This window comes from Tenacibaculum aiptasiae (assembly GCF_008806755.1).
Classification (GTDB): Bacteria; Bacteroidota; Bacteroidia; order Flavobacteriales; family Flavobacteriaceae; genus Polaribacter; species Polaribacter aiptasiae.
The window spans coordinates 495,682-604,820 of the sequence record NZ_WAAU01000003.1; the positions used below are offsets into that span (position 1 = coordinate 495,682).

Consider the following 109,139-nt stretch of genomic DNA (forward strand, 5'->3'; position numbering starts at 1 on the left):
TAAAAAAGGCATCTCATATGAGATGCCTTTTTTATATTTATGAAATTTTAAACTTGATAAATGAAATATCTGAAAGTAATAACATTGTTCTTTGTTATGGTAATTACTAATTGTTCTGCTCAAAAATTTAATAAAATAATTTATAAAGTGCATACTAGAGGAACTGCTATTGAAATAAGAGTTAAAGAAAATACAATTAGGTATCAAAAGAATGGAAAAGAACTAGAATTTAAGCTTTCTGAAGAAGAAGTAGGGAGATTAGAAGAGTTGATAAAGAAAATTAATTTAAATGATATAGAAGGGCTAAAATCACCAACCAATAGAAGATATAGTGATGGAGCTTTGATAGCAAGCTTTGTAATAGAAGCTGAAGAGAAAAAGTATACATCTTCAACATTTGATGCAGGAAATCCGCCAATGGAATTAAAAAAACTAGAAGGTTTGTTATATAGTTTTATTAAAATAAATGAATAAAAAAACCGAGCATTAGCTCGGTTTTTTTATTTCAGTGGGTAAAAGAATATATTATTTTCTTGTCCAGTTAGCTCCCCAAGTAGCATAGTCTGTACCTGTAGAAGCAGCATTTTCAGTTAAGAAATCAGCCATTGTAAAGCTAACTCCTGTATCGTTTTTCATTTTAGTAGTAACATCATCAAATTTAACGTCATTTGCTTTTAAATCACCAGAAGTTACACCAGCACCAGTTGGGTTGTCAGTAGCATCACCATCTAAGTCAAATCCTTCAGCAAAACCAACTAATAAAACGTTAGTAAAAATCCCTTGAGTACCAGCTCTTAAACGAATAGCTTCATTGGCAGTACCTGAACCTAATCCTTCAATAGTTAAATTGTTTACAGTAGGTTTAGAAAAATATTTAGGACTAGATAAGTTTCCTATATCAGTATTATAACCATCAGCTTCAATTCCTTTATCGTGATCAACACCGTGTTTTACATAAGCATTAGTAATAGTTCCAGTATATCCTTCAGTCCAGTCGATAGAATCATCTTGAGCATTTACAACAGAAACATAATCTACGTTTACAGTTCCACCAAAGAATTCTACTCCATCATCTTTTCCTTCAAACATTTGGATGTATTCTATTTTTGTTTTGTTACCTACACCGTAGAAAGAAAATCCATTGTTTTCAGATTGACCATCAGCCTTACCTCCAGAGTACTCAACTCTTACGTAACTTAAAATACCTGAGTTGTCATCGGCAACGTTACCTCCATAAGGTAAACTTGCAATCTCAGAAGTAGAAGTTGCAGTTCCTCCAGCTACTGAATTGATTGGAGCTTTTCCTAATAAAATTAATCCTCCCCAATCACCAGCGTTTGGTGTATTTGCATTAGAAGTAAAAATAATTGGTTGACTAGAAGTTCCTTCAGCCATAATTTTAGCACCTTGAGCAATTGCTAAGTATACATCAGCACCAGTAGCAGCGGCTTTTACAACAGTACCAGCTGGTATTGTTAAAGTAGTACCATTTTCAAAAATTGTTGGTCCAGTGATAAGGTAAGACTTTGAAGAATCTAAAGTTAAATCAGCAGTGTAATTTCCTTTAAGTTCAACTGTTTCGCCAGTTGTAGGAGTTCCACCACCATTGTTGTTAGTTGTGCTATTATCATTTATAATGATGTCAGCTGTACCGTCATCTCCACATGAAGTAAATAAAGTAGCAGCTAAAGCTAATCCTAATAAAAAATTATTTTTCATTGTTTTTAAAGTTTAAGATATGTTGTGTTTTGTTAAAATTTGTATTTAAGACCTAAGCTAATATTTGTTCCTCTTTTGTATTCTGAAAGAACTACGTTACCTATAGAAGTATTTTCTCTAATTCTTTTAATTGATGGGTCTAGTAAATTCTTCGCACTTAAGTTTACTTCCCATTGTTTACCAATTTTATTTTTCCAAATAAAATCTAATGTTGGTATTCCTTTTTCTATAATATTTCCTAAAGCACCAGCTCCTAAGGCATCGATCCTGTCAGAGAAGTAAGAAAAAACTAAAGAAGTAATAGGTTTATAGTTTTTAAAGTTTACTGGACTATAGTTAATATTAGCATTAATTAATATAGGAGAAGCTCCTTGAAGCTCGTCGCTATCTCTATTAAATGTTGTGCTGTAACGAGAAACTCCTGTAATATTTTGTTTTAAATCTTGCTTAGTATGCATGTAAGTAAAGTTGAATCCAGCAGAGATTAATGTTTCATCATCTTCATTTTTAATTAAATTTTTACGCGCTTCTAACTCTACTCCTAAAACTGTTGCTTTATCTCCAGTTCTAAAATAACGTTGGTTACCAGCAGCACTATTTGCTATTACTAAGTTTACCGGATCATTAATTTGCTTTCCAAAAGCAGCTACAGATAACAACTCATCTTTAGAAATAAACCACTCATACTTTAAATCAAGATTGAAAATTTTTGAAAAAGAAGGATCGTCTAATAAATCTGGATTACCTCCAATTCTTTGTCCAATACCTTCATAAATAAATGGAGCTACCTCTTTAAATTCAGGAACAGATACTGTTTGGCTAAAGTTAAAACGTAAGTTTTGATCTTCGTTTAATGAATATTTAAGGTTTAAACTTGGTAAGAAGAATGTTTCTGAAGCATTTCTAAAACCAGGATCACTTGGGTTAATGTTTATTACATTATATTTTATATCCTGAGCAAACGATTCAACTCTAATTCCTGGCACGATTACCCATTTATCACCTGCTTTTATTTCAGCTGATACATAACCTGCGTGTATACTTAATTTACCGTTATATGTGTTTTCATTTACACCTGGTAAACTAGCAATATTACTGTTTTCATAACCAGGTATTTTTCTAAATACATCTAATCTGAAAATTTTACCAGTCTGGCTTTTTAATATTTGAGCATTATTAATATTAAATATTGCATCAAAATTATTAACATCAGTTATTTCGTATTGCTTATTTAAAATATCGTAACCATATCTGATATTTTCAAAGTCTCTTTCTTTAATCCTTCCGTTATAACCGAAGTTTAAAGCTACTTTTTCAGATGCTTGGTAAGTTAAGTTTACTCTACTGTTTAATTCCTCATCAATAATTTTTTGAAAATAACGCTGATTGTCAAATGAGTTGTTTGTAAAGAATACAGGATTTGTACTTGGATCATTATCTAATGAATAATGAAAGTTTTCTAAACTAATTCTTTTTCTGTCAGGTTCGTGAGCGAAAACATTGTTATAACCAATACCCCATGTTAGTTTTAGTTTATTGTCTTCAAATCTATGATCACCAGTTATTTGATTTACAAAAACTAAATCTTGGTTATATTGAACGTTCATTTGATAGAAACCTTTATCAGTATCTCTTAAAGCATCTCTATTTTGCCCTAAACCTTTGAATCCGTAATAACCAACTTCATCTCCTGAATTGTTTAAGAATAGTGATGTGTATTTCAATTTATGCTCGCTATTAATTCTGTATAATGCACTTAACATAGCAGTTGTAGAAGTGCTGTATGCATATTCTTTAGCGTTAGGAAAACGCTTTTTAAATACATTGGTATAGTCAACTAAAGGTCCTTCTCTATATTCGAAAGCTCTACTAAAAGAAGCTGTACCAAAAAGACTTAATCTAGAACCGTCTTCAAAATCGAAAGATTTACCAGCATTGATTCCAATAGAACTGTTAATAGGGCTACCTGCACTTACTGGGTCAACACCATGAGAAAGCACTACAGCATATGGGTTGTGCTTAAATCTATTGTAGTAACCAAAGTATCCAGTTCCTTCACTTTTTTGGAAATCTTCACCCATAGCTCTAGAGTTAACACCAGAACCAAGGTTAACTTCTACAAAACCATTTCCTTTATATTCTTTTGAAGAAATATCAATATTACCAGCAGCAAAATCTCCATAAAAATTAGAAGAATATGCTTTACTAATAGATACATTTTGAATAATGTCTGATGGAAATAAATTTAAATCGATGTTTTTCTTAGCAATATTATTTGATGGTAATGAAAGACCATTCATAGTAGTGTTTAAATAACGATCACCTAAACCACGAACATATACATTGCTTGAACCTTCTTGTTTTGAAACACCAGATATTTTAGATACAGCCCCCGCAGCATCTGAAATTCCTTTTGATGACAATTCTTCCGCACCAATACTCTCTTTAATAACTACAGCTTTCTTCTGGTCAAGTAATAAAGCACTTGCCTTATCTTTACTTGTAGTAGCTTTAATTTCTACTTCATCTAAAGTTACTCCTTCGTTAGCTCCTAGCTCTTGATTTATAATTAAAGTTTCTCCAGCTTTAACTACAATAGCTTTTTCAATTGTTTGATAACCAATAAAACTAAATACGATAGTTTGATTTCCAACAGGAACATTTAAGGTATATTTACCATCCATGTCTGTGGTACCACCAATAGTAGTTCCTTTTATAAAAACATTAGCAAAAGGTAATGCTTCTCCATTCATCTCTTTATCTGTAAGGGTACCAGATACAGTTCCTTTGCTTTGTGAAAATGCAAAATTGCAAAGGCTTAAAAGAGTAATAAATATTAATTTTTTCATTATAATTACTTGAGTTCTTTAAATACCCTGCAAATGTGAAACTAGATTGTAAAGCTAATGTTACATGTAAATTATGCTTGTTTTATTAGAATGTTTCTTAAATGTTAACAGAATACCGTAATGTTATGAAGACATTAATTTTATATTACTAAAAAAGGAAAGCTCATTTTTAAGCTTTCCTTTTTTTACAATTTTAGTATTTTATATGTGAATTATGTGTTTTTGAACATCAATTCTATGCTCGGTTAAAGAGTTGTTTTAGGTTTTAAAACTTTCAACATTTTCTTAGGAGATAAATATTCGAAATGACGTTGTGTAACTTTAAATGTTTTGTTTAAAATTATTGTTGCAGGTAATGAAAAAGACCTGTTTTTTCTAGAAGCCAATAATAATGGAATTTGATGTATTGGTTTTCTATTCTTTCCAATTTCATTATTAATATATTCTTTTCCTTCAAATTCTATAGTCTTCTCTGTTTCAGCATCCATTTTAACAGCATAATATTCTGAGTTTAGAACAGAAATTACTTTAGGGTCTTTAAAAGCAACTTTATTCATTTTTTTACAATAAACACACCAATCAGTATAAAATGAGATAAATACTTTTTTAGGTTTTACTGCTAAAGAATCGTCTAATTGCTCAAAAGAAATCCAATTCACTTTTTGTTTTTGCGCGATGGTACTAACGACAAAACATCCAAAGAAAAAAAGAAATAATATGTTGTTTTTTAATGTTTTCAAAAGTTCTTGCTATATGTTTTTATGTAATACTGATTAATGAAATTTACCAAATTTTATACCAATGAAGAATGTTCTTGGAGCACTTGGTCCATAGATATAGTCAGAATCTCTAGTAGCTCCAGTATCAAAATCATTTTGATAAGCATTAAACATATTTTTTACCCCAGCTGAGATTGTTGTCATAAAATTATCATTGAAATCAATATGAGATTCTAATTTTAAATTCAAGTCAAAGAAATCTCCCACTTCATTTAGTCGTAAAAATCCTGTATTACTAATTACTCTAGGAACAGTCATACCACCTGTATAAGTTCCTGTAAGATCAATATTTATTTTTTTATTAGGAATCCAAGAAGTATTTATATATCCATAAAAGTTTGGGTTTCTTACAAATTCATTAACCACAATATTTGATTCTCCTGGAGTTGTTCCGTCCGTTTCAAATAAAATTTGTGGCTCATTATATTTAGATGCTTGTATAGTTCCTCCTAACTGAAATTGCCATTTTGGATTTGGTGATATTCCAAATTCAAAATTAGTTCCGTATACTTTTGCTCCAGAACCATTTCTTACTTCTTCTACTATAGAACCGTTAGATAATGTAGAACCTGTGCTTACTAATGTAAAAGGGTTTTCTAATGTTGTATAAAAACCTTCTAATAAGAAGTCTAATTGTAATAAATTAATACTTTTTGAATAGTTTAATGAGCCTGTAAAAGCGTTTGAAAATTCAGTTTTTAAGTTGTCTGAAAGAATCACAAATTGTGGTTCTCCACCAACACTAGAAATATGTACATCTTCATTGAATGCTTGTGGAGCTCTAAAACCTCTTGCATAGCCACCTCTAAATTTTAAGGCATCTGTAAACTGATAAGAAACGGTTAATCTCGGAGAAAAAGTTGTTTGACTCACATCAACATTTCTGGAAATTGTACCGATAGTATAAGTACCGTCAACATTAACATTATCTAAACGAGCACCAATTAAAGCTGTAAATTTATCTGAAGCTTTCCATTCATATTGTCCGTAAACTCCTAACGATTTCACTGATTGATCAACTAAACGATTATAACCTTCTATTTTATCTTCAGTAGATGTAAAGTTATATTCCGTTCCAACTGTTAAAATATCTTTATTTTTAAATGATTTTGTGTATTGTAAACCATTTACCCAAGCTAAATCTTTAGTAGTTCCAAAAGCATTGTTAGCTAAAATACTATCTTGTTTAGTTCTTCCACCGCCAAGTCCACCATAGTAACTACCACGATCTGTATAAGAAGCAGAGGTATAAATTTGAAATTTACCAGAGTCATCCTTGCTGTAAACTTCATAATCTGCTCCACCAATGAAAGTATCATGATCTAATTCTTCTGTAATATCAGTAAATTGAGGAGCAAGATTTAGTTTGTCACCACCTCGTCTATATTCTTTTATAGAATTTAAATTGACTGATATTCTACTTTTTTCAGTAGGTTTTACAAAAGCTTTAGCACCAACAGTTGTGTTTTTTAATTTAACTAGTTCTGTAAAACCATCACCATTTACATCAAGGCTTTCACGATTTCTATTCATTCCGAATAATGAAACGCCACTATTTAAATCATCAGCAACAACAGAGGTATTAAATGTTAATGTTCTATCGATTGATTTACCATCAATAAAAGCGAAGTTAGAGCCAATTTCCCAAGTATTTAAAACTGGATCTTTAGTAATAACATTTACTGTACCTGCAATAGCGCTTGAACCATATAAAGCAGAGCCTCCACTTCTAACAACTTCAATTCGTTCAATAATATTTGTAGGGATTTGCTCTAAACCGTATACACCAATTAACGATGTAAAAACAGGTCTGCTATTTAATAATACTTGGGTATAACCACCATCTAACCCATTTAAACGGACTTGTGTAAATCCACAGTTTTGACAGTTGGTTTCTACGCGGACACCTGGTGCATAATTCAAACCATCTGCCATAGAAGCAGATTGAGTAGCTGTTAATAAACGTGGTTTTATAGTTGAAACAACAACAGGAGTTTCTTTGCGTTCTACTCTGTTTCTAGTTGCACTAATAACCACTTCGTCTAAACCTAATACATCTTCAAACAATTCAAAATTTAAATTAATTTTTTCATTTGGCTTAGTTGTTATTTGTTTAGATGTTTTTCTAAACCCTTGAGAGCTTACCTCAATAATAGTTTTACCAGCAGGGATATTCAATTCATAGTAGCCATCTGCGCTGGCAGTTGTTCCAATAGTACCATCTTTTATATAAACAGAGGCAAATGGTACAGGTTCGTTATTTGAGGTTATTTTTCCTGATACAGTCTGGCTAAAAGCAGAGTAAGTTATTTGTAAAAAAAGTATTGCTAAAAGAGCTATTTGTTTTCTCATTATAAAGTGATGTTTTTGCAAATATATTATTAATGCAACTAAGTTGCAATTAAAAATTATTTGCACCACATGTAATATGTTTTTATGCAAATATAAAATATTTTTTAGTCTTGTCTAAAAATTATTTTATCTAAAACAGAATTTGTATTTTTGTTGAACCAAAAAAATAGAATGTTTAGTCAGTCAGAAGAAAATTATATAAAAACAATTTATCATTTAGCAGCAATATCTGATAAAGGAATTAGTACAAATGCTATAGCGAAGAAGTTAGCAACAAAAGCTTCTTCGGTAACAGATATGATTAAAAAGTTATCTGATAAGGAAGTGTTGGTTTATAAAAAGTATCAAGGAGTTACTTTAACAGATTTTGGAAAGAGAACAGCGGCTAATATTATACGTAAACATAGGTTGTGGGAAGTTTTCTTAGTACAAAAACTTAATTTTACTTGGGATGAAGTTCACGAGGTAGCCGAACAATTAGAACATATAAAATCGCCAAAGTTAATTGATGAATTGGATTCGTTTTTAGGTTATCCTAAGAGAGATCCACATGGGGACCCTATTCCTGATAAAGATGGGAATTTACCACAAATACAAAAGAGCTTGTTGTCTACACTAGAGAAAAGTGAGAAAGGAGTTTGTGTAGGGGTAAATGATACTTCTTCTGAGTTTTTACGTTTTTTAGATAAACAAGAAATAGGTTTAGGAAAAAACATAGAAGTTTTAGATAAAGAGCCTTTTGATGATTCGTTCCTAGTGAAAATAAACGGAAAGGAAATGACGATTTCAAACAAAGTGGCAAATAATATTTATATACAAAAAAGTTAAAATGAAAAGAATAGTTGGCTTAATTGCAGTTTTAATACTGGTAAGTTGTAATAACAAGGTAAAAAAGAAAAACGATAAATTAAATGTTGTTACCACTACTACTATGATTACCGATTTGGTAAAAAACATAGGAGGAGATAAAATTGAAGTGAATGGTTTAATGGGAGCAGGTGTTGATCCTCATTTATATAAAGCAAGTGAAGGAGATGTGTCCAAGCTGTTCAATGCAGATGTGGTTATTTATAATGGATTGCATTTAGAAGGAAAGCTAGAGGAAGTTTTCGAAAAGATGAAGCATCAAAATAAAAAAACAATTACTGTTTCTGATATTATAGATAAAAGTACTTTGATAGGATCTGAAGCTTTTGCATCAAATTATGATCCACACATATGGTTTGATATTAATAATTGGATAAAGATTACATCATATGTGGTTGATAAACTATCAGTTCTAGATTCTAAAAATGCAGCGTTTTACAAAAGTAATGGAGAAGAATATTTAAATAAATTAAAGGAGTTGAATCAAAATATTAGTGCAAAAATAAATGAGTTACCAATAGATAAAAGAATATTAGTTACAGCTCATGATGCATTTAATTATTTTGGAAGGCAGCATAAATTTAATGTTGTAGGATTACAAGGCTTATCAACAGCAACTGAGGCTGGAGTTCAAGATGTGCAAAAATTAGCAAAGTTTATTATAGATAATGATGTTAAAGCCATTTTTGTAGAAAGTTCAGTTCCTAAAAGAACTATAGAAGCTTTGCAAGAAGCAGTAAAGTCAAAAGGAAAAGAAGTTGCAATAGGAGGAACATTATATTCTGATGCATTAGGAAATGCAGGAACAAAAGAAGGGACTTATATCGGTATGTATAAAACCAATGTAAATACCATAATAGATGCATTGAAATAGTATGGAAACAAAATATGCAGTAACAGTAGATGATTTAACAGTAGCTTATAATTATAAACCTGTACTTTGGGATATTGACTTAGCTATTCCAGAAGGAGTTTTAATGGCAATTGTTGGCCCAAATGGAGCAGGAAAATCTACTTTAATAAAATCGATCTTAGGGATTATAAATCCAATTGCTGGAAGTGTTTCTGTATATGGAAAATCATACGAGAAGCAGCGAAAGTTGGTGGCTTATGTTCCTCAAAAAGGTAGTGTAGATTGGGATTTCCCGACAACAGCATTAGATGTTGTAATGATGGGAACCTATGGAAGTTTAGGATGGATTAAAAGACCAGGGGGAGCTCAAAAGAAAGCAGCATTAGAAGCACTTGAAAAAGTAGGAATGCTGCCATTTAAAAACAGGCAAATATCTCAACTTTCAGGAGGGCAACAACAACGTGTTTTTTTAGCAAGAGCTTTAGTACAAAATGCTTCAATTTATTTTATGGATGAACCATTTCAGGGTGTAGATGCAACTACAGAAATAGCAATAATTAATATACTGAAAGAGTTGCGTAAGGCTGGAAAAACCGTAGTTGTAGTACATCATGATTTGCAGACAGTTCCTGAATATTTTGATTGGGTAACTTTTCTGAATGTTAAGAAAATTGCTACTGGTCCTGTTAAAGAAATATTCAATGATGATAACTTAACCAAGACTTACGGAATTAATTATAAAGTAAGTGTGCAGCAATAATGGATTTACAAGAATATTTTAAACTCGTTTTTTCCGATTATACACTTCGTACTATAACAATTGGTACAGCAATTTTGGGAGCTATCTGTGGAATGTTAGGAAGTTTTGCTGTATTAAGAAAACAAAGTTTATTGGGCGATGCAATTTCTCACGCATCTTTACCAGGAATTGCAATAGCGTTTTTAATTACAGGAACAAAAGATACAAATGTGTTATTGTTAGGAGCATTGATTAGTGGTCTTATTGGTGCTTTTTGGATTCGCGGAATCGTTAGAAATACACATTTAAAAACAGATACGGCTTTAGGGTTAATTCTTTCGGTGTTTTTTGGATTTGGAATGTTGTTGTTGACATTTATTCAGAAGCAACCCAATGCAAATCAATCTGGTTTAGATAAGTTTTTATTTGGACAAGCAGCAACATTATTAGTTAAGGATGTTTGGTTTATGGTAATTGTTACTGGGGTTTGTTTACTAGTGTTGTTACTTTTTTGGAAAGAGTTTAAATTACTATTATTTGATGCAGATTATGCAAAAACCTTAGGTTTCAATATAAAATTTATAGATGCTTTAATTACTGGTTTTATTGTTTTAGCTATTGTTTTAGGATTGCAAACAGTAGGAGTAGTTTTAATGAGTGCTATGTTATTGGCACCAGCTGCTGCTGCAAGGCAATGGACAAATAGTTTAAGTACTATGGTAATACTAGCAGCAGTTTTTGGTTTACTAGCAGGTGTTGTTGGAACTGGGATTAGTGCAAGTCAGTCCAATTTATCAACAGGCCCAGTAATAGTGTTAGTAGCAGCAATATTTGTAGTTATTTCATTTATTTTTTCACCAACAAGAGGTTTGTTATTTCGTCAAATACGTTTTTTAAAAAACCGACGCGATTTGAAATTGCACAAAACACTATCTTTTATGTTTGATTTAGTAAAAACTCATGAAGATAAATCACATCCGCATGCCGTAAAAATTCTAAATAACTTTCAGGGATATACAAGAGGAACTTTAAAAAAGTTAGAAGAGAAAAAGTATATCAAAGTTGAAGGTAAAATGTGGTCAATGACAGAAGAAGGTTATCAATTTGCTGAAAACTTATATAATCAAAATATAGAAAATGAGTAGTGCTCAGATAGAAATACAATTAATAGCAAGCTTAGTGGCAATTGCCTGTGCAATACCTGGAGTGTTCTTAGTACTAAGAAAAATGGCATTGATTAGTGATGCTATAAGTCATTCTATTTTGCCAGGGTTGGTAATTGGTTTTTTTATTACACACGATTTAAATTCTCCATTACTTATTTTAATGGGAGCTTTGTCAGGAATAATAACGGTTGTCTTAGTGGAATATATCCAAAAAACAAAACTAGTTAAAGAAGATACAGCAATTGGATTAGTGTTTCCTGCATTATTTAGTATAGGTGTACTTTTAATAGCTAAAAATGCAAACGATGTTCATTTAGATGTTGATGCAGTTTTGTTAGGTGAATTAGCTTTTGCACCTTTTGATAGACTAATAGTCAATGATGTGGATTTGGGGCCAAAATCGTTATGGATAATTGGTACTATTTTATTAATTACATTAGGTCTTTTGTTAGCTTTTTTTAAAGAGCTAAAAGTAAGTACTTTCGATAAAGGATTGGCAACAGCATTAGGTTTTTCACCAGCAATACTTCATTATGGATTGATGAGTGTAGCATCTATAACAACAGTTGGAGCATTTGATGCGGTGGGGGCAATTTTGGTAGTTGCTTTAATGATTGCACCGGCTGCTACTGCTTATTTATTAACTAACGATTTAAAAAAGATGTTAGTGTTATCTGTTGTCTTTGGAGTATTGTCGGCAATTATTGGTTATTGGGTTGCACATTGGTTAGACGCTTCTATATCTGGATCAATGACAACCATTTTAGGAGTTGTTTTTCTAATGGTGTATTTGTTTGCACCTAATAAAGGCTTAATTTCTGTTTTGTATAGAAATAAGCAACAACAAAAAGAAGTACAGTTACTTACTTTTTTACTGCACTTAAATAATCATAGCGAAGAAAGAGAAAGACATATAAATCATTTAAATGAACATATCAATTGGCATAAAGTTAAAGCTAAATCTATTGTGGAATTAGCAGAGAAAAACAATATGATTTTGATAGAAAATAAAATTATATCGCTGACAGAAAAGGGAAAGGCCTTTACAGAGAAAGCAATAGATTATATCATAACAAATGATGATTCTGAAATAGAATCAATGAAAAAAGATTTCTTTTTGTTTAGAGGATAAAAACAAAGGAACTTTATGTAAATTCGTGCAATTAGCATCTAAAAAATAATTGTGCAAGAAGTATCAACATTTCAGGTATATAACGCATCAGCAGGAAGCGGAAAGACTTTTACATTAGTAAAAGAATACTTAAAAGTATTGTTAAATTCTAATGATATTTTTCGTTTTCAAAAAGTACTAGCCATAACTTTTACAAACAAAGCTGCTGGAGAGATGAAAGAACGTGTATTGGAAAATTTACACGATTTTTCAGAGGGAATAGAAAATGATTTGTTCCAACTAATAATTAATGAAATACCAGTTGAGAAATCAATTATCCAAGAAAGGAGTAAAAAAATTATAGAAGCAATTCTACAGAATTATTCAGCTTTTTCAATAACTACAATTGATAGTTTTACTCATAAAATAATAAAAAGCTTTGCATATGACTTAGGGCTGTCTTTAAATTTTGAAGTTGAAATGGATGCGATTTCACTGTTGAATGAAGCAGTTGATATTTTAATTTCTAAAATTGGAACAGATAAAGATTTAACGAAATTATTAATTGATTTTTCTTTAGATAAAGCGGATGATGATAAATCATGGGATATTTCAAGAGAACTAAGCGAGTTTTCTAGAATTTTATTAAACGAAGATGACACAAAACATTTTAGACAACTAACAGATAAAAAATTAGAAGACTTTACAGGGCTAAAAAATAAGTTGTCAAAACATGAAAAAGAGATAAAAGAAAATTTGCAAGAAATTGGAAATAAAGGTTTGCAAATTATAGAAGAAGCTCAATTAAGTCATAAAGATTTTTATAGATCAATGTTACCTAATCATTTTGTAGCATTGTCTGAAAGTCCTGATAAAGCAAAGTTTTTTGAAGATTCGAAACTTAGAGAAAGAATAGAAGAGAATAATTTTTATTCGAAATCTAAATCAGATGACATTAAAACGACTATAGAAGGAATTTTACCAGAATTACTAAATCTATATATGCAATCAGAGAAGTTGTATCAACAACATTTATTGAATAAGCTGGTATTAAAAAGTATCATTCCTTTGGCGGTTTTAAATTATATAAACTTAGAATTAACAGAAATAAAAGAAGAAAACAATCTTCGTTTAAATGCAGAGTTTAATCAATTAATATCTGATAATATAAAAGACCAACCAGCACCGTTTATTTATGAAAGAATTGGTCAGCGATTTATGCATTATTTTATTGATGAAATGCAAGATACATCTGTATTGCAGTGGCAAAACTTAATTCCCTTAATAAATAATGCATTGTCTCAAGAAAATGCAAGTTTACTATTGGTAGGAGATGGAAAACAAGCTATTTATCGTTGGCGTGGAGGTAAAGCAGAGCAGTTTATAAACTTAGGGTCAGAAAAAGGAAATCCATTTTATATACCAAAAGAAGTAAAAACATTAGAAAGAAACTATAGGAGTTTTTCAGAGGTAGTAAATTTTAATAATTCATTTTTTCAACATACGGCAAACTTTCTTCAAAATGAAGATTATAAACAATTGTTTGTTGAAGGAAATAAGCAAGAGGAGAACTCAAAAAAAGGTGGTTTTGTTTCAATATCTTTTTTAGAAAAGGAAGAAGAAAAAGAAAATGAACAGATAAAATACCCAAAGAAAGTTTTGGAAATCATTCGAAGTTTAGAAGATGATTTCTTGTTGAATGAGATTTGTGTGTTGGTGAGAAAAAAAAAAGATGGAATAGCGGTAGCCAATTATTTATCGGAAAATGGGATTAATATTATTTCTTCAGAAACATTGTTGTTGCAAAATAGTACCAAGGTTAATTTTATAGTTAACATATTACGTGTACTTCAATATTCAAATGATAAAGAAACTTTGTTAGAAGTCTTGTATTTTTTGCATAATCATTTAAAGTTTGAAAAAGACAAACATTCATTTATTTCGGAGTTTATTCATCAGTCAAATGAAACAATATTTCAAAATTTAAAAGACTATGGGATTTTATTTGAGTTATCAACTTTTCATCAATTACCTTTTTATGAAAAAGTAGAAGAAATAATTCGAAGTTTTAAATTAATCAATTCATCAGATGCTTATGTTCAGTTTTTTTTAGATGTTGTATTGGAGCAACAAAGAAAAGGAACTAGCATTCAAGAGTTTTTAGAGTTTTGGGAAGAGAAAAAACAGAATCTGAGTATAGTAGTGCCAGAAAGTGGTAATGCAGTACAAGTAATGACAATTCATAAATCTAAAGGGCTGGAGTTTCCAGTAGTTATTTTTCCTTATGATTTGGATATTTATCGTCAAATAAATCCAAAGATTTGGTTAAATGAATTGCCAGAAAATTTTAATGGTTTTAACGAGTTGTTAGTTCCATTTAGTAAAGATTTGAGTTATTTAAATACAACTGGAGCAGAAATTTATAATAATCAGCGAGAGGAATTAGAATTAGATAACTTTAATTTGTTGTATGTAGCCTTAACAAGACCAGTTGAACAGCTACATATTATAACAGAAAAAAGAATTTCAAAAACAGGAGAGAATACAAATTACTATTCTGGTATTTTCATTAACTATTTGAAGAAAATAGAAGAATGGAAAGAAGATGAATTAGAGTATTCTTTTGGAGATAGAGAAAGGCTTATAAAAAAAGAAAAAGAGTTGTCTTCAACAAATATTCAAGAAGCATTTATTTCAACATCTTGGAAAGAACACAATATTCAGATGTTGGCGAGTGCTTCAAAATTATGGAATACAGAACAGGAAGAAGCTATCAAATTCGGTAATCTTATTCATGAGGTTATGTCAAAAATAATAATAAAAGAAGATGTTGGTAAAGTAATAAATCAATATGTTCAGCAGGGAATTATTGATAATAAAGATTCAGGGTTTATAAAAGAAGATATAAATAGAATCGTAAATCACCCATTATTAGAAGTATATTTCTCAGAAAATATAATAGTTTATAATGAAAGAGAAATTGTTGATGTAGATAATCAAATTATGATTCCTGACCGACTGGTTTTTGATGAAAAAGGAGAAATTATAATTATAGATTACAAAACAGGTAAGCCTTCCAAAAGCTATCATCAACAATTGTTGAGGTATCAACGAGTATTAAAATCTATGGGATATGTAGTAAAGAAAAAGCTACTCATATATATTAATGAAAAAAATTTGATTGAAGAAGTTTAAGAATTAACTTTGACCATTTAAAAAGCAAACAACTTTCAAACATAAATTATGTACGGAAAAATAAAAGAACAATTACAGCAAGAAATTCAAGATATTAAAGATGCTGGATTGTATAAATCTGAACGAATTATTACATCATCACAAGATGCAGTAATTAAAGTTTCAACAGGAGAAGAAGTAATTAACTTTTGTGCAAATAATTATTTAGGGTTGTCAAACCACCCAGAGGTAATTCAGGCAGCGAAAGATACAATGGATACTCATGGATTTGGAATGTCTTCAGTACGATTTATTTGCGGAACTCAAGATATCCATAAAGATTTAGAAAAAAAGATAGCAGATTTTTATACAACAGAAGATACTATTTTATATGCAGCAGCTTTTGATGCAAACGGAGGAGTTTTTGAGCCTTTATTAACAAAAGAAGATGCTATTATATCTGATAGTTTAAATCATGCTTCAATTATTGATGGAGTTCGTTTGTGTAAAGCAGCAAGATACCGTTATGCAAATAATGATATGGCTTCGTTAGAAGAACAATTAATAGAAGCAAATAAACATAACCATAGATTTAAAATCATAGTAACGGATGGTGTTTTTTCTATGGATGGAATTGTAGCTAAATTAGATGAAATTTGTGATTTAGCAGATAAGTATGATGCGTTAGTAATGGTTGATGAATGTCATGCAGCAGGGTTTATTGGAAAAACAGGAAGAGGTACTGTAGAACTGAAAAACGTAATGGATCGTGTAGATATAGTTACAGGAACATTAGGAAAAGCTCTTGGGGGAGCAATGGGAGGTTATACTACAGGTAAAAAAGAAATTATTGAAATCTTACGTCAACGCTCACGTCCATATTTATTTTCAAATTCATTAGCGCCAGCAATTGTAGGAGCTTCTTTAAAAGTATTTGATTTGTTGTCAAATGATACTACTTTAAGAGATAAATTAGAGTGGAATACAAATTATTTCAGAACAGAAATGGAGAGTGCCGGTTTTGATTTAGTTGGTGCAGATGCTGCAATTGTACCTGTAATGTTATACGATGCTAAGTTATCACAAGTAATGGCTAATAAACTATTAGAAGAAGGAATTTATGTGATTGGATTTTTCTATCCGGTAGTGCCAAAAGAACAAGCTAGAATAAGAGTTCAATTATCAGCAGCACACGAAAAAGAGCACATAGATAAAGCTGTAAATGCTTTTGTTAGAGTAGGAAAAGAGTTAAATGTGATATAAAGATATTAAGGTAAAAACTTGTATTTATTATAAGTTTTTGTAGATTTGCTTTTGTAAATAAGTTTTAACAACTTACATTTGCGCTATATATAAACGAACTTTTAATTTAAATTTTTAATAATGAAACAAATCAAATTAGCTGTGATAGCTTTGTTTACGTTCGCTACTGTAGGAACTGTAAACGCACAGGATTCAGACAACCCATGGGCGGTTGGATTTGGTGTCAACGCAGTTGACGTAAGAATCCCAACTAAGTTTGGAGATTATGCAAAAGATTATATCGGTACTAGTGACTGGAATATTTTACCTTCAATTTCTAGAATTACTGTTGACAGATATTTAAGTGACGGGTTTACTTTACAGTTAGCAGGATCTATTAATAAAATTGAGCATTTTGCTGCTAAAAACGATATGGATGAGCTTTATTGGGCTATCGATGCAAATGTAAAATATGACTTAAATAATTTATTTGGAGATACTTCTTGGTTTGATCCTTATGTATATTTAGGGGGAGGATACACTTCTTTAGGAGATAATAGCGAAGGAATGTTAAATGCTGGTTTAGGTTTTAATACTTGGTTTAATGAAAATCTAGGGTTAAACTTCCAGTCAGGAGCTAAGAAAGAGTTTGCAGATAAAGTAAGAGATCACTTTCAACATTCTGTAGGTTTAGTATTCAAATTCGGAGGTAAAGATACTGACGGAGATGGTGTATACGATAAAGATGATGCTTGTCCAGAAGTTGCAGGATTAAAAGAATTCAACGGATGTCCTGATACTGATGGTGATGGAATCAAAGATTCTGATGATGCTTGTCCAGAAGTAGCTGGTTTAGCTGCTTTAAACGGATGCCCTGATACAGATGGTGACGGTATTGCTGATAAAGATGATGCTTGTCCAACTGAAAAAGGAACTAAAGCTAACAACGGATGTCCTGATGCTGACGGAGACGGTGTAGTTGACGGTAAAGATAAGTGTCCTAACACTGCAGGTCCAGCTGAGAATGGTGGATGCCCTTGGCCAGATACTGATGGTGACGGAGTTTTAGATAAAGACGATAAGTGTCCTAAAGTTGCCGGAGTTGCTTCTAACAACGGATGTCCTGAGGTTGTAATTAAAGAAGAAGCTGTAAAGAAATTAAATGATTTCGCAAGAGCTATCTACTTTAACTCTGGAAGAACTACTTTCAGAACAGGAGTTACTGGTAAATTAGATTTAATTGCTGGTATTATGAAAGAATATCCAAAAGCTAACTTTAGTATTCAAGGACATACAGATAGCCAAGGTAGAGCTTCAACTAACATGAAGTTATCTCAAAGAAGAGCTAAAGCTGTATTAGATTACTTAGTAGGTAAAGCTGGAGTTGCTGCTAACAGATTATCATCTCAAGGATTTGGTGAAGATTACCCAATCGCTGATAACAAAACTAGAGCTGGTAGAGCACAAAACAGACGTGTAGAGATTAAATTAGTAAAATAATTTAACCAAAAATATACATAATTGAAGCCTCGCATTTGCGAGGCTTTTTTTATATGCTTTTTTTTATGAAAAATAGTTTAAAAGGTTTTTTAAATTCCTTTAAAAAAATTACCTTTGCACCTTGAAAAAAGGAGCTAAAGCTCACATAGCAAATTAAATAACTTTAATTACATATAGTAATGTCTACAATAACAGGTAAAGTTTCTCAAATTATTGGTCCAGTTATCGATGTTGAGTTTAATACAGAAAATGCTGAATTACCAAAGATTTACGATTCATTAGAAATTAAAAAAGCTGATGGTTCAACTTTAGTTTTAGAAGTACAACAACATGTTGGAGAAGATACGGTTCGTACAATCTCTATGGATGCAACTGATGGATTAAGTAGAGGTACGGAAGTAGTAGCTACAGGAAATCCAATTCAAATGCCAATAGGAAATGATATTTATGGTCGTTTATTCAACGTAACTGGTGATGCTATTGATGGATTAGGAGACTTGCCAAAATCTGGTGATTCAGGATTATCTATCCACCGTCAAGCACCAAAATTTGACGAATTATCAACTTCTACTGAAGTATTATTTACTGGAATTAAAGTAATTGACTTAATTGAGCCTTACGCAAAAGGAGGTAAGATTGGATTATTTGGAGGAGCTGGAGTAGGTAAAACAGTATTAATTCAGGAGTTAATTAACAACATTGCAAAAGGACACGGAGGTTTATCTGTATTTGCAGGAGTTGGAGAGAGAACTCGTGAAGGAAATGATTTATTAAGAGAGATGTTAGAATCTGGAATTATCAAATATGGTGATGATTTTATGCATTCTATGGAAGAAGGAGGATGGGATTTATCTAAAGTTGATAAACCAGGAATGAGAGACTCTAAAGCAACATTCGTGTTCGGTCAAATGAATGAGCCACCTGGAGCACGTGCACGTGTAGCTTTATCTGGTTTAACTATTGCTGAATATTTCCGTGATGGTGCAGGAGAAGCTCAAGGAAAAGATGTATTATTCTTCGTTGATAATATCTTCCGTTTTACACAAGCAGGTTCTGAGGTATCGGCATTATTAGGTCGTATGCCATCAGCGGTAGGTTACCAACCAACATTAGCAACAGAGATGGGAGCAATGCAAGAGCGTATTACTTCTACTAAGAAAGGATCTATTACTTCTGTACAGGCAGTTTATGTACCTGCGGATGATTTAACGGATCCAGCACCAGCAACAACGTTTGCTCACTTAGATGCAACAACTGTATTATCTCGTAAGATTGCTGAGTTAGGTATTTATCCAGCAGTAGATCCATTAGACTCTACTTCTAGAATTTTATCACCAGAAATTTTAGGTGATGAGCACTATAACACTGCACAAAGAGTAAAAGAAATTTTACAGAGATATAAAGAATTACAAGATATTATCGCAATCTTAGGTATGGAAGAATTATCTGAGGAAGATAAATTAGTAGTTCACAGAGCACGTCGTGTACAACGTTTCTTATCTCAACCATTCCACGTAGCTGAGCAGTTTACTGGTATCCCAGGATGTTTAGTTGATATTAAAGACACTATCAAAGGATTTAATATGATTATGGATGGAGAGTTAGATAAGTACCCAGAGGCAGCGTTTAATTTAAGAGGTTCTATACAAGAAGCAATTGATGCTGGTGAGAAAATGTTAGCTGAAGCATAATTCAATTAACAATTAACAATAATTAATTCTATTGAAATTATGTTTTTAGAAATTGTAACACCAGAAGCTATTTTGTTTTCATCTGAGGTAGATTCTGTTACTGTACCAGGTATAAATGGTGAATTCCAGATTTTAAATAATCACGCACCAGTTGTATCTATTTTAAACGAAGGAACAGTAAAAGTACATGTACATACTCAAGACCATAAAGTTTTTGATGACTTGCATGGTAGTATTGTAAGTTTACCAGAAGATGATAAAGTTTTAACTTTAAGTATAAAGTCTGGAACTTTAGAAATGAAAGAAAATAAAGCAATTATTCTAGCAGACTAATTGATTTAAATAATAAGAAAAAGCCAAACATAGTGTTTGGCTTTTTTTGTTTTATAAATCATTAAACTATCGAAATTAATTATCTTTGTACTTATGAACGGAATATTTTTATTTATAGGAGGGCCTGAGATTTTTGTAATCTTATTATTAGTGGTGATGTTATTTGGAGCAGATAAAATTCCTGAAATAGCAAGAGGATTAGGAAAAGGTATGCGACAAATTAAAGACGCAACTAACGATATTAAAAAAGAAATAAACGATAGCGCCAAAAATCAAGGTATTGATACCGATTTTGTAAGAGATATAAATAAAGAAGTAAATGAAGTTAAAGAAAATATAGATGACTTCACAGGACCGATTAAAAGAAGATAAAAACTTTTATTTTACTCGGCTTATAGTCAAACCATCTCTAATTGGTAATAATACGGTTTCTAAGCGATCATCTTCATTTAACTTTCTATTATACTCTAAAAGAATTTTTGTGTCAATATCCTTAGGATTTAAAGCTTCTACTACTTTACCACTCCAAAGTACATTGTCAGATAAAATGATCCCACCAGTATTCATTTTATCGATAATTAAATCAAAATAATTTAAGTAATTAGATTTATCTGCATCAATAAATACTAAATCAAAGGTGTCATCTATAGAAGGAATAATATCTATAGCATTTCCTATAATTTGCTTGATTTGTTCTCTAAATTCAGATTTTTGAAAGTATTTATATTGAAGCTCTTCCAGTTCTTCATTCTTATCAATAGTATAGAGAATCCCTTCTTTTTGTAAACCTTCGGCTAAACATAAAGCAGAATATCCAGTATAGGTTCCAATTTCTAAAATAGATTTGGGTTGAATTAATTTAGATATCATAGATAACACTCTGCCTTGAAAAGCACCACTTAACATTCTTGGATTTAATATTTTTTGCCAAGTTTCTCTTGTTAATTCTTGAAGGATTTGAGGCTCTTGTTGAGAATGACTAACAACGTAATCATCAATTTTTTCAGGAAGAAAATGCATGAATATATTTTTAAATCAAAGGTATAAAAAAACGGAATCTATTGTAGCATAAATTCCGTTTCAATCTAACAAAAAATCAAAAATTGATCTTATTCAGATCAAAGTCGTTAATTAAATTGACTTAATTGTTCCTTTAAAGCTTCTTTATCTTTATTAGATAAACACTGTGTTTCGTTTTTACAATCATTAGCTTTCATTTTAAAAATGTGTGTCATCTTTTTATTCTGTTTAGAATATAAAGCACAAACTTTGCAAACTAAAATATGCCAATTAAGTTGTAATTTCTCGTAAAATGAAGCTTCACCATATTGTGCTTTATCACAAATAGTAGTAGCTTCATCGCATGTTATTTTAAAATTTTTAAACATTGTTTTTTACTTATTAAACCAGTTCTTTTCCATACAGTTTCTTAGCTGAGTTCTCGCTCTATGAATAATAACCCATAGGTTCGACGGAGTGATATCTAATTCCTTACAAATTTCTTCAGTTTCAAATTCTTGAATAGTTTTCATCCTAAAAACCATAGCATATTTTTCAGGAAGATGTCCTATACATTCATCTATTTGAGACTTCAATTCGTTGTTTTCAATACTCTTTTCAGCTTCATTATTCCAAGACTGAGGTACACGTTCCTCAATCCAGTTACCTTCATTTTCACCATTATCATAAAAATTCATTCTAACTTCAGCTTGACCTTTTTTAGAATTAATTTTTCGATAATAGTCAATTATTTTTCTCTTTAAAATTGAAACTAACCAAGTTCTCTCGGTTGATTTACCTTCAAAGTTTTTCGCAGATTTAAGTCCAGCAAAAAATGTTTCTTGGACTAAATCTTTAGCTATATTGGAATCATTAACACGAACTATAGCATAATTAAATAAATAATCAGCATAGTTATCTACCCATTTATTTGGAGATAAAGTGTTGGATTTATCAGTTCGGTTCATTGCGTCAAATATAAGCTATTTTTTATTTAAATGTAGTCTGATAAATCCTACTTAATCCATTAGGATTAATATTTACGTAATTAATAATTTCGGTTAATTTTTTTCTCTTTTTAAAGCTTTTAGGAATTGAACTTTTATTAGTGGTATAATAAAGAACATTATTCTTCATATCCACAAACGGACAATAATCTAGTTTTCTTGAATTAATACCATTTTGTAAATGTTCAGCAGGTAACCAATTATTGTTTTTATCTTTTCTACTTATGTACAAATCGCCACGTCCTAAATCATCTTTTCTTCCATAAGAAGTAAATATTATAAAACTTTCATCCGGTGCTACAAAAGCGTTAAATTCATATTTTTCTGAATTTATCTTATTACTTAAAGAGGTAGGATTAGTATACTCTCCATCTATAAATCTACTAACATAAATATCTTCTTTTCCTTTTGAATTTTCATATTGAGCAGTAAAGAAAAGATCTCCCTTATTTGTAACAGAGGGATAAAATTCGTCTTTAGAAGTATTAACTATAGCGCCAATATTTTTAGGTTCTGACCAATTATCCGAAAGGTTATTTCTGGTAACATACCATATATCCATGTCTTTTTTTACTTCTGAAGAATTATTATTAACCCTATTTGAAGCAAAAAACAGTTTTAAACCATCAGGAGATAAAAAAGGTTCTAAATCTTTATGCTGTCCAGAAAAAGCTACAGCTTCAGGTTTAGTCCATTTGCCATTTATTTTTTTAGAAAAAGCAATAAATGAATATTCTTTAGCATAACTTTCAACAGTAAAATAAAATTCATCTCCACTTTTACTCATAGAAAAGTCTCTCACGTTAGGCAAATCTTTAAATAACTTTGGTAAAAACATTTTAGGATTTTGAGAAAACCCTATGCTTGATATTAAAAAACAAAAAAGTAAGTATTTCTTCATTAAACTATTTTTTTACAGATTTACAACTACTTCTACGCCTCATGTCTACTAAATAAATAATTTCCCATTTTCCATTATTATAAAATAGTTGAAAAGAATTGGCTCCACAATGACTAAACTTATCATTAAAATAGAATTCATAAGGAGTCCAAACCGAGGCTAAATTACCGTCCACTTTAATATCGTATGACAAAAGTTTTTCAAAATATTTGTGTTCAGGTTTTTTATCTGCAATTTTTGCTAGAAGATTTTCTCTGCTTTCAGTAGCCAACTTTTTTTCACCCTTTTTGTTGGTAAAAGTCGTTTGTATTTTAACAGAAGAATGAAGTGTCTTGCCAACAATAGCACTATCACCTTTGTGAAGTCCTTCAAAAAAAGTATCGATAGTTTTTTTAATCATATCGTGTTCATTTTTGCTTTGAGCATTAGCAACACTTGTAAGAATAAGTACTATTAGGACAGTAGTAATTTTATGCATATTTGTTAGAATTTAGATAGTAAAGCTATTAAAAAAGAAAAGAGAGAAAATATAATTAACAGAAGATTAACTAGTTTTCTATGAATTGAATAATAATAGAAGTTCCTTAAAGTAAATTGTTCAATAGAATAAATGTGTATTTTTACAGACTAGAAAATTAAAAACAATGTCAGTAGCTAAAAAACAATACAAAAGAATTACCACAAAATCATTAGTTGAGATGAAAGCTAATGGAGAAAAAATATCCATGCTTACTGCCTATGATTATACAATGGCAAAAATTGTTGATGGAGCTGGAGTTGATGTGATTTTAGTTGGAGATTCAGCTTCGAATGTAATGGCTGGGCATGAAACAACTTTGCCAATTACATTAGATCAAATGATTTATCATGCAAGTTCTGTAATTAGAGCAGCAGAACGTAGTTTGGTAGTTGTTGATTTACCTTTTGGAACGTATCAAGGAAATTCTAAAAGTGCTTTAGAATCTGCCATTAAAGTAATGAAAGAGTCTGGAGGACATGCAGTAAAGTTAGAAGGAGGAAGTGAGATTGCTGAATCAATTTCTAGAATTTTAACAGCAGGAATTCCTGTTATGGGTCATTTAGGATTAACACCTCAATCTATTTATAAATTTGGTACGTACACAGTAAGAGCAAAAGAAGAAGAGGAAGCCAATAAGTTATTAGAAGACGCAAAATTATTAGAAAAATTAGGATGTTTTGCTCTGGTTTTAGAAAAAGTTCCTGCAGTTTTAGCAGAAAAAGTAGCTAAGAGTTTAACGATTCCTGTTATTGGAATTGGAGCAGGTGGTGGAGTAGATGGACAAGTACTAGTAACACACGATATGCTTGGAATGACACATGAGTTTAATCCTCGTTTTTTACGTAGATATTTAGACTTGTATGGAGAAATGACAAACGCTTTTCAAAGCTATATAGAAGATGTGAAGTCGCAAGATTTCCCTAATGAAAAAGAGCAATATTAACTATTACAAGCCTTCTGATTAAGAAGGTTTTTTTATATTTAAAATGAAAATACTTCACTTAGATTCAAATCATTCATTATTATTAAATCAGTTAAACGATTTAGGTTTTATAAATGAGGAAGATTATACTTCAACAAAGTCAGAAATAGAAGCAAAAATTCATCAATACGATGGGGTTATTATTCGAAGTAGATTTACAATTGATCAACAATTTTTAGATAAAGCAACAAATCTAAAATTTATAGGTAGAGTTGGAGCAGGTTTGGAGAATATAGATTGTAATTATGCTGAAGAAAAAGGAGTTTATTTAATTTCAGCACCAGAAGGAAATAGAAATGCTGTTGGAGAACATACATTGGGTATGTTGCTTTCTCTTTTTAATAAACTGAATAAAGCAGATGCCGAGGTAAGAAAAGGAAAATGGCTACGAGAAAATAATAGAGGAATTGAGTTAGATGGAAAAATAGTAGGTTTAATAGGTTATGGAAACATGGGGAAAGCTTTTGCTAAAAAGTTAAGAGGTTTTGATGTAGAAGTAATTTGTTATGATATAAAACCAAATGTTGGAGACGAGAATTGTAAGCAAGTATCATTGGAAGAATTACAAGAAAAAGCAGATGTTTTAAGTCTTCATACTCCTCAGACAGAATTGACTATAAATATGGTGAATTCTACATTTATTAATCAATTCTCAAAACCTTTTTGGATACTTAACACAGCAAGAGGAAAATCAATAGTAACGGAAGATCTAGTAGAAGCTCTAAAAAATAAAAAAGTTTTAGGAGCTGGTTTAGATGTTTTAGAATATGAGAAAAAGTCATTTGAAAATTTATTTCAGAAAAAAGACATTTCAGGAAAAGTAGAAATGCCAGAAGCGTTTCAGTATTTAATTAATGCGGAAAATGTAATTCTTTCTCCGCATGTGGCAGGCTGGACTATAGAAAGTAAAGAAAAGTTAGCGCAAACAATAGTTGATAAGATTAAAGCAAAGTTTTGTTAACTTGACGAAATGAGAAAAACGGTTTTCATTTTTAGTGCGCTTATTTTAGCTTTATTTTTTCTTTTTGAAATTAGTAAATATGCTGTTGTTTCAGGAAGTTTAAAAACTGAAATAATAATTGGATTTATAGCTGTGATTTTCTTTTTTATTGGAATTTATATCAATAAAAAGAGTTTGAATAAATCAAAAGTTATATCTACAGAAATAAATCATAAAAAAATAGAAGAACTGAGTATAACCAAGAGAGAGTATGAGGTACTTCAAAAAATAGCAGAAGGATTGTCAAATAAAGAAATAGCGGAGTCTTTATTTTTATCAGAAAGCACAATAAAAACTCATGTGTCAAATATTCTTGTAAAACTAAATTCTAAACGAAGAACTCAAGCAGTTCAAGTAGCAAAATCTCTTCAAATTTTATAAAAATATGTTTTTGGTACTTTAGTATGAGCTTGTTTTTGAAGGTATTCTTTAGTTTTAACAGAAATTTAAAAAGATACTCAAATGAAAAGCACAATACTAAAGTATGGAGTTTATGGTTTTTTAACAGGCCTTATAGTTTTTACTCTTCACCTTGTTTTAGGGATTGAAAACTTAGATTACGGTACGAATGAAATATTAGGATACATCTCAATATTTATATCACTATCGTTTATTTATTTCGGAATAAAACATTATCGAGATAATGTTAATAATGGAATTATTTCATTAGGAAAAGCTATAACTATTGGAACACTTATTTCTTTAATGGTAGGAATAGGAATTGGTATAGCAGATTTTATATATACAGAATTTATAAATCCCGACTTTTTTAAAAGTTATGAAGATATGCTAATAAAACAAGGTAGAGAAGCAGAAATAATTGAAATGACAAGTACCACTGCTGCTCTATTTATGATAGTTTTGGTTAGTATAATAGGATTTATTATATCTTTATTGTCAGCCTTATTTTTACAACGTAAATAAATCATTATGCAGTATAAAGCCGATACACCAGAAGAATATATTGCCCAAATTCCTGAGGAAAGACAAGTAATTATGGAAAGATTACGTAAAACAATTAAAGAGAATCTTCCAAAAGGTTTTGAAGAAGGAATTAATTATAATATGATTGGTTATTACGTGCCACATTCAATTTATCCAGATGGATATCATTGCGATACCAGTTTACCTTTACCATTTATGAATATTGCTTCACAGAAAAATTCAATTAATTTATATCACAGCGGAATTTATGCTAAGAAAGAATTATTAGATTGGTTTGTGGCTGAATATCCTAAACATTGTAAAAGAAAATTAGATATGGGTAAAAGCTGTATACGATTTAAAAAAATAGAAGAAATTCCATTTGATTTAATAGCAGAATTAACTACAAAAATGACGGTAGAAGAATGGATAGGTATTTATGAAACAAATGTAAAAAAGAAATAAATGAAGAAGAAGGGTAGAGTAATAGGTATAGGTGGTTTGTTTTTTAAAACAGAAGATTCAAATAAAACGAAAGATTGGTATAAAAATAATTTAGGATTTAATACGGATGATTGGGGTTGTACATTTTGGTGGAAAGATAATGAAGGGAAAAAAGCCTCAACTCAGTGGAGTCCATTTCCAAAGGACACAAACTATTTTAAGCCATCCGAGAAAGACTTTATGTTTAACTATCGTGTTGAAAATTTAGTGGAGTTATTAGAAGAACTTAAAGAAAAAGGAGTTACAGTAATTGATAAAATTGAAGAGTACGATTATGGTAAGTTTGGATGGATTGTTGATTTAGATGGAAATAAAATTGAATTATGGGAACCAAAAGATGATGCTTTTTTATAAATTTAGGGCAATTAATAATTAAAAAGAAAAACATGAATATAATTGATGAAAATGGAAATGCAGTTCCAAACCAAGAAAGTAAAAGAGTATTAGCAGGAGTCTTAGCTATTATTTTAGGACCCTTAGGGATTCATAAATTTATATTAGGTTATACAAAAGAGGGGATAATAATGTTGGTTGGTACTTTTATTCTTGGAATTATTACTTGTGGTATTGCTAGTTGGGCTATGGGAGTAATAGGCTTAGTAGAAGGAATTATCTATTTAACAAAATCAGATGAAGAGTTTGTATATACTTATCAGACAAACAGTAGAGGTTGGTTTTAAATTAACTTAAAATATTGAAAGAAATGGAAGCAGAAAATAATAAGTTTAAAGATAGTTTAAATGAAGGTTTAGATAAAGCAAAAGACGTTATGGATAAAGTAACGGAAAAAGCTTCAGAACTTGTAGGAGAAACAGGAGAACATGTTGTTGATGCTGTAGAAGATATAAAAGATAAAGTTAGTGATATAGTATCAGAAGAGTCTGTGCAGAAAATAAAAGAGTCTACTAGCGAATTTATAGATGATGCAAGAGAGATCATGGAAAATGTAACAGAAAAAGCATCAGAACTAGCTGGAGAAGCTGATGAACATGTAGCAGATTTTGCAGAAGAGACTCAAGAAGAACTTAAAGAAGCTACAACTAAGACAAAAAATTTCTTTCAACGCTTATTTGGGAAATAAAATAAGCAGCATAAAATAAAAAAAAGCGCCAATTTTGGCGCTTTTTTTATGCAATCTTATTTGCTTTATTTGTTTTAATAATGGCTTGTTCGTTTTTCCAATCAATCCACTTTTGACCTCTAATACGTCTCATTACATTATCAACAGTACGCATAATAAATACATTATATATAGCTTTTCCTAAATTTTTAGGATTACGAGCAATAGCACGTAAACTCATAGAAAAACCTGGAGTTACATAACGCATATAGTGCCAATAACCTTCAGGCATATATAAAACATTTCCATGTTCTAATTCAGCAATATGACCTTTTGCCTTTTTTAAAGCAGGCCATTTGTCAAAATCAGGATCGTTAAAGTCAATATCTTCTCTTGTAATTAATGAATGAGGTATTTTATATAGGTACTTATTTTGCTTTTGATCAAATAATATACACTTCTTTTTACCTTCAAAATGAAAATGAAAAATATTAGCTAAATCAATATCATAATGCATGAAAGTATAAGAATCTCTACCTCCAAAAAATAACATTGGTAAACCTTTCATTAAGCGTAAACCAAAGTCAGGAAATTTAAAATCCTTTTGAAGTACAGGAACTTCTTTTAAAATATTCCATAAGAAAATACGGAATTTTGTAGGCTCTCTTTTTAATAAATCAACATACTCACTCATTTTCATAGTGGCATGAGGCTCATTAAATCCATCTTTGTAATCTACTGGTCTGTCGTCGTATAAAGGAACAGTTTTGTCTCCAGCAACTTCCTTCATGTATTCTAATGACCATTTGTTAAAAGCTGGCCAATCTTCAATAAAACGCTCAATAACTACTGGCTTTTGAGGTTTGAAGTAGTTTTTAATAAAATCTTCTTTTGTTATCGTTTCAACTCTATCTACTTGTTGTAACTGTAATCCCATGGGCCCAATTTTTAGAGAAGCAAAGTTAAGAAAACGTTTCCAAATTATTTAGAAAGATTCTTGTTAAAAAATGTATTAAATCAAAGTTGATTTAAAGAGTCTATTTAAACAATAAGCGATTATGTCACAAACTTATATGTATAAAAAAAGAACTACTATTTAGTAGTTCTTTTTTAAGTTATTTTATAGTTTCTTTTTGAGGTTCATCAGTTAACATTCTCTTAATTTTAAGAGTTTGCTTTTTTATCTCTTTTGCCTCTTGTTTCTTTTTTTCGTTACGCTCAATTTTATGATCAGGACGAGACCATTTTGGTTTTTCACCTAAAGTTTCAAAATTAGAATCTTCAGCCTCAACTGTTCTTGGTTGTACCTTTTTAGTAAATGGTTTTTGAGGGTTTAATCCTAATAACTTAAACATTTTCATGTCTTCATCTACATCAGGATTTGGAGTTGTTAGTAATTTATCTCCAGCAAAAATAGAATTTGCACCAGCAAAGAAACACATTGCTTGACCTTCTCTACTCATCTGAGTTCTACCAGCCGATAAACGTACTTGTGTTTCTGGTAATACAATTCTTGTAGTAGCTACCATACGAACCATATCCCAAATTTCTACAGGTTTTTCATCTTCTAAAGGAGTTCCTTCAACTGCAACTAAAGCGTTAATTGGGGTAGATTCAGGTTGTGGATCTAAAGTTGATAAAGCAACTAACATTCCAGCTCTATCTTCAGCAGATTCTCCCATACCAATAATTCCACCAGAACAAACAGTTACATTTGTTTTACGAACATTATCAATAGTATCTAATCTATCTTGGTATCCACGTGTAGAAATTACTTCTTTATAGTATTCTTCTGAAGAATCTAAATTGTGATTATAAGCATATAGTCCAGCCTCAGCTAAACGTTGCGCTTGATTTTCAGTAACCATACCTAAAGTACAGCATACTTCCATATCAAGTTTATTAATAGTTCTTACCATTTCTAAAACTTGATCAAACTCAGGTCCGTCTTTTACATTTCTCCAAGCAGCTCCCATACATACACGAGAACTACCACCTGCTTTAGCTCTTAAAGCTTGTGCTTTTACTTGCTGTACAGACATTAAATCGTTTCCATTAATATCAGTATGGTAACGTGCAGCTTGTGGACAATATCCACAGTCTTCAGAACATCCACCAGTTTTTATAGATAGTAATGTAGAAACTTGTACTACGTTTGGGTCGTGACTTTTTCTATGAATGGTAGCAGCTTCGTATAAAAGCTCCATCATAGGTTTGTTATATATTTCTAGAATCTCTTCTTTCGTCCAGTTATGTCTTACTTCGCTCATGAATTCAAGTTGTTTGTTGGGGTAAAAATAAGGATATTATTTAGATAGTAACACAGAAACTGCATTTCCTCCAAAACCTACAGCGTTTACTAGGATTTTTGTTAGTTTTTCTGGTTGTTTTTGCTTTTCTGCAAATGGTACTTCTATTGTTTTTTGATGTTGTAACATTAAAATAGCTAATTCCAAACTTAATAATCCAGAAGTAGCAAAAGTATGTCCAACTTTCCATTTATTGGTTGTTAAAAAAGGTTGATTATTTCCAAAAATAGCCTTGATAGCATTTATTTCTGATTGATCTCCTTTTATAGTTCCTGGGGCATGCATAACAATAGCATCTACTTCCTCAGGAGAAATATTTTTCAAAGCCATTTTCATGGATTTCTGAAAGCATTCAGCATCTGTAGTAACTGATGTATTGTGTTTTAATACTTCAGTGGCATATCCTACATTATCAATAAAAGCAATTGCATTTTCAGAGATTTCAGATTCTAAGCAAAAAACAGCAGCTCCTTCTCCTAAAACCATGGTGTTTTTTGTTTTTGTCATATCAAAAGCTTTACAAGGATATTCATCTGTTTCTTTTGAATATACTTTTAAAGCTTGCATTTGCGCAATAGTAAAATCTGTTAGAGAGGCTTCACTAGCACCAATCATAAATTTATTAGTCATTCCAGATTGTAACCAAGCAACTCCATTTAATAAAGAGTGTAAACCAGTAGAACAAGTAATAGAATGTGAAATTTCAGGGCCATTACTTTGTAAGTCATGTGCAATCCATGACGAAATGTTTCCTAAAGTTGTTGTAGGAGAACTTAATGTTGATGATTTTCCTGATTCTAAAAACTCCTTATGGTATTTTTCAAATAAAGAAGTTGCTCCACGTGAAGAACCTATATTAATTCCAAAATTATCTTGAGAATTCCAGTTTGCATCTTTAATAGCTTTTCGTGCTACATATAAAGTATATAAAACTGTTTCGTCTAAGTTTTTATACTTATTATCGGAATGCTTTAATTGATTTATTTCATTTTTAATGTCATCAGATAATTGAGCTACATGAGCTTTAAAATTATCAAAACTCTTACTACTTAGATAATGTTTCGTATTAAGGTAGTTATTCCAAATTTCATTTTGGGAACTTCCTACCGAAGAAACAGATGCCATTGCTGTTATAGAAATACGTTCTTTCAACACATTTAAAATTTTGACAAAAATAAAGTTAAAATCAGGTAACATGAAGAAATTTAATAGTTATCTTGTCATTAAATATTAAATCTATGGATGAAAAGCATGAAAAAAGTTGGTTTGGTAGAAATTGGATGTGGGCAGTTCCTGTTGGAGGTTGTGGATGTGGTTGTCTCTTGATTGTTTTGTTTTTTGTATTTGGAATTGGTGCTGCAATTTTTGGTGTTTCTAAAATGATAGATAATGCAACACCGATAGAGTATGCTATGGAACAAGTAAGGAATAATGAGAAGGTAATTTCTTTACTTGGTGATAATATTGAAAAATATGGTATTCCTTCAGGGAATATTTCATTAAGAAATAATGATGGCGATGTTGATTTTTCTATTCCAATTCGTGGTAGTAAAGGAGAAGGAACTTTAATAGTAAAAGGAATTAAAACTGATGGAGAGTGGGTTTATGAAGATTTATATGTGCGTATAAAAGAAACCCAAGAAGAAATAAATTTACTGGAAAATGAAAAGGTTCTAGAAAGTATCTAGAACCTCTTTAATTGTTGTATATACCTTTTGTAATTGTTGTTCAGTAATTACATAAGGAGGTTGTATATAAATAGTATTTCCAAGAGGTCTTAAAAATACACCTTTGTCCATAAAAGATTTTAATAGCTGATCTCTTAATGTACCATATCTTCCAGCATTGGTTTTTAAATCAATAGCTAAAATGACTCCCTTCGAACGTACCTCAGTAACCTTAACATGATTGGCTATTTGATTTGAAAAATCTTGATGAGCTTTTGAAATTCTTTGAATATTTTTTTGAATTTCATCACTCTGTAATAATTCAATACTCGCCAAAGCAGCACTACATGCTATTGGATTTGCAGAATACGTATGACAATGGAAAAAGCCTTTGGCAATATCATTACTTAAAAACTCATTGTAAATATCTTCGGTACAAGAAGTAATAGCCATAGGAACCAAACCAGCTGTTAGGGCCTTACTTAAACAAATAATATCAGGTTTTGTGGCAATTTCATCAGATGCAAAATTATTTCCAGTTTTACCAAACCCAGTCATTACTTCATCAGCAATAGTTAAAATATCATTGTTTTTAAAAAATTGTAAAACAGAATCTAAATCTTCTGCTTTATGAATTTTCATACCAGCAGCACCTTGAACTAAAGGTTCGTATATAAAACCAGCAATACTATTCTCGCTAACAATTTGTTTTAATAGTGTTAAAATTTCTTGATTATTGTTTTCGTTAGGAACTGGAATACGTTTAATATCCATTAAGAAATCTTCAAAAGGACCATTGTAAACAGAGAGTCCGGATACAGACATAGCACCAAATGTATCTCCATGAAAACCGTTTTCAAAAGCAACGAAAGTATTCCTTTTTTCGCCTTTGTTAAAATAGTACTGCAAAGCCATTTTAATTCCAGCTTCAACAGCTGTTGAACCATTGTCGTTAAAGAATATTCTATTCTGGTTTTTTGGTAGTATCTTAATTAACTCTTCCGATAAAGCAACAGCAGGTTCATGTGTAAAGTCACTAAACATTATTTGATCTAATGTTTGCATTTGTTTATAAACCTTATTGGTAATAAAGTCATTACAGTGACCAAACATACAAGTGTACCAGGAAGAAATAGCATCAATATATTCGTTACCGTTCTCATCGGTTAAAATACAACCTTTGGCTTTTACAATACCTAAACTATCTGGATGTGTTTGGTGCTGCTTTAAAGGATGCCATAAGTGTTGTTTATCTCTTTCTTGTAGTGTCATAATTTATCTTTAAAAAGGTCAGCATACTCACGAATAACATTTTGATCGAAATATGGTTCTTCGTCAATTCTTCCAATAACAGAAACGCCTGTCATTTTTTTAATAATTGATTCAGTAGTAGGATGTTCATCACCTGAAAAAATCAAAGAAACATCAAAACCTTTTTCTTTTAAAAGATTTATGGTTAATAAGGTATGGTTAATACTTCCTAAATAATGGCGAGAAACCACAATTACTTTATAATCAGGTTTTATAATATCTAAAATAGTGTCTGTATTATTTAAAGGTACTAATAACCCACCAGCACCTTCAATAACTAAATTGTTTGATGTTTTTGGTTCAGTTATGTTAGAAAGTTCAATGCTTATATTGTCTATTTCAGCAGCAGCATGTGGACTCATAGGAGTTTTTAATGCGTATGCGTTAGTATGAATGGTTGTTGTAGAATTAGAAATTAGTTGTTCAACTTTATGAGCATCAGAATTATCTAATTCGCCAGCTTGAACAGGTTTCCAATAGTCTGCTTCTAGAGCTTCGGTAACAATAGCAGAAGCTACTGTTTTTCCCACTTCTGTGGAAATACCAGTGATAAAATATTTTTTCATTAAAAGATTGTTTTACAATCGTTACAAATTAATTTTCTACTTTCAAAAAAGGGAAAAAGCATAAAAAAGAAACTTTTTCGTTGAGGTGGTGCAACAAGAATTCTTGATGATTTGCATTTGCCACATTGATAAGATACTCCGTTCTCATCTTTTTCGTATTCTCTAATTTCGTTGTATATAACTAATGCTTTTTCCAAATCATCTTTATGAACTAATAATTTCACTCCTCCTATTGCCTGACTTAATAAAGGGTCAGAATCAATAGTTTTTTCATCCATTAACATGGTTCTAATGTTTTCAGAATCCAATTTAGATTTAATTACTTGAGCTTCGGTTGAATACTCAAATACAGTTAGAATTACATGATTATCGTTCATTTATGCTAATTTTATAAAGCAAAAGTAGCAAGGTTCTCTAAAACACTGGTAATTTCTTCAAAAGAATTATAACTGTGTAAGCAAAAGCGTAGTCTTTCTTCCCCTTTGTTAACAGTAGGAGATAAAATCGGTTTCACATCAAATCCTTTTTCTTGAAGCTTTTGAGCTATCAGTTTTACTTTTTCGTTTCCTGGAATAATACAACAATGGATTGCGGATTCACTCTTAATAAAATTAAGATTTAAACGTTGTGTTTCTTTAGTGAAAAAGAGGATGTTCTTTTGTAATTGCTCTTTAAGTTTAGGGAGCTCTTTATAGGCAAAACTAATGGTGGCTACAGCATGAGGGGATAGGCCTGTGGTATAAATAAAACTTCTTGAGAAATTAATGAGATAATTTTTTAATTCATTAGAAGATATAATTGCAGCACCATGGCATCCTAATGCTTTTCCAAAAGTGACAATCCTAGCAAAAATATCATTGTGTATTTCTGTAGTTTCAACTAAACCTTTATTGAAAACACCAATGGCATGAGCTTCATCAATTATTAAATAGGCTTTGTTGGTTTTACAAATCTGAACAATTTCTTTAAGATTTGGACTGTCTCCATCCATAGAAAAAACAGATTCTGTTATCACATAAATTTCGTTATTGTTATTTGAGTCGTTCAGACGAATAATTTTTTCTTCTAAATCTAAAAGGTCATTATGTTTAAACTTATAAGCTTTAGCGTTTGAAAGTTGTATGCCATCTCGAATAGAAGCATGTATAAATTCGTCATATAAAATAATATCTCCACGTTGTGGGACGGAAGAGAAAAATCCGATGTTTGCATCATATCCAGAATTAAAAATTAGAGCAGATTCTGAATTGTGAAATTCAGCTAACTGTTTTTCAACTAGTGGGTATAATTTATGGTTTCCAGATAAAAGTCTAGAACCAGTAGCTCCATTTTGTTTGATATTTTGCGCTACTAAAAATTGATGAACATTATTAAATACAATTTCTGATTTGGCTAAACCTAAATAGTCATTAGAAGAAAAATCAACTAAGTTAATTTCTTTTCCAAGTGATCTTAGAGAATTGTTTTCTTTACGTTGGAGTAATTTAGCAGTAAGTTTCTTAGGAAATGACATAGTGCAAAAATAAAAAAAGACTTACAAATTTGTAAGTCTTTTTGCTCCCCCTCTTGGACTCGAACCAAGGACCCTCTGATTAACAGTCAGATGCTCTAACCAACTGAGCTAAGGAGGAATGTTCTTATAGAACAAAATATGTATGTTGTAGAAATTATCGGCTCCTACGTTGCCTTTAGCATTTTAGCTCCCCCTCTTGGACTCGAACCAAGGACCCTCTGATTAACAGTCAGATGCTCTAACCAACTGAGCTAAGGAGGAATTTAAAACGAACTTGTTTTAAAATGCGAGTGCAAATTTAAGGGCTTTTTTTATATCTGCAAATTATTTTTAATAAAAAATACAATTAATTTTATTTGATTCTGGTTTTCAGAAGTTTATTTTTCGTTATTTTTTAATACAAAGCTTCGAAGAGGGAGATTATGCTAGTTAAAATAAGCAAGAAAAAAAGTCTTGTTTTTACTAAAAGTTGTATTTTTGTCAGCATTATTCTTATTGATAGAAAAGCATAAAAATATATATGGACAAGTTTTCGTTCTTAAACGCAGCACATTCAGGTTTTATAGGTGATTTGTACGAACAATATCAGAAAAATCCTGATGCGGTGGAACCAAGTTGGAGAAGTTTTTTTCAAGGATATGATTTAGCAAACGAAAATTATTCGTTAACGGATGATGAGGTTGCAATCGAAGTTCCTGAAGAAGTACGCAAAGAATTTTTGGTAATCGATTTAATTAATGGTTATCGTACTCGTGGACATTTGTTTACAAAAACAAATCCAGTTCGTGATAGAAGAAAATATACACCTACTTTAGATATTGAAAATTTTGGACTGACAAAAGCTGATTTAAACACAGTTTTTAATGCAGGAGAAATTTTAGGTATGGGGCCAAGCTCTTTATCAGAAATCATTTCACACCTAAAAGCAATTTATTGCGATAGTATTGGAGTGGAATATATGTATCTAAGAAACCCAGAGGAGTTAAAATGGTGGCAAAATCGTTTAAATAAAAATGATAATCACCCTAGTTACGACTTAGAGGCAAAAAAGTACATACTTACTAAACTGAATCAAGCTTCTACTTTTGAGAGCTTTTTACAAACAAAGTATGTAGGTCAAAAGCGTTTTTCTGTAGAAGGAGGGGAAACATTAATTCCTGGTATAAGTGTTGCACTTCGTGATGCTGCCGAGAAATATGGAGTAGAAGAATGTGTGTTAGGTATGGCACATCGTGGTCGTTTAAATACACTGGTAAATATTTTTAAGAAACCAGTTCGTGATTTATTTAGCGAGTTTGAAGGAAAAGATTTTGAAGATCAAGATATAGATGGAGATGTAAAATACCATTTAGGTTTAACTTTAAGTAAAGAATACAAAGGCGGACAGACAATGAAGATGAATTTGGTTCCAAATCCATCTCACTTAGAAACAGTTGATGCTGTAGCTGAAGGAATTGTTCGTGCTAAAATAGATTTAGATTATAAAGGAGATAATGGTAAGATTTTACCAATCTTAGTTCATGGAGATGCTGCTATTGCTGGACAAGGAATTGTTTATGAAGTAGGGCAAATGATGACTTTAAATGGTTATAAAACTGGAGGTACTATTCATGTGGTAGTAAATAACCAGGTAGGTTTTACAACTAATTACTTAGATGCACGTTCTAGTACCTATTGTACAGATGTGGCTAAAGTAACATTATCACCAGTATTGCATGTAAATGCAGATGATGCAGAAGCAGTTTGTCATGCAATGGAAATGGCTGTAGAATATAGAACTAAGTTCAAAAAAGATATTTACATTGATCTTTTAGGTTATCGTAAATATGGACATAACGAAGGTGATGAACCTCGTTTTACTCAGCCAAAATTATATAAAGCAATTTCTAAGCATAAAAATGCAAAAGAAATATATGCAGCAAAATTAGTTGAAGAAGGTAGTATTTCAACTGATTATGTAAAAGAAATTACAAATGAATTCAAAGCACATTTAGAAGCAGAATTTACAGAGTCTAAAAAGAAAACAACTTCTAAGATTCAGGAGTTCATGCCAGAAGTATGGGATGGATTTGTTCGTAAGCAATTACAAGATATGTTACAACCAGTAGATACTACTTATTCGGTTGAAGCATTAAAAGATATTGCTAAGGTAATATCAACAACTCCAGAAGGACATAAATTTGTAAGAAAGGCAGAACGTATTTTGAAAGGTCGTGATAAAATGGTCTTTGAAGATAATATGTTAGACTGGGGAACGGCTGAAAATTTAGCCTACGGAACTTTATTAGAAGAAGGATATAATGTACGTATATCTGGAGAAGATGTAGAAAGAGGAACATTCTCGCATCGTCATGCAATTATGCGTGATGAAGAAACATTAGAACGTGTTAATTTATTAAATACAAATCCGAAAAATAAAGGAGAGATGACTATTTTCAACTCTCATTTATCAGAATATGGAGTATTAGGTTTTGACTATGGGTATGCCATGGCAGCTCCAAATACGCTAACTATTTGGGAAGCTCAGTTTGGTGATTTTGCCAATGGAGCTCAAATTGTATTTGATCAATATATTTCATCGGCAGAAGATAAGTGGAAATTACAAAACGGATTAGTAATGTTATTGCCTCATGGGTACGAAGGTCAAGGACCGGAGCACTCATCGGCAAGAATTGAGCGTTTCTTACAATCATCGGCAATAGACAACTGGACTGTAGCGAATTGTTCTACACCAGCAAATATGTATCACATATTACGTCGTCAAATGAAACGTGATTTTAGAAAACCTTTAGTAGTTTTTACACCTAAGAGTTTATTACGTTTACCAAAAGCAGTAAATCCTATAGAAGATTTAGCAAATGGAGCTTTCCAGGAAGTAATTGACGACACAGTTGATACTGCTAAAGTGAAAAAAATGGTATTCTGTACAGGTAAGTTCTACTATGATATGTTAGAAGAACGCGAGCGTTTAGGAAGAGAAGATATAGCATTAATTAGAATTGAACAATTATTCCCATTACATAACGATAAAATAAAGGAAGTAATGGATAGATATCCAAATGTAGAACGTTATGTTTGGGCACAAGAGGAACCAAAAAATATGGGTTCTTGGGGTTATATGTTAGAGCGTTTTGAATTAGCTAAATTAGAGTGTGCTTCGAGAGATTATCATTCGGCACCAGCAGCAGGTTCAAGTGCACGTTATAAGCGTCGCCACCAACGTGTGTTAGACAAAGTTTTTGATTAAATAAAGAAAGTATTTCAGAATAAAAATAAAAAACATGAGTGTTTTAGAAATGAAAGTTCCTTCTCCGGGGGAATCAATTACAGAAGTAGAAATCGCAACTTGGTTAGTTGAAGATGGAGATTATGTAGAAAAAGATCAACCTATTGCTGAAGTTGATTCTGACAAAGCAACGTTAGAGTTACCAGCAGAAGAGAGTGGAATTATTACTTTAAAAGCTGAAGAAGGTGATGCAGTAGCAGTAGGAGCTGTAGTATGTCATATTGATATGAGTGCTGCAAAACCAGAAGGAGGAGCTGAAAAGAAAGAAGCTCCAAAAGCTGAGGAGAAAAAAGAAGCTCCAAAAGCAGAACCAGCTAAAGAAACTTATGCAACAGGAGCAGCATCTCCAGCAGCTAAGAAAATTTTAGCTGAAAAAGGAATTTCTGCTTCAGCAGTAAAAGGAACTGGTAAAGACGGTCGTGTAACTAAAGAAGATGCAGTAAAAGCTGTTCCTTCAATGGGAACTCAGCCAGCTAACGGTTCTAGAAGTTCAGAGCGTAAAAAATTATCAATGTTACGTCGTAAAGTGGCACAACGTTTAGTTTCTGTTAAAAATGAAACTGCAATGTTAACTACATTCAACGAGGTAAACATGCAGCCAATTTTCGATTTACGTAATGAGTACAAAGAAGATTTTAAAGCTAAGCATGGAGTTGGTTTAGGATTTATGTCTTTCTTTACTTTAGCTGTTGTTAGAGCATTAAAAATGTACCCAGATGTAAACTCTATGATTGATGGAGATTACAAAATAAGTCACGACTTCCAAGATATTTCAATTGCAGTTTCAGGTCCAAAAGGATTAATGGTACCAGTAATTAGAAATGCAGAGAATTTATCATTTAGAGGAGTAGAAAGCGAAGTGAAGCGTTTAGCTTTACGTGCTCGTGATGGTCAAATTACTGTTGATGAAATGACAGGAGGAACTTTTACAATTACTAATGGTGGTGTATTCGGTTCTATGTTGTCAACACCAATCATCAATCCTCCACAAAGTGGAATTTTAGGAATGCACAACATTGTTAATCGTCCAATGGCTGTTAACGGTGAAGTTGTAATTCAACCAATTATGTATGTGGCTTTATCTTATGATCACAGAATTATTGATGGACGTGAGTCTGTAGGTTTCTTAGTAGCTGTTAAAGAAGCATTAGAAAACCCAGTAGAGTTATTAATGGATAACAACCCTAAGAAAGCATTAGAAATGTAATTTTTTCTTAGTTAATTATATAAAAATCCCGCTTTGGCGGGATTTTTTGTTTTTACGAGATTAATTACCTTTATCTTATATTTAGCTTTCTATATATAAAACATGATTAAAGAACTACCTAATTTATCGTTTCAGTCAAAATCGCCAGAAATAGAAGGTGTAGAGATAATCACATTAGAAAGTATAGAAAAACAAAAGAATAGCTTAGATCATTTACCTGAAAAGCCTCATCAACTTGAGTTTTATCAGTTGGCATTTTATACAGAGGCAAATACAGAGCATTTGGTAGATTTTGTTTGGCATGAAGTACGAAAAAACTCAATAATATATGTATCAAAAGGACAAGTAAATGCTTTTAAATTTCAAGGAAATGTGAAAGGATTTTTAATTCTTTTTACAGAAGAATATTTTAAAAATCAGTTAAGTAATATTCCTCAAGATACAGCAATTAGATTACTAACTCCACAGCTTTTTTCTTCTCAAATCCAAATTCCAGAAAGTTCAAATATTCCAAAATACATTGAGTTACTTTTTAATGAGTTTTATAAAACTTCTGAAGTATTTAATAGAAAACATATTATAGATTCTCTATTCAATATTATTTTTTCAAAAGTAGAAGAAGTAAAAAGAAATCATACAAATTACATTAAAGAATCTGATAAGTTAACCCTCTTTTTATCTTTTCAAACAATACTAAAAAAGGATTTTACACTTAGTAGAAATGCAGTATACTATGCTGAAAAATTGAATATAACCTACAAACATTTGAATGTAGTTTGTAAAGAGATTATTTCTAAAACAGCAAAAGAGTATATAGATGATTTTATAATTTTAGAAGCTAAAAGAAATTTAGTGAATTCCACTATTAAAAGTACAGAATTAGCCTATCAAATGGGGTTTGAAGAATCCACTAATTTTGTAAAATACTTCAAAAAACATACGGGATTAACCCCTAATATATTTAAAAGAAACAATTTATAATTAAACAGGTTCGATATTAACCCTTTTATTCTCTAGGTTAACCTATACCAAACTATCATTTCAAATTAGTTTTGTCCTATCATTTAAAATTTAAAAAAGGATGAAACAAATAAGTATAGTATTACTAAGTGCAATAGTTTTAGTAAGCTGTGATACACCTCGTAAAAAGATAACAACGAAACCGATAACTAAAAAAGAAACAAAAATGGAGAATTTAAAAGGGATTGCACAGAAAGCACAAGAAGCTTTTTTCAAAGATTATAGTGTTGATGGAGTCAAAAAATATTTTGCAAAAAATTATATACAACACAACCCACATGTTCCAACAGGAATTGAACCTGTGTTAGGTTTTTTACCAGTATTAAAAGAAGGAAAAACAACTTATACAACTCACAGAATTTTACAAGACGGCGATTTTATAGTGTTCCATAACTCATATCATAATGCAGAACCATTTGGAGGAAAGGAAGTAGTTGCGTTTGATGTTTGGAGAATGGAAAATGGTAAGGTTGCAGAACACTGGGATAATATTACTGTTAAAGTAGACAATACAGCAAGTGGACGATCGCAAGTAGATGGAGAAACAGCAATAACAGATATAGATAAAACTAAAGCGAATAAAGAGATAGTAACCAATTTTGTAAATGATGTTTTGTTTGGTAAAGCTCCACAAAAAATAACTGAATATGTAAGTAGTGAAGAATATTTACAGCATAATCCAATGGTGAAAGATGGTTTAACTGGATTAAATGAAGCAATAGAGTATTTGACATCACAGAATAACATGTTCAAATACCAAAAGCTTCACAAAGTATTAGGAGAAGGAAATTTTATACTAACCATGAGTGAGGGTGAATGGAATGGTAAACCTCAAGCATTTTACGATTTATTCAGATTGAAGAATGGTAAAATTGTAGAACACTGGGATGTAATTCAAGAAATTCCGTCAGAAATGGCACATAAAAATGGTAAGTTTTAACTACTCTTATTATTGTAATAGATCAAAGCCTATACTGATGTATAGGTTTTTTGATTTTTATCCTGATTCATTGTAAATTAGTTAGTATCATTAAAATAAGTATGATATGAAAGAATTTGAGAAAGAAGAAGTGTTTATTCACCCATTAGCAGACGTAACTAGCACAGCTATTGGGGTTAAAACAAGGATTTGGCAATTTAGTGTAATTTTAAAAGGGGCGGTCATAGGTACTAATTGTAATATATGCAGCCATAATTTTATAGAAAACGATGTTGTTTTAGGGGATAATGTTACTGTGAAGTCAGGAGTTTATTTATGGAATAGAATGAGAATAGAAGATGATGTTTTTATAGGTCCGAATGTTACATTTACAAATGATAAATATCCTAGGTCTAAGGTGTATTATTCAGAATATCAATCGGTTTTAATAAAGAAAGGAGCGTCTATAGGGGCAAATGCAACAGTTTTAGGAGGAGTTACAATAGGAGAAAAAGCAATGATTGGAGCAGGAAGCGTGGTGACTAAAGATGTTCCACCAGGGGAACTATGGGTTGGGAGTCCTGCGAAATTTGTCAGAAAAATATCCTAAAAGTATAATGTAAAAAAAACGGAAAAACACTATTGCTTTTCCGTTTTGAGTGATAATTTAAGGGAGGGGATATGTTATTTTCCGTTTAAATTCCAATTATATTCTAAGTATACAACTTCCGCATTGTCGTTAACTTGTATGTCTGAATACTTATTAATATAATCAATTAAAGAATGTTTTATAGTGAAATCTTCTTGATACCATTCGAACATCTTAGAAACTTCAACTTTGTTTATAGTAATTTTATTTTTAGTAGGATCATTAATAAAGCCTTTCATTAATTCTTCTAATTTTGAATCAATATTTTTAGCTGTAAAGGCATAATTAGCGAATCTTGGACCAGATTTAGAAGCAGCATTTATAGCAACGTGAATTCTTGGGTCGTCATGCCATCTACGTAATATTTTATGCTCAATATAGTCAAGTGAATAAGTTTTGTTACCAACTACAGCAAATGGTATTTTCCATGCATTTCTACCTTTTCTCTTAATATCAGTAATCTTTTTTAAAGGATAACTATCTAAGATTAATTTAATAGTGTAAGCATTATAGGCATTAATCCAAAAAGCTTTTGCTCTTGCTGTCGACCAATTTTTTCCTGGTACAGTTTTTTTCAAATGCTTTAAATAAAGATCTAATAATGCACGGTTTTTTCTAAGCCCTTTATAATCTACATCTCCTTGTGAATTAACATAAGTTTTAAGAAGGGCATTAAATACATCTGTTTGTGATTGCGACTGAATACTAACGAATAATAGACAGAAAAGGATAATAGTTTTTCGCATTTTTCAAATTTTAAATAGTGTGAGACATTTGATTACTTTTGACGCGTTTTTTTTCAATACATTACAAAATATTTTAAATTAGGTTAAAAATCTAATAAAATCAACTAAGTTTATACTTATAATAAATACTATTTAAAAGCTGTATGATAGAGAATAAGGAGTTAGAATTAGCTTTCAATTTTATAGAAAAAACAGATAGAAATTTATTTTTAACTGGTAAAGCAGGAACAGGAAAAACAACTTTTTTACGTAAAATAAAAAATGAAAGTTTAAAAAGAATGGTAGTTGTTGCTCCAACAGGTGTTGCTGCTATCAATGCTAAAGGAGTTACAATTCATTCGTTTTTTCAATTGCCTTTTGGACCTATTATTCCTAAATCTCAAAGCCCATATACAGATAGGGTACAACGAAAATTTAGCAAGATTAAGATTGATATAATTAAATCGTTAGACCTTGTAATTATTGATGAAATAAGTATGGTAAGGGCTGATGTTTTGGACGGTATTGATGAAGTTTTACGTCGTTATAAAAACAGAAATAAAGTATTTGGAGGAGCACAAGTATTAATGATTGGAGATTTGCAACAACTTTCTCCTGTAATTAGACCTAATGATTGGTCTATTTTAAGTTCTTATTATAAAACAGCTTATTTTTTTAGTAGCATAGCCTTTCAAGAAGCTGATGCTATTAGTGTTGAGTTAAAACATATTTACCGACAGCAAGATGAAGGTTTTATCAAGCTTTTAAATGAAGTACGTACCAATACACTATCAGAAGCGTCAGCAAAACTATTGAATAATCAATATGAACCAGAATTTGAACCTCAAAAAGAAGATGGTTATATAACGCTAACAACACATAACAAAAAAGCAGATACGATAAACCAAGAGGAATTAGATAAAATTACAACAAAAGCAATAACATATACGGCGGAAGTTTATAAAGATTTCAACGAGAAAAACTACCCTAATGATGAGCATTTATCTTTAAAAGTTGGAGCGCAGGTAATGTTTATCAAAAACGATAGTTCACCAGAAAAAAGATATTATAATGGGAAAATAGGAACAGTTCTTTTGTTGGAAGAAGATACAGTTACTGTTAAGTGTTCCGATAATGATATTATTGAAACGACAGTTGAAACTTGGGAAAATATATCTTATAGTCTGGATTCGGAAAGTAAAGAAATTTCAGAGAAGCTGGAAGGCTCTTATACGCAAATACCTTTAAGATTAGCATGGGCAATAACCATACATAAAAGTCAAGGATTAACTTTTGATAAAGCTATTATTGATGCTGAATCATCATTTGCACACGGGCAAACATATGTAGCGTTAAGTAGATGTAAAACTCTTGAAGGAATTGTGTTAAAAACACCTATTAAATCTTCAAGTATCATTAACGATAATTCAGTAAAAAGTTTCAATAAGCAAGTAGAAGAAAATGTGCCTACTAATGACGATTTAGAAAAATCGAAAAGGAAGTTTCAAATAAATTTAATTAATGACCTATTTAGTTATCATGAGTTTTTACAGCCTGTAGCACGTTTAATAGATATATATTATAATAATCAAACTTCTTTGCAGGGAAATGTCATAGAGCCTCTGAAAAAGATAAAAGATGAAGGAGTTGTACCTTTACTTAAAGTTGCAAATTCATTTAAAATACAATTAGAAAATTTAGCTATCAAAGAAGATGAGATAAATGATAATCTTATTCAAGAGAGATATATTAAAGCCCTAGCATATTTTAAAAAAGAAACTACAGAAAAGATTATAGATGTGTTTGAAACTTTTTCATACAGCACAGATAATTCTGCAGTAGAAAAAGATATAGAAAAACAAGTATCAGCTTTTGAAGATTTTCTAAGAATAAAAAAAATATTATTTAGCTCATTATCTTCTGAGTTTTCAACAGAAGAGTTTTTAAAAGTAAGAGCAAAAGCTATTCTTGATAAACCAGAGAAAAAGAAGAAAAAGAGAGCTGTTGTAACTTCAACAGCACATCAAAAATTATTTGAAGAATTGCAGTTATTTAGAACAAGTGTCTCTAATTCAGAAGATATTCCACCATTTCAAGTTTTTACACAAAAAACATTATTTGAGCTATGCGAATTGTTGCCAATGGATAAATCTCAACTTATAAAAGTAAATGGAATGGGGAAAATTAGAGTTAATAAATATGGTGATGAAATATTAGAAATTATTAATGATTATGCAAAAGCTAATAATCTCAAATCACAAATTGAAATTGTAGAAATAGAGAAAGACAAACGTAATACTAAAGATATTACATTTGATTTATACAAGGAAGGTTTGAATACAGAAGAAATTGCAGCAAAACGTGGTTTGGTTATAGGTACTATTGAAGGACATTTATCACATTTTGTTACTCAAGGAGATATTGAAATAACAGAATTATTCAGCGATAAAAAGCTTGAAAAGGCTAAAAGAATTATCAATGCTACAGGTTTAGATAATTTATCTAAAGTAAAAGAGATTGTAGAAGATGAGTATACTTGGGGAGAATTGCGAATGATTGTAGCATGGATGAGGTCTAACTTTAGAAATTAAAAATGGTTGTATCCTATCTTGAAGTTTTTACTTTAATAGCTATAGTACATTGCTTTGTGTTAAGCTTAGTAATTTTGTTTTCTAAGTTTTTAAGAAGTTCAACTAATAGATATTTGGGAATTACACTTATAATTATATCTATTATTGGTATGAATAATTGGTTTTGGGATTTGAATAAGAACCCAGTTATAATTCAATTTTTAGACTTTTTTTTATGGCAATTTTTATATCCGGTAACATTATTGTTGTTTTTTTATAAGGCTACAAAAAGTTCTATATACAAAAGAACTAAAGCATTACTTTTTTTACCATTTGTAGTATTAACGATATGTAATATTATAGTTAGTTTAGAAAATATTTATGGCTTATATAAGTTGCCGTTTATAACAAAGGATTCAGTTTCATTTTTTTATAAAGCAATAAGTTTATGTTCTATTATTTTTCCCTTTATTGTTTTACTGCCCTCCTTTTGGTTACTATTTGTTAAAACACAAAAATCTACTATAAAATGGTTGCGAGTATTTTGGGTAATTTTTGCACTAATAGAAATTTATGGTTTTCTATTGGAATTTCATAGGTTTTTATACTTAGAACGCAAGTCATTAAATTATTTATGGATAGGAGTTTCTTTATTGATGTATTGGATAATTTATATAGGTATTTATCGATTTAAATTGTCTAACGAACAATATGAAATAAGAGAGTATTTAAAAACAAAAAAAGTCAATGCAACTAATGAAGTAATAGAAAATCCGATAATAAAAGAGTTCATTCGTTTATTATCAGATGAACATATTCATAGAAATTCACAATTAAATAGAGACTTTGTAGCAGAAAAACTAGGAATAAGCCCAGGCTATTTATCTCAACTAATAAAAGAAAGTCCGTATAAGAGCTTTTCAGATATAGTTAATAAATATCGAATAGAAGATGTAAAAGAAATGTTGATAGACTCTGGTTTTTCAAATTATAGTTTATTAGCAATAGGTTTAGAAGTTGGTTTTAATTCAAAGGCAACGTTTTTCAATGCTTTTAAAAAATATACAGGAATCACTCCGAGCGAGTATCAAAAACAATATAAATAAGTATTGATTTCTTAGAATCTAACATTTTTAAACTCCTTAAACCCTTGATGTAATTAGGTTTGCTGAAAAATTAAAGCAAACCATTATGATAAAATTCAATTTTAAAGTATTACTTTTTTTCTTCATAGTAATTACAAATAGTCAAGCTCAAAACAAAAAAATACTTATAAAAAACGTGCATATAATTCCAATGGATGTAGATACCATTCTGAAAAATTATAATGTACTTATTCATAAAAACAGAATTGAAAAAATAGCACCAAATTCATCTTTGTTAAAATGGAAGTATGATACATTAATTAAAGGAACTAATAAATATTTGCTACCAGGATTTGCAGAAATGCATTTCCATAATCAAACTGATATTAAAAATGAATTCAAGTTATTAGTAGCTAATGGTATTACTTCAGCAAGAAATATGGCTGAGGATAAAAAGCAAGATCAAATCAAAAACAAAAAGCTATCAGAAAAATTAACCATTGCTCCTAAATATTATACCACAGGACCCTATTTACAAAGAAAAGATTTGAAAACGGAAGAAGAAGTAGTGTCCGTAGTTTCATATCATAAAAAAAGAGGATATGATTATATAAAGTTAGCTGACAACTTACCTAAGAATATTTATTTAAAGTTGTTAAGAGAGGCGCAAAAAAATCAATTAGAAGTAATTGGTCATGGACAAAGAAAAATGCCTTTAGAATATTCCTTACGAATGAAATCGATAGCACATATAGAAGAGTTTATGAATATCTTTTCTGAAAAAGAAAGAGAAAGTTCAGTTTTTTTGAAAAAAGCTGCTAAACAAATTAAAACGAGTGGAGTGTATGTGTCACCAACATTAGGAATATTCGATATGATTAGTAATTATGCTGATAATGATAGACATGAAGAACTTCTTAAAAAAGAAGAGTTGAAATATTTGCCAAATTACTATAAAGATTATTGGGTTTCAGATAGTGTTCATTACCGAAAGTATGAATGGTTTACTTCGAAAAAATCCTTAAAACGTTTAGCTAAAGAATTACAATGGCAACAAATGTTTACTAAGTTATTACATAATGAAGGAGTTCCTTTATTAACAAGTAGTGATACTTATGGTTTATTCTTACCAGGTTTTTCATTACATACAGAACTTGAGTTTATTAATAAATCAGGTTTAACAACTTATGAAACTTTAAAAACTGCAACTATAATTCCAGCAAGATATTTTAATGCTGTTTCAGAAGAAGGAAGTGTTAGTGAAGGTAAGAATGCAAATTTGGTTTTATTGGAAGATAATCCTCTTGAAAATATTACAAATACAAGGAAAATAGCTGGTGTATTTGTTAAAGGAAACTTCTTGTCAAAAAGTAAGATAGATAAAGTTTTAAGAGAGGTTAAAAACTCTTGTAAACAGTAGGTTTTTAGCTTTTTAAAGCTAAAAATTATTTTTTTTAGTTTTGTTTATTGTGTTGATTATTAGTAATTTAGATTTAAATTAACCAAAACCCTTCAAAAATGAAAAATTATCTTTTCAAAGAGGTACTTTGTGCCCTAATCTTTCTAAGCGCATTAGTCGTAAATGCCCAAAAAGCTTTTAAAATAGGTGATGAATTTGACTCAGACATCAAGATTACAAAAACCTATCAAAAGTTTAAAAAGAAAAGTTCAAGTCAACAAAAAAAGGAATTAGTGTATAGCAAAGAGTTTTACTCTAAAAACTCATCTTACATTAAGTTGTATTTTAAAAATTTTGATTTAGCTCTAGGTGATTATCTAGAAATAATTGGAGCAAAAAGCAAAGAATCATTGATATATGGTGGAAAAGGAAAAATTGTTGATAATAGTATGACAACAATTAGTAATTTCTGGTCAAAAGTATTATTTGATGACAAAGTTGAAGTTCGCTTATATTCATCTGGAAATGTAGGTAAACACAATGGATTTGAAATTGCTAAAGTTGCTTACGGTTTCACACCAAGTAAATTGATTAAAACGGTAGAAAAGCATCAAGGAAAAACTATTTGTTCTAGCGATAATAAAGAGCGAATAGCTTGTTATAGTGGAACAGATATGTATGAAAAAGCAAAGGCTGTATGTAGACTAATAATTAATGGTAGTTCGAGTTGTACAGGTTGGCTATTAGGAAGTGAAGGTCACTTAATGACCAATAATCACTGTATTGGTTCTTCATCTGATGCTCAAAACACAGATTTTATTTTTAATTATCAGCATCAAAGCTGTACAGGTTCTGCAAATGCTACTCAAAATGTAGTAGCATCTTCAGCTACTTTTGTAAAAACGAGTTCTAGTTTAGATTATACTTTGGTAAAGCTACCTACTAATCCAACTAGTACATACGGTTATTTAAGTATTAGTCCAACAGTATCATCTGTAGGTGATAGAATTTATATTCCACAGCACCCAGGAGGAAGAAGAAAAGAAATCTCTGTGAATACCGATACTGGTTTTTCAGAAGTTTCTTGTGTGGGAAGTTGCGGAAATGCTGGAGGAGCAGGAAAAAGAATGAATTATTATGCAGATACAGAGGGCGGAAGTTCAGGTTCGCCAGTAATTGATTACAATACAAATTTTGTTGTAGCTATTCATAATACAGGATTTTGTCCTAATGGATCTTATGGAAGAAGCGACGATTTAATTAGTGCTATTGGTAGTTCTATGCCTGCAAATGGAGTAGGTAGTGGTGGTGGAGGTAATCCAACCGGATGTTCTAGTACTGTAAATTCTTTTCCTTATGCTCAAAGTTTTGAAACAGGAGATGGATGGACACAAGCCACTGGAGATGATGGTAATTGGGTAAGAGATGCCTCTGGTACACCTTCAACAGGAACTGGACCTAGTTCTGGCGCTGATGGTAATTATTATATGTTTTTAGAGGCTTCTAATAATAGTAGTCCTGGTCAAATAGGAGCAAATGCTACAGCTATTTTAGAAAGTCCTTGTTTTAATTTATCAGGAGTAAGCTCTGCAACATTTACTTTTAGTAATCATATGTATGGAACTAATGTAGGTTCTTTAAGATTAGAAGCTTCTACAAACGGTACCAATTGGACTAGTTTATGGAGTGATTCTGGAAATAAAGGAAACCAATGGAATAATCAATCCGTAAATTTGAGCTCATATGTAGGTCAAAATGAAGTAAGATTAAGATTTGTTGGTACAACTGGATCTGGTTGGTCTAGTGATATAGCTATTGATAATTTAGCCTTAACCTCTGGAGGAGGAAGTTCTGGATGTTCATCATTAAATTTTAATGATTATACTATTACTTCTTTTTCAAATCAAGACAGCTCAGGGAATTATTCTGTAGGTTCTGGAGGGGCTTCATTAACCTTAACAAATAATACTTGGAAGTATATTTCTTTAAATTATACAGTTACAGCGAATACTGTGATTGAGTTTGAATTTAGTAGTACTTCTCAAGGAGAAATACATGGTATAGGTTTTGAAAACGATAATACTTTAACATCTAGTAGATATTTTAAAGTTCATGGTACACAAAATTATGGAATCACCAATTTTGATAATTATGCTAGCGGAACCAAGAAATATGTAATTCCTGTAGGTAGTTCTTATACTGGTGCTATGGATAGATTAGTGTTTATAAACGATAACGATGGTGGTTCTGGAAATAACTCTACGTTTAGTAATGTGAAAATTTATGAAGGATCATGTGAAAGTTCAAATGTAATAGTTACAGAATTATTTGATACTAGAGTAGATGTTTTAGGAGATGAAGATGAAGGAATCTTTACATCAGTAAATATTGCTCCAAACCCTATTGAAAAAGGTAAATTATTACAATTAGTTGGGCCAGAAAGAAATTTTTCAAATGCATCTTACAAAGTAGTAAATGTATTAGGACAAGTATTGAAAGAAGGAAGTTTATCTGAAGAAAAAACAATCAATATCGATAAACTGAATTCAGGAATCTATATTTTAAGGTTAGAAAATAAGTTTACTAAGACCAGTAAACGATTTGTGATAGAATAGAGGATAATCTATAAAAGAAACAGCCCTCTTAAATATTAAGAGGGCTGTTTTATTTTTTATAATCTAATATTACAAGTCGAAACCAATATTAACACCTAATTTGTTAGCTATTAATTTATTAATTCTCTTTTTAACTTCAGGTATTTTTACACTTTCTAATACAGTATTAGCAAAAGCATACATTAATAATGCACGAGCTTCTTTTTTAGGAATACCACGCTGTTGCATATAGAACAATGCTTGTTCATCTAATTGCCCAATAGTACAACCATGAGAGCATTTTACATCATCAGCAAAAATCTCTAATTGAGGTTTTGCGTTTATCGTTGCTTTGTCACTAATTAAAACATTATTGTTTTGTTGGTAAGCGTTCGTTTTTTGAGCTTCTTTCTCAACAATAACTTTACCGTTGAAAACACCAGTAGAACGACCTCCATAAATACCTTTATAGTCTTGGTGACTCTCACAATTTGGTTCTATATGGTGAACTAAAGTATGGTGATCAACATGTTGTTTTCCTTCAATAATTGTAATTCCTTTTAAGATAGAATCAATACGCTCTCCTTTTTGGTAGAAATTTAAGTTATTACGTGTAATATTTCCTCCAAAAGAAAAAGTATGTACAGAACAAACACTTTCCGATTGTTGCTCAATGTAAGTGTTATCTACTAAAGAAGCGTTATCATTATCGTTCTGAATTTTATAATAATCAACAGTTGAATGTGTATCAGTAAAAATTTCAGTTACTACATTAGTAAGAACAGGGTTATCTGTTAAACTTTGATGACGCTCTATAATTTGAACATGTGCATTGCGTTCAGCTACTACTAAGTTTCTTGGTTGAACCATAGTAGCATCTTCCTTTCCAGTTGTAAAGTTGATAATTTGTATTGGTTTTTCAACTTCTACGTTTCTAGGAATATGAATAAATGCACCTTCAGTAGCAAAAGCAGTATTTAAAGATGTTAAATTATCTTGCTTAGCTATTTTATTGAAATAGTTTTCAATTACAGGTTTGTACTTAGGTTTAGATAATGCTGCAGAAAGTAAGCATACATCCATACCATCGTGTGTTGTTTCTGATAAGAAAGAGCTGTATTTACCATCGATAAAAATAATCTTATAACTATCTATATCGTGAATAAAATATTTCTTTACATCAGCTAATTCTATGGCAATATCATGATCTGGAAATAAGCTATAATCTTCTTTTAAAACTGAATTTAAAGAAGTGTATTTCCAAGCTTCTAATTTCTTTGTAGGAAATCCTAATTTTTCAAACTCTTGTAACGCTTTTGTACGAATATCATGAATATCAGAATTAACATTCAATCCATTTTCAAAGGCTACATATGATGATAATAATTTCTCTTTTAACTCCATTCTTTCAATGTTTAGTTGAATCCAACTAATTATGAGTTTACCTCTTCTTTAATCCAATCGTATCCTTTTTCTTCAAGCTTTAAAGCTAAAGAAGCGTCACCTGTTTTTACAATTTTACCATCATGTAAAACGTGTACATAATCAGGAACTATATAATCTAATAAACGTTGGTAGTGTGTAATAACTACAACTGCGTTGTTTTCAGATTTTAATTTGTTTACACCATTAGCAACAATACGTAATGCATCGATATCTAAACCAGAATCTGTTTCATCTAAGATTGCTAATTTAGGCTCTAACATAGCCATTTGGAAAATTTCATTACGTTTCTTCTCTCCTCCAGAAAAACCTTCATTTAAAGAACGAGATAAGAATTTTCTATCAATTTCTAATAATTCAGATTTTTCACGAATCTTTTTTAGCATGTCTTTCGCAGGCATTTCTTCTAAACCTTGTGCTTTACGAGATTCGTTAATAGCTGTTTTAATAAAGTTAGTTACAGTAACACCAGGAATTTCTACTGGATATTGGAATGATAAAAATACTCCTGCATGCGCTCTTTCTTCAGGAGCTAATTCGCTAATATCTTCACCTTCTAACTCGATGTTTCCAGAAGTAACTTCATAATTTTCATTACCTGCAATTACAGATGATAAAGTACTTTTTCCTGCACCATTTGGTCCCATGATAGCATGTACCTCTCCAGCTTTAACTTCTAAATTAATTCCTTTTAGAATGTCTTTGTCTTCTACCTGTGCGTGTAAGTTTTCTATTTTTAACATTGTTCTTATGTTATGTTAGCTATTGCTACGTGTTTTTTTATTTTGTTTTGGGTAAAGTTGTGTTAAATAACAACTTAACTTAGTGGTTAAAATCAATTAAATTTTAACCTACACTTCCTTCTAAACTAATTTCTAATAATTTTTGTGCTTCAACAGCAAATTCCATTGGTAACTTATTTAATACTTCTTTACTAAATCCGTTTACAATTAATGCTATTGCTTTTTCGGTATCAATTCCACGTTGGTTACAATAAAATAATTGATCTTCACCAATTTTACTTGTAGTAGCCTCGTGCTCTATTTGTGCCGATTTATTTTTCGCTTCTATATAAGGGAATGTATGTGCACCACACTCATTACCCATTAATAAAGAATCGCATTGAGAGAAGTTACGTGCGTTTTCAGCTCTTGAATTAATTTGTACTAATCCACGGTAGCTGTTTTGTGATTTTCCTGCAGATATACCTTTTGAAATAATGGTTGACTTAGTGTTTTTTCCTAAGTGAATCATTTTCGTTCCAGTATCTGCTTGTTGGTGATTATTAGTTACTGCAATTGAGTAAAATTCACCTACAGAATTATTTCCTTTTAATACACAACTTGGATATTTCCATGTTACTGCAGATCCGGTTTCTACTTGTGTCCAAGAAATTTTAGCATTGGTTTCGCATAAACCTCTTTTTGTTACAAAGTTGAAAACTCCTCCTTTACCTTCAGCATCACCTGGGAACCAGTTTTGTACTGTAGAATATTTAATTTCAGCATCATCCATGGCGATTAATTCAACAACAGCTGCGTGTAATTGATTTTCATCACGTTGAGGTGCAGTACATCCTTCTAAGTAAGAAACATAACTTCCTTTATCAGCTACTACTAAAGTTCTTTCAAATTGCCCTGTACCACCTTCGTTAATTCTAAAATAAGTTGATAATTCCATTGGACAACGAACTCCTTTTGGAATGTAACAGAATGATCCATCAGAAAAAACTGCTGAATTTAATGCAGCATAAAAGTTATCTGTTGTTGGGACTACAGAACCTATATATTTTTTAACTAATTCAGGATGTTCTTGAATTGCTTCTGAGATTGGCATAAAAATAATTCCTTTCTCAGCTAATGTTTCTTTAAAAGTTGTTGCAACAGAAACAGAGTCCATTACAATATCAACAGCAACGTTAGCTAAACGTTTTTGTTCATCTAAAGAAATTCCTAATTTCTCAAAAGTTGCCAACATTTCAGGGTCAACTTCGTCTAAAGAATTTAATTTAGGTTTTTGTTTTGGTGCTGAATAATAAGCGATTTCTTGAAAGTTTGGTTTTTCATACTTTACATTAGCCCATTCTGGCTCTTCCATTTGTTGCCAAACTCTAAAGGCTTCTAAACGCCATTCAGTCATCCATTCAGGTTCGTTTTTCTTTTTTGAAATAGCACGAACCACATCTTCGTTTAACCCTTTAGCAAAGGTTTCACTTTCTATATCTGTATAAAAACCATATTCATATTCTTTGGTTTTTAACTCTTCTCTTAAATCGTCTTCGGTATACTTGCTCATGATTGAGTTGTAATGTTATAAAGAAAAACTTTCACCGCAACCACATGTACGGTTTGCATTTGGATTGTTAAAAACAAATCCTTTTCCATTTAATCCTCCAGAATACTCTAAAGTAGTTCCGACTAGGTATAAAAAACTTTTTTTGTCAACAACAATTCTTACATCGTTTTCTTCAAAAATTTTATCATTTTCTTGTGTGTTTTTATCAAAGGTTAAATCGTATGATAACCCTGAACAACCACCACTTTTTACCCCAACACGAACAAAATCGGTTGTAGCGTTAAATCCGTCGTCTGTCATTAGTTCAATGACTTTCTTTTTAGCTGTGTCTGAAACTTTTATCATTGTATAAGTGGATTAACTCTAAATAGTTTGCAAATATACAATTTAAGTCTCACTTATTTGCACAACCTTTCATTGTGTTTTTAAATAGAGTTATTAATTTTCTCGATTATTCTTGAAAATCGGGATTATTGACAAAGTTATTATCTGTAAGAGTAAGTAAAAAAGCTTTTAAATCAGCTTTGTCTTTATTAGAAATATTTACACCTCCTTGATTTACTTTTTTCATCAAAGGGTCTATCGTAGGAGAAGCTTTTAATCCTGTTGAATAGTGTTCAATAACTTCTTCTATTGTAGCAAACCTACCATCATGCATATAAGGAGCGGTGAATTTTAAGTTTCTAATGGATGGGGTTCTAAATTTCCCATTATCATTTGGATCTCCAGTAACTTTACCAAGACCTAAATCTGTAAAAGTAGCGTCCAAACCATTGTTGTGAAATTTATTGTCGGTCCATAAAGGGTTGTTATTGCTCCCATGACAATGAAAACAATCTCCGCGAGTTTCATCCATAAAGACATCAAAGCCATTTTTTTCTTCAGGTGTTAATTGTACTTTACCTAATAGAAATTGATCAAATTTAGAACCTCCAGAAATTAAAGTTCTTTCAAATTGAGCAAGAGCTTTGGTTATTAGTGTAGAATCGATTTTAACATTTCCAAAAGCTTGCTTAAATAATGTAGGGTACTCGGCATGGTTTTGAATTCTTTGCGTTACATCAGTCCATTTGCTATGCATTTCTATAGGATTACGAACTGGTTCTAAGGCCTGTCTTTCTAAACTTAATTCTTTTCCGTCCCAGGCAAAACGTTCATCAAAATTCCAAGCCAAATTGAAAATAGGCATAGAGTTTCGAGACCCAAAATTACCGTTCACACCATCACTAAATCGAGTTTCATCAGTAAAAGCTCTCTTTGGGTCATGACATGTTGCACATGATTGTGTGTTGTCTTTAGATAAAATTTTATCAAAAAATAGTTTTTTACCTAGCGCAATACCTTCTTCTGTTAATGGATTATTTGAAGGTATAACAGGAGCAATTATTTTTTGTTGGAAAAGCTCAGGTATTTTTAAAGTAATTGGTACTGGAGTATATACATTTTCTTCTTTTGAAGAACAATTCATCAAAAGAAGAAAAAATACGATATATATACTTTTTTTTATCATTAATAATTTATTGTGAAATATTACCTAGGCTAAACACTCCAATTTTACCATTAGCAGCCATTAGTTTTTGAGCATTAAAATTAGACATTAGAGAAGTGTTTAATGTGTTTAAGTCCCATTCATTTGGGTTTTTAAACCATTCAGCTACATTCATTCTGATTTCTATTGTGGCATTATTTGTAACTAATATCGTACCTAATTCTACAGTGAAAAAAGTATCTTCAAATTTTAAGTTTGCTGGGTCAGTATTGTCTACAGCTTTAATAGCATGATAATTAAAAGGTGACTTTATATTTTTACTGTTAAGGTATTTTCCATCCATTTGCATAAAATGATAACCTCCACCTAGCATTTGAGGTACACTAAAATCATTTAAATCTTTATGGATGCCATCTTTATTGTCATCATTGTTAAATCCAAATGTCATAGTTAATTTATATGATCCTTCAGATATTTTTTGAGGTAACGTATGGGTTAAATCATCAACATTACTAACATCTACTAATTTATAACCATCAAAAACCGTTGCGTTTTGATTTCCGTCAGTTAAAGTTATTCTTGAAATTAAATACCTTAATTTGTCTATAGTTAATTTTGTACCAGCTTTATTGGTGAATTCAGTATTACTTATGTCAGATTTTTCAATAGCTGTTCCGTCCCAGTTTTGCGTAAAGTTTAGCTTAATAGTAACTTCTTTTATAGGTTCATCATTATCTGAACTACAAGATAAAAGTAATAAGCTTAAAAAGAGGGCAAAGTATTTTTTCATTTTTTATTTTAATTTTATGATTAATAGGTCTGAAAAACCTTTATTTGTTTGTATGTCTTGATTATTACTACTGCTTTCACCAACTGCAATAATGTTTCCATTGGAGAGTTCGATGGCATCGTAACAAAAATCTATTTCAGAACCTCCAATTGTTTTTTGCCATTGTTGGTTTCCATTTTGATCTATTTTAAGGATCCATGCATCGTTTTGTCCTTTGTTTGTAATCCCATTATCGGAGCTTCTTGAGCTTCCAGAGATAATAAATCCTCCATCTAATGTTTTTCGAATCGAACGTCCAACATCAAAACTAGAACCACCGTAATTTTTTTGCCAAATAATGTTTCCTTTGGTGTCGATTTTAGTTGCCCAAACATCAGCACCTCCATTATTTTGAGTTACATCTTTATTATTACTTCGAGTATCTCCAATAATAATAAAATTACCATCCTTTGTTGTAGCAATACCTCTTGCTTCATCAATTTGATCACCTCCTAGAGACTTTTCCCAAACGAGTTTACCAGTTTTATCAATTTTAACAATCCAAAAGTCGTATGAACCTTTATTGTTTTTAATATCTACATCTATGCTATCTGATGATCCTACCATTATATAACCGTCTGATGTTTCTACTACACCATAACAAGTATCTGTGTTTTGACCACCAAAGTATTTTCGCCATTCAATATTACCAGATGAGTTTAGTTTTATGCCCCAATAATCGCCTCCAGCATGTTTTGCTGCAAATTTAGAATTTCCTTGACCTCCTGAAGCTGTTACATCTAAAATACTTCCAACAAAATAACCGCCATCACTTGTTTGAATTAAGCTAAAGCCTTGATCTGTTCCAGAAAATCCAGTTGTAGTTTTCCAAATAATAGTTCCAGTAGCGTCTAATTTTAATACCCAAACATCTTCAAAACCTTCATTGGTAGTTAAATCTCCGTCAGCGCTTTTATTAAATCCTATAATAGCAAATCCTTTATCACTCGTTTCAATAATTTGATATGCTCTATCGTCTTTAGAGCCACCATAGGCTTTTTGCCATTGTAATTTGTCATCCTTATCAAACTTTAAAAGCCAATAATCATATTGAACGGTAGTTTTGGTAGTAGAAACATCTCCATCAATACTTTGAGTGTAACCTAAAACAGCATAGCCGTTGTCTGAAGTTTGTACAACACTTCTTCCGCTTTCATTTCTGGTTCCTCCATAAGTTTTTATAAAATCGACTTGCAATGCTTTTATAGGGTTAGATAAGCTAATGCCATCATCATTGCTACAGCCTACAATTGTAAGAGTAATAAATAAAAAAATTGAAAGTCTTTCTAACATTTATTGTTTTTTGATGATGAATAATCCTCTATTAATATCGCTTACTAAAATTTTGCCACTTTTAAAATAAGGGTATACATTCCATACACCATTGAAACTAGCCCCATCATTGTCTGGATAAGTATCAAAATAAGCTGTTTCTGTTATTGTTTTACCATTGATATTTGAAATGTCTATAAAGCGTACACCAGCAGTATAATTTGCTAAATAAAATGTGTTGTTTTTTACATAACCATTATGATCTATAGCATTGGTAGGTCCAGTATATATAAAGTCTAGTTTTGGGTTGTCTAAATCAGTAAAGTCAAAAATAATAGTCTTTGTTTTATTTCCAAAGTTTTGTTCATCTAATTCATCTCCTAAAATAAAGTGTTTTTGATTTTCTGTAAACCACCCTTGATGCGTATAGCCAACATTAGGGTAAGATATTTTTGAAATGTTTTTTGGATTTGCTTTATTACTTATATCCACAATAACTACTTCATTTTCATTGCTGCCAATCAAAATTTCTTTTCCAGTATAATCGGTGTCTGGACCATTATAAGTAACAACTTGTGCATCGTGGCTGTAGTTGTCCATTCCCCATCCTCCTTCGCTTTTTGGGTTTTTAGGATCTTGTATGTTTATAAACAAAGGGCCTCCTTTGTAAGTTCCAGTTTTACTTGTCCCTACTGGGTAAGCATATCCAGAGTCTTCATTAATTACCATATTATGCGCACTACCAAACTCTGTAAAATGAGTGTCAGCAGTAAAAGTAGCTGGAGCATTAGTTACATTTCGCAATCGTGTTAAATCAAAAACTTGCATTCCATGGTTAGACGCTTCACTAACAATAAAAGCATGATCTTTATATACTTTAACATCTCTCCACGAGCTATTAACTGTAGCTGTTGGTAATTTACCTAGGTAAACAGGATTATCAGTATCTGAAATATCTACAAATGCAGTTCCGTTATTTAAACATATAATTGCGTATTCTTTATTGGTAGTTGTATCTGTCCATCCCCATGAATCATTTCCTTCCGTTGCTCCAAAAGTATCTAAAGGAAGGGTTAAAAGTAAATCATAACCATTGCAAGGATATATTCCAGCTTTACCTCCAGTACATTCCACTTTATTTGTTGTGGTGGGAGTATCACAAGCGTCACCTACTCCATCTCCATCAGTATCTTTTTGGTCTGGATTACTAGTTGTTGGGCAGTTGTCTTTTGAATCTATAATTCCATCTCCATCCTTGTCGTTAATTGGTGCTGGTGTATTTGTAGAAGAACAAGAAACTAAAAGTGATAAAAAAACGGCGGTAAATAAAATTCTATATTTTGTCATGGTTGGGAGCTTTTAAAAATACTAAATTAAAGAATTAACTAATTATAAAACATTTATAAACAGTTAAACCCTATGAATATTTTAAATTAAGGTATTTATTTATAATATTTTTTTTAGATACTAGTTGTTATCTTTGCAGCATGTTAGAAGATAAAAATCAAGAGAGAACTTCATTGTCTAAACTAGGAGAGTTTGGATTAATTAACCATTTAACAGAGCATTTTAAATTATATAATTCTTCAACTCAAAAAGGTGTTGGAGATGATGCTGCAGTTATAAGTCAAACAGGAAAAGAAACGTTAATAACGACTGATTTACTTATAGAAGGTGTGCATTTTGATTTGAGTTATATGCCTTTAAAACATTTAGGATACAAAGCTGTAATGGTTAATTTATCTGATGTGTATGCAATGAATGGAGTGGCTGAGCAAATAACTGTGTCAATAGCTATTTCTAATAGATTTCCATTAGAAGCTGTAGAAGAATTATATGCAGGTATAAAATTAGCATGCGATACTTATAAAGTAGATTTGATAGGAGGAGATACAACATCATCAACTAAAGGAATGCTAATTTCTGTTACAGCAATAGGATCAGCAAAAAAAGAAGATGTAGTCTACAGAAATGGAGCTAAAGAAACTGATTTAATAGTTGTCTCTGGTGATTTAGGAGGAGCATATCTTGGTTTACAGATTTTAGAAAGAGAGAAGCAAGTGTTTCAGGTAAATCCTCAAAATCAACCTGATTTAGATAATTATACTTATTTAATAGAACGTCAATTAAAGCCAGAAGCTCGTAAAGATGTACCTGAGTTGTTAAAAGAGCTTGAGGTAAAACCAACAGCTATGATTGATATTTCTGATGGACTTTCTTCAGAGATTATGCATATATGTAAACAAAGTAAATTAGGATGTAAGATTTATGAAGATAAATTACCATTAGATCCTCAGGTAATATCTACTTCAGAAGAATTTAACATGGATAGTACTATGATTGCTTTAAGTGGAGGAGAAGACTATGAATTGTTATTTACAGTTCCAATCTCAGAATTTGATAAAATAAAAGGTAATCCTAATTTTTCTGTTATAGGGCATATGACAGAGGCAAATCAAGGGATGAAGTTAGTTACAAGGGCAAATCAAGAAATGGAATTGAAAGCTCAAGGTTGGAATTCTTTTGATGAGTAAAAAAGTTAAATCAAAATATAAAAAGTCATACTTAGCTGTATGGCTTTTTTTTTGAAAAATATTTTTTGAGAAATTCGATTTTTGTTGAATTGAAAAAGCATAAAAAATGGCGTAAAAATTGTATATTGGTCAAGCAAAAAATTAATAATTAACAAAAAATCAAAAAGAATGGGAATTTTTTCATTTATTAAAAATGCTGGTGCCAAAGTGTTTGGTATTGGAAAAACAACTGAAGAAGAAGCTTCTGAAAAAGCTGCAAAATTAGTAGATGCTGTAAATACCTTAGAGTTGTCTGTTGAAAATTTATCAATTACTGTTGATGAAGACAAGGCAACGGTATCTGGAGAGGCATCAGATTTAGCAACTAAGGAAAAAGTGGTCTTAGTAGTAGGAAATACGAATGGAATTGCATCTGTAGAAGATAATATGACTGTAGCAGAGGTTGAAGAGGTAGAAGCAGCAGCAATGGCGCAATTTCATACAGTAGTAAGCGGAGATTCGTTAAGTAAAATTGCAAAAGAATTTTATGGTAATGCAATGAAGTATCCAGTTATTTTTGAAGCAAACAAACCAATGTTAACACACCCAGATAAAATTTATCCAGGGCAAGTATTAAGAATACCACCTTTAGTGGACTAATCAAGAGTTAATCAACCAAAGAAAGAGTACTGCATTTGCAGTACTTTTTTATTTCCATTTGTTTTTTACAGTTAGTATTAACTTCATTTTCATATTGTATAGTAATAAAATTATATAAAGGTTTAATGTTTAAAAGCCTTTTTTGGTTGCTAAACAAGTGGTTGCAAAAAATAAATAAATGTATATTTGCGGTTTATTAAATTGGAGATATGATACAGTCTATGACGGGTTATGGAAAATCCGTACTACATTTACCATCTAAGAAAGTAACCATTGAGATTAAATCTCTAAATAGTAAGAATTTAGATTTAAATACTAGGATTCCATCTTATTACAAGGAAAAAGAATTATCTGTTCGAAAAAAATTAGCGAGCAATTTAGTAAGAGGTAAAGTAGATTTCTCTATTTATGTAGAAATGACTGCAGATGAAACTTCAACAACTGTAAATAATGCTGTTGTAAGAGAATATATACAACAATTAAGAAATGTAACTCAAGCAGGTTCTTCTGATGATATTGAACTTTTAAAGATGGCAGTAAGAATGCCAGATGCTTTAAAAACAGAGAGAGAAGAGTTAGATGAAGAAGAGTGGAATCAGATAGATGTTCATATTGATGAAGCGTTAAAAGAAATAATTCAATATCGTAAAGATGAAGCTAAATCTTTAGAAGAAGATTTTAAAGTAAGAATAGCTAATATTCAGTTAGCTTTAGAAGAAATAAAACAGCTAGATGGAGATAGAATTGAACACGTTAAAGAGCGTTTACAAAAAGCATTAACAGAATTAAAAGTTGAAATTGATGAAAATCGATTTGAACAAGAATTAATTTATTATTTAGAAAAATTAGATATAAACGAAGAGAAAGTTCGTTTAGCAAATCATTTAGAGTATTTCTTGGAACAATTAGCAACACCAGATTCTAATGGAAAAAAATTAGGGTTTATTATCCAGGAAATAGGAAGAGAGATAAATACTACAGGGTCTAAAGCAAATTTTGCTCCAATGCAAAAATTGGTAATTCAAATGAAGGACGAGTTAGAAAAAATTAAAGAACAAATATTAAACGTTTTATAGAAATGACTAAAGAATTTAAAGGAAAATTATTTGTGTTTTCAGCGCCATCAGGATCAGGAAAAACAACAATTGTACGTCATTTATTAAAGCAAGAAAGATTTGGATTGGAATTCTCTATTTCAGCAACGTCAAGAGATCCAAGAAGTAATGAAGTTGATGGAGAAGATTATTATTTTATTTCAGCAAAAGACTTTAAGCAAAAAATAAAGAACGAAGAGTTTTTAGAATGGGAAGAGGTTTATATGAATAATTTCTATGGTACTTTAAAAACTGAGATTGAACGTATCTGGGCTTTAGGAAAGCATGTGATTTTCGATATTGATGTAAGAGGAGGTTTACGAATTAAAGAAAAATTTCCAGAAGAAACATTAGCGGTATTTGTTAAGCCACCAGATATTAATGAGTTATTAAGACGTTTAAAAAGTAGAGGTGAAGAAAGCGAAGAAAAAATAGCTTCAAGAATAGCCAAAGCTCCTATAGAGTTGGCAACAGCACCAATGTTTGATAAAATTATTAAAAACTACGATTTAAAAGTAGCCTTGCAAGAAGCTGAAGATTTAGTTGATGAATTTTTAGGTTTAGATAAAGCTAGTCAAAAAGAGTAGGTTTTAGGTATGAAAAATATCGGATTATATTTTGGGACATTCAATCCTATTCATATTGGTCATTTGATTATAGCAAATCATATGGTTGAAAACTCTGATTTGGATGAAATTTGGATGGTGGTTACACCACATAATCCATTTAAAAAGAAGAGTTCTTTACTAGATAATCATCATAGATTGGAAATGGTGTATTTAGCAACCAAAGAGTATGATAAAATAAAACCGTCTGACATAGAGTTTAATTTGCCACAACCTAATTATACTATAAATACTTTAGCGCACATAACAGAGAAGTATCCAGACTATAATTTTAACCTGATTATGGGAGAGGATAATTTAAAAAGCTTTCATAAATGGAAAAATTATGAAGCAATTTTAGATGATTATAATATTTATGTGTATCCAAGAATATCAGAAGGTATCGTTGAAAATAAATTTGTTAAAAACTCGAAAATTCATAGAGTTGATGCGCCTATCGTACAAATATCATCAACAATGATTCGAAATGGAATCAAAGCTAAAAAGAACATGAAACCACTTCTTTCTACTGAAGTTTGGACTTATGTTGATGAGATGAATTTTTATAAAAAATAATTTTTTTTAAAACTTTTTTAAAATACTTAGGTCAAAGAACTGATTAACTTTTAAAATTAGTAATTATGACTTTAAGTAATGTACAAAGAAAATTAAGCGGACTTTTTATTGCTGGATTATTATTGTTTGCATCTTGTGAATCTAATGATGGTATAGATTTAGATGCAAATGCTGTAACAACAGAAGAGGCTTTAAATGTAGTTTTAGCAGATGATATTTCTACAGAAATTGATGAGGTAATTGAAGATGATGGAATAGAAAGCGGATTTGAAAGTAAAAGTGCAGCACCTTCTTCTAATCATCCAAGTTGTGTTGTAAGAACTTCAGAAGAAACAGCAACAGGAAAAATTGTAACCTTAGATTTTGGAGATGGATGTGAAGGTAAGAGAGGAAGAGAATTTGCTGGTAAAATAATTATAGAGTATGTTAAAACTGATAGTAGTTTTTCAAAGTCAGTAACTTTTGAAAACTTTTCAGTAGAAGGAAATAGTGTTGAAGGAGGAAAATCTATAGTAAAGGTAAAAGAAAATTCAAATGGAAATCCAGAAGCAACTTTTACTATTGATATTAAAATTACTTTAGAGTCAGGAGTTGAAATTATCAAAAAAGGCACAAAGGTAAAAGAGAAAATAGAAGGAGCAGATACTGATGATAGAGGAGATGATGTGTATTCAATATCAGGAAACTGGGAATCTATAAATAAAAATGGTGTTGTAAAAACAGCAACGATTACTACCAATTTAAGAAGAGAATGGGCTTGTAAATATATTGTAAGTGGGGTTATTGAACTTTCTAGAGATGGAGCAACAGCTACGTTAGATTTTGGAGACGGCTCATGCGATAATTTAGCAACACTAACAGATGCAAATGGAGATACTAAAGAGATTACTTTGAAATTGAATAAGAAAAAGAAGTAAGTTTTTATTAATTAAGGGAAGAACCAGCTTACAGAGCTGGTTTTTTTATGCCATTCATTTTTAGTAATTTAAAAAAAATAAGAAAATTCTAAACTTTTTAAAACTTTAGAGGTCTAACTAAGAAATAAGACTATTAAAAACCAATGAACGAAGCTGATTTTATAAATCAATTAACTAGCAAGAAATATAAAGATCGAGCGTTTTCTAAATTATTAGATTTATATCAAGAACGTTTGTATTGGCATATTCGAAAATTAGTAGGAACTCACGAAAACGCTGATGATGTATTGCAAAATACATTTGTAAGAGTGTATAAGAGTTTAGCAAATTTTAAGCAACAAAGTTCACTTCATACTTGGATGTATAAAATAGCATATAACGAGTCTATGCGTTTTATAGAGAAAGAAAAGAAGAAAACTTTTTCTTCGCTTCAAGATGTGAGTGATAAGTTTTTAGGAGATTTAAAAGATGATATCTTTTTTGATGGAGATGAAGCTCAATTAAAATTACAAACGGTATTAAGTCAATTGCCCGAAAATCAAAAAAAGGTATTTTATATGAAATATTACGATAATTTAAAGTTTAGAGAAATTTCAAATATTTTAAATATCAAAGAAGGAACAGTAAAAACACATTATTATGGAGCTGTAAAGTATATAGAAAGCAACATAACTAAAATGTCGTATATAGAAAAAATTAAAGCATAGTTTGTTATGAGCATACAAAATGATAACTTTAACATTCGAAATACTTTTGATATGAATACACAAAGAAAACATAAATCCGATTTAGGTTTAGATATACCGTCGGACTATTTTTCAAAATCTAAACAGTCTATTTTAGAACAAACAGTTTTAGAGAAAAAAGGAAAAGTAGTTTCTTTGTATAAAAAAATATCTATTTGGTCAGCTGTAGCAGTTGTAGCATTGTTGTTTACTTTAGCTGTGTATAATCCTATTGGAACAAGTAGTGATGAAGAAAATGATATTTTAATAGCGTCATTAGTAACAGAAGAAGCAGATGTTGATAAGCTACTAGAAGATTATGTAAATGACGAATTACTAACAGATGAAATTTTTTCTGAGTAAGATTAAAACTTTTTAAGAAATAAAAGGTCTAAAGAATAGTATTAATAAGAATAAAGATGAAACCGATACAAATCATATTAGCAATTATATTTTCGCTTTTATTAGGTGTTTCAAATGTGGTAGGTCAGAACTCAATAGAAAAGTTAAATCTTTCTAAAGAGCAAAAACAATTATTAAAAACCCAAAAAGAACTAATAAAAAAAAATAGAGAAGCGTTTAAAGCTACGCTTACTCCTAGTCAAAAGGCTATATTGAGAAACCAGGCTTTAACTAAACAAGAAAGACAACAAGCTTTAAAGAGGTCATTAACATCATCTCAAAAAAAATTAGTAGCACAAAATACTAAGAGTGTAAAACAAGTAAAAGCTAAGTTTAGAAACACACTTACTAAATCGCAAAAAGCGCAGCTAAAAACACGGTTTAAAAATAAAGATTCTAAAAAACGAGTTAAAAAAAATATTAGAAACAGAATGCAGAATAGAAGGAGAAGATAGAAATTTTTGTAGTGTATTTGATTATAGTGGTTGATCTTATCAACCACTTTTTTGTATTTTTAGAGCATATATGAAAAAAACATTTTTACTTTTTTCTTTACTTTTAGGTATTATAAGTACTTATGGTCAAAACTCTTCTGAAGAATCAGAAGATGTTCAGCTTTCAGAAGAAAATGAAATTATAGATAGTATTTTAGAAGAGGAAAGTGAGGAAGAGTTTTTAAAATCGGTAACAGAACTTCAATTTCTTCATTTATCAGTAGAATATAATAATAAAACTTATTTTTCAGGAAGAGATATTGGAACAGATCAGTTTAATATAAGTCCACAAGTAACCTATATTCATTCAAATGGATTATTTATTGGAGTAGCAGGAGTTTATTATGATCAATTTACACCAGAATGGGATTATACATCGGTAACGCTGGGTTATGGTAAAAGTTTTGGGAAAAATAAACAGTACAGATGGTCTACTTCATATGATAGATATTTTTATTCAGATACTTCAGAAAATAATCCTTTTAAGAATGCATTATCTTTAGGAATAGAAATAGATAATAAAAAGAAAACTTTTGGAACGGAAGTATCAACAACTTATTTATTTGGAAGCGATAATTCTCTTCAAATAATATCTTCAACATATGGGGCTCTTAGCTTAGTAAAAAAGAAACGTCATAAATTAAAATTACAACCGCAACTTAACATAGTATTAGCTCAACAAACAATTCAGTTATCACAAACCTTTACTATTAGAGGTATGCAATTTACTAGATATGTTCAAAATAATGATTTTGGATTAATTAATACACAACTGCAAATACCTATACAATATAGTACTGGTAATGTTGATTTTGAGTTAGGTTATACGTTTAACTTTCCTACAGCCTTAGAAGGAGAAACTGATGTAAATACAACTAGTTTTTTTAATTTCTCTATCTCGTATTTGTTTGATTTATAATACTTCATTTTTTAACATAGGTTGTAATTAAGGTAAAAAATAGTTACGCCATTTTTTCGTTGTATATTTGAATTCCAAACTAGTATTAAAAGTGACAAAAATTCAAAAAAAGCGAAAGCTTAAGCAAAAACTAATTGATAAATATCGATTGGTAATTTTAAATGAAGATACATTTCAAGAAAAATTTTCATTAAAATTATCACGACTTAATGTATTTGTTTTTGGAGGAGTATTTTCAATAGTCTTAATTGTATTAACTTCTATATTAATAGCCTTTACAGGTTTAAGAGAGTATATACCAGGATATTCATCTACAAGTTTGAAGAGAGAAGCTGCAAGAGCGACTTATAAATCAGATTCTTTGCAAAAGAAGTTAGCTATACTAGAACGTTATACTAAAGCCTTAAAGCCTGTTTTTACTGGAGAAATACAACCAGAAAAGGTCGATTCAATTAAAGATGTGACTCAAAACATTGTCGTTGATGAAAGTAAATTAGGGCCTACAGAGCAAGATTTACAATTTAGAGATAAGGTTGAAGGAAAAGATAGATTTCCTCTTTTAGAAGGAGCAGAGGGTAGAGCAAAAATTGTGTTTTTTTCTCCTTTAACAGGAAGTGTGTCTCAAAAGTTTAATAGAGATGATAAACATTATGCAATAGATATTGTAGCACAAACGGGAACACCAGTAAAAGCAATTGCAGATGGGACAGTTATTTTGTCGGAGTGGACTGCAGAAACAGGTTATGTAATAACAATTCAGCATCCTAATGAGTTTATATCGGTTTATAAGCATAATGGCGCATTGTTAAAACAACAAGGAGATATTGTAAAATCAGGAGAAGTAATAGCTAGTGTAGGTTCAACAGGAGAGTTAACTACAGGTCCGCATTTACATTTTGAGTTATGGAGTAATGGATTTCCGGTAGATCCAACAAATTATATAGATTTTCAGTAAATGAGTATTAAATCAAGAATAGCAATTCCATTTGCAAAACAGATTCGAAAAAGAGTGTACAAGTGGGCAAATAAACCTCATGAAACACAAGAAAAAGTCTTTAAATATTTAATAACTGAAGGTTGTAAAACTGCTTTTGGACAGGATCACGATTTTATTTCTATCAATAATTATGAAGATTTTAAAAAACGTGTGCCTGTAAATGATTATGAAGGCTTAAGAAGCTATGTTGATAGAATGGTGGAAGGAGAAGAGAATGTGTTATGGAAAGGGAAACCATTGTATTATGCAAAAACATCTGGAACAACATCTGGAGCTAAATATATTCCTATAACAAAAGAATCAATGCCAACGCATATTAAAGCAGCACGAAATGCCTTGTTGTTTTATATTGCTGAAACAAATGATGCAAGTTTTGTAGATGGAAAAATGATTTTTTTACAAGGTAGTCCTGTTCTAGAAAATATGAATGGAGTAAAGTTAGGGCGTTTAAGTGGAATTGCTGCGCATTATGTACCTAACTATTTATTAAAAAACCGTTTGCCAAGTTGGGAAACCAATTGTATAGAAGATTGGGATACTAAAGTAAATAAAATAGTAGAAGAGACCTTACCGGAAAACATGACGGTAATAAGTGGTATACCTTCTTGGGTACAAATGTATTTTGAGAAGTTAATAGATAAAACAGGAAAAACAATTTCTGAAATCTTTCCAAATTTTAACTTCTTTATTTATGGAGGTGTAAATTTTGAACCTTACAAGAATAAGTTTGAAACTCTAATAGGAAAAAAGATTGATTATGTAGAATTGTATCCTGCTTCAGAAGGATTCATAGCTTATCAAGATACTCAAACAGAAAAAGGAATGTTATTACAGTTAAACTCAGGTATTTTTTATGAGTTTATACCTGCAACAGAATTTTTTGATGAAAATCCAACTAGAATTTCTTTAAAAGATGTACGGTTAGGAGTAAATTATGTAATTATTTTAAATACTACAGCAGGACTTTGGGGATATAACATTGGAGATACTGTAGAGTTTACTTCATTAAAGCCTTATAGAATAAAAGTAACTGGACGTATTAAACATTTTATTTCTGCTTTTGGAGAACACGTTATAGGTAAGGAAGTGGAAAAAGCTTTAAACGATGCCATAGTAGGAACAGATGTAAATGTTAGCGAATTTACAGTAGCACCTCAAGTAAATCCTGAAAGTGGATTACCATATCATGAATGGTTTATTGAGTTTGAAAATGAACCTGATAATTTAGAAGAACTGGCTTCAAAAATAGATGCTTCAATGCAATCTCAAAATGTATATTACTTTGATTTAATTGAAGGAAAAGTGCTACGACCTTTAATAATTAGAAAAGTAAAAAAAGGTGGATTCCATGAGTATATGAAATCTATAGGGAAGTTTGGAGGTCAAAATAAGATTCCACAATTATCAGATAATAGAAAGATTGCTGACGTATTACAAGTCTTTTTAAAAGAATAAAAAAATGAAGATAGTATCTACAAACATAGGGGAACGAAAAGAAATCGATTGGAAAGGTAAGCTGATAACAACAGGTATTTTTAAATATTCTACAAATACTCCTATTTTTTTAGATGTTGAAGATGTTAGAGGAGATGCAGTTTGCGATAGAGTACATCATGGAGGAATAGATCAGGCAGTTTATGCCTATTCAGAAAAGCACTATGCTTATTGGAAAGAATTTTATCCAGATTTAGATTGGCGATATGGAATGTTTGGAGAAAATCTAACTATTGATGATCTGGATGAATCTAAAATTCATGTAGGAGATACTTATAAAGTAGGTGAAGTGGTTATAGAAGTAACAAAACCACGTCAACCTTGTATGAAACTTGGAGTACGATTTAATAATATGAAAATCGTAAAACAGTTTTGGAAACAGGATTTTCCAGGAATTTACTTTAAAATATTAGAAACTGGTAAGGTAAAATCGGGAGATGAATTTGAACAAATAAAATCATGTCCCGAAAATCCTACTATTGCTGAGGTATATCAACAAAAAAGAATTACAAAAGGAATGTAATTAGGTTTTATTTGTCAGACCAAATGGCTAGTTCGTTTCCAGAAGGATCTATAAAATGAAACCTTTTTCCTCCAGGAAAAGAAAATATTTCTTTAGAAATGATTCCGTCTAATTCGATAATATATTGTTTGATTTCTTCTAGGTTTTCATTGTATAAAACTACTAAAGCTCCATTGTTTATTTTTTGATCAGTTTTTTCAAAACCACCTTCTAATCCACTACTAGAAAAAGCGGTGTAGGTAGGACCGTAATCAGTAAAAGTCCAATCAAAAGCTTTTGAATAAAATTGTTTTATTTTTTCAATGTTTTTAGCTTTAAATTCAATGTAATTTATATGATTGTTGTTCATTGTTTAATTTTTAGAACTGAAAACTAATTTATCTTTTTAAAAAAAGCAAAAACAACTTAAGTTAAAATCAGTTTTTAAAAGTAGCTTTCTTCTTTTTTAAATATTCTTTTTCGAATTTATTGGTAACCTTTTCAATAGCTAAGTCAATGTTTTTGATAGCTTCTTCTTTGTTATTTATAGCAAAAAAGTAATCTGCTTTAGCACCGTAAAATAAATAAGAACGCTGTTCTAGAATGTCAGGTTGTAATTGATCAAAATAATAATTAGCTTTAATGTAGTTTTTGTTTTGTAAACAAACAACAGCCATAGTGAGCAAATGTGATGGATTGGGTTGTAACTTATGTAAGTATTGATACCATTGCAATATTTTATTCCAATTAGTTTGTTTAAAACTTGGAGCTTTGATATGTTCTGCAGCTATAGCAGCTTCGTAATGATAAGAAGAGAATACATTACCTTCCACAGCTTTGTTCATCATAGCATTGCCTAATTGAATTAAAGGAAAAGACCATTTGTTTCTATCTTGTTCTCTTAAATCTAATAATTCATTTTCTGTATTTATTTTAGCATCTAAACGAGCAGCATGAAAACACATCAAACCAAATAAGGCATAACTTGCAGAAATATTAGTGTGTCTATTTTTCAATAAGCTTTTGCATAAACGCATTGCTTCTCCACATAACTCTTTTTGTATTAAAATATCTTTTTTATTTGAATGAAAACCTTCGTTAAAAATTAGATATAGAACTTCTAAGACACTTTCTATACGATGAGGAAGTTCATTGCCTTGAGGGATTTTAAATTCAAGTTTTGTTTTTTTAATTGTCTTTCTCGCTCTTAATAAACGCTTTTTAATCGTTTCTTCTTTAGTGAGTAAAGCAGAAGCTATTTCTTTTATACTAAACCCAGAAATAGTTTTTAAAGCAAAGGTAATTCTGTCTTTTGGAGCTAAGTTTGGGTGACAGGCAGTAAAAATCATTCGTAACTGTGCATCTTCAATTTCAGTATCTAAGAACAATTCGTTAATACTTATAACTTCAATACCACTTTTAATTTCAGGGATGTGTTTTTGTTCAGTTTTAAGTTTTCTGAAAATATCAAGTACTCTATTTTTAGCAGCCTGAGTTAACCAAGCTTCAGGATTTTCAGGTTGTTTATTTTGCCAACTACTACTTGCTTTTAAAAAAGTATCTTGAATAGCATCTTCTATGATTTCTAAATTAGAAAGCCCAAAAATTCGAGTTAAAACAGAGATCATCTTTCCGCTATGATGGCGGAAAAGATGATCTATGTGAGAGTTTTTCATTATTTGTCAAATACCATGATTTCACGAATTTCTACAGTATTCCCTAAGTCATAATCAGGGAAATCTTGTGCAATTTCTTGCACTTCGTTAAAATCTTTAGCTTCAACTAAAAAATATCCACCAACAACTTCTTTTACATCTGCTGAAGTTAAGTCAGTAATTGTTCTGTTTTTCCCAGTAACACGTCTTATTTGTGGAGTCAAAGCTTCACCTCCACGTAAAATTCCAGCTTGTTCCATTTTGTTACTCCAAGCAAACCATTTTTCCATTCTTGCTTGTACATCTTCTTCTGAAAGCCCTAAATCGATATATTCTTTACCGATAAAAATCATCATAAAATTTTTCATAAATTAAAGTTTTAAATTATTTACTATTAAGACGTATACCAGAAATGTAAAGAGGACACTTCTTTAATTTTTTTTATAACTTAGAGTTACTAATTTAATTGAAAATTATTAAAACAATTGATTTATTGTGGTTTAGCGTAAAAATCGTTTAGTGAGTTAGTATATAAACAATAATCTATTGTCAAGTCCCAAAAGTTAACTTTTGTAAGATTTGGTGCGCCAATTGGAGCAAGCATTATACTTGTTTTATCTTTAATTTTATGTGCTTCAATATTAGAACCTATTCTAGTTCTGTGATCTAAACTAGTATCTAAATAATACAGATAGTCGTATACAAATTCAGCATATTGTCTTTTAGAAACCTTTTTTAAACTTCTTAGTTTTAAGTCTTTGTAGTTATTTGTTAGAGCATCTTGAAATTCAACGGCATTTAAAGGGGTATTGTTAAGGGAAGGCATAATATTAAATTGCCCATCTAGAAAGACCCATTTGTTTAAACTGTTAACATATACTTCAGTAGCAACATGACCAGGAGATGATTTTCTTGTTTCAGCATCTTTTGTTTTTAAATAAATGGTTCTAGATTTAAATCCAGCATTTTCTAATTGTGCTTTTAGAACTATAGCATAAGCAAAACAAGGAAAATTCCCACCAGCTTTTGCTTCATCTAAAATTGTAATAGGATCAGATTTACTTGGAGAATTATTTCCATTATGTTTCCATCTAGAATTAGTCCAGTCTAATATTTGTAGTAATTTTTCAGTATCAGTAATATCTTTTTTAAATTCCTGAACAGGATATTTAGCCGCTAATTCAGACAAGTATGAGTTTCCTTTATTTTCTTCGTATAAGATGTTAAAGGTTGTGTTCTGAGGTGTTGTGGCGTACTTTATTTTATCTCTGGGGAAATCAATTCCAGTAATAATAGTATGTGCATAAGTAGAATCTTTAAGATTTACATAAAAATCATAAGATTTACCAACTGATACATCAAAGGATATACTATCAATATCTGTTTTAAAAATAAACTTTTCTGGGTTTGAGTAACATAAGACTTTTAATGTGTCGTGTTTTACTTGTGGTGCTATAGACCACCATCCGTTATACCAATTTTCTGCAATTTTATATTTTGTGCCTGTAGAATTTGCGTTAATTACAGGATGCCCGTTATGTTGTTTTTCTTTTTGACAAGAAACAATGATAAAGCAGATAGAAAGAAGTAATAAAAGATTTTTTTTCATAGTGAATAGAGTTTTTAGTTAGCTATTTTTATTAATTGTAAATATATAAATAAGACATTCTTTTTTATACAAAGGTTGTCTTTTATGTAAAAAAAATACTTCTTTCAAGAAAAATATCTTTGAAAGAAGTATTGAATAAATGTTTTGTTTTTTTAAGATGAGTTATATTTTACGTAAAAATATATCACCACTCACAGTTTTTAACTTTAGCGAAGCCTTTCCGTTTTTTACAGTTCCGTATATCTTTTGGTTTCCATATGATCTCTTTCTGTTTTTATCAAAATCGATATCTAGGTTAGAATAAACAGTACCTGTTAAAGTTTGTGCTTTAAATTTAGCATCAGAAATAGCAATATCTATGTCTCCACTCACAGTTTTTAAATTCATAGACTTAGAATGTTTTTTTATAGTAATGTTTCCGCTAACCAAGTCTAATGTCAATTTGCCATTATAAGCTAGAGCATTAACGTCTCCAGAAATACTCTTTATTTTTAATTGTATATTCTTAGGAACATAAATAACATAATTTATTTTCATGTCACTATGGTAAGAGCAGTGTTTACAATTCTTACAATCTCCTGCATTATATACAACTGTATGCTTTTTTTGTTTGTTGAATAAATCACCATAGTTAGATTTTATGGTATAGGTAGTTCCTATTTTATCTTCTTTTAAGCTAAAAAAATCATTGTCCTTATTGTCATTTATATTTACTGTAGCTTGTACAGAAATTTCATTTTTAGACCAGTTTTCGATTTTTATATCTTTAGCAAATTTTGCATGAATATATACTTCGTTAATTCCTGATGCATTTTTATTTTTAGTTACTTTTTTTTGAGCTGCTAGGTTACCAAAAGTCAATAGTAATCCTATGAATAAGAGTAGTCTTTTCATTATTAAAGTTTTATGTTGTTGTATGTTAGTTTATTTTTTACGTAAGTAAATGTTTCCCATAGACGACTTTAGCTTAATTTTTACGCCTCCATTATTAATAGTACTTACAATACTTTTTGCTCCACTTACGTTTTTCATTCCTTTTTTAGTTGGAATTTCAATATCGAAATTGGTATATACAGTTCCATTTGTTTTTAACTCAAGATTTGCTTTTGTGTTAGAAGGAATAGCAACATCTATTTCGCTAACAGATGAACTTACAGTAATAGGTGATAATTGACTAACTTTTGAAAATTCGATATTTATTGGTCCAACACTAGAATGTGCGGTTATAGGTCCAGTAACATCCATCATAGTAATTCTCCCTACATTGGTGTTAGCTTCAACTTCAGAAGTAAAACCTTCTATTTCTAAACTTCCTAAGTTACCCGTATCTACAGAAATGTTGATGTTTTTTGGTAGTTCTAATTGAATACCACTACGTTGAAAATGAGATTTTAAATCTTTAATATAAAGTATATCTCCTTCTTTCTCTAGAGAAAACCCATAGCCATTTGTATTGTCTTTACCTCCAGGATAAATTGCTGTTAAACCTTTTCGTTTGTCTTTTTTGGTTTTATCATGATTATTATGAGGAAATCTGTTATCATAGTCATGATCATCATCATGATCGCAATTGTCACAATCGTTATGAGAATGTTTATAGTTTTTAAGTACTAAAGAGTTGGATGTACCTACTGTAATTTTTGTTGTAGTATTTGTTTCTATTCGTACTTTTTTAATCCCTGATAAAGAGTGTTTGTATTCTTTATTTTGAGCAGTTATAATACCGCTAACTAATAATAATATTAAAATGATTTTTTTCATGATTCTTGTATGTTTTTACAGTAAATTAGGTATGTTGTACTGAATTTCTTGTTTTACGTAATTTGGTGTTTCTTCTTTTTCTAATAATTCTTTCATAGGTTCGAGCGCTCTTTTTTCTTGTATATTTCCTAAGATTTGAATTAATTCAATTTGCATTGAAGGTACTTTTTCTGTTTCTAGCGATTTGATTAATGCAGCTTTTACTTTTTCTAGTGATGAAAATTTGGAGAGTACTTCTGCTGCAGCCAAACGTACATTTACGTTCTCATCATTAAATAGTTTATTTATAAGGGCATCAATTATTTTTGTGTCGTTTTTTGAAAATTTTTCAGCATTCGTTACTGCTAAAATTCGTTTACTTGCTGATTGGTTTTCTAATAAAGCCAATATCTGATTTTCTTTTTCTATTTTTTGTTTATCAGCAAAGGTTAATTTATTTGGATTAATAGATGATTGATATTTACCTATCAAAAAAGCACTAACAACTATAAGGATGCTAGCAGCAACACGGATATACGATTTCCAATTTGTTTTTGGTTGCATTGGTATAACTTTAGTTTGCTCTTTTTCCTTGTTTAAAAACGTTTCAAAATTTAATTTTAAGTTGTTTGAAGGTGTTTCTTCTATATCATTATCAATTACATCTAAAAAAAGCTTCATTTCTTTCACTTCTTTTTGACAAGTAATACAACTTTCAATATGTTTTTCGACTATTAAAGATTCTTCTTTGGTAAGATTCTTCTCAATATAATCTATTAGTTTATTTTCTATATCGTTACACTTCATTACCTACTGTTTGAAAATAAATGTTTTTTAGTTTTTTTAATGCTCTATGCACTTTCACCTTTACGGCATTTTCTGAACTTCCTATTATTTCAGCAATTTGCTCGTATTTTATTCCTTGGTAGCGATGCATTACAATTAATTCTCTATCTGAATTATTTAGTTGCAATAAGGCTACTTTTAAATGTTCTATTTCTTCTTTATTATTTGTTGATGATTCAATTAATTCTGAGTTAAGTTTATCATCTTCAATAATATTAGTTCTCTCTTTTTTCTGTTTTTGATAATATGTTGAAAAAATGTTTCTAGCTATGGTGTATATCCAAGAAGCAAAATTTCCATTTTTATAAGATGTTCTATATTTTAAAACTTTGATAAAAACATCTTGAGTTAAATCTTCACTAACCATTTTATTCTGAATCATCTTATTAAAGAAATTATAGATACGTACATGATATCTGTCGAATAAAATCGACATAGTATCTAAATCTCCTTTAGCTACTGCTAGCATTAAATCTTCATCAGTTAGATGTTTCAATGTATTAGTTTTGATTAGTTTCTATATTAAAAACCATCAATTTACAGAAAGGTTACATGTGATATTAAATTTTTTATAAAAAAAAGCCTCGTAAATTTACGAGGCCTTGTTTTTATTGAGATTCTAGTTCAAAAACTTTTTGAAGCATTTTGTCATTTGGTTGGTTTACTTTATATAAACCTTCGTCGCTAAAGAGCTCTCGAGCTATTAATGTTTTAAGATTATCTCTTAGTTGTTTTTTTGTTCTTTGTGATAATCGATAGTCTTTGAATTTAGATAAAAACTGATCAGAAATAGTATTGTCCTTGTCAAAATTCTTTATAAAATCTTCAACTGTAATTTTAGCAAGTTTTTTACGATTGTTGTCTACATAGTTAAATGCGTAGTTGTTTAATGATCTAAAAAATATAGTTGGTATATAAGATGTTGTATCTACGGCAACAAAATGATCTGGTATAATTCCACCACCACCATAAACTGTTTTTCCTTTAGGAGTTGTAAATTTTAAACTGTCTATTGTTTTGATACTGTCTCTGTTAAAAAGTTCTCCGTTTGAGTAGCGGTTTCTAATATCGCTATCGTAAGAAGAGGTTGTATTTTCTTTTTTATAGGGTTTCTGAATTGAGCGTCCGGTAGGAGTATAATATCTAGCGGTAGTTAGTCTAACAGCTGACCCGTCACCTAAATCCATTTCCTGTTGTACCAATCCTTTTCCAAAAGAACGACGTCCAATAATAATACCTTTGTCATTATCTTGTAAAGCACCAGCTACAATTTCAGAAGCAGAGGCAGAGTTTTCGTCAATTAAAACATATAAACCACCTTTTTCAAAATCTCCTTTTTCGGTAGCAAAAGACTCAACAACATCCCCTTTATTATTTTTGGTAAAAACAATTAATTTTTGGTCCTCTAAAAATTCATCAACAATACTATTAGCAATATCAATAAAGCCACCACCGTTTCCACGAAGATCAAGAACTAAGTCGGTCATTCCTTCTTCCAGAAGATTGTCTAAAGAGGTTTTGAATTCTTTATAGGTATTACGAGCAAAACGATCTAATTTTATATAACCAATACTATCGTTTAGCATATAAGCTACATCAACACTTTTAATATTTACTTTTCCTCTATTAATAGTTACGTCAAAAATACTATCGTTTGTTTTTCTGTAAACTTGTATGTCTACTTTAGTGTTAGGCTTACCTTTTAAAGCCTTCATTATTTGAGAAGTTTGAAGTTTTTTTCCATAAAGAGTATCTTTATTTGCTAACAAAATTCTATCACCAGCTTTAATTCCTTTTTTAATACTAGGTCCACCTTTTATAGGAGAAATAACGGTAATGGTATCACCAATCATTCTAAACTGAACACCAATTCCAACAAAGTTACCTTGCATGTTTTCGGTAACTAATTGAAGATTTTCTTTTGGGATATAAACAGAATGCGGATCTAACTTACCAAGCATTTCAGTAATTGCACCATCTAATAATTCGTCAGTGTTTACATTGTCTACATAATCATTATCTATATAATCAATAAGACGTTTAATTTTTCTTTCATTAGCAGTGTTTTTTCCAATTAAACCACTAGAGTTTCCTTGGTTAAAAAAAGTTCCGATAAGAATACCGAAAACAACAGCTATTGATAAATATATAGGTAAATTATTTTTATTCATAAGGTAAATAAGTCAATTCAACACCAGCTTTTTCTAAAAAATCTATACCAGAACAATCTTTATATGCTTCTGCGTACACTACCCGTTTAATTCCTGCTTGATGAATTAATTTACTACATTGTTGACATGGAGAAAGCGTAATGTATAATGTAGCGCCTTTACACGATTGTGTAGATGCTGCTACTTTTAAAATAGCATTTGCTTCTGCATGTAATACATACCATTTGGTATATCCTTCCTCATCTTCACAATAATTTTCAAAACCTGAAGGAGTTCCGTTGTATCCATCGGAAATAATCATACGGTCTTTTACAATAAGGGCACCAACTTGTTTTCGTTTACAATGAGATAATTTACCCCATTCTCTAGCCATTTTTAAATAAGCCTTATCGTATTTTAATTGTTTTTTATTCAAGAGTAGTTTAGGTAGTTATGTTAAATGCTAATATAATTAGAATTAAGATGTTTAGACGTTAATTTTTTACCAAAAAACACGGTTAATCATCATTTGAAAGGCAAAACCAATTACAATAGATGATACAACTAAAATCCAGTCGCGACGGTTTACTCCAAATACAGATTGCACTAAAGATCCTACTAATAAAATAAGCAATACAATAATAATTTGAGCTGCTTCTACACCTAATGCAAATTCTAATAAAGGAACTAATTTGTCAGAAGTTTTTCCAATCATCATTTTAAAATAGTTAGAAAAACCTAATCCGTGAATTAAACCAAAAAATAGAGCGAAAAATAAGTTTTGATTTTCTTTTCCAACAGATGCTTTTTTAGCTGTAAGTACATTCATCAATCCAGTAATGAATATAGTTAAAGGGATTAAAAATTCAATTAAATCGGCTCTAACATTTAGTATTCCATAAGCAGAAAGTGCTAAAGTGATTGAGTGCCCAATAGTAAACAATGTAATAAGCCATAAAACTTTTTTCCACTGCTTAAACTGATATACAACAGCAAGTACTATTAGAAATAAAATGTGATCATAGGCTTTGATGTCTAATACATGAAACAAGCCCATTTTAAAGTAAAAAATAAAATCGTTCATTCGGGGTTTTTAAATTTTTATTTGTCGGTCTATTTGTTGGTCTAAAGATATAAAAGTTTCTGTTCTGGAAACCCCTTTTATAGTTTGAATATCTTTATTTAACAAATGCATTAAATCTTCATTGTTTTTACATAGTATTTTAATGAAAATAGCATAGTTACCCGTTGTATAATGACTCTCTACAACTTCAGGAATATCTTTCAATCGTTTAATAGCTGAAGAATATTGACTAGAAGCCTCCAAAAACACCCCCACAAAAGCGGTTGTGGTATATCCTAAAGCTTTTGGGTTTAAAACCATTTTATAACCATCAATTAAATCAGAACTATCTAATTTTCGTAATCGTTGATGTATTGCAGCACCCGATATTCCTACCTCTCTAGCAATACTTAAAATAGGTGTTCGAGCATCCTTTACTAGTCGCTTGATAATAATTTTATCAATACCGTCAATTTTTAATTTCTTAAGCATACAGCAAAAATAAGGAAAGTTTACTTGATTATAAGGGAGTATAAAATTGGATATTTTAGAATATGTAGAAGCGTAATGGAAGAAGATTTTTATCTTTACATTTATGTACGCACTTGTAGATTGTAATAATTTTTATACTTCTTGTGAACGGGTTTTTAATCCGAATTTAGAAGGCAAGCCAGTTGCTATTTTAAGCAATAATGATGGTTGTGTAATTTCTATGAGTGATGAAGCAAAAAAAATAAATCTTCCATTTGGAGCACCTATTTTTAAATGGGAACAGTTTTGTAAGAATAATAATATTTCAGTGTTATCATCAAACTATCCCTTATATGGAGATATGAGTGCTCGAGTGATGAAAATATTGGAACAATTTTCTCCCGATGTAGAAGTGTATTCAATAGATGAAGCTTTTTTACAGTTTAAAGGATTTGATAATTACGATTTTGATTCTTATGGAAAAAAAATAAGAAGTACAATTTTACAATGGACAGGAATACCAACTTGTGTAGGGCTAGCACCTACAAAAGCCTTGAGTAAGATTGCTAACAAAATTGCTCGAAAGTTCCCTAAAAAAACAGGAGGGGTTTATGTAATAGATTCTGAAGAAAAGAGAATAAAAGCACTAAAATGGATACCTATTGAAAGTGTTTGGGGAATTGGTAGAGGATTGGTTAAAAAATTGAAAGCAAAAGGTTGTATTAAAGCTTACGATTTTACACAATTAGATGATGATTGGGTGCGAAAAAAATTATCAATTACAGTTTGGAAGTTGAAGAAAGATTTAGAAGGAGATTCTAAAATAATATTGGACGAACCTGTAACAAAAAAAGCGATAGCAACTACAAGAAGCTTTGAATATACATTTTCAGATATTGATAATATTAAGGAACGAATTTCTACATTTGCCACAAGTTGTGCAGAAAAACTAAGGAAACAAAATTCTAGTTGTCATATGGTGGTTGTTATGTTACGTAGCGATCGCCATAAAAAAGATAGTGAACAGCATAGGGTAAGTAAAACTGTAGTTTTTCCATATCCAACAGATTCAACATTAACTATCAGTAAAAGTGCAGTGAAAGCTGTAACAACTATATTTAAAGAAGGAATTAAGTATAAGCGAGCCGGAGTTATTGTAACAGGATTAGTGCCTTCAGATAATTATCAATTGAATATGTTTGAAGGAGAAAATCCAAAGCATAAACCTTTGATGAAGGCAATTGATAAATTGAATAAAACATTTAAATCTGACAAAGTAAAATTAGCAAATCAAGATTTAAAGCGTACTTGGAAAATGCGTCAAGAACGTTTATCACCAAAGTACACTACAAATATTAATGAGATTATTAGGGTGAAATAAATTATGGGAGCATTAGGAAAATTAACTCTTTTTTTACCAAAAGAGAAGAATGAAAATGAAGGGGCTATTTTTATGGATATTGGTATTTCGGCAGGATTCCCTTCGCCAGCAGACGATTTTAGAGAAACACGTATTTCTTTAGATGAGGAATTAATAAAAAATAAAGAAGCAACTTTTTTTGCAAAGGTTAGTGGCCAGTCTATGATTGGTGCAGGATTGGATGATAATGATTTGTTAGTAATAGACAGAAGTATTGCGCCAACAAACAATAAGATAGCAGTTTGTTTTTTAGACGGAGAATTTACGGTTAAACGTTTACGTGTTGAAGGTGATGAAGTATGGTTGCAACCAGAAAACCCAGATTATCCTATTATAAAAATAACGGAAGAAAATAATTTTATTATTTGGGGAATTGTAACAAATGTTATTAAGAAAGTATAAAAAAACCAGCAATATTGCTGGTTTTTTGTTGTAAGTCTTTTTATCTAATAATTAGCAAAACTCATCGTAAGCAGCTGCTAAATTCTGAGCAATAGCTTGAGCAGAACGACCTTCAATATGATGACGCTCTAACATGTGTACTAAATTACCATCTTTAAATAAAGCAATTGCAGGAGATGAAGGAGGGAAAGGAATCATATATTCTCTCGCTTTAGCTGTAGATTCTTTTTCTACACCTGCAAAAACAGTAGTTAAATTTGTAGGAGTTTTATCAGCTCCTAAAGAAGCAATAGCACCAGGTCTAGCTGTACCAGCAGCACAACCACAAACAGAGTTTACCATTACTAATGTTGTTCCTTCTTTAGCTAAAGCATTATCAACATCTTCAGCAGTATATAAAGCATCAAAACCAGCGTCAATTAACTGATCGCGCATCGGTTTTACCAATTCTTCTGGATACATATTTTTAAATTAAAATTTGATGCAAAGATACTTCATTTACAAGCAAGAATCAAACCTAAAAAACTGATGCTTTTATATTAAGACATAATAGTATCTTTACAGCTTTAAAAAAATAGAATGGGGAAATTTGGAAAATGGCTCGGAGCAGGAGCAGGATTTACATTGGGAGGTCCAATAGGGGCAATTATAGGATTTGCAGTAGGTAGTTTTATTGATGGGGTTTCTATAGAAGACTTTACAGAAGAGCAAAGAAAATATCAAGAACAAGCGCAACAGCAACAATATAGGGGAAGAGCTACTTCAGGAGATTTTGAAATAAGTTTATTAATACTAGCTTCTGTAGTTATAAAGTCTGATGGAAGAGTAGATAGAAGAGAGTTAGACTATGTACGATCGTATTTTGTAAGAATGTATGGAAAAGAAAGAGCAAATCATGCATTTAAATTATTCAATGGAATAATAAAGAAACAAATTTCAACGCGTCAAGTTTGCTTGCAAATTCGTCAACACATGACGCATTCTACTCGATTACAATTACTTCACTTTTTATTTGGAATAGCTAAAGCTGATGGGCAAGTTACAGATCCAGAAGAACAAGAAATAAGAAAAATAGCAAGTTATTTATATATAAATCAACGAGACTATTCTTCAATAAAAGCAATGTTTTATGATGCTTCAGGTAGTGCTTATAAAATTTTAGAGATTTCTAAAAATGCTACTGATAGTGAAATTAAAAAAGCATATAGAAAGATGGCTAAAAAATACCATCCAGATAAACTACAAGGTTTGGGAGAAGAGCATAAGAACGGGGCAAAAGAAAAATTCCAACAAATTCAAGCTGCTTACGACCAAATAAAAAAAGAGAGGGGACTTAGCTAATTTTTTAGTGTAATAAAAAAAAGTTATCTTTATAAGGGGTGGCTTAGATACGTAAAAACGCATTTTAAACATGGGGAAAAAGATACTATACTTATTTGTTTTTATAAGTGTAACTTGTTGGGGGCAAAGAAAATCTATAGCAGATAAATATTTTAATGAGTACGCTTATAAGAAATCAGCCAAATTATATGAAAGTTTGTTTAAGAAAGGAGATACTTCCTATTCTGTTTTAAGTCGTCTAGGCGATTCTTATTACAATAATTCAAATTTTGTGCAAGCCGAGAAATGGTACAAAGAATTAATAAAAAGGTATGAGAAAATTATTTCACCAGAATATGTTTTTAAATACGCACAAGTATTAAAAAGTAATGGGAAAATTAAAGAGTCAGATAAGTGGCTTTTGAAATTAAATAATTTAAGGAAAGAAGACAGTAGAGGAGAAGCATTAAAACAAAACACAAACTATTTTATTGAGTATACTAACAGAGAAAAATTATATGTAAACCTAAATAACCTTTCAATAAATACAAAATATTCTGATTTTGGAGGTTTTATATTTGGTAATGAGTTTTATTTTGCTTCAACAAAGCCTAATGGAACCAATGATAAAAAGTTGTATAGTTGGAATAATCAACCACACCTTAGTATCTATAAAGGAACAGAATCTTTTAACGAAGAAGCGAAAATTCTAGATGTATTTGCTTCTAAGAAAGTTGAATCTGTAGATTCTAAATATCATGAGTCTAATGCTGTAATTACAGCAGATGGAAAGACAATGTATTTTACAAGAACAAGTTCTGATGGAGAAAAATTAAAAGGAGGAGAAAATAAAGAAGCAAACCTTAAGATTTATAAAGCAGAAAAAATTGGAGATGTTTGGAGGAATATAACGGAACTTCCTTTTAGTAATGATAACTACTCAATAGGACATCCTGCTTTAAGTTTAGATGAAAAAACATTGTATTTTATCTCTAATATGCCCAACGGATATGGTTTAACCGATATTTATAAGGTAGAGTTATTAGAGGGAGGAAAATACAGTGAACCCAAAAACTTAGGAAAAGGTATAAATACGGAAGGAAGAGAAATGTTTCCTTTTATAGGAGACGATAATACCTTGTATTTTGCTTCAGATGGGCACTTAGGTTTAGGAGCTTTAGATGTCTTTGAATCTAAACTTGTAGAGGGTAATTATATGAAGTCTCTAAATTTAGGAGCACCAATAAATGGACCTTATGATGATTTTGGTTTTGTAATTAATAAGAAACGAAATAATGGTTTTTTCTCTTCAAACAGAGAAGGAGGAAAAGGTGACGATGATATTTATAGTTTCTTAGTATACAATTGTAAAGAAGCGATTTCTGGTTTAGTAACAGAAACAAAAACAGAGAAGCCAATTCAAGATGTAGTGGTAAGATTAATTGATTCAACAGGTAAAGTAGTAACTGAAACAAAAACAAAAGGAGATGGTACCTATACTTTTAATGCGCTAGAGTGCGAAAAAAAGTTTACCGTAGTAGCATCAAAAGATGACTATAAGGGTGAAGAAAAAGTGGTAGAAACACTTGATGTAAATAAAGAGTCAATAACCACTAATTTACAATTAGAATCTTTAATAGTTGAAGATCAGATCGTCATAAATCCTATTTATTTTGATTTTGATAAGTATGATATTAGAGAAGATGCAGCATACGAGTTAGAACATGTGGTGTCAGTAATGAATAATCATCCAGAAATGGTAATTAAAATTGAATCGCATACAGATAGCAGAGGAGAAGCTAAATATAATAAATGGCTATCTACCAAAAGAGCAGAGGCAACCAAAGATTATATTATTTCAAGAGGTATTTCATCAGATAGAATACAAAGTGCAAAAGGTTTTGGAGAAGAACAATTATTGAATGATTGTGATGAATCAAAAGGAACTAAATGTGCCGAGGAAGCACATCAAATAAATCGCCGTTCATATTTTTACATACTAGATGATACTAAAACATCAAAAGAAAAAAGAAAAGAAGGATTAATATATAAAATACAACTAGCTTCAACTAAAAAGCAAGAATATGAAAAAGAACCTTTTGCTAATTTGGAAGAAGCTGAGGTAATACGTGTAGGTACTTCGTATAAGTTTTATTGTTGTAAAAATAAATCGTTAGAAAAAATAGAAGATAGATTAAATCAATTGAAAAAAGCAGGTTATAATGATGCTTTTATTGTTCCTTTTTTAGAAGGAAAAAGAATAAGTATAAAACAAGCTTTAAAAATAGATAAGACCACTAAAAAGTAATTAGTATATTAAAATTTTTAAGATACATATTATCCATAATAAAAGCGTTGTAAGAAAATTTCTTGCAACGCTTTTTTAATAATCAAGCAATTATTTTGAAAATCAATACTAAGTAAACACCGATTGAATAAAAAAATAGAATTACTTAATTTACTTAAGGGGGCTTTGGTAAATTAATTATTAGTTATTTTATAGATATGAGTTTCTGTATCTAATTTTTTGTTTACTATAGAAGCACGATAAGAACCATATAGATAAATTTCATTATTAACATGTAAAACTCTAGGTTTAAGCATGTGTAATGAAAGTTGTCCATTTACATTTGGTAATTTATCAAGCTCTGCTTTTTCTTCCCAGTTAACGCCATCTTTAGAAGAGTAAATCAATTGTTTGGCAGGTAAATAGTCTTTTTTAACATCTCCAGTATTGGCTATTTTAATTAAACCTGTGTTTACAACAACGACTAAATTTCCTTTGTAAATAAAAGGGCGAAGATCTCCCAAATTATTGTATTTATAATTTTTCCAAGGCGTATTTATAGTAGCTACAGACCAGTTAATCATATCTTTACTTTTTAAAACGCGTGTATGAGCAGTGAATATAGAAGCTAATTGTCCAGCAATTAAGTAATATTCATTGTTTAATTTAATAATGGTATGTTCTTGAATTCCTTGCCTAGAAGATTCGGTACCTAATAAAGCGTCACTAATGCTGCCTACTTTAGTCCAGTTTTTTCCATTACTAGATTCCCAAATGTCTTGATATAAATGCCAGTTGGTTAAAGAATGTCCGCCAATTAAGTACATTTTGTTGTTGTGAACAGATACAGACATGCTTTCTCTGGTTTCCCATGGACCATGTTTAGCAACCTGTGTCCAATTAATACCATCATCACTTTGCCAAATATCATTTAGCCATTCTGTAATGTCGTTATTGTTATTTTTTCCGCCAATAATCCATAATTTATTATTAAAAGTTAAAAGATTAAAATCAGAACGACCTTGCCATGGAGCATTATCAATAACTTTAGTCCAATTAACCCCATCATTACTTTTCCATATATCATTAAAGTAAGTGTTGTTTGAACGTAGAAATGGTTCTTCTCCTCCCATGAACCAATATTCTCCTTTAAAAGTTATTATTTCAGCACCATTTCTAGCAGGCAAGGTAGAACTGATTAAAGTACTACTAAGATTAAGATTTACATAAGGGGTGTTAACCGATGCTGAGGTATTGTTTTTAACAATGGTGTCTTCTGAACATCCTATTAAAAGGCTAACACACAATAATAAGGGAAATATTATTTTACTATTCATATGATAATGTATTTATGTTTTTTAGTTTAAGCTTTCTTCTAAGTTATGTCTTACCAATAAGGCAGAAGCAACACTAGAAATTACAGTTTGTAGCTCGTTGCTTAGATCGTTTTTAATCCAAACACGTCCATTATTAAGTAAAGAAACAGCAGCTATTGATGTACCGTTGTATAAGAATTCGAAGCCATGATTATCTATTTGAATCCAGTTAGCTTGTCCCTCTATTTTTTTTACAGGTTTAATTATAATTTGCTGTTTGTTTTTTGAATTTTTAATAAAACCAAAAGTGCTATTTTTCAAAGAATTTCCATCAGGTTCATGTAAAATGAAATTCCAGTTGTTTTTAGAAGAATCTATACAAATAGAACCTGCAAAATAGTTTTTATAGGATAATTCAATAGCAAAAAAATCTTCAATTAAATTGTATTCAGTACTTTTAAATTTACCAATACAATTAACTTGAGCTTTTTCGTTAGTGGTGTTTTGAATAAAACTTAGTTTTTCTTTAGCTCCTTTGAAATGAATTTTAAATGGAATGTTATAACCTAGGTTCCAACCTCTCTTTATTTTAGATGTTTTGAAGTTACCAAAGCTTATTATTTGATTGAATTGCCACCCTTCTCTACCAGTAACTTCATAAATTGATGTGTTGTTTTTTAAACTAGAAGAAACAACAATATTAGGAGTAGAACAAGAAAAGAAACTACCTATTAAAAAAAGAGAAACAACTATGTTTAGCTTCATAAAAACATTGCTTTTAAATTCAGGAAGCAAAATTAGAGTAGACTTAAAAAAAATAGTTGTTGTAAGGGCTTACATAGAGTTTATTCCTGTAGCCTTGTATGTTACAAAAGCATTACATTTTAATGTATGTTATTGTTTATTAGTGTTTTTGAATGAAACTGTATAGAGAAGTGTTTTTGTCTAAAGATAATTTTGTTTTCAATCTACTTTTAGCAACATTTATGGTGTTTACAGATTGTTTTGTAATCTCTGAAATTTCTTTTGTACTAAAATTTAGTTTAATTAAAGCAGCCAATCTCATTTCATTTTTGGTTAATTTATACCCTTCTTTACTCAAAGATTTATAAAAATTAGGATGTACTTTTTCGAAGTGATATTCAAATTCATTACCAATAGAATCTTTAATATTTTGTTGAATTTTTTTATAAATATCTAAAAAAGCATTTTTGTCTTTTGCTGCATTATTCGCATGAGTTTTTACATCAGAAGCAAGCTGTTTTAAAAAAGTTTGTTTTTCATCAACTAATAAATTTTTAAATAATAGTTGCTGATGATTTTGAATATTTTCATCTCTTAAAGAACCTACTTTTGAATATAGTTTGCTGTTTTTTAAATGTTGTCGCTTTTTATATTTCAAGAATAGATAAATAGCGAAGCTAAAAAAGACTAAAAGCAATAAAATAATAATTAAGTAAAATCTTTTCTGAGCAGAGCTTTTAATATTTTCCGATTGTAATTTTTTTTCTAGGTTTTTATAAATAGCAATTCCCTGATCTTTTTTAAGTTTTTTACTATTCTCTTTATCGGCTATGTTCTTATTGTATTTTCTTAAAGCCCAATGTGCCTTTTCAAACTGTTTGTTGTTTATATACGCTTTTTCTAGCCATATATAAATTGTTTCAAGTTGAAGAAAATCGTTTAAATTTTCAAAATAAGGAATTACCTTTTTTAATAAATTAATTCCTTCGTTATTAAAATCTTGACTTATTAAAATACGAGCACGTTGTACTTTAATTTCATTAATAAATTTTGTTTGTTTAAACTTCAGAGCGTTTTTTTCAGATAAATTAAGTAAACTATCAGCTTTTATTAAATTACCTCTACTAATTTCATTGGCTCCTAGATTTATATAGCAAAAGGTAAGTAGGTAATCTTTTTTTAATTGGATACTAGCATCAAGAGCTTTTTTAGTATAATAATAAGCAGAATCAGGATTGGAGTGTGCAAACCCCATATTAAAATAACAGCCCATAGCTGGAGAGTTTTTTTCTAATCCAAGTTGTATTCCTTTTTTAAAGTAATATTGAGCACTGTCTTTATGGTTTTCGTTTGAATAAGAATGACCAATATTGTTATACAAACTATTAATATCATCTATAGAATCTGGATATTTGTTTAAAACAATTTCTAAAGATTTTTTAAAGTTTTTTATGGCTAAGTCATGATGAAAAAAACCACTATATATGGTCCCTATTCCATTTAAAGCATCAGCTTTGGTATAGTCAGAAATAATAGGTTGTTCTAACGCAAAATAAAAATGTTTATTAGCATTTTCATGATCTCTATAAATTGCATATTGATAATTGGCAAGAGCAACATAAAAATCAGCAAGTTTATCTTTAGGGAGTGTATGTAAGTTTTTTAATTGTTTGTCAATTTCATCTTTGTCAATATCAGCACTAAAAGCTCTCAATCTATTGTATAAAGGAATTGTTTCCTTTGATTGAGCATTGCTTTCAAAGACGATAAAAGACAGTAAACAATAAGTAAAAATATACTTCATAAATAAGTATTTAAAAATCAAAAATAAGTAATCAATATAAATAGCAGTAATAAATACAGTATAAGCTTAAAAAGTGCGAGATGTTTGAAAATAAATAATAACGTCAAAAAGCTTAAAATTAGTATACATTTTTTATAAGGCAACCCCAACAATTACAAGAAAATACGTAATTTCGCACATTCAATTAATATTATAAAAAAATGAGTACGAAGTTTACTGAATACAAAGGGCTTAATTTGCCAAATGTTGCTGAAGAAATCCTTAATTATTGGAAGGAAAACAACATTTTTGAAAAAAGTATAACTACACGTGATGACAACAAACCGTTCATATTTTTTGAAGGACCACCTTCTGCAAATGGTTTACCAGGGATTCACCATGCAATGGGACGTACCATTAAAGATATTTTTTGCCGCTATAAAACATTAAAAGGATTTCAAGTTAAACGTAAAGCTGGATGGGATACTCATGGATTACCAGTTGAGTTAGGAGTAGAAAAAGAACTTGGAATTACTAAAGAAGATATTGGTACTAAAATTACAGTAGAAGAATACAACGTTGCTTGTAAAAAAGCTGTAATGAAGTATACAGATATCTGGAATAACTTAACAGAAAAAATGGGTTATTGGGTAGATATGGAAGATCCATATGTAACCTATAAACCTAAATATATGGAAACAGTATGGTGGTTGTTAAAACAGATATACAACAAAGACTTGATGTACAAAGGGTACACAATTCAACCATATTCACCAAAAGCAGGAACTGGATTAAGTTCACATGAGGTAAATCAACCAGGAGCTTATCAAGATGTTACAGATACTACAGTTGTAGCACAGTTTAAAGCAGTTAATGAAACTTTACCAAGTTTTTTAGAAAACAGAGGAGATATCCATATCCTTGCATGGACTACAACTCCATGGACTTTACCAAGTAATACAGCTTTAACAGTTGGTCCAAAAATAGATTATGTATTAGTTAAAACATTTAATCAATATACATTCGAGCCAATTCAAGTAATACTTGGAAAGCCATTAGTAGGAAAACAATTTGCAGGTAAAAAGTTTAAAGCGGTTGAAAATGAAGCAGATTTAGCTTCTTATAATGCAGGTGATAAACAAATACCTTATTGCGTTGTAGCGGAATGTAAAGGAGCAGACTTAGTAGGAATTAAATACGAGCAATTATTGCCGTATGCGTTACCTTATGAAACACCAGAGCAGGCATTTAGAGTTATTCCTGGAGATTTTGTAACTACAGAAGACGGTACAGGTATTGTACATACTGCACCTACATTTGGTGCAGACGATGCTTTGGTAGCAAAAGATGCTGGAGTACCACCAATGTTGGTAAAAGATGCAAACGATAATTTAGTACCATTAGTAGATTTACAAGGGAAATTTACAAGAGATATGGGAGAGTTTGCAGGAATGTATGTTAAGAATGAGTATTATGCTGAAGGAGAAGCTCCAGAAAAATCTGTGGATGTACAAATAGCAATCAAATTAAAAGAAGAAAATAAAGCTTTTAAAGTAGAAAAATATGTACATAGTTACCCACATTGTTGGAGAACAGATAAGCCAATTTTATATTACCCGTTAGACTCTTGGTTTATCAAAGTAACTGATGTAAAAGAACGTATGTATTCTTTAAATGAAGAAATTAACTGGAAACCAGAAGCAACAGGAACAGGTCGTTTCGGTAATTGGTTAAAGAATGCAAACGATTGGAACTTATCGCGTTCACGTTTTTGGGGAATTCCATTACCAGTTTGGAGAACAGAAGATGGAAAAGAAGCGAAAATTATAGGTTCTATAGCTGAGTTGAAAGAAGAAATGCAGCGTTCTGTAGAAGCTGGTGTAATGACTGAGGATATTTTTGCTGATTTCGTATCAGGAGATATGTCTGAAGAAAATTATGACAAAGTAGATTTACATAAAAATGTAGTTGATAAAATTACATTAGTTTCAGATAGCGGTGAGCCTATGAAACGTGAATCAGACTTAATTGATGTTTGGTTTGATTCTGGTTCTATGCCGTATGCACAATGGCACTACCCATTTGAAAATAAAGAATTAGTAGAAGAAGGTTGGAAAACAGCCGATTTTATTGCTGAAGGAGTAGATCAAACTAGAGGTTGGTTCTATACACTTCATGCAATAGCTACTATGGTTTTTGATGATAAAGCATATAAAAATGTTGTGTCAAATGGATTAGTACTAGATAAGAATGGACAAAAAATGTCTAAACGTTTAGGAAATGGAGTTGATCCATTTGAAACATTAGATCAATATGGTCCAGATGCTACTCGTTGGTACATGATATCAAATGCGAATCCATGGGATAACTTAAAGTTCGATTTAGACGGAATTACAGAGGTTAGCAGAAAGTTTTTCGGAACATTGTATAATACTTATTCATTCTTTAGTTTATATGCTAATATTGATAATTTCACCTACAGTGAAGAAGAGATAGCAATACAAGATAGACCAGAGATTGATCGTTGGATTTTATCAGAGTTAAATACATTGGTTCAAAAAGTAGATAAATTCTATGCAGAGTATGAACCAACAAAAGCAACAAGAGCAATTTCTGATTTTGTTCAAGATTACTTAAGTAACTGGTATGTTCGTTTATGTAGAAGGCGTTTTTGGAAAGGAGAATATGCTCAAGATAAAATTTCAGCATATCAAACGTTATATACTTGTATGATTACGGTAGCTAAACTTGGATCGCCAGTAGCACCTTTCTTTATGGATAAATTATATAAAGATTTAATTAAGGCCACAGGAACGGAAGGTTTTGAAAGTGTACATTTAGCAGAGTTTCCAAAATACAATGCAGATTTAGTTGATAAATCGTTAGAGCGTAAAATGGAAAATGCACAAACTATTTCTTCATTAGTTTTATCGTTAAGAGCTAAAGAAAAAATCAAAGTACGTCAGCCATTACAAAAAATAATGATTCCTGTATTGGGAGAAACTCAAAGGGAAGAAATTTTAGCTGTAGCAGATTTAATTAAATCTGAGGTAAATGTTAAGGAAATAGAGCTATTAGACGATGCTTCAGGTATTTTAGTTAAGCAAATTAAACCAAACTTTAAAGCCTTAGGACCTAAGTTCGGGAAAGATATGAAGTTGATTTCTAGTGAGATACAAAAATTTGGTCAAGAAGAAATAATTAAAATTGAAAAAGAAGGGAGTATTTCCATTGAAATTAATGATAAAATCATTAATTTAGAAACCGCTGATGTAGAGATTTCATCCAAAGATATCGAAGGTTGGTTGGTAGCAAATGCTGAAGGTTTAACCGTAGCTTTAGATGTTACAATTAATGATGATTTACGTAAAGAAGGAGTTGCAAGAGAATTAATTAATAGAATTCAAAACGCACGTAAAGAGACCGGTTTAGATGTAACTGATAAAATAAAGTTAACAATTTTACAAGCTGCCGATTTAGAGAATTCGGTTATAGCAAATGAAAACTATATAAAAGCTGAAACATTAACAGATACGTTAGTTTTTGTTGATGATTTAAAGACTGGTACGGATATTGAATTCGATGCCATCAAAAGTAAAATGTTAATAGAAAAAATATAGCGTTATGGATGATATTAAAGTAAGATACTCTGACGGTGATCTACAAGAATTTAAAGAAATCATTTTAAAGAAAATAGAACACGCTGAAGAAGATTTAAGACTATTACAGGATTCATATAAAAATGGAGCCGACAACGGAACTGAAGATACTTCACCAACATTCAAGTCGTTTGAAGAAGGATCTGATACAATGGCAAAAGAAGCAAATATGCAATTAGCCATTCGTCAAGAAAAATTTATTCGTGATTTAAAAAATGCATTAATTCGTATTGAAAATAAAACATACGGAGTTTGTAGAGTTACAGGTAAATTAATTCAAAAAGAACGTTTAAAATTAGTTCCTCATGCAACTTTAAGCATAGAAGCTAAACGTAAACAATAAAAAAATATAAATAATATATAAAGCCTCTATAAAAGAGGCTTTTTTTATATGAGAAACTTTTTAATATACATTTTCATATTTTCAAGCTTTTTAATTTTTTCACAGGAAAAGTTAATGAAACAGAAAAATATACAAGCAGAGGTAATAGAAATTATTACTGATGGGTTGGATGATGTTATTATAGATAATTCTTTAGAAGATAAATTAGAGGTAGTCCTATTAGATGAAAATCCAAATTCACATGCAATCCTGATAGAAGAAGATAGAGAAGAAGTTAAAATTAGATTTAAATTAAATTTTAAAGCCTTTGATAATGGAGTTTTTAGGAAATATATAACGAAGCGTATAGAAAGAGCCAGTGCGGTTATAAGAGTTCCAAAAAACAAAAAAGTTATTGTTTACGGTAAGAGTGTTGGAGTAACATCAAAAAGCTACAAAGGAGATTTGTCTATTTTTATAGAAAAAGGAAATGTAAAATTAAACGAAGTACAAGGAGATGTTTTGGTAAAACTATTCTTAGGAAATGTTTATGCAGAATTAAACAAAAACATAAGTTTAGATATAGAAACTACTAACGGAAAGTTTACTTTAAACAATAAAAAAATGAATAATAAATTTTATGAAAAGAAGGTAAATTCTAGCCCTAATTTTAAAGTAAAATCTATAAATGCTAATGTTATTCTAATAAGAGAATAAAAACCAATACTTTTCTTATTTTTGTTGCTATTAAATTCTCAAAATGTCTAAAAAAAATATAGCAATACTTACCGTAATTTTGGCAATATTAATTGACCAGATTAGTAAAATATATGTAAAAACTCATTTCCAATTAGGAGAAGAAGTAGTTGTGTTTAGCGATTGGTTTAAAATACATTTTACAGAGAATAACGGTATGGCTTGGGGTTTTGAGTTTGGAGGAAAAGCAGGAAAATTATTTTTAACACTGTTTAGAGTTGTTGCGGTATCAGGAATTATTTACTGGTTATGGCAAACTATAAAAAGACAAGCACATACTGCAGTAGTAGTAGCCATATCATTAATTTTAGCAGGAGCCGTAGGTAATATTATCGATTCTGTTTTCTATGGAATAATTTTTGATTCATCATATCATAATGTAGCAACATTGTTTTCAGATAAACCTTACGGAGAGTTATTTTATGGAAAAGTTGTAGATATGTTGTATTTCCCGATTTATGAGGGAGAAAATTTTACTTTTTTCAATGCAATATTCAATGGAGCTGATTCTTGGATAACCATTGGAGTAGCATTATTATTCTTATTTAACAAACAAGCATTTCCTAAAGAAGAAAAAGAAGCTTAGTTTTTAAAATTATACTTATTACAGATTTTCTATATTTATAGAAAATAAAATCTATGCGTCTCTTAAAGTACATTGCTGTTTTTTTATTAGGCTTTCTTATTGCTAAATTTTGGTATGAAAGAAAAGAAGAGAAACATCAACAAGAAGAAATAAAAGTAGTTTTAAACGGAATTCAAAACTTAAGCAAATTAGTAGTTTCAGAAGGGAATTTTTCTGAAATGTACAGTTATACAGACACAAAAAAATACTTTTATAATTATTTATCCTTCGAAAAAAAAGCAATGTTATCTGTCAATGCTAAAGTTGAAGTAGGCTATGATTTATCTAAATTAGATATTCAAATAGATAGTATTGCAAAACAAATAATTATCAATAAAATTCCTGAAGAAGAAATAGTAATATCTCCAGATATAAAGTATTTCGATTTACAACAAAGTAAGTTTAATACTTTTTCAAAAGCTGAGTTGAATAAACTCACTGATAAATCAATCGAAAATATAAAATCAACCATAACGGTATCTAACTTACAAAAAGAAGCTAAAACACGCTTATTTGAAGAATTATCTAAATTATATCAGCTATCTCAAATATATAATTGGGAGGTAATAGATAATACCAATTCTAAAATAAGAGAAGCTATTTTAATTAAAGATTAGTTAGGAAGTTTGTTACTTAATAGCCCATAAATAAAAGCACCCAACATAGCACCAATAAGAACTATTAAAATTGGTAATATTCCATGGCCAATTAATACAAAAATTGGAGCGGGGCAAGCTCCTGCTAAAGCCCATCCTAAACCAAAAATAGTACCGCCAATTATAGTTCTAATAAAACCTTTTTTCTTTTCTTTTACCGTAATTTGATTCCCTAAGTAATCTTTGATAGTCCCTTTTTTAAAGAAGTGCATTAAAATTAAAGAAATTCCTACAGCAGAACCTATAATTCCATACATATGGAAAGATTGGAATTTAAACATTTCATAAATTCTATACCATGAAATAGCTTCAGATTTGGTTAAAACAATTCCGAAGAAAACACCGAGTAATAAAAATTTTAAATTCTTCATCTTATCCAAAAATTAAAGGAAATAAAATCCATGTCATTAATAAACCACCAATAAAAAAACCAATTACAGCAATTAACGATGGTAATTGTAAACTACTCAAACCTGTTATTGCATGACCAGAAGTACAACCTCCAGCGTATCGAGTACCAAAACCAATAAAAATACCAGCAACAAGTAATATTATAAAACCTTTTAAAGTAAGCATGCTTTCAATGCTAAAGATTTCATTAGGAACAAAAGAATTACCAGCGTTAGAAAAACCTAAATCGGATAAATCTTTTACAGTATCTGGATTCAAATCAATAGTAGTCGTAGTAGATAAATAATTTACAGCGACATATCCTCCGATAATTAATCCAACAATAAAAACAAGTGCCCAATCACGCTCTTTCCAATCTTTTTTAAAGTAATCAGATATCTTTCCTGCACCTGCAATGGTACACATCGTTTCTAAGTTAGTAGATATACCAAAGTTTTTACCAAAATAGAAAAAGAAAAAAAGAACTAAAGCAATTAAAGGGCCAGAGACATACCATGCCCATGGTTGAAATAAAATATCCATTATAATATGTTTTTAATATAATTTAAAATGGCTTTTGTAGCTCCAATATTGTCTTTAATGTATTTATGATTCGTGTTCCCCATTTGCTCCCTTAGTTTTTTATCATTCTTTAACGTGGTAAAAATACTAGAAAAATCTTCATTGTTTGTAACAATTGTAACACTCTTCAAATCAAGTAAGTCAGTGGCTTCATTGAATTTCTTGTATTTTTTTCCACCAAATACTACAGGAATACCATAAGTAGCAGGTTCTAAAATATTGTGAAGCCCAGTAGCTAAACCACCACCAACATAAGCAACATCCGCATAGGAATAGATTTTGGTTAAGAGGCCAATAGTATCAATAATAAAGACTTGATATTCAGGTAGATTTAAGTTGTCTTTTTTAGAAAACAATACAGATTTTTTATGAATAGACTTTTGTAATTCTAAAATTTGCTTTTCGTTTATATTATGAGGCGCAATGATAAATTTTTCACTATCATCAGCAAAGTTATTAATATAGTTTACCAGTAGCTTTTCATCCTCTTTCCATGTACTTCCTGCTACTACTGTGTAATGGTTGTTTTGAAATTCAGAAATAAAATCTATAGAATTGTCTTGCTTTAGTATATCGTATACTCTATCAAAACGAGTATCGCCAGCAATGGTACTATTGTTAAGGTTTATAGAAGATAATAATTGTTTTGATATTTCATTTTGAACAAAAAAGTGATTGAAAGCTTTTAGTTTTTTTCTTGTAAAACTACCATACCATTTAAAAAATGATTGTTTCTTTCTAAAAATACCAGAAATTAAAATAGTGTGTATTTCTTGCTTTTTTAATTCAGATAATAGGTTTGGCCAGAATTCATATTTAATAATAATAGCAATTTCTGGGTGTACTTGATTGATAAACTTCCTAACGTTAGCTTTTGTATCAAGGGGTAAATAACAAACTACATCGGCAAGTTTATAGTTTTTTCTGATTTCATAACCAGAAGGAGAAAAAAATGTAACAACAATTTTATGGTTTACATATTGCTTTTTTAATTCTTCAATAATGGGTCTACCTTGTTCAAATTCTCCTAATGAGGCAGCGTGAAACCAAACAACTTTATCAGAAGAGCTAATACTGTTAAGCTTACTGAATGTTTCTTTTCTACCATTAACAAAAAGCCTTATTTTTTTATTAAATAAGGCAATAAGAGGCAGTATGATTGATGCTTTAAAAAGCAATAAGTTATAGAGCAAATTCATACTGCGAATCTATGAAATAAAAAAGAAAGTTATTTTTTATTATGGTTTATAGCTTTTAATAGTAATGAACATTTAGCGATATAGCCATAGTCTGACGATTTACTTTCTTTAGCAGCCTTTAAACATTTTGTAGCTCCTTCTTTAGCTATATCGTTTTTCTTTAAAACATGAGCTAATTCAGCTTTGTAATATACATACCAAAAAGCACTAGGTCTTAGTTCAACAGCTTTACTAAACCATTTAAAGGCAGTTTCTAAATCTTTATTTTTTAAATAATAATATTGAGCAGCGTCAAAATATGTTTGAGCTTTTACAGGAGTTTCAGAATTGATTATCTTTTCATTTATTTGATTCTGTATAATTGCATCAGAATCTACATTGACAGGAATAATAACTTTTGAGTTTTCCCAAGTAATGAATAGGTCAGCACCATTTACAGTAAATTTTTCAAAACCTATTTGTAAAGTTTCCACAAGGCATTGAGTTTTTATTACAGGAACAGTAAAGCGAATTAAATCGTTAGCTTTTTGATAGCCACCAGCTCCCCATAAGTTACTTTTTTTATGAATAATAATGGTCCATTCTTTTGTGTCTGGAATTGTATATAAACCATAAGTTCCAGCTGGTATTTTATGATTAGCAAATGATACCTCTTTGCTTACGGTAATTTTTGTAGAAGCATTGGCTCCTGTTCTCCATAGTTTTTTATAGGGAATTAAAGCTCCAAAGATTTCTCTATTATTTCGGCTTGGTTGCCCATATTCAAGAGTAAAATTGGCTAAGCCCACTTGTTGTTTGGTTATAATTTTAGGGCTTAAGCTAGGTTTTTCAATTTGAGAAAAACTATGTAGAGTAAGAAATAGAAATAAAGTTAAAATGCTATTTTTCATGATTAAGTTATTTTATTGAAAAATAGACGTGAAAAACGTTAGAAGATTACAATAAAATTAAGGGTATAAAAAAAGGCTAATGAAAATTCATTAACCTTTTTATTTTTATATCTATTTCATTTCGAAATCCTCCATGAATTTTGTGGTATAATTACCAGCAATATAATCTGGGTGATCCATTAATTGTCTATGGAAAGGAATAGTAGTTTTAACTCCTTCAATTACGTACTCATCTAATGCACGTTTCATTTTATTAATTGCTTCTTCACGAGTTTGTGCAGTAACAATTAATTTAGAAATCATAGAATCATAGTTCGGTGGAATCATATAACCAGCATATACATGCGTGTCAACACGTACTCCATGACCTCCTGGTGCGTGGTATGAAGTAATTTTTCCTGGAGCTGGTCTAAATCCATTAAAAGGATCTTCAGCATTAATTCTACATTCTATTGAGTGTAATTGAGGATAGTAGTTTTTACCAGAGATTGGTACTCCTGCAGCTACTAAAATTTGCTCACGAATTAAATCGTAATCAACAACTTCCTCTGTAATTGGGTGTTCTACTTGGATACGAGTATTCATTTCCATAAAGTAGAAGTTACGATGTTTGTCTACTAAGAACTCTACAGTTCCAGCACCTTCATACTTAATATATTCAGCAGCTTTTACAGCAGCTTTACCCATTGCTTCTCTTAATTCATCTGTCATGAATGGAGAAGGTGTCTCTTCAGTTAATTTCTGGTGACGACGCTGTACAGAACAGTCTCTTTCAGATAAGTGACAAGCTTTACCATAAGAATCTCCAACAATTTGAATTTCAATATGACGAGGCTCTTCAATTAATTTCTCCATGTACATTCCATCGTTTCCAAAGGCAGCCTTCGCTTCCATACGAGCAGAATCCCATGCATCTTTTAAATCTTCTTGTTTCCAAACAGCACGCATACCTTTACCACCACCACCTGCAGTAGCTTTTAACATTACTGGATAACCAGCATCATTAGCTAACTGTTCGCAAGTCTCATAGTCAGGAATAATACCATCAGAACCAGGAATACAAGGTACACCAGCAGCAATCATAGTTGCTTTCGCTGTAGCTTTGTCTCCCATTTTAGAAATCATCTCAGCAGAGGCACCGATAAACTTAATTTCGTGCTCTTCACATAATTTAGAGAATTTTGCGTTTTCTGATAAGAAACCATATCCTGGGTGTATTGCATCAGCATTTGTAATTTCTGCTGCCGCTATAATGTTTGCCATCTTTAAGTAAGATTCGTTACTTGGAGCAGGTCCAATACAAACAGCTTCGTCAGCAAACTTCACGTGTAAACTTTCTGCATCTGCTTTAGAATAAACAGCCACAGTTTTAATTCCCATCTCTTTACAGGTTCTAATTACGCGTAGCGCAATCTCACCTCTATTGGCGATTAATATCTTTTTAAACATATGTTCTAAAATTTAAAAACTCTAAATAAAAAGTACGGTACTTCTTATTTAGAGTTATATGTTAATTAAGATGGATCTACTAAAAATAATGGTTGATCAAATTCTACCGGAGAAGAATCATCTACTAATATTTTAACGATTTTACCTGAAACTTCAGATTCAATTTCGTTAAATAATTTCATTGCCTCAATAATACAAACAGTATCACCAACTTTTACTTCAGTTCCTACTTCAGCAAAGTTTGGCTTGTCTGGAGAAGGTTTTCTATAAAATGTTCCAATAATTGGAGATTTGATTGTAATGTATTTTGAATCGTCCTCAGCAGCAGGAGCATCATTTGCAGGAGCAGCAGCAGGAGTTGCTGGCTGTGCTACAGGAGCTTGAGCTACCATTTGAGGAGCCGCAGCTATTTGTGGGGCTGCTTGAATAATTGTAGTTTCAGGAGTTTCACTTCCAGTTTTAATGGTGATTTTAATATCCTCCATTTCTAACTTCACTTCGCTTGCACCAGATTTAGCTACAAACTTTATAAGACTTTGAATTTCTTTAATATCCATTTTCCTAATTTTAGTTGTTTGGTTTTTTATGAATTATATGCCCATTTTAAATAGATAGCTCCCCATGTGAAGCCTCCACCAAATGCAGCAAAAATTAAATTATCTCCTTTTTTCAACTCTTTTTCATAATCTGCAAGTAATAACGGTAAAGTAGCAGATGTTGTATTTCCGTACTTATGTATATTCATCATTACTCTATCACTTTCTAGCCCAACTCTATTAGCTGTAGCTTCAATGATTCTTTTATTTGCTTGATGTGGAACTAACCACTGAATATCATCTTTTGTTAAGTTATTTCTAGTTAACATTTTTTCAGATACGTCAGCCATGTTAGAAACAGCATATTTAAATACTGTTTTTCCTTCTTGATGAACAAAATGTTTTCTGTTCTTTATAGTGTCTTCAGTAGCAGGTAAAATTGAACCTCCAGCTTCAATTTTTAAGAATTCACGACCAATACCGTCACTTCTTAAATATTCATCTTGTAAACCTAAACCTTCTTCATTTGGCTCAAATAATGCTGCACCAGCACCATCACCAAAAATAATACAAGTAGCTCTATCTGTATAGTCGATGATCGAAGACATTTTATCTGCTCCAATAAGCAAAACTTTTTTATAACGACCACTTTCTATGTAGCTAGAAGCTGTAGACATACCATATAAGAAACTTGAACAAGCTGCTTGTAAATCATATGAAAATGCATTTACGGCTCCAATTTGTGAAGCAGTGTAGGCAGCAGTTGAAGCTACAGGTAGGTCAGGAGTTGCAGTTGCAACAATAACCATGTCTATTTCTTCAGGTTTAATATTTGATTTTTGAAGTAAATCCTCGGCAGCTTTTATGGCCATAAAAGAAGTTCCTAGACCTTCTCCTTTAAGAATCCTTCTTTCCTTAATTCCAGTTCTGGTAGTAATCCACTCATCATTGGTGTCTACCATAGTCTCCAACTCTTTATTAGTAAGAGCGTATTCTGGAAGGTATTTCCCTACCGCTGTGATAGCTGCAGTTATTTTAGTCATAGTTGTTTGTTTTGTCGTAAAACGAGTTTTCAAAGAAATGAAAATTATTTCACTTTTGTATAGAAAAAATTACCAAAAACGTTAATTTTTGATTTAAAAACACAAAAAACCCTCTGTTTAAGAGGGTTTTTTATTTTTTTAACTAATTTTTAAGCCTCAGCAGCTGCACCTTCTAATACTACTTGACCTCTGTAGTATAATTTTCCTTCGTGCCAGTGAGCTCTGTGGTATAAATGAGATTCTCCAGTAGTAGGATCAACAGCTATTTGAGGTACAGAAGCCTTGTAGTGAGTTCTTCTTTTATCTCTTCTAGTTTTTGATATTTTTCTCTTTGGATGTGCCATCTTATATTTTATTTATCTGTTAGTAAATCCTTTAATTTATCCCATCTAGGGTCTGTTGATTCTTCTTCCTCAACAGGTTTTTCTTCGTTTATTCTTAATTCTTCTAATCTCTTTAATGCATCAGATTCCATAGATCCATCGATTACATTCGGGTGAATCCTTTTTCTTGGAACAGATAAAACTGCTAACTCATATATATATTGAGCTATGTTTATTTGATAAGCTTCATGTGGAAGAATCAAAATTTCATCGTGTCCGTCATCAAATTCAGGTCCAAACTTAACAACTAAGTTTAAATTACCCTCAATTTTTAAATCAAATGGTTCATTTGTAATGTCACAAGGAACATTTACAGTTCCTTTAATAGTAAAGGAAAGCTCAAAAAGAGTACTTTTCTTTACGAAAATAACATTAGCGTCTATGTTTGAATTGTTAAATTCATCAAACTGAAATGCATCAAAGAACGTGTTGTCAATTTGATATTCAAACAAATGACTCCCTTCTTTTAAACCTACAAAAGGTATGTTGAATTCTTTTAAGTCTTTCATTTATAATGATCAATTTGAGCGTGCAAAGATATAAAAAATGTTTTTACTTTTATATTTTACCTAAAAAAAATAAACTATTTTACTTTCAGCGTGTTTTTTGTGAGTTCTTTATGCTGTTTTCTGTTCTTAAATATTTGTAATGAGGTAAATAAAGCTTCCTTGAATGAAGATGGATTAGCCTTATTTTTACCTGCAATATCAAACCCAGTTCCGTGATCAGGTGAGGTTCTAACTTTACTCAATCCAGCTGTAAAATTTACACCATTACCAAAAGATAAAGCTTTAAAAGGAGCTAAACCTTGATCGTGATACATTGCTAAAACTCCATCAAATTGTTTGTATGTCTTTGAACCAAAAAATCCATCGGCAGCATAAGGACCGAAAACTAATTTTCCAGCATCTTTAATTTTAGCTATAGTTGGACGGATAATTTCATCGTCTTCTTTTCCTATAATTCCTTTGTCACCGCAATGTGGATTTAAACCTAAAACAGCTATTTTAGGTTTATTGATGTTAAAATCTTGTTTTAATGAGGTGTGCATAATATCAACCTTAGCTTCTATTAATTCTGGAGTTATGGTTTCTGCAACTTGAGAAATTGGAATGTGTCCAGTTATTAAACCTATACGAAGTTCATCGGTCATTAAAATCATTAAACTTTTACCTTCTAAGTTTTCTTCTAAATATTCTGTATGCCCAGGAAAATTAAATTCTTCAGACTGAATATTATCTTTACTTATAGGAGCGGTAAGTAAAATATCAATAGCATCATTTTTTAAAGCAGTAGTTGCAGCTTTAAGCGATTTATGTGCAAATTTACCACCAATTTTTGTTGTTTTACCTAACTCAATCTTTACTTCTTCTTTCCAAGAATTTACTAAGTTTATCTTACCATGAGTAATTTTATCGATAGAATTAATACTGTGGATACTATTATTCAGTTTAAGGTTTTTCTTGTGGTAAGAGATTAGCTTGTTTGAAGCAAATAAAACAGGTGTGCAAAAATCAAGCATACGTTTGTCTTCGAAAGTTTTTAAAATAATTTCGATACCAATTCCATTTATATCTCCAACTGAAATTCCAACAATAATTTTGTTTGTATTATCCATAGTTACTTTCGTGCGTAAAAGTTGTATTTTTGATGCAAACAAAAGTAACTAAAATTTAGAGAATGTTTACTGGAATAATTGAAACTCTTGGAACTGTAAAAAGTATAGAAAAAGATAAAGAAAATATACATATCACAATTGAAAGTGATATTACCAATGAATTAAAAATTGATCAAAGTGTTGCTCACAACGGTGTTTGTTTAACAGTGGTTAATATTTCAGGGAATGAATATACAGTTACTGCTATTAAAGAGACTCTTGATAAAACTAATATTGGTAGTTTAAAGAGTGGTGATGAAGTAAACTTAGAGAGAGCAATGAAATTAGGTGCTCGTTTAGATGGTCATATAGTGCAAGGTCATGTTGATAAAACAGGGGTGTGTAAAAATATTCAAGATCAAGATGGGAGTACGGTTTTTACTTTTTCTTACGATTTTGATGGAAATAATATTACTATTGAAAAAGGTTCAATAACAATAAATGGAGTAAGTTTAACAGTAGTGAATTCTAAAAAAGATGAATTTAGTGTTGCTATTATTCCTTATACATTGGAACACACTACTTTTAAAAATCTTAGAATAGGTAGTGAAATTAATCTTGAATTTGATGTTATTGGTAAGTATGTAGCAAGACTTACGCAATTTCAGTAATCATACTAAATAACTCCTTGTGTATATAATGTGGTTAAAAACACAAGGATGTTTTTTCTTTTCTTATTGATTAATAGGAGTTTATGATTTAAAATATTATATTTATGTCGTTTTTAAATTTAAACCGCCCCCGGAATCATGAGAAAAAGAGCCTTAAATCACGTATCTTCATTTAAGAGTAGTTTGTTATACTTCGAAAAAATTAAACTTCTAGACTTTTTATAATCAAGAATAATTTTTTAACTGTTGTGGGTTTAAGTATCCATAATTGTTTCTATGTATAGGGGTTAATACGTAGATGAAATTATTGTTGTAATCTTATTTATCTATTATATAGTTGGGGTTAGAATAGATATGCATCTATGGTATATTATATCCTTATATCTACAAGAATATAATAACTATCAATAAACTTTTATGAAGAACAAAAGCATTAAATTTTTAATGGGAATTTTCCTGTTAATAAGTTACTTTAATGTTCAGTCACAAAATTGTAGTATTAATGCAGGTGCAGGAGGAGAAATTTGTGAAGGAGCAGAGTTTAAACTAGATGGGTCTGGAGATGCAAATATAAAACCCGGAACTATTTTATGGACTCAGATAGCTGGTCCAACAGTAGGAATAAGTGATCCTACAGCTTATCAACCAAATATTACTGGTGCAACAGGAGGAAATACATATAAATTTAGATTGACGGCTGTATGTACTGATGATCTTTCAACTTTTCAAGATGTTGTTTATACTGTAAAACCCAGTCCAACAGCTATAGCTGGAACTGATATAACAAATTGTCCTGGAACTTATTCATTAGCAGCAAATACTCCTAGTGTAGGCTATACTGGTACTTGGACTATAATTGGTTCTAATGGAGCAGGATTAACAATAACCAATTCGAATTCTCCAACATCTACTATAAATTTGCCTCAAGAATCATCGGGTGCTACTATTTTAGAATGGAGAATTTCTGATGGGGATAATACTACTTGTGATGGAGTTTCCAGAATAACAGTAACAAATATAGGAGGGAATCCAGTGGTGTCTGCTGGTGCAGATCAAGTGTTAAAACCATGTTTTGATGCAACAACAACAGTAACTTTAGATGGTTCGTATGGAGGAAACGGGTTTAATGGGCAGGAAGGACTTTGGGAATTGGTTAGTGGGCCTAATAGTCCTAAAATTAGGAATGTAAATAAAAGAGATACAAAAGTTAATGATTTAATAGAAGGTACCTATGTTTTTCGTTGGACGGTGTCAGGTCCTTGTGCTTCAGGGACAAGCACTGTATCAGTTACGGTTCCATCTCCAACAGGTTCAGTTACGAGTGCAGATAGTTTGATAGATGATGATGTAATAAGAATTTGTCATAGTGATACAAATCCAACTACAGAATATTTATTGGTAGCTAATCCGCCCAAAAAGACGGGAGAAACTGTCGAATGGACTCAAGTATCAGGGCCAGGAGGAGTAACAATAGTAAATCCAAATTCGCCTACAACCTTAGTGACAGGATTATCTCAAACGGCTGGAGGTAACGCAAATCTTGTTAATTATACATTTAGATACACAGTAAAAGGCCCAGATAATAATTCAGATTGTTTTAAAACCAAAGATGTACGAATTAAATTTATTAAACAGCCGTTGTTTGTTGAATTGACTGATGATGGAACTCCTTCGGAATGTATCTTTGCAACGTTAGATAGTTCTGGTTCTGTTGACGTAAAATTTGGTATTAATAGAGATAATACAGGTTCTAATACTAGATATAAAATCTTAAGTGGTCCAGTTACAACTTCAAATTATGTAGGGATAGGTTCAAACTCGTCAGGTAATTCATCATCTGGAAAAGATTTAACGCTAACTTTTACAGAAATTGGTACTTATGTTGTAGGAGTTCTTAGGCGACCAAATGGTGATGTAAATAATGGATGTGAGAATGCAGCTGATGAAATTACAGTGAAAATTTCTGGACCAGCAACGAATGCAAATGCAGGATCAGATATATATGTATGTACACCAACAACTACAGCGACCTTAGCAGGAAATACACCAGTACAAGGAGAAGGAATGTGGTCACAGGTTAGTGGGCCTAATACAGCGGTAATATCAGATGTTTTTGATAGAAATGCTGAGTTGTCTTCTCTTATAGCAGGTGCTTATGTGTTTCGTTGGAGTATAAATAGCGGTCCAACAAGTACAATTGATCCTTTAGATTCAGATGAAGTTTCAGTGATTATATCTACAGGACCTCCATCTCATCCAGCAAATTTTGCAGGTACAGATGTAAATGTATGTGCTGGAAGTTATCAAATGCAAAGCCCAGCTTTGTTAGTTAACGAAGCAGGAAGATGGACTGTTAGCCCTTCGGCAGGAGTAACTATTGTGGATGATGCCGATCCTAAGACATTAGTTATGGGGTTAAGCCCTTTAACAGTTTATACCTTTACGTATACAATATCAAATGCTTGTGGAAGCATAAACGACTCAGTTATTGTATCAACTACAGGAAATACAAGTCCGTCAACAGCAAATGCAGGTTCGGATATTTGTTTAACATCAGGCACATCAACGACATTAAACGCAACAGCAATTACTGCTGGTGAAATGGGAACTTGGACTCAAGTTTCTGGACCTAATACAGCAAGTTTTTCAGATGTTAATTCAGCGTCTACATCTATTACAGGATTAATACCAGGGAATTATGAGTTTAAATGGAGGATAACAAATACCTCTTGTCCTTTAAATATAACTGAAGATACTGTAATCGTATCACTATTAAATTCTGTGCCTTCAGCTGGTGCAGATCAGGATATTTGTGGAGCTAATACGATAACTATGGCGGCAGATGCAAATCCAAATGGAGGAGGTACTTGGGTGCAAACGTTTGGTCCCGCAGGTTGGACGGTAACAGATATAACAAGTCCTACAGCAATGTTTTCTAACTTAAGTGATGGAAAATATGAATTTGAATGGAGGGTTTCGTTAGCAGATTGTTTTGTGAATGATAAAGTTGTTTTTACAATAACAAATACTCCAACCGTAGCAAGTGTAGCTGCACCAACAATAGCTTCTTGTTCTAATACTGCTACATTAAATGCTAACCCAGTTACTGTAGGGGTTGGAAAATGGGTTTGGGTTTCAGGTCCGAATACACCTTCAATAAATGATGCAAATTCACCAACAGCTACAATAAGTGGTTTGGTAACTGGAACGTATGAATATAAGTGGACTAGTTCTCCTCTTTATCCAAGTGCTGATCCAACATGTAATTTAGGAAGTAGTGCAGATTTAACAATTAATGTTGTAGCTCCAGCAAATGCAGGAAATGATCAAGATTTGTGTGCTGCTAATGAAGTGTTATTACAAGGTACTGTAGGTTCTACTGGTACTTGGAGTTTTCAAAGTTCTACAGGTGCAGATAGCCCTACACCTGTAGCAATTAATGCCAATATGGCTAAGGCTACAATTATTCCAGGTAATGATTATGTATTTACCTATACACTTACAATCCCAGGAGGTTCTTCATGTGTAGGTTCTTCTGATGATGTAACAATTAATAATGCGTTAACTAATACAGCAAGTATAACTACGGTAGATCAATCATTATGTTTACCAACAAGTTCGGTTTCTGTAACTGCAGCTGAAGTTTCAGGTACTTGGACTTATCGAGAATCTCTTAGTCAAGCTACAAGTTCTGCAGGTTTACCTTCTGCGGCAAGTATAGGGATTTCTAATCCAAATGCTCAAACAACTACTATTACAGGTTTAACAAATCCAGGAATCTATATATTTAGATGGACAACTGGTAGTGGAGATTGTCAAAAATTAGATGAAATAACAATAACAGTTCATGAAGCACCAAGTACGGCAGATGCAGGGCAAACGGCAATGAATCTATGTGTATTGGATGCAAGATTAGCTGCAACTGCTCCTACGAGCGGATTAGGAACCTGGTCTTTTGTAAGTGGTACAGGATTGTCTTCTGGAGATGTTGTTTTTGATAGTCCTAATAGTCCTACATCAACATTAACTTTAACAAATGCTAATGCAGGTGATACGGCAATATTAAGATGGACAGTAAGTAGTGGAGGATGTACTCCAAGTACAGATGATATAACTATTACTATTGTTGAAAGTATAACAGCAACATTATCGGCTTTAAGTTCAGTGAATAGTTGTCAGGGAGCTAATAATGGAAGTTTATCAGCAACAGGTTCAGGGGGAGTGGCTCCTTATTCTTATAACCTCTTATATGCTACTAGTTCGGGAGGGGTTTTTATAGATGCATCTCAAACAGATGGGGATAATGATGGAAGTTATACAGGTTTACAACCTGGATTTTATAAAATAGTTTTGACAGATTCGCAAAACTGTGGAAGTGTAACAAGTGCAGAACAAGAAATAATAGAACAAGCACAAGCACCGTTGCCAGTTGTAACTAATGGAGTTTATTGTGAGGGAACAACAGCTGATCCTTTATCAATGAGAGCTACAGGTTCAGGTGTTTTAACATGGTATGATTCAGATGCAACAACAGTTTTGTCTGCTTCTACTGTGCCAAGTACAGTTTTAGCGGGAGTAAAAACGTATTATGTAAGTAACACGGTAGGTGTGTGTGTGAGTGCAAAAGTATCAGTAACTATAACTGTTAATGAAGCTTTTTCAATCGATACCCAGCCAGCAGCAAGTACGACTGTTTGTAAAGATGGTGCAGTGACTCTAAATGTTGTAGTCAGTGGTGGCGTAGGAAGTCTAAGCTATCAATGGCAATCAGCAACAAGTTTAGCAGGACCTTATAGTGATGTAACCAGTGGAACAGGAGGTACAACAGCCAATTATAGTCCAGTAACTTCAACCGAAGGAGCTTTATATTATCAAGTAGTAGTGAGTAATGCAGGAACAGGATGTGCCAGTGTTACCAGTAGTAAATCAACAGTTATAGTTAACCAAGTTCCAACCATCGATACTCAACCAACAGCAAGTACGACTGTTTGTAAAGACGGCGCAGTGACTTTAAGTGTGATGGCAAGAGGCGGCGTAGGAAGTTTAACTTATCAATGGCAATTAGCAACAAGTTTAGCAGGACCTTATAGTGATGTAACCAGTGGAACAGGAGGTACAACGGCGAGTTATAGTCCAGTAACTTCTTCAGAAGGAACTTTATATTATCAAGTGGTAGTAAGTAATGCAGGAACAGGTTGTACGAGTGTTACGAGTAATAAATCAACAGTAACAGTAAATGCATTACCAACCATCGATA

105 protein-coding genes and 2 tRNA genes are annotated in these 109,139 nt (G+C 30.8%); 54 read left to right on the forward strand and 53 right to left on the reverse strand.

What is annotated here, in order from left to right; translation table 11 throughout:
- Window positions 1-60: 60 nt before the first annotated feature.
- The gene (locus tag F7018_RS02290) at window positions 61-474 is read left to right on the forward strand and encodes a hypothetical protein (RefSeq protein WP_150898356.1); all 414 of its coding nucleotides are present in this window, start codon (window positions 61-63) and stop codon (window positions 472-474) included.
- 51 nt (window positions 475-525) lie between these two features.
- Here the strand turns inward: F7018_RS02290 and F7018_RS02295 are convergent, their stop codons facing one another.
- From F7018_RS02295 to F7018_RS02310, 4 genes are all read right to left on the reverse strand, one after another.
- The gene (locus F7018_RS02295; protein ID WP_150898357.1) at window positions 526-1,719 is read right to left on the reverse strand and encodes a multidrug transporter; all 1,194 of its coding nucleotides are present in this window, start codon (window positions 1,717-1,719) and stop codon (window positions 526-528) included.
- Between the two features lie 32 nt (window positions 1,720-1,751).
- Entirely contained in the window at window positions 1,752-4,568 is a 2,817-nt protein-coding gene (locus tag F7018_RS02300) for a TonB-dependent receptor (RefSeq protein WP_150898358.1), read from the reverse strand.
- Between the two features lie 245 nt (window positions 4,569-4,813).
- Entirely contained in the window at window positions 4,814-5,308 is a 495-nt protein-coding gene (locus tag F7018_RS02305) for a thioredoxin family protein (RefSeq protein WP_246175026.1), read from the reverse strand.
- A gap of 33 nt (window positions 5,309-5,341) precedes the next feature.
- Window positions 5,342-7,699 (reverse strand): TonB-dependent receptor, encoded by a 2,358-nt coding sequence (locus tag F7018_RS02310; protein WP_150898359.1) that lies wholly within the window; start codon window positions 7,697-7,699, stop codon window positions 5,342-5,344.
- A 171-nt stretch (window positions 7,700-7,870) separates the two neighbouring features.
- Between F7018_RS02310 and F7018_RS02315 the strand changes: the two genes are divergently transcribed.
- From F7018_RS02315 to F7018_RS02365, 11 genes are all read left to right on the forward strand, one after another.
- Complete coding sequence (locus F7018_RS02315) at window positions 7,871-8,527, forward strand: metal-dependent transcriptional regulator (protein WP_150898475.1); 657 nt, start codon at window positions 7,871-7,873, stop codon at window positions 8,525-8,527.
- A gap of 1 nt (window position 8,528) precedes the next feature.
- Window positions 8,529-9,440 carry a metal ABC transporter solute-binding protein, Zn/Mn family gene (locus F7018_RS02320; protein ID WP_150898360.1) on the forward strand — a complete coding sequence of 304 codons (912 nt, stop codon included), beginning with the start codon at window positions 8,529-8,531 and terminating at the stop codon, window positions 9,438-9,440.
- Window position 9,441: 1 nt separating this feature from the next.
- Window positions 9,442-10,179 (forward strand): metal ABC transporter ATP-binding protein, encoded by a 738-nt coding sequence (locus F7018_RS02325; RefSeq protein WP_150898361.1) that lies wholly within the window; start codon window positions 9,442-9,444, stop codon window positions 10,177-10,179.
- Entirely contained in the window at window positions 10,179-11,303 is a 1,125-nt protein-coding gene (locus tag F7018_RS02330; RefSeq protein ID WP_150898362.1) for a metal ABC transporter permease, read from the forward strand. Before F7018_RS02325 ends, F7018_RS02330 begins: the two co-directional genes overlap by 1 nt.
- On the forward strand, window positions 11,296-12,456 hold the full coding sequence (locus F7018_RS02335; RefSeq protein WP_150898363.1) for a metal ABC transporter permease: 1,161 nt from the start codon (window positions 11,296-11,298) through the stop codon (window positions 12,454-12,456). Before F7018_RS02330 ends, F7018_RS02335 begins: the two co-directional genes overlap by 8 nt.
- A 51-nt stretch (window positions 12,457-12,507) precedes the next feature.
- Window positions 12,508-15,630 carry a UvrD-helicase domain-containing protein gene (locus tag F7018_RS02340; RefSeq protein WP_150898364.1) on the forward strand — a complete coding sequence of 1,041 codons (3,123 nt, stop codon included), beginning with the start codon at window positions 12,508-12,510 and terminating at the stop codon, window positions 15,628-15,630.
- Between the two features lie 48 nt (window positions 15,631-15,678).
- On the forward strand, window positions 15,679-16,872 hold the full coding sequence (kbl, locus tag F7018_RS02345) for a glycine C-acetyltransferase (protein WP_150898365.1): 1,194 nt from the start codon (window positions 15,679-15,681) through the stop codon (window positions 16,870-16,872).
- A gap of 120 nt (window positions 16,873-16,992) precedes the next feature.
- Window positions 16,993-18,351 carry an OmpA family protein gene (locus tag F7018_RS02350; RefSeq protein WP_150898366.1) on the forward strand — a complete coding sequence of 453 codons (1,359 nt, stop codon included), beginning with the start codon at window positions 16,993-16,995 and terminating at the stop codon, window positions 18,349-18,351.
- 179 nt (window positions 18,352-18,530) lie between these two features.
- Entirely contained in the window at window positions 18,531-20,042 is a 1,512-nt protein-coding gene (gene atpD, locus F7018_RS02355) for a F0F1 ATP synthase subunit beta (protein ID WP_150898367.1), read from the forward strand.
- A gap of 39 nt (window positions 20,043-20,081) precedes the next feature.
- Window positions 20,082-20,375 carry a FoF1 ATP synthase subunit delta/epsilon gene (locus F7018_RS02360; RefSeq protein ID WP_150898368.1) on the forward strand — a complete coding sequence of 98 codons (294 nt, stop codon included), beginning with the start codon at window positions 20,082-20,084 and terminating at the stop codon, window positions 20,373-20,375.
- Window positions 20,376-20,468: 93 nt separating this feature from the next.
- A complete protein-coding gene (locus tag F7018_RS02365) occupies window positions 20,469-20,747 on the forward strand; it encodes a Sec-independent protein translocase subunit TatA/TatB (protein ID WP_150898369.1) in 279 nt (92 codons plus the stop codon).
- A 6-nt stretch (window positions 20,748-20,753) separates the two neighbouring features.
- Here the strand turns inward: F7018_RS02365 and F7018_RS02370 are convergent, their stop codons facing one another.
- The 5 genes from F7018_RS02370 to F7018_RS02390 all read right to left on the reverse strand — a co-directional run bounded on the left by F7018_RS02370 (window position 20,754) and on the right by F7018_RS02390 (window position 23,760).
- Window positions 20,754-21,395 (reverse strand): O-methyltransferase, encoded by a 642-nt coding sequence (locus F7018_RS02370; RefSeq protein WP_150898370.1) that lies wholly within the window; start codon window positions 21,393-21,395, stop codon window positions 20,754-20,756.
- Window positions 21,396-21,502: 107 nt separating this feature from the next.
- Window positions 21,503-21,763, reverse strand: coding sequence for a hypothetical protein (locus F7018_RS02375; protein ID WP_150898371.1), 261 nt, complete (start codon window positions 21,761-21,763; stop codon window positions 21,503-21,505).
- A gap of 6 nt (window positions 21,764-21,769) precedes the next feature.
- Window positions 21,770-22,342, reverse strand: a complete 573-nt coding sequence (locus F7018_RS02380) for a sigma-70 family RNA polymerase sigma factor (protein ID WP_150898372.1) — start codon at window positions 22,340-22,342, stop codon at window positions 21,770-21,772.
- A gap of 22 nt (window positions 22,343-22,364) precedes the next feature.
- Complete coding sequence (locus F7018_RS02385) at window positions 22,365-23,282, reverse strand: TolB family protein (protein WP_150898373.1); 918 nt, start codon at window positions 23,280-23,282, stop codon at window positions 22,365-22,367.
- 4 nt (window positions 23,283-23,286) lie between these two features.
- Window positions 23,287-23,760: a nuclear transport factor 2 family protein gene (locus F7018_RS02390; RefSeq protein ID WP_150898374.1), complete on the reverse strand. Its 474-nt coding sequence runs from the start codon at window positions 23,758-23,760 to the stop codon at window positions 23,287-23,289.
- A 166-nt stretch (window positions 23,761-23,926) separates the two neighbouring features.
- On the opposite strand from F7018_RS02390, the gene panB reads away from it, so the two are divergent.
- The 8 genes from panB (at window position 23,927) to F7018_RS02430 (ending at window position 28,293) form a co-directional block, all read left to right on the forward strand.
- A complete protein-coding gene (panB, locus tag F7018_RS02395) occupies window positions 23,927-24,745 on the forward strand; it encodes a 3-methyl-2-oxobutanoate hydroxymethyltransferase (protein ID WP_150898375.1) in 819 nt (272 codons plus the stop codon).
- Between the two features lie 43 nt (window positions 24,746-24,788).
- Window positions 24,789-25,745: a 2-hydroxyacid dehydrogenase gene (locus F7018_RS02400; protein ID WP_150898376.1), complete on the forward strand. Its 957-nt coding sequence runs from the start codon at window positions 24,789-24,791 to the stop codon at window positions 25,743-25,745.
- Window positions 25,746-25,754: 9 nt separating this feature from the next.
- Window positions 25,755-26,165 (forward strand): response regulator transcription factor, encoded by a 411-nt coding sequence (locus F7018_RS18805; RefSeq protein WP_150898377.1) that lies wholly within the window; start codon window positions 25,755-25,757, stop codon window positions 26,163-26,165.
- Between the two features lie 81 nt (window positions 26,166-26,246).
- A complete protein-coding gene (locus F7018_RS02410) occupies window positions 26,247-26,708 on the forward strand; it encodes a DUF4199 domain-containing protein (RefSeq protein ID WP_150898378.1) in 462 nt (153 codons plus the stop codon).
- Window positions 26,709-26,714: 6 nt separating this feature from the next.
- Window positions 26,715-27,173 (forward strand): DUF1801 domain-containing protein, encoded by a 459-nt coding sequence (locus F7018_RS02415; RefSeq protein WP_150898379.1) that lies wholly within the window; start codon window positions 26,715-26,717, stop codon window positions 27,171-27,173.
- Window positions 27,174-27,566: a VOC family protein gene (locus F7018_RS02420; protein WP_150898380.1), complete on the forward strand. Its 393-nt coding sequence runs from the start codon at window positions 27,174-27,176 to the stop codon at window positions 27,564-27,566.
- A 32-nt stretch (window positions 27,567-27,598) separates the two neighbouring features.
- Window positions 27,599-27,892 (forward strand): TM2 domain-containing protein, encoded by a 294-nt coding sequence (locus F7018_RS02425; protein WP_150898381.1) that lies wholly within the window; start codon window positions 27,599-27,601, stop codon window positions 27,890-27,892.
- A gap of 23 nt (window positions 27,893-27,915) precedes the next feature.
- Entirely contained in the window at window positions 27,916-28,293 is a 378-nt protein-coding gene (locus F7018_RS02430) for a hypothetical protein (RefSeq protein ID WP_150898382.1), read from the forward strand.
- Window positions 28,294-28,339: 46 nt separating this feature from the next.
- Here F7018_RS02430 and F7018_RS02435 read toward each other — a convergent pair whose 3' ends face one another.
- The 3 genes from F7018_RS02435 to F7018_RS02445 form a co-directional block, all read right to left on the reverse strand.
- Window positions 28,340-29,209, reverse strand: a complete 870-nt coding sequence (locus F7018_RS02435; RefSeq protein ID WP_150898383.1) for a cupin-like domain-containing protein — start codon at window positions 29,207-29,209, stop codon at window positions 28,340-28,342.
- A gap of 178 nt (window positions 29,210-29,387) precedes the next feature.
- Complete coding sequence (bioB, locus tag F7018_RS02440) at window positions 29,388-30,542, reverse strand: biotin synthase BioB (RefSeq protein ID WP_150898384.1); 1,155 nt, start codon at window positions 30,540-30,542, stop codon at window positions 29,388-29,390.
- Between the two features lie 36 nt (window positions 30,543-30,578).
- Window positions 30,579-31,733 (reverse strand): beta-ketoacyl synthase N-terminal-like domain-containing protein, encoded by a 1,155-nt coding sequence (locus F7018_RS02445; RefSeq protein ID WP_150898476.1) that lies wholly within the window; start codon window positions 31,731-31,733, stop codon window positions 30,579-30,581.
- Window positions 31,734-31,819: 86 nt separating this feature from the next.
- Here F7018_RS02445 and F7018_RS02450 point away from each other — a divergent pair, with 86 nt between their 5' ends.
- Window positions 31,820-32,269, forward strand: coding sequence for a cytochrome c oxidase assembly factor Coa1 family protein (locus tag F7018_RS02450; protein ID WP_150898385.1), 450 nt, complete (start codon window positions 31,820-31,822; stop codon window positions 32,267-32,269).
- On the opposite strand, the gene bioA is transcribed toward F7018_RS02450, so the two are convergent.
- The 6 genes from bioA to F7018_RS02480 form a co-directional block, all read right to left on the reverse strand.
- Window positions 32,255-33,520, reverse strand: coding sequence for an adenosylmethionine--8-amino-7-oxononanoate transaminase (gene bioA, locus F7018_RS02455; protein ID WP_150898386.1), 1,266 nt, complete (start codon window positions 33,518-33,520; stop codon window positions 32,255-32,257). The two genes, F7018_RS02450 and bioA, sit on opposite strands and share 15 nt — an antisense overlap.
- Window positions 33,517-34,125 (reverse strand): dethiobiotin synthase, encoded by a 609-nt coding sequence (gene bioD / locus F7018_RS02460; RefSeq protein ID WP_150898387.1) that lies wholly within the window; start codon window positions 34,123-34,125, stop codon window positions 33,517-33,519. The genes bioA and bioD overlap by 4 nt, the downstream gene beginning before the upstream one ends.
- Window positions 34,125-34,502, reverse strand: a complete 378-nt coding sequence (locus F7018_RS02465) for a putative signal transducing protein (protein ID WP_150898388.1) — start codon at window positions 34,500-34,502, stop codon at window positions 34,125-34,127. The genes bioD and F7018_RS02465 overlap by 1 nt, the downstream gene beginning before the upstream one ends.
- 11 nt (window positions 34,503-34,513) lie before the next feature.
- Complete coding sequence (locus F7018_RS02470) at window positions 34,514-35,638, reverse strand: aminotransferase class I/II-fold pyridoxal phosphate-dependent enzyme (RefSeq protein ID WP_150898389.1); 1,125 nt, start codon at window positions 35,636-35,638, stop codon at window positions 34,514-34,516.
- Between the two features lie 44 nt (window positions 35,639-35,682).
- Window positions 35,683-35,756, reverse strand: a tRNA-Asn gene (locus F7018_RS02475).
- A gap of 69 nt (window positions 35,757-35,825) precedes the next feature.
- Window positions 35,826-35,899: transfer RNA gene (locus tag F7018_RS02480), tRNA-Asn, on the reverse strand.
- A gap of 259 nt (window positions 35,900-36,158) precedes the next feature.
- Here F7018_RS02480 and F7018_RS02485 point away from each other — a divergent pair.
- The 5 genes from F7018_RS02485 (at window position 36,159) to F7018_RS02505 (ending at window position 42,680) form a co-directional block, all read left to right on the forward strand.
- Window positions 36,159-38,885, forward strand: a complete 2,727-nt coding sequence (locus tag F7018_RS02485) for a 2-oxoglutarate dehydrogenase E1 component (RefSeq protein WP_150898390.1) — start codon at window positions 36,159-36,161, stop codon at window positions 38,883-38,885.
- A gap of 34 nt (window positions 38,886-38,919) precedes the next feature.
- Window positions 38,920-40,131, forward strand: a complete 1,212-nt coding sequence (gene odhB, locus F7018_RS02490; RefSeq protein ID WP_150898391.1) for a 2-oxoglutarate dehydrogenase complex dihydrolipoyllysine-residue succinyltransferase — start codon at window positions 38,920-38,922, stop codon at window positions 40,129-40,131.
- A 102-nt stretch (window positions 40,132-40,233) separates the two neighbouring features.
- The gene (locus F7018_RS02495; protein ID WP_150898392.1) at window positions 40,234-41,112 is read left to right on the forward strand and encodes a helix-turn-helix domain-containing protein; all 879 of its coding nucleotides are present in this window, start codon (window positions 40,234-40,236) and stop codon (window positions 41,110-41,112) included.
- Window positions 41,113-41,212: 100 nt separating this feature from the next.
- A complete protein-coding gene (locus F7018_RS02500) occupies window positions 41,213-42,091 on the forward strand; it encodes a nuclear transport factor 2 family protein (RefSeq protein ID WP_150898393.1) in 879 nt (292 codons plus the stop codon).
- Window positions 42,092-42,197: 106 nt separating this feature from the next.
- The gene (locus F7018_RS02505; protein WP_150898394.1) at window positions 42,198-42,680 is read left to right on the forward strand and encodes an acyltransferase; all 483 of its coding nucleotides are present in this window, start codon (window positions 42,198-42,200) and stop codon (window positions 42,678-42,680) included.
- 74 nt (window positions 42,681-42,754) lie between these two features.
- Here the strand turns inward: F7018_RS02505 and F7018_RS02510 are convergent, their stop codons facing one another.
- A complete protein-coding gene (locus tag F7018_RS02510; protein WP_150898395.1) occupies window positions 42,755-43,465 on the reverse strand; it encodes a DUF547 domain-containing protein in 711 nt (236 codons plus the stop codon).
- A 143-nt stretch (window positions 43,466-43,608) separates the two neighbouring features.
- On the opposite strand from F7018_RS02510, the gene F7018_RS02515 reads away from it, so the two are divergent.
- The 4 genes from F7018_RS02515 (at window position 43,609) to F7018_RS02530 (ending at window position 51,113) form a co-directional block, all read left to right on the forward strand.
- Window positions 43,609-46,035 (forward strand): helix-turn-helix domain-containing protein, encoded by a 2,427-nt coding sequence (locus F7018_RS02515; RefSeq protein ID WP_150898396.1) that lies wholly within the window; start codon window positions 43,609-43,611, stop codon window positions 46,033-46,035.
- A gap of 113 nt (window positions 46,036-46,148) precedes the next feature.
- Window positions 46,149-47,120: a helix-turn-helix domain-containing protein gene (locus F7018_RS02520; RefSeq protein ID WP_217701346.1), complete on the forward strand. Its 972-nt coding sequence runs from the start codon at window positions 46,149-46,151 to the stop codon at window positions 47,118-47,120.
- A gap of 85 nt (window positions 47,121-47,205) precedes the next feature.
- The gene (locus F7018_RS02525) at window positions 47,206-48,519 is read left to right on the forward strand and encodes an amidohydrolase family protein (protein WP_150898398.1); all 1,314 of its coding nucleotides are present in this window, start codon (window positions 47,206-47,208) and stop codon (window positions 48,517-48,519) included.
- Window positions 48,520-48,617: 98 nt separating this feature from the next.
- Window positions 48,618-51,113: a trypsin-like peptidase domain-containing protein gene (locus F7018_RS02530; protein WP_150898399.1), complete on the forward strand. Its 2,496-nt coding sequence runs from the start codon at window positions 48,618-48,620 to the stop codon at window positions 51,111-51,113.
- Between the two features lie 69 nt (window positions 51,114-51,182).
- Here the strand turns inward: F7018_RS02530 and sufD are convergent, their stop codons facing one another.
- The 8 genes from sufD to F7018_RS02570 all read right to left on the reverse strand — a co-directional run bounded on the left by sufD (window position 51,183) and on the right by F7018_RS02570 (window position 59,767).
- Entirely contained in the window at window positions 51,183-52,496 is a 1,314-nt protein-coding gene (gene sufD, locus F7018_RS02535; RefSeq protein ID WP_150898400.1) for a Fe-S cluster assembly protein SufD, read from the reverse strand.
- 29 nt (window positions 52,497-52,525) lie between these two features.
- Complete coding sequence (sufC, locus tag F7018_RS02540) at window positions 52,526-53,278, reverse strand: Fe-S cluster assembly ATPase SufC (protein ID WP_150898401.1); 753 nt, start codon at window positions 53,276-53,278, stop codon at window positions 52,526-52,528.
- 103 nt (window positions 53,279-53,381) lie between these two features.
- Window positions 53,382-54,830 (reverse strand): Fe-S cluster assembly protein SufB, encoded by a 1,449-nt coding sequence (gene sufB / locus F7018_RS02545; RefSeq protein WP_150898402.1) that lies wholly within the window; start codon window positions 54,828-54,830, stop codon window positions 53,382-53,384.
- A gap of 15 nt (window positions 54,831-54,845) precedes the next feature.
- Window positions 54,846-55,175, reverse strand: a complete 330-nt coding sequence (locus tag F7018_RS02550) for a HesB/IscA family protein (RefSeq protein ID WP_150898403.1) — start codon at window positions 55,173-55,175, stop codon at window positions 54,846-54,848.
- 106 nt (window positions 55,176-55,281) lie between these two features.
- On the reverse strand, window positions 55,282-56,340 hold the full coding sequence (locus F7018_RS02555; RefSeq protein ID WP_175578618.1) for a cytochrome-c peroxidase: 1,059 nt from the start codon (window positions 56,338-56,340) through the stop codon (window positions 55,282-55,284).
- 7 nt (window positions 56,341-56,347) lie between these two features.
- Window positions 56,348-57,109: an MbnP family protein gene (locus F7018_RS02560; RefSeq protein WP_150898404.1), complete on the reverse strand. Its 762-nt coding sequence runs from the start codon at window positions 57,107-57,109 to the stop codon at window positions 56,348-56,350.
- A 3-nt stretch (window positions 57,110-57,112) separates the two neighbouring features.
- Window positions 57,113-58,441 (reverse strand): hypothetical protein, encoded by a 1,329-nt coding sequence (locus F7018_RS02565; protein ID WP_150898405.1) that lies wholly within the window; start codon window positions 58,439-58,441, stop codon window positions 57,113-57,115.
- A complete protein-coding gene (locus F7018_RS02570; protein WP_150898406.1) occupies window positions 58,442-59,767 on the reverse strand; it encodes a choice-of-anchor B family protein in 1,326 nt (441 codons plus the stop codon). It abuts the gene before it with no gap.
- A gap of 140 nt (window positions 59,768-59,907) precedes the next feature.
- Here F7018_RS02570 and thiL point away from each other — a divergent pair, with 140 nt between their 5' ends.
- From thiL to F7018_RS02635, 13 genes are all read left to right on the forward strand, one after another.
- Entirely contained in the window at window positions 59,908-60,954 is a 1,047-nt protein-coding gene (thiL, locus tag F7018_RS02575) for a thiamine-phosphate kinase (RefSeq protein WP_150898407.1), read from the forward strand.
- A 168-nt stretch (window positions 60,955-61,122) separates the two neighbouring features.
- Window positions 61,123-61,593, forward strand: coding sequence for a peptidoglycan-binding protein LysM (gene lysM, locus F7018_RS02580; RefSeq protein ID WP_150898408.1), 471 nt, complete (start codon window positions 61,123-61,125; stop codon window positions 61,591-61,593).
- 209 nt (window positions 61,594-61,802) lie between these two features.
- The gene (locus F7018_RS02585; protein ID WP_246175027.1) at window positions 61,803-62,669 is read left to right on the forward strand and encodes a YicC/YloC family endoribonuclease; all 867 of its coding nucleotides are present in this window, start codon (window positions 61,803-61,805) and stop codon (window positions 62,667-62,669) included.
- Between the two features lie 2 nt (window positions 62,670-62,671).
- Window positions 62,672-63,274: a guanylate kinase gene (gene gmk / locus F7018_RS02590; RefSeq protein ID WP_150898409.1), complete on the forward strand. Its 603-nt coding sequence runs from the start codon at window positions 62,672-62,674 to the stop codon at window positions 63,272-63,274.
- A 9-nt stretch (window positions 63,275-63,283) separates the two neighbouring features.
- A complete protein-coding gene (nadD, locus tag F7018_RS02595) occupies window positions 63,284-63,868 on the forward strand; it encodes a nicotinate (nicotinamide) nucleotide adenylyltransferase (RefSeq protein WP_150898410.1) in 585 nt (194 codons plus the stop codon).
- Window positions 63,869-63,933: 65 nt separating this feature from the next.
- A complete protein-coding gene (locus F7018_RS02600; protein WP_150898411.1) occupies window positions 63,934-64,785 on the forward strand; it encodes a hypothetical protein in 852 nt (283 codons plus the stop codon).
- 143 nt (window positions 64,786-64,928) lie between these two features.
- Window positions 64,929-65,492, forward strand: coding sequence for an RNA polymerase sigma factor (locus tag F7018_RS02605; protein ID WP_150898412.1), 564 nt, complete (start codon window positions 64,929-64,931; stop codon window positions 65,490-65,492).
- Window positions 65,493-65,498: 6 nt separating this feature from the next.
- Window positions 65,499-65,873: a hypothetical protein gene (locus F7018_RS02610; protein ID WP_150898413.1), complete on the forward strand. Its 375-nt coding sequence runs from the start codon at window positions 65,499-65,501 to the stop codon at window positions 65,871-65,873.
- A gap of 56 nt (window positions 65,874-65,929) precedes the next feature.
- A complete protein-coding gene (locus tag F7018_RS02615; protein ID WP_150898414.1) occupies window positions 65,930-66,367 on the forward strand; it encodes a hypothetical protein in 438 nt (145 codons plus the stop codon).
- A gap of 70 nt (window positions 66,368-66,437) precedes the next feature.
- Entirely contained in the window at window positions 66,438-67,325 is an 888-nt protein-coding gene (locus tag F7018_RS02620) for a hypothetical protein (protein WP_150898415.1), read from the forward strand.
- A gap of 91 nt (window positions 67,326-67,416) precedes the next feature.
- On the forward strand, window positions 67,417-68,280 hold the full coding sequence (locus F7018_RS02625; protein WP_150898416.1) for a M23 family metallopeptidase: 864 nt from the start codon (window positions 67,417-67,419) through the stop codon (window positions 68,278-68,280).
- Window positions 68,281-69,777 (forward strand): GH3 auxin-responsive promoter family protein, encoded by a 1,497-nt coding sequence (locus F7018_RS02630; RefSeq protein WP_150898417.1) that lies wholly within the window; start codon window positions 68,281-68,283, stop codon window positions 69,775-69,777. It abuts the gene before it with no gap.
- A 4-nt stretch (window positions 69,778-69,781) separates the two neighbouring features.
- The gene (locus F7018_RS02635; RefSeq protein WP_150898418.1) at window positions 69,782-70,339 is read left to right on the forward strand and encodes an MOSC domain-containing protein; all 558 of its coding nucleotides are present in this window, start codon (window positions 69,782-69,784) and stop codon (window positions 70,337-70,339) included.
- Window positions 70,340-70,346: 7 nt separating this feature from the next.
- Here the strand turns inward: F7018_RS02635 and F7018_RS02640 are convergent, their stop codons facing one another.
- The 12 genes from F7018_RS02640 to F7018_RS02695 all read right to left on the reverse strand — a co-directional run bounded on the left by F7018_RS02640 (window position 70,347) and on the right by F7018_RS02695 (window position 79,873).
- On the reverse strand, window positions 70,347-70,688 hold the full coding sequence (locus F7018_RS02640; protein WP_150898419.1) for a VOC family protein: 342 nt from the start codon (window positions 70,686-70,688) through the stop codon (window positions 70,347-70,349).
- A 67-nt stretch (window positions 70,689-70,755) separates the two neighbouring features.
- Window positions 70,756-71,994 carry an RNA polymerase sigma factor gene (locus tag F7018_RS02645; protein ID WP_150898420.1) on the reverse strand — a complete coding sequence of 413 codons (1,239 nt, stop codon included), beginning with the start codon at window positions 71,992-71,994 and terminating at the stop codon, window positions 70,756-70,758.
- Window positions 71,994-72,341 carry a YciI family protein gene (locus F7018_RS02650; protein ID WP_150898421.1) on the reverse strand — a complete coding sequence of 116 codons (348 nt, stop codon included), beginning with the start codon at window positions 72,339-72,341 and terminating at the stop codon, window positions 71,994-71,996. The genes F7018_RS02645 and F7018_RS02650 overlap by 1 nt, the downstream gene beginning before the upstream one ends.
- 122 nt (window positions 72,342-72,463) lie before the next feature.
- The gene (locus F7018_RS02655) at window positions 72,464-73,582 is read right to left on the reverse strand and encodes a transglutaminase domain-containing protein (protein WP_150898422.1); all 1,119 of its coding nucleotides are present in this window, start codon (window positions 73,580-73,582) and stop codon (window positions 72,464-72,466) included.
- A 162-nt stretch (window positions 73,583-73,744) separates the two neighbouring features.
- Entirely contained in the window at window positions 73,745-74,476 is a 732-nt protein-coding gene (locus F7018_RS02660; RefSeq protein WP_150898423.1) for a DUF4097 family beta strand repeat-containing protein, read from the reverse strand.
- A gap of 30 nt (window positions 74,477-74,506) precedes the next feature.
- Complete coding sequence (locus F7018_RS02665; protein ID WP_150898424.1) at window positions 74,507-75,343, reverse strand: DUF4097 domain-containing protein; 837 nt, start codon at window positions 75,341-75,343, stop codon at window positions 74,507-74,509.
- A gap of 15 nt (window positions 75,344-75,358) precedes the next feature.
- Window positions 75,359-76,129, reverse strand: coding sequence for a HEAT repeat domain-containing protein (locus F7018_RS02670; RefSeq protein WP_150898425.1), 771 nt, complete (start codon window positions 76,127-76,129; stop codon window positions 75,359-75,361).
- Window positions 76,119-76,664, reverse strand: coding sequence for an RNA polymerase sigma factor (locus F7018_RS02675; RefSeq protein ID WP_150898426.1), 546 nt, complete (start codon window positions 76,662-76,664; stop codon window positions 76,119-76,121). Before F7018_RS02675 ends, F7018_RS02670 begins: the two co-directional genes overlap by 11 nt.
- A gap of 112 nt (window positions 76,665-76,776) precedes the next feature.
- Window positions 76,777-78,339, reverse strand: a complete 1,563-nt coding sequence (locus tag F7018_RS02680) for a S41 family peptidase (RefSeq protein ID WP_150898427.1) — start codon at window positions 78,337-78,339, stop codon at window positions 76,777-76,779.
- Window positions 78,332-78,754, reverse strand: a complete 423-nt coding sequence (locus tag F7018_RS02685; protein ID WP_262713959.1) for a deoxycytidylate deaminase — start codon at window positions 78,752-78,754, stop codon at window positions 78,332-78,334. The genes F7018_RS02680 and F7018_RS02685 overlap by 8 nt, the downstream gene beginning before the upstream one ends.
- Before the next feature lie 66 nt (window positions 78,755-78,820).
- On the reverse strand, window positions 78,821-79,402 hold the full coding sequence (locus tag F7018_RS02690; RefSeq protein ID WP_150898428.1) for a HupE/UreJ family protein: 582 nt from the start codon (window positions 79,400-79,402) through the stop codon (window positions 78,821-78,823).
- 9 nt (window positions 79,403-79,411) lie between these two features.
- Entirely contained in the window at window positions 79,412-79,873 is a 462-nt protein-coding gene (locus F7018_RS02695; RefSeq protein ID WP_150898429.1) for an Lrp/AsnC ligand binding domain-containing protein, read from the reverse strand.
- Window positions 79,874-79,976: 103 nt separating this feature from the next.
- On the opposite strand from F7018_RS02695, the gene F7018_RS02700 reads away from it, so the two are divergent.
- Window positions 79,977-81,233: a Y-family DNA polymerase gene (locus F7018_RS02700; protein WP_150898430.1), complete on the forward strand. Its 1,257-nt coding sequence runs from the start codon at window positions 79,977-79,979 to the stop codon at window positions 81,231-81,233.
- 3 nt (window positions 81,234-81,236) lie between these two features.
- On the forward strand, window positions 81,237-81,674 hold the full coding sequence (locus F7018_RS02705; protein ID WP_150898431.1) for a LexA family protein: 438 nt from the start codon (window positions 81,237-81,239) through the stop codon (window positions 81,672-81,674).
- A gap of 51 nt (window positions 81,675-81,725) precedes the next feature.
- Here F7018_RS02705 and F7018_RS02710 read toward each other — a convergent pair whose 3' ends face one another.
- A complete protein-coding gene (locus F7018_RS02710; protein ID WP_150898432.1) occupies window positions 81,726-82,136 on the reverse strand; it encodes a BrxA/BrxB family bacilliredoxin in 411 nt (136 codons plus the stop codon).
- A 117-nt stretch (window positions 82,137-82,253) separates the two neighbouring features.
- Here F7018_RS02710 and F7018_RS02715 point away from each other — a divergent pair, with 117 nt between their 5' ends.
- Window positions 82,254-83,015 carry a TerB family tellurite resistance protein gene (locus F7018_RS02715; RefSeq protein ID WP_150898433.1) on the forward strand — a complete coding sequence of 254 codons (762 nt, stop codon included), beginning with the start codon at window positions 82,254-82,256 and terminating at the stop codon, window positions 83,013-83,015.
- 70 nt (window positions 83,016-83,085) lie between these two features.
- The gene (locus tag F7018_RS18810) at window positions 83,086-85,302 is read left to right on the forward strand and encodes an OmpA family protein (protein WP_150898434.1); all 2,217 of its coding nucleotides are present in this window, start codon (window positions 83,086-83,088) and stop codon (window positions 85,300-85,302) included.
- 173 nt (window positions 85,303-85,475) lie between these two features.
- Here the strand turns inward: F7018_RS18810 and F7018_RS02725 are convergent, their stop codons facing one another.
- The 3 genes from F7018_RS02725 to F7018_RS02735 form a co-directional block, all read right to left on the reverse strand.
- Window positions 85,476-86,618 carry a Kelch repeat-containing protein gene (locus F7018_RS02725; RefSeq protein WP_150898435.1) on the reverse strand — a complete coding sequence of 381 codons (1,143 nt, stop codon included), beginning with the start codon at window positions 86,616-86,618 and terminating at the stop codon, window positions 85,476-85,478.
- A gap of 21 nt (window positions 86,619-86,639) precedes the next feature.
- Window positions 86,640-87,362 carry a hypothetical protein gene (locus F7018_RS02730; protein ID WP_150898436.1) on the reverse strand — a complete coding sequence of 241 codons (723 nt, stop codon included), beginning with the start codon at window positions 87,360-87,362 and terminating at the stop codon, window positions 86,640-86,642.
- Window positions 87,363-87,501: 139 nt separating this feature from the next.
- Window positions 87,502-89,145: a hypothetical protein gene (locus F7018_RS02735; RefSeq protein ID WP_150898437.1), complete on the reverse strand. Its 1,644-nt coding sequence runs from the start codon at window positions 89,143-89,145 to the stop codon at window positions 87,502-87,504.
- A 200-nt stretch (window positions 89,146-89,345) separates the two neighbouring features.
- Here F7018_RS02735 and ileS point away from each other — a divergent pair, with 200 nt between their 5' ends.
- The 5 genes from ileS (at window position 89,346) to F7018_RS02760 (ending at window position 95,103) form a co-directional block, all read left to right on the forward strand.
- Entirely contained in the window at window positions 89,346-92,744 is a 3,399-nt protein-coding gene (gene ileS, locus F7018_RS02740; RefSeq protein ID WP_150898438.1) for an isoleucine--tRNA ligase, read from the forward strand.
- Between the two features lie 4 nt (window positions 92,745-92,748).
- On the forward strand, window positions 92,749-93,126 hold the full coding sequence (locus F7018_RS02745) for a TraR/DksA family transcriptional regulator (RefSeq protein WP_150898439.1): 378 nt from the start codon (window positions 92,749-92,751) through the stop codon (window positions 93,124-93,126).
- A gap of 114 nt (window positions 93,127-93,240) precedes the next feature.
- Entirely contained in the window at window positions 93,241-93,822 is a 582-nt protein-coding gene (locus tag F7018_RS02750) for a hypothetical protein (protein WP_150898440.1), read from the forward strand.
- A 43-nt stretch (window positions 93,823-93,865) separates the two neighbouring features.
- Window positions 93,866-94,447 carry a lipoprotein signal peptidase gene (locus F7018_RS02755; RefSeq protein WP_150898441.1) on the forward strand — a complete coding sequence of 194 codons (582 nt, stop codon included), beginning with the start codon at window positions 93,866-93,868 and terminating at the stop codon, window positions 94,445-94,447.
- 53 nt (window positions 94,448-94,500) lie between these two features.
- A complete protein-coding gene (locus tag F7018_RS02760) occupies window positions 94,501-95,103 on the forward strand; it encodes a DUF4230 domain-containing protein (RefSeq protein ID WP_150898442.1) in 603 nt (200 codons plus the stop codon).
- Here F7018_RS02760 and F7018_RS02765 read toward each other — a convergent pair.
- The 10 genes from F7018_RS02765 to pdxA all read right to left on the reverse strand — a co-directional run bounded on the left by F7018_RS02765 (window position 95,100) and on the right by pdxA (window position 103,232).
- The gene (locus F7018_RS02765; protein WP_150898443.1) at window positions 95,100-95,513 is read right to left on the reverse strand and encodes a DUF6691 family protein; all 414 of its coding nucleotides are present in this window, start codon (window positions 95,511-95,513) and stop codon (window positions 95,100-95,102) included. The genes F7018_RS02760 and F7018_RS02765 overlap by 4 nt on opposite strands.
- A 1-nt stretch (window position 95,514) precedes the next feature.
- Window positions 95,515-96,075 (reverse strand): YeeE/YedE family protein, encoded by a 561-nt coding sequence (locus F7018_RS02770; RefSeq protein WP_150898444.1) that lies wholly within the window; start codon window positions 96,073-96,075, stop codon window positions 95,515-95,517.
- Entirely contained in the window at window positions 96,075-97,313 is a 1,239-nt protein-coding gene (locus F7018_RS02775; protein ID WP_150898445.1) for a 3-deoxy-D-manno-octulosonic acid transferase, read from the reverse strand. The genes F7018_RS02770 and F7018_RS02775 overlap by 1 nt, the downstream gene beginning before the upstream one ends.
- Before the next feature lie 29 nt (window positions 97,314-97,342).
- Complete coding sequence (locus F7018_RS02780) at window positions 97,343-98,203, reverse strand: DUF2911 domain-containing protein (RefSeq protein ID WP_150898446.1); 861 nt, start codon at window positions 98,201-98,203, stop codon at window positions 97,343-97,345.
- 111 nt (window positions 98,204-98,314) lie between these two features.
- Entirely contained in the window at window positions 98,315-99,652 is a 1,338-nt protein-coding gene (gene accC / locus F7018_RS02785) for an acetyl-CoA carboxylase biotin carboxylase subunit (RefSeq protein ID WP_150898447.1), read from the reverse strand.
- A 65-nt stretch (window positions 99,653-99,717) separates the two neighbouring features.
- Complete coding sequence (gene accB, locus F7018_RS02790; RefSeq protein ID WP_150898448.1) at window positions 99,718-100,209, reverse strand: acetyl-CoA carboxylase biotin carboxyl carrier protein; 492 nt, start codon at window positions 100,207-100,209, stop codon at window positions 99,718-99,720.
- Window positions 100,210-100,235: 26 nt separating this feature from the next.
- Window positions 100,236-101,231, reverse strand: a complete 996-nt coding sequence (locus F7018_RS02795) for a beta-ketoacyl-ACP synthase III (protein WP_150898449.1) — start codon at window positions 101,229-101,231, stop codon at window positions 100,236-100,238.
- A gap of 149 nt (window positions 101,232-101,380) precedes the next feature.
- The gene (gene rpmF / locus F7018_RS02800) at window positions 101,381-101,575 is read right to left on the reverse strand and encodes a 50S ribosomal protein L32 (RefSeq protein ID WP_150898450.1); all 195 of its coding nucleotides are present in this window, start codon (window positions 101,573-101,575) and stop codon (window positions 101,381-101,383) included.
- 8 nt (window positions 101,576-101,583) lie between these two features.
- The gene (locus F7018_RS02805; protein WP_150898451.1) at window positions 101,584-102,123 is read right to left on the reverse strand and encodes a YceD family protein; all 540 of its coding nucleotides are present in this window, start codon (window positions 102,121-102,123) and stop codon (window positions 101,584-101,586) included.
- A gap of 74 nt (window positions 102,124-102,197) precedes the next feature.
- Window positions 102,198-103,232, reverse strand: a complete 1,035-nt coding sequence (gene pdxA, locus F7018_RS02810; protein ID WP_150898452.1) for a 4-hydroxythreonine-4-phosphate dehydrogenase PdxA — start codon at window positions 103,230-103,232, stop codon at window positions 102,198-102,200.
- 62 nt (window positions 103,233-103,294) lie between these two features.
- Between pdxA and F7018_RS02815 the strand changes: the two genes are divergently transcribed.
- Together F7018_RS02815 and F7018_RS02820 are read left to right on the forward strand one after the other, a co-directional pair.
- The gene (locus F7018_RS02815) at window positions 103,295-103,882 is read left to right on the forward strand and encodes a riboflavin synthase (protein ID WP_150898453.1); all 588 of its coding nucleotides are present in this window, start codon (window positions 103,295-103,297) and stop codon (window positions 103,880-103,882) included.
- Window positions 103,883-104,299: 417 nt separating this feature from the next.
- A partial coding sequence (locus F7018_RS02820; protein ID WP_455431916.1) for a PKD domain-containing protein occupies window positions 104,300-109,139 on the forward strand: 4,840 nt, incomplete at its 3' end.

What these genes read in the sequence shown, in the direction of transcription:
- F7018_RS02290 (WP_150898356.1), top strand. Translation starts at nt 61, where the DNA reads ATGAAATATCTGAAAGTAATAACATTGTTCTTTGTTATGGTAATTACT.
- F7018_RS02295 (WP_150898357.1), bottom strand. Translation starts at nt 1,719, where the DNA reads ATGAAAAATAATTTTTTATTAGGATTAGCTTTAGCTGCTACTTTATTT.
- F7018_RS02300 (WP_150898358.1), bottom strand. Translation starts at nt 4,568, where the DNA reads ATGAAAAAATTAATATTTATTACTCTTTTAAGCCTTTGCAATTTTGCA.
- F7018_RS02310 (WP_150898359.1), bottom strand. Translation starts at nt 7,699, where the DNA reads ATGAGAAAACAAATAGCTCTTTTAGCAATACTTTTTTTACAAATAACT.
- F7018_RS02315 (WP_150898475.1), top strand. Translation starts at nt 7,871, where the DNA reads ATGTTTAGTCAGTCAGAAGAAAATTATATAAAAACAATTTATCATTTA.
- F7018_RS02320 (WP_150898360.1), top strand. Translation starts at nt 8,529, where the DNA reads ATGAAAAGAATAGTTGGCTTAATTGCAGTTTTAATACTGGTAAGTTGT.
- F7018_RS02325 (WP_150898361.1), top strand. Translation starts at nt 9,442, where the DNA reads ATGGAAACAAAATATGCAGTAACAGTAGATGATTTAACAGTAGCTTAT.
- F7018_RS02330 (WP_150898362.1), top strand. Translation starts at nt 10,179, where the DNA reads ATGGATTTACAAGAATATTTTAAACTCGTTTTTTCCGATTATACACTT.
- F7018_RS02335 (WP_150898363.1), top strand. Translation starts at nt 11,296, where the DNA reads ATGAGTAGTGCTCAGATAGAAATACAATTAATAGCAAGCTTAGTGGCA.
- kbl (WP_150898365.1), top strand. Translation starts at nt 15,679, where the DNA reads ATGTACGGAAAAATAAAAGAACAATTACAGCAAGAAATTCAAGATATT.
- F7018_RS02350 (WP_150898366.1), top strand. Translation starts at nt 16,993, where the DNA reads ATGAAACAAATCAAATTAGCTGTGATAGCTTTGTTTACGTTCGCTACT.
- atpD (WP_150898367.1), top strand. Translation starts at nt 18,531, where the DNA reads ATGTCTACAATAACAGGTAAAGTTTCTCAAATTATTGGTCCAGTTATC.
- F7018_RS02360 (WP_150898368.1), top strand. Translation starts at nt 20,082, where the DNA reads ATGTTTTTAGAAATTGTAACACCAGAAGCTATTTTGTTTTCATCTGAG.
- F7018_RS02365 (WP_150898369.1), top strand. Translation starts at nt 20,469, where the DNA reads ATGAACGGAATATTTTTATTTATAGGAGGGCCTGAGATTTTTGTAATC.
- F7018_RS02370 (WP_150898370.1), bottom strand. Translation starts at nt 21,395, where the DNA reads ATGCATTTTCTTCCTGAAAAAATTGATGATTACGTTGTTAGTCATTCT.
- F7018_RS02375 (WP_150898371.1), bottom strand. Translation starts at nt 21,763, where the DNA reads ATGTTTAAAAATTTTAAAATAACATGCGATGAAGCTACTACTATTTGT.
- F7018_RS02380 (WP_150898372.1), bottom strand. Translation starts at nt 22,342, where the DNA reads ATGAACCGAACTGATAAATCCAACACTTTATCTCCAAATAAATGGGTA.
- F7018_RS02385 (WP_150898373.1), bottom strand. Translation starts at nt 23,282, where the DNA reads ATGAAGAAATACTTACTTTTTTGTTTTTTAATATCAAGCATAGGGTTT.
- F7018_RS02390 (WP_150898374.1), bottom strand. Translation starts at nt 23,760, where the DNA reads ATGCATAAAATTACTACTGTCCTAATAGTACTTATTCTTACAAGTGTT.
- panB (WP_150898375.1), top strand. Translation starts at nt 23,927, where the DNA reads ATGTCAGTAGCTAAAAAACAATACAAAAGAATTACCACAAAATCATTA.
- F7018_RS02400 (WP_150898376.1), top strand. Translation starts at nt 24,789, where the DNA reads ATGAAAATACTTCACTTAGATTCAAATCATTCATTATTATTAAATCAG.
- F7018_RS18805 (WP_150898377.1), top strand. Translation starts at nt 25,755, where the DNA reads ATGAGAAAAACGGTTTTCATTTTTAGTGCGCTTATTTTAGCTTTATTT.
- F7018_RS02410 (WP_150898378.1), top strand. Translation starts at nt 26,247, where the DNA reads ATGAAAAGCACAATACTAAAGTATGGAGTTTATGGTTTTTTAACAGGC.
- F7018_RS02415 (WP_150898379.1), top strand. Translation starts at nt 26,715, where the DNA reads ATGCAGTATAAAGCCGATACACCAGAAGAATATATTGCCCAAATTCCT.
- F7018_RS02420 (WP_150898380.1), top strand. Translation starts at nt 27,174, where the DNA reads ATGAAGAAGAAGGGTAGAGTAATAGGTATAGGTGGTTTGTTTTTTAAA.
- F7018_RS02425 (WP_150898381.1), top strand. Translation starts at nt 27,599, where the DNA reads ATGAATATAATTGATGAAAATGGAAATGCAGTTCCAAACCAAGAAAGT.
- F7018_RS02430 (WP_150898382.1), top strand. Translation starts at nt 27,916, where the DNA reads ATGGAAGCAGAAAATAATAAGTTTAAAGATAGTTTAAATGAAGGTTTA.
- F7018_RS02435 (WP_150898383.1), bottom strand. Translation starts at nt 29,209, where the DNA reads ATGGGATTACAGTTACAACAAGTAGATAGAGTTGAAACGATAACAAAA.
- bioB (WP_150898384.1), bottom strand. Translation starts at nt 30,542, where the DNA reads ATGAGCGAAGTAAGACATAACTGGACGAAAGAAGAGATTCTAGAAATA.
- F7018_RS02450 (WP_150898385.1), top strand. Translation starts at nt 31,820, where the DNA reads ATGGATGAAAAGCATGAAAAAAGTTGGTTTGGTAGAAATTGGATGTGG.
- bioA (WP_150898386.1), bottom strand. Translation starts at nt 33,520, where the DNA reads ATGACACTACAAGAAAGAGATAAACAACACTTATGGCATCCTTTAAAG.
- bioD (WP_150898387.1), bottom strand. Translation starts at nt 34,125, where the DNA reads ATGAAAAAATATTTTATCACTGGTATTTCCACAGAAGTGGGAAAAACA.
- F7018_RS02465 (WP_150898388.1), bottom strand. Translation starts at nt 34,502, where the DNA reads ATGAACGATAATCATGTAATTCTAACTGTATTTGAGTATTCAACCGAA.
- F7018_RS02470 (WP_150898389.1), bottom strand. Translation starts at nt 35,638, where the DNA reads ATGTCATTTCCTAAGAAACTTACTGCTAAATTACTCCAACGTAAAGAA.
- F7018_RS02485 (WP_150898390.1), top strand. Translation starts at nt 36,159, where the DNA reads ATGGACAAGTTTTCGTTCTTAAACGCAGCACATTCAGGTTTTATAGGT.
- odhB (WP_150898391.1), top strand. Translation starts at nt 38,920, where the DNA reads ATGAGTGTTTTAGAAATGAAAGTTCCTTCTCCGGGGGAATCAATTACA.
- F7018_RS02495 (WP_150898392.1), top strand. Translation starts at nt 40,234, where the DNA reads ATGATTAAAGAACTACCTAATTTATCGTTTCAGTCAAAATCGCCAGAA.
- F7018_RS02500 (WP_150898393.1), top strand. Translation starts at nt 41,213, where the DNA reads ATGAAACAAATAAGTATAGTATTACTAAGTGCAATAGTTTTAGTAAGC.
- F7018_RS02505 (WP_150898394.1), top strand. Translation starts at nt 42,198, where the DNA reads ATGAAAGAATTTGAGAAAGAAGAAGTGTTTATTCACCCATTAGCAGAC.
- F7018_RS02510 (WP_150898395.1), bottom strand. Translation starts at nt 43,465, where the DNA reads ATGCGAAAAACTATTATCCTTTTCTGTCTATTATTCGTTAGTATTCAG.
- F7018_RS02515 (WP_150898396.1), top strand. Translation starts at nt 43,609, where the DNA reads ATGATAGAGAATAAGGAGTTAGAATTAGCTTTCAATTTTATAGAAAAA.
- F7018_RS02525 (WP_150898398.1), top strand. Translation starts at nt 47,206, where the DNA reads ATGATAAAATTCAATTTTAAAGTATTACTTTTTTTCTTCATAGTAATT.
- F7018_RS02530 (WP_150898399.1), top strand. Translation starts at nt 48,618, where the DNA reads ATGAAAAATTATCTTTTCAAAGAGGTACTTTGTGCCCTAATCTTTCTA.
- sufD (WP_150898400.1), bottom strand. Translation starts at nt 52,496, where the DNA reads ATGGAGTTAAAAGAGAAATTATTATCATCATATGTAGCCTTTGAAAAT.
- sufC (WP_150898401.1), bottom strand. Translation starts at nt 53,278, where the DNA reads ATGTTAAAAATAGAAAACTTACACGCACAGGTAGAAGACAAAGACATT.
- sufB (WP_150898402.1), bottom strand. Translation starts at nt 54,830, where the DNA reads ATGAGCAAGTATACCGAAGACGATTTAAGAGAAGAGTTAAAAACCAAA.
- F7018_RS02550 (WP_150898403.1), bottom strand. Translation starts at nt 55,175, where the DNA reads ATGATAAAAGTTTCAGACACAGCTAAAAAGAAAGTCATTGAACTAATG.
- F7018_RS02555 (WP_175578618.1), bottom strand. Translation starts at nt 56,340, where the DNA reads ATGATAAAAAAAAGTATATATATCGTATTTTTTCTTCTTTTGATGAAT.
- F7018_RS02560 (WP_150898404.1), bottom strand. Translation starts at nt 57,109, where the DNA reads ATGAAAAAATACTTTGCCCTCTTTTTAAGCTTATTACTTTTATCTTGT.
- F7018_RS02565 (WP_150898405.1), bottom strand. Translation starts at nt 58,441, where the DNA reads ATGTTAGAAAGACTTTCAATTTTTTTATTTATTACTCTTACAATTGTA.
- F7018_RS02570 (WP_150898406.1), bottom strand. Translation starts at nt 59,767, where the DNA reads ATGACAAAATATAGAATTTTATTTACCGCCGTTTTTTTATCACTTTTA.
- thiL (WP_150898407.1), top strand. Translation starts at nt 59,908, where the DNA reads ATGTTAGAAGATAAAAATCAAGAGAGAACTTCATTGTCTAAACTAGGA.
- lysM (WP_150898408.1), top strand. Translation starts at nt 61,123, where the DNA reads ATGGGAATTTTTTCATTTATTAAAAATGCTGGTGCCAAAGTGTTTGGT.
- F7018_RS02585 (WP_246175027.1), top strand. Translation starts at nt 61,803, where the DNA reads ATGATACAGTCTATGACGGGTTATGGAAAATCCGTACTACATTTACCA.
- gmk (WP_150898409.1), top strand. Translation starts at nt 62,672, where the DNA reads ATGACTAAAGAATTTAAAGGAAAATTATTTGTGTTTTCAGCGCCATCA.
- nadD (WP_150898410.1), top strand. Translation starts at nt 63,284, where the DNA reads ATGAAAAATATCGGATTATATTTTGGGACATTCAATCCTATTCATATT.
- F7018_RS02600 (WP_150898411.1), top strand. Translation starts at nt 63,934, where the DNA reads ATGACTTTAAGTAATGTACAAAGAAAATTAAGCGGACTTTTTATTGCT.
- F7018_RS02605 (WP_150898412.1), top strand. Translation starts at nt 64,929, where the DNA reads ATGAACGAAGCTGATTTTATAAATCAATTAACTAGCAAGAAATATAAA.
- F7018_RS02610 (WP_150898413.1), top strand. Translation starts at nt 65,499, where the DNA reads ATGAGCATACAAAATGATAACTTTAACATTCGAAATACTTTTGATATG.
- F7018_RS02615 (WP_150898414.1), top strand. Translation starts at nt 65,930, where the DNA reads ATGAAACCGATACAAATCATATTAGCAATTATATTTTCGCTTTTATTA.
- F7018_RS02620 (WP_150898415.1), top strand. Translation starts at nt 66,438, where the DNA reads ATGAAAAAAACATTTTTACTTTTTTCTTTACTTTTAGGTATTATAAGT.
- F7018_RS02630 (WP_150898417.1), top strand. Translation starts at nt 68,281, where the DNA reads ATGAGTATTAAATCAAGAATAGCAATTCCATTTGCAAAACAGATTCGA.
- F7018_RS02635 (WP_150898418.1), top strand. Translation starts at nt 69,782, where the DNA reads ATGAAGATAGTATCTACAAACATAGGGGAACGAAAAGAAATCGATTGG.
- F7018_RS02640 (WP_150898419.1), bottom strand. Translation starts at nt 70,688, where the DNA reads ATGAACAACAATCATATAAATTACATTGAATTTAAAGCTAAAAACATT.
- F7018_RS02645 (WP_150898420.1), bottom strand. Translation starts at nt 71,994, where the DNA reads ATGAAAAACTCTCACATAGATCATCTTTTCCGCCATCATAGCGGAAAG.
- F7018_RS02650 (WP_150898421.1), bottom strand. Translation starts at nt 72,341, where the DNA reads ATGAAAAATTTTATGATGATTTTTATCGGTAAAGAATATATCGATTTA.
- F7018_RS02655 (WP_150898422.1), bottom strand. Translation starts at nt 73,582, where the DNA reads ATGAAAAAAAATCTTTTATTACTTCTTTCTATCTGCTTTATCATTGTT.
- F7018_RS02660 (WP_150898423.1), bottom strand. Translation starts at nt 74,476, where the DNA reads ATGAAAAGACTACTCTTATTCATAGGATTACTATTGACTTTTGGTAAC.
- F7018_RS02665 (WP_150898424.1), bottom strand. Translation starts at nt 75,343, where the DNA reads ATGAAAAAAATCATTTTAATATTATTATTAGTTAGCGGTATTATAACT.
- F7018_RS02670 (WP_150898425.1), bottom strand. Translation starts at nt 76,129, where the DNA reads ATGAAGTGTAACGATATAGAAAATAAACTAATAGATTATATTGAGAAG.
- F7018_RS02680 (WP_150898427.1), bottom strand. Translation starts at nt 78,339, where the DNA reads ATGAATAAAAATAATTTACCTATATATTTATCAATAGCTGTTGTTTTC.
- F7018_RS02690 (WP_150898428.1), bottom strand. Translation starts at nt 79,402, where the DNA reads ATGAACGATTTTATTTTTTACTTTAAAATGGGCTTGTTTCATGTATTA.
- F7018_RS02695 (WP_150898429.1), bottom strand. Translation starts at nt 79,873, where the DNA reads ATGCTTAAGAAATTAAAAATTGACGGTATTGATAAAATTATTATCAAG.
- F7018_RS02700 (WP_150898430.1), top strand. Translation starts at nt 79,977, where the DNA reads ATGTACGCACTTGTAGATTGTAATAATTTTTATACTTCTTGTGAACGG.
- F7018_RS02705 (WP_150898431.1), top strand. Translation starts at nt 81,237, where the DNA reads ATGGGAGCATTAGGAAAATTAACTCTTTTTTTACCAAAAGAGAAGAAT.
- F7018_RS02710 (WP_150898432.1), bottom strand. Translation starts at nt 82,136, where the DNA reads ATGTATCCAGAAGAATTGGTAAAACCGATGCGCGATCAGTTAATTGAC.
- F7018_RS02715 (WP_150898433.1), top strand. Translation starts at nt 82,254, where the DNA reads ATGGGGAAATTTGGAAAATGGCTCGGAGCAGGAGCAGGATTTACATTG.
- F7018_RS18810 (WP_150898434.1), top strand. Translation starts at nt 83,086, where the DNA reads ATGGGGAAAAAGATACTATACTTATTTGTTTTTATAAGTGTAACTTGT.
- F7018_RS02725 (WP_150898435.1), bottom strand. Translation starts at nt 86,618, where the DNA reads ATGAATAGTAAAATAATATTTCCCTTATTATTGTGTGTTAGCCTTTTA.
- F7018_RS02730 (WP_150898436.1), bottom strand. Translation starts at nt 87,362, where the DNA reads ATGAAGCTAAACATAGTTGTTTCTCTTTTTTTAATAGGTAGTTTCTTT.
- F7018_RS02735 (WP_150898437.1), bottom strand. Translation starts at nt 89,145, where the DNA reads ATGAAGTATATTTTTACTTATTGTTTACTGTCTTTTATCGTCTTTGAA.
- ileS (WP_150898438.1), top strand. Translation starts at nt 89,346, where the DNA reads ATGAGTACGAAGTTTACTGAATACAAAGGGCTTAATTTGCCAAATGTT.
- F7018_RS02745 (WP_150898439.1), top strand. Translation starts at nt 92,749, where the DNA reads ATGGATGATATTAAAGTAAGATACTCTGACGGTGATCTACAAGAATTT.
- F7018_RS02750 (WP_150898440.1), top strand. Translation starts at nt 93,241, where the DNA reads ATGAAACAGAAAAATATACAAGCAGAGGTAATAGAAATTATTACTGAT.
- F7018_RS02755 (WP_150898441.1), top strand. Translation starts at nt 93,866, where the DNA reads ATGTCTAAAAAAAATATAGCAATACTTACCGTAATTTTGGCAATATTA.
- F7018_RS02760 (WP_150898442.1), top strand. Translation starts at nt 94,501, where the DNA reads ATGCGTCTCTTAAAGTACATTGCTGTTTTTTTATTAGGCTTTCTTATT.
- F7018_RS02765 (WP_150898443.1), bottom strand. Translation starts at nt 95,513, where the DNA reads ATGAAGAATTTAAAATTTTTATTACTCGGTGTTTTCTTCGGAATTGTT.
- F7018_RS02770 (WP_150898444.1), bottom strand. Translation starts at nt 96,075, where the DNA reads ATGGATATTTTATTTCAACCATGGGCATGGTATGTCTCTGGCCCTTTA.
- F7018_RS02775 (WP_150898445.1), bottom strand. Translation starts at nt 97,313, where the DNA reads ATGAATTTGCTCTATAACTTATTGCTTTTTAAAGCATCAATCATACTG.
- F7018_RS02780 (WP_150898446.1), bottom strand. Translation starts at nt 98,203, where the DNA reads ATGAAAAATAGCATTTTAACTTTATTTCTATTTCTTACTCTACATAGT.
- accC (WP_150898447.1), bottom strand. Translation starts at nt 99,652, where the DNA reads ATGTTTAAAAAGATATTAATCGCCAATAGAGGTGAGATTGCGCTACGC.
- accB (WP_150898448.1), bottom strand. Translation starts at nt 100,209, where the DNA reads ATGGATATTAAAGAAATTCAAAGTCTTATAAAGTTTGTAGCTAAATCT.
- F7018_RS02795 (WP_150898449.1), bottom strand. Translation starts at nt 101,231, where the DNA reads ATGACTAAAATAACTGCAGCTATCACAGCGGTAGGGAAATACCTTCCA.
- rpmF (WP_150898450.1), bottom strand. Translation starts at nt 101,575, where the DNA reads ATGGCACATCCAAAGAGAAAAATATCAAAAACTAGAAGAGATAAAAGA.
- F7018_RS02805 (WP_150898451.1), bottom strand. Translation starts at nt 102,123, where the DNA reads ATGAAAGACTTAAAAGAATTCAACATACCTTTTGTAGGTTTAAAAGAA.
- pdxA (WP_150898452.1), bottom strand. Translation starts at nt 103,232, where the DNA reads ATGGATAATACAAACAAAATTATTGTTGGAATTTCAGTTGGAGATATA.
- F7018_RS02815 (WP_150898453.1), top strand. Translation starts at nt 103,295, where the DNA reads ATGTTTACTGGAATAATTGAAACTCTTGGAACTGTAAAAAGTATAGAA.